Genomic DNA, 114,672 nt, shown 5'->3' with positions numbered 1-114,672 from the left:
ACGATGGACGAGCGGGTCGAGCCAGGCCGGATTGAGCGCGCCCTCGCCCAGGCACGCCGACATCAGGCGCCGCGCATCGTCGCGCGGCAGGCGGCGCAGTATCAGGCCTTCGGTCGCGCCGCGCCAGCGCGCGAGCCTGGCGGGTCGCGAAGTGAGCACGACGCAGAGCGCCGCCGCGCGCGGCGAGCGCTGCAGGTACGCAAGAAACGCCTCGGTCGAGTGGTCGATCCACTGCACATCCTCGACGACGAGCAACACCGGCGCGCCGTTGCCGAGCGACACGATCAATTGCTCGAGGACGTCGAACAGCGCGTGCGGTTCGCGTGCGCTCGACCATCGCGCCTCGTTCGCATCGCAGGGCAGCCCCAGCCAGGTCGCGAGCGTGACACGGGCCGCCACCCGATCGCATTCGAGCGGGGCGAGCATCGCGTCGATCGCCGCGCGCGTGGTGCCGGGCGGGCTGTCGGCGTCGAGTTGCCAATGCGCGCCGATGAACCGCAGGATCGGAAACAGCGCATGATTCTCCCGCTCGGGCAGGCACCCGCAATGCGCAAACGCGTGGCCCTGTGCGCGCACGGCCTCGCACAGCGCGTGCACGAGGCGCGACTTGCCGATTCCTGCATCGCCGACGACGAGCCGCGGCACGCCACGCATCGCACGACGATGGCGTGTGCGCGTCGCCCGCCACGCGCGCAGCAGCGCATCGAGTTCACGCGTGCGGCCGATCATCGGCGCCCTCACGCCGTCGTCGAGCGAATCGAACGGCGTATCGGCCCGACACTCGCCGAGCAGTTCATGCACCGGCTGCGGCGCGAGGCCCGCGCGCGCCAGCCGCAACACGGTCGGCCGGAAGTCGGCATGCGGTTCGAGCGCGAGCCGCGCATCGTCGCTGATCAGGATCTGCCCGGGCGCGGCAAGCCGCAACAACCGCGACGCGGCGGCCGGCGTCGATCCGCCCGCGATCTGCGACGCATGCGCGAGAACCTGCCCGACGTGAATCGCAGCCGCCACGTCGACGTGCCAGCCTGCGCCGCCGACGGCATCGTGGGCGTCGGCCGGCGCCGGCAACCGCGCGCGGCCGGCCACCCGCACCATGTCGAGTGCCGCACGCGCCGCACGGCGCGCGGGCCGGTCGATGTCGCCTTGCAGGCCGAAATGGAACAGCAGCGTGTCGCCGAGCCGCGCGTCGACCAGCGCGCCATAGCCGACGGCGATATCCACGCACTTCGTCAGCCATTGCGCCTCGTAGCGGTCGAGCAGGGCGCCATGATCGGTTCCCGCATGGCGTTGCCGGCCGTCTCCGGCGATCGTCACGCAACAGCACAGCGTGGTGACCTGCCGGTATTCGCCAGCCGTCGCGGCCGCCTCGCTGCGCGGCGTGAACGGGCGCGGCCGCGTGCGCCGGCTGGTACGGCCGGCATCGAACGGGCCCACCAGCGCGGCGAAATTGAGCGCGCGAAACGGCGCCACGAGTTCGTTGGCCGAGGCGGCACGCTGCGCCGGATTCTTGCTCAACGCGAGCCGCAGCACCGAGCCGAGCGGATGCGATGCGATCGACGGCGGAAGCGCGATATCCACCGGGCTGAGCTGCTGATAAAGAATGTCGGCGACGCTTGCGCCCTGCATCACGACTTCGCCCGTCAGGCATTCGATCACGACCAGGCCCCACGCATACAGGTCGCTTCCGGGCGTCGGCGGTTCGTTGCGCAATTGCTCGGGCGCGCAATATGACGGCGAGCCGAGCACCTCGGCCGCAAGCGTCGCAGCCTGGGGCGCGAGATCTGTCGCACCGGGCAACAGCGCACCGATCCCGAAATCGAGAAGCTTCGCGTGCGGCCCGTCGTCGGCCATCGCGATCACGATGTTTTGCGGTTTCAGATCCCGATGCACGATGCCGCGGCGATGCGCCGCCGCGAGCGCATCGAGCACCTCCGTCATCAGCCGTCCCGTGTCGACGGCCGACAACGGTCCCTCCATCGCCAGCCGGTCGCGCAGGGTTCGGCCCTGCACGCGTTCGAACACGGCGAACAGCCGCCCGTCGGGTGCTTCCCCCTTGTCCAGCAGCGCCACGATGTTCGGGTGCCGCAGCGCCTCGCACAGGCCTGTCTCGCGCTGAAAGCGCATGCGCTGGCGCGCGCGCTCGGCTGCGGTCCGCGCGACATCGTCCCGCATCAGCTTGATCGCGACGTCTTGCCCCGTCTCGTCGCAGGTCGCGCGGAACACCATGCCGCTGCCACCTTCGCCGAGCAACGCACCGAGCTGGTAATGCCGCTGGCCGGCCAACGTCGCGAACGGCGCGGCGGACTGCGGCGATTCACGCGCGTGCGGGACGACGGGTGCGCGTGTCGCCGTCGGCAACCCGGACTGTCGTTCCGCGTTCACGAGCAGTGGACGACCGGAACCGGCGCCGGACGATGCATGCCGATGCGCGGCTCGACGCCCGGCACCGACTGGCATTCAAGGCGCTCGCCGCGCATGACGCGGAACGGGAAATCGCCGAAGCGGACGCTGCCGCGCCGCCGCTCGACAAGCTGACTCGCATCCAGCCCCGGTAGCGCCGCGAACTGGCTCCGGGCGCGATGAATCTGCACGTTGAGATGGGACGTATCGATACCGAGCATGCGCGCCAGCCGATCGAGTTCGATCCAGCCTTGCGTGGCGGCGTCGTAGCCGGCCTGCATGTCGGCCGAACGTGCGCGGGCGAGCGTGACGAGGCTGTAGTGATGCGCCCGCTCGCCGAGGTCGACCACGCCGCCGCGAACATGCAGCAGCGCACGCGCGTGCTCTTCGTCCCGGCTGACGAAGAATTCGAGCAATCGGGCCGGCGCGGCCGGATCGGCCGGCGCGCGCAGCGTCATCGTCGAGCCGTGGCGCACGAGCCCCACGCGCCACGTGAAGTCGCCCGTCGACACTTCGTCGCCGTCATGGAGCGCGCGCGGCGGCAACGTGTCGTCGCACAGCCATTCGCCGGCCGGCGTCCGGACGATCGTGACCGGCTGCGCGGCGTGGGCCGCCAGGATCTGGCGCGGCGTGAGCACGATCGGATGCGCGGCGCCCCGCACCGGCCACAGCGTATCGGCCGGATCGTCGAGCGCATCGACGCGCCAGGGAGCGACACCCGCCCTGCCGAACCGGATCACGTCGCCTCGCTGCAGCACCGCGTGCTCGCCGTCGCGCAGCGTCACGCCCGATACCGACGTACCGTTGCTGCTGTGATCGTGGAGCTCCCATAGCCCGCCGACCCAGCGAATATGGGCGTGGACACGGGACACCGACGCGTCGCGGATGACCGTATCGCAGCGCGCGGAATCGCGGCCGAACACGTGATACGCGCGGAGCAGGCACGCTTCCCCGGAAGAATCGTTCTTGAGTATCGCCATGGCTGCCCCGTATCGGATTCGCCCGGATCGCTCGAGTGACGCATCGACGCCCGGGAAAGCGATTGATTCAATGATCGCGAACGATGTCGACCGTTCGCCGCCTCGTTACCAGTTTTTCGTCAGCTTCTTTTCGAATCGTTGCTCATCCGGCGCGCGTTATTTCGGCTGATTGAATGGCCGGCTGTTTTGTTGTTTTAAATTCGAGCAACCTGATGAAAATCCTGCCAAACAAAATCATGCGCCGCAACCGAAATACTCAAATCCCGCCTTGATATTGCAATGCTTTACATTTTCGGCAACGCTTCAATTCGATGTATAAAGGGTCGAAAATCTTCACTGCCTTGCGAGCCTTGACAGGCCTGCATCAAGCAGAAACACCACATTGGATGACGGGGTGAATTTAAATACCTTTGCCGGCACGGAAATTTTGTTTGATCAAAAGAAAATAAATTAAATAGTTCAATCGATTTAAATAATGGTCACCGGTGTTTTAGCAGATTGCATTACATGAATTACTGCGAAGTTCAGGGGTGTCGCGGCCAATGGCTGGCAAAGGCTGCAGACGTCGGCAAGGCGCCGACCGTCCGGTCGTCGCGACCGGCTCGCCAACGAACTCGGTGGGAGGCATCGACGGCCATCTCCGCCGCACGCTGCAGGGCCTCAGCGAACCGCCCCCTATACAAATCAACAAGTCAGGCACGTTCTTGAGAATTTCCTCTGTCGGAAATCTCACGATTCCGTATCGCGACCTGCAAATTTCTCGTGAATGCGAACGTCCCCTTGTTAAGAGAACCGCCTACTCGGTACGGTTACCTTGTCACTACTAATAGGGCGAGATCATCCGGACACATCTTTCAGGGACCGGTGGCAGACGGGTTGCGGTAAAGCAATGTTCAGCGACAAAAAACAGGGGAAGGGCTGACTGGTCTCGGCGTCCTTCCGCAGTACGGTTTCCGCCCCACCTATTCAGAAACCCGCTTCACCTTGCCGGCCCATCTTCGCGTGTCGCCGAAGTGCCTCTTTCTTTTAGTTTGCCGGCACGACAAGGCGAGCGGCCGATACCCGGGTTGAGCCGAGATTCGAATGTCCCAGCCAAAATGCAGGCGAATGACAGGATTTGGCGGCGGAAGTGACCTTGAATCAGAATGCGTCTCGATCGGAAGCGGCGATTTCCGGCTGATCGGCAACCTGTGGAAGGCACCGCACCATCCAGCCCCACCAGTTCTTTCCCCATCGCGCCAGTTTGGTCAACGCTTGCGGACAACCGAATCGAGCACGAAGCTGGTCGTCATGTTTTGCACACCGTCCATCGCACTGATCGTCGCCCAGATATCGCTGATGCGCTCGTGTGTGGCGGCCTCTATCTGCACGAGCAAATCGACCTCGCCGCTGAGGACCGCGCAATCGCGAACCTCGGCGATCCGTTCGAGTGCGGCAAGCACGTCCGCACCGCGCATCCGGTCCTTGCGGTAAACCAGCATCACGGCGCGCACCGGCACGACATCGTCGGGCAATGCGAGCCGAACCGTGTACCCGGCGATGACGTTCAGCGCTTCGAGCCGGTCGATCCGGTTGCGGACCGCCTGCCTGGACAGACCGATCCTGTCGGCCAGCACTGCAAGCGGTATCCGCGCATCGACACACAATGCGTCGATGATCTTCCGGTCGAGGCCGTCGATCTTCATTGGCCGGACCCTGGATGCGCGGCGCCGCGGGCGTCCACCGCGTCGCGCACCGCCGCGATGTGGTCGGGGCCGATTCCGCAACAGCCGCCGACGATCTGAGCGCCCAGCGCGAGCCATTGCCGCGCCCATTTTGCGTAACCGGGCGGATCGATGTCGCCGCGCAAGCTGTCGAGTTCCTCGTTCGCACGCGCATCGGCACGCTGCGGCGCAAACGCGTTCGCATAGGCGCCGATCGCGAGCGTCGTGCCCGAGCGCACGAGCGTGCGATGCACCGCGTCGATCGCCGCCCCCATCGCTTCCGGCTGGCTGCAGTTGAACAGCAGCGCGCTCGCGTGCGCGGACACGGCCGCTTCGATCGCTTCGTCGAGCGACTGCCCCGACCGCAGCACCGGTGCGGCACGTGCGTCGACGTCGTCGCGCAGCGTGAACGAGACCCACAGCGGCTTCGGATTCCCGCCCAGCGCACGCCGGACCGCGCCGATTTCGTCGGTCAGGCTCTGCGTCTCGGCCAGCCACAGGTCGACGTAGGGATCGAGCCCTTCGACGAGCGTCGCCAGGATCGCATCCGCGCGCGCCGCGTCGAACAGGTCGGGGCGGTAGGAACCGCCCGTCGGCGGAAGCGATCCCGCGACGCGCACGGGCCGCCCCGCGCGGTCCGCCGCTTGCCGCGCGAGCTGCCCGGCTAGGGCCGCGAGCGCGACACCGTCGCGACGGAACCGCTCCTCGCCGATATGGAACGGCACGACCGCATAGCTGTTCGCGGTGATCACGTCGGCGCCCGCCGCGACGAACGCGTCGTGCGCGAGACTGACGTAATGCGGCGCTTCCATCAGCGCGAGCGCCGACCATTCCGGCTGTCTGAACGGCGCCCCGATCCGCGCCAGTTCGCGCCCCATGCCGCCGTCGAGTACTGTGATGTCATGCATAGTCCGTGCTCCGTGGTTGCAATCCGCGCATCTCGTGCCCGAATCGATTCAAGGGTTCGCGCGACGCACGCGAGACGTCGATCGAGCGTGCGCGCCGGCCCGTTTCAGATCTGCTCCAATGCTTGCGCGATATCGCTTTTCAGGTCGTCGATGTGCTCGATGCCGACCGAATAGCGGATGAAATTGAGCGGGATGTCGGCCGCGCGCATTTGCTCCGCCGACATCGTGCCGGCCCACATGGATGCCGTATGGATCGCGAGCGAATCGACGCCGCCGAGATTGCCCGCATTCAGCGGCAAGCGCAGCGCCTCGACAAAGCGCTGCGCTTCGACGTAACTTCCCCGCACGCCGAACGCGACCACGCCGCCGAAGCCGCGCATCTGCCGGCATGCGAGCCCATGCTGCGGATGGCTGCGCAGGCCCGGATAGAACACGCGCTCGATCTTCGCATGCGCCTCGAGGAATTCGGCGAGCGCCTGGGCGTTCGCGTTGATCCGCTCGACGCGCATCGGCAGCGTGCGCAGCCCGCGCAGCAGCAACCACGCGTCCATCGGCGACAGCACCGAGCCGAGCGTGATGTGCGTATGCCAGATCTGCTCGGCGAGCATGCGGCTCGTGCAGATCACGCCGCCGGTCAGGTCGTGATGGCCGCCGAGATACTTGGTCGCGCTGTGCACGACGATGTCGACACCGAGCCGGTGCGGCTGCTGGTTGACCGGCGACGCGAACGTATTGTCCGCGAGCGTCAGGATGCCGCGGGCTCTCGCGATTTCAGTCACCGCAGCAATGTCGGTCACGAGCAGCAGCGGATTGACCGGCGACTCGAGCACGATCAGCCGCGTGTTCGGCCGGATCGCGCGATCGAACGCGGCCACGTCGGTCTGGTCGACGAACGTCACCTCGACGCCGAACCGGCGCAGCAGGTCGTCGAGCATCTTCGTGGTGCTCATGTAATGACGCGTCTGGCCGACGACGTGATCGCCGGCCTTCACGACACTGAGGATCGCGGTCGCGATCGCGCCCATTCCGGATGCCGTGACGAGCGCGGTCTCGGTGCCCTCGAGCTCCGCCATGATCGCCTTCACGCGCTCGTGAACCGGATTGCCGTAGCGGGTGTAGTTGCGCGGATGCTGCGGCACGCTCGACATCTCCGCGAATTCCTCGCTGCCGGCTGCCTTGAACACCGCCGAATAGTGGATCGCCGGCGCAACCGACTTCTCGTCGGTCACGTCGCGGTCCGCGGCGAGAGCCAGCGTTTCAAGCTTGTATCCCATGTCGTCCTCGGATCGTTCGTTGTGTCGCGTTCATGCGGCGCCCGTCAGGCACGCGCGCTGCCCAGATGGCGATTCAGCAGGCCCTCGACGCGTTTGAGCACGGTCGAAAGCACAGCCGTGATACCGACGTACACGATGCCGGCCAGCATCAGCGCGTCGGTCGTATAGGTTTCGATGGAGATGCGCCGCGCGACACCGGTCAGGTCGAGCACGGTGATCGTGCTGGCCAGCGCGGTCGACTTCAGCTGCAGCACGATCTCGTTGCCGAGCGTCGGCGCGACGATGCCAATTGCGCGCGGCACGATCACGAACCAGGTGAGCATGGAGCGGCTCATCCCGAACGCGAGCGCGGCCTCCTTCTCGCCGGCGGGGACGCCGGCGATCCCGCCCCGGATGTCTTCCGCCATGTAAGCCGCGAGATTGAGCGTCAGCGCGCACAATGCACACGAGAACGATCCGCCGACCAGCAGCCACAGAGGCGACGCACGCACGATCGGGAACTGCGCAAGCCCGTAATACAGCACGAAAATCTGCACCAGCAGCGGCGTGCCGCGAAACACCGACATGAACAGGCGGCTCGGTGTCGACAGCCACCGGCACGCCGACGTGCGCGCGACAGCCAGCGGCACCGCGAGCACGAACGCAAGCGTGCATGACAGCACCAGCAGCGCGAGCGTGATCCATATACCGCGCGCGACGTCGGGGCCGGACTGCACGATGAGGGAGAGAAAGTCGTTCATCGCCTGGCTTTCCTCAGATGGGTTTTGCGTAACCGCGGCCCGCGATGCGCTCGAGCCAAGCGAACACCGGGTTGGATGCAGCGAGAAAGCCGAAATAGACGATTCCGACCGTCACGTAGAAAACGAATGGCTGCTTGGTGAACTGCGCGGCGATGTTCGCCTTGCGCAACATGTCCTCGAGCCCGACGATGGATACCAGAGACGTGTCCTTCAGCAAGTTCTGCCACATGTTGTTCAGGCTCGGCAGGCAGATGCGCCACGCCTGCGGCAGGCGCACGTACCACAGCGTCTGCAGGCGTGTCATCCCGTACGCGCGCGCGGCCTCGATCTGCCCGGGCGGCACCGCGATGAATGCGCCGCGGAACATCTCCGACGAATAGGCGCCGAACACCACGGCGAGCGCGATCACGCCGGCGGAGAACGGGCTGATCACCACGGCGCCATCGAATTGCGCGTTGAGCAGACGCGACAGCCCGAAGTAGCAGATCAGCAGGATCAGGAACTCGGGAATGCCGCGCAGGAAATTGGTCAGCGCATAGGTCGCATGCCTGAGCCAGCCCAGGCTCGACAGTTTTGCCGATGCGCAGGCGATGCCGAGCAGCATGCCGACGCATAGCGCGCTGACCGCGAGCTCCAGCGTGACCAGCGCGCCAGCCGCGATCTGCGCGCCGTAGTTCACCAAGATGTCCATCGTGATATCGCTCCTTGTGAGCCCGGATCGCGCAGGCCGCCGTCCGGCGGCCGCGCAGTCCCGATGCGCGGTTATTGCGGCGCGATGATGAACGGGAAATAGCGTTTGTTGGCTGCGGCGAACGTGCCATCCGCCTGCACCTGCGCGATGCCCTTGTCGAACAGCGCCTTCAACGGCGCGTCACCCTTGCGTACCGCGATCGCCGTACCGTCGCCGAAGATTTCCGCATCGGCGATCGGCTTGCCGACGAAGTCGAAACCTTCCTTCCTGCCGGCCTTCGTCAGCCAGTCGTACGCGACCGTGTTGTCGGCGAGCACCGCATCGACGCGTCCGGCCTCGAGATCGAGCCATGCCTCGTCGAGCGTCTGATAGACCTTCACGTTGATCCCCGACTTGCTCGCCGGCAGGCGGCGGCGCAGATAGGATTCGTGCGTCGATGCCGTCTGAACGCCGATCGTCTTGCCGCGCAGCGTGGCAGGGCTGTCCGTGATGCCCGAACCCTGCTTCGCGACGAGCTGCACGGGTGCCGTCGTGAAAATGCGCGTGAAGTCCACCGACTGCTCGCGCTCCGGCGTCTTCGACATTTGCGCGAGCACCGCATCGATCTGCTTCGCCTTGAGTGCCGGAATCAGCGCGTCGAAATCCATCGTCACCCACTGGCACTTGACCTTCATCGTGTCGCACATCTTCTTGCCGATGTCGATCTCCATGCCCTGCAGCTTGCCGGACGCATCCTTGTATTCGAACGGCGCGTAATCGGCGAGTGTGCCGATCCGCACGACCTGCTCGGCATGCGCGAGAGATCCGAGCAATGCCGCGCCCACGCACAGCAACTGAAGCAGCTTCTTCATGGTTTCCCCTCCGGTTGACATTGAATCCGCATCAGATGATGCTGGACAGAAACTTCTGGAAACGCGGCGATTTCTGGCTCGCGAACACCTCATCGGGACTGCCGTCTTCCTCGATTCGTCCCTGGTGGACGAACACGACGCGGTTCGCGACTTCGCGTGCAAACCCCATCTCATGCGTGACGACGAGCATCGTGCGTCCCTCGTCGGCCAGCGAGCGCATCACTTTCAACACTTCGCCGACGAGCTCGGGATCGAGCGCGGACGTCGGCTCGTCGAACAGCATCACGTCGGGATCGGTCGCGAGCGCACGTGCAATCGCGACGCGCTGCTGCTGGCCGCCCGACAGCTGGTTCGGATAGTGTTCGCACTTGCCGGCGAGCCCGACCCGCTCAAGCATCGCGATCGCCTTGTCGCGGGCGTCGCGCTTCGGCACGCCAAGCACGCGCACCGGCACGAACATCACGTTCTGCAGCACGGTCATGTGCGCCCAGAGATTGAACTGCTGGAACACCATCGCGAGCTTGCGGCGCACGCGCATCACCTGCTGCGCATCGGCCGCGACGCGCGCGCCGTCGCGGCCTGCCTGCTTCAACGCAAGCGTTTCGCCGTTCACGCAAATCCGGCCCCGATCGGGCATTTCCAGCAAGTTGATGCACCTGAGGAACGTACTCTTGCCCGACCCGCTACTGCCGAGGATCGACACGACCTCATGATTCCTCGCGGTCAGCGAGATGCCCTTCAGCACCTCGACACCGCCGAACGACTTGTGAATATCCTCGACCACCAGCGCGTCCGCCGCCGGCTTGCATGCAGGAATTGCTGCTGGCATCCTCGACTCCTTCTTCGATACGTTGCTCAAACCGCTCCGGTTCGCGCCGCGCCGGCCCGCCAGGCGCCGGCGCTTGCGCATCAGCTCGACAGCCGCCGGTTGCGCCTGAAGCAGACCACCTTCGGCTGCGTCATTTCCGTCATCGCGAACCGAACGCCTTCGCGGCCCAGCGACCCATGCTTGAAACCACCGAACGGCATGCCGTCGAAGCGGTAATCGGACGAATCGTTGATCATCACGCCGCCCGCCTGCAGGCGCTCGGCCGCGTCGAGCGCCACCTCCAGGCGGCTGGTGAACACGCCGGCATGCAGGCAGCTCTCCGACGCATTGGCCGCGTCGAACGCGTGGTGCAGGTCGGCGAATTTCTCGATCGTCACGACTGGCGCGAATACCTCGTCGGCCCAGACACGCGCGTCGTGCGGCACATCCGCGAGCACGGTCGGTTCATACAGCGCGCCGCGCCGCCGATGGCCGGTCAGCACCGTCGCACCGCGCGACACGGCTTCGTCGACCCAACGTTCGATGCGGATCGCCTGTTCCTCCCCGATCATCGGCCCCATGTCGGTCGCGTCGTCCAGCGGATCGCCGACGACCATCCTGCCGGTCAGTTCGACGAAATACCGGACGAACGGCTCATACGCGGCCTCGGCAACGAAGATCCGCTGTGTGCCGATGCAGTTTTGCCCCGCCGCCCAGAACGCGCCCGACACGCAGGATTCGGCGGCATCCTTCAGGTCGCAGTCGGCCATGACGATCACAGGTGCATTTCCGCCCAGGTCCATCGCGACCTTCTTGAGTCCCGCATCGCGGGTGATGGCCTCGCCGGTCTGCGGGCCGCCCGTAAAGGTCACCATTCGGATCCGCCGGTCGCGCACCAGAGCGGACGCGATATCCGCGCCGCCATGCACGATCTGCAGCGCGTCGCGCGGCGCACCGGCTTCCCACAGCACCTCGACGAGCGCCTGTGCGGACAGCGGCGCGAGCAACGAGGGCTTCAGGATTACCGCGTTGCCGGTCCCGATCGCCGGTCCGAGCTTGTGTGCAACGAGGTTCAGCGGGTCGTTGAACGGCGTGATCGCGAGAATCACGCCCAGCGGTTCGAGCGTGTAGTAGCCGCTGCGATCCTCGGAGCCCGGATAGCCGTCGAACGGGATCGTCTCGCCGTTGAGTCGTTTCGCTTCCTCGCCCGACAGGCGCAGCGTGTTCACGCAGCGCGCGACCTCCTTGCGTGCCTGCCGCAGCGGCTTGCCCGCTTCGAGCGCGATCCTGCGTGCAAATGTCTCCGCTTGTGCCTCCACGCTCGCAGCGGCACGAAACAGGATGTCGGCCCGCAGGCTGCGCGGCATGGTTGCGGCCGCACGCGCGCCGTCGAGCGCGCGCTCGACGAGGGCCGGCGCCGCGTCGGCACGCGACACCCGAACCTGGCCGACGATCGAGCCGTCATACGGCGACCGGACATCGGCTATGCCGGCTCCCGTGCAGTCGGTCATCACCGCATCGCGCGCGCTCATGCGGCCACCTCGTGCGCAGTTGCGCCGATCCTGTCCGCGAGTTCGATCAGGTCGGAGAGGATCGCGAACGCCGTTTCCTCGCGCCCCGCACCGGGCCCGCTGATCGTCACCCCGCCGAGCACGTCGGTGTCGAACGTGATCGCGTTCGTCACGCCGTTCGCGGCAAGCAGCGGATGGCCGGCCGGCAGCTTGCGCGGTTCGACGCTCGCGGTCACGGTGCCGTCCGGATGCCGGACGGCAGAACCAATCAGGCGCCAGGACATGCGCTCCGCCGCCGCCGCGCGCACGTCGTGCTCGGTCAGCTCGACGATGCCGCGGCACGTCACGTCGCCACGCTCGAGGCCGGCATTCCACAGCGCGTTCGCCAGAATGACGACTTTCAGCTGTACGTCCGAACCGTTGACGTCGGCCGCCGGGTTCGCCTCCGCATAGCCCCGCTGCTGCGCATCCCGGATCGCCGCATCGAAGCTCGCGCCGGCCTCGACCTCGCCGAGCACGTAATTCGACGTGCCGTTCAGGATGCCGGCGAAGCCGTTGATGTCGCAGCCGCGCAGCGACGTCGCGAGCTGCCGCAGCACCGGCGTGCCGCTCATCACCGTGCCCTCGTACATCACGCAAGCACCCGATTGCGCGGCGATCCGCGCCAGTGCCGGCTGCGCGAGCGCGATCGGCCCCTTGTTGGTCGTAATCACGTGCTTGCCGCATTCGAGCGCGGTACGGCAATGCGACAGCGCAGGCTCACCGGTGTTCGGATCGGTGAAGGTCGCCTCGACGACGACATCCACATGGTCCGATGCGATGGCCTTCAGCACCGCAGCGAGACCGACGTCCGGCGACACCAGCGTGCCGGGATCGCGGCGCAGCGCTTCGGCATCGACGCCCCGCCGAGCGGTTTCGTCGAGCACGTCCAGCGCGATGCCGCGAGGATTCGTCGCGATCCCGAGCCGCAGGTCGGCGACCATCGTCACCGATACGTCGAGTCCCGCCGCACCCAGCATCGCGCGCTTCTTTTTGAGCAGTTCGACCAGTCCCTGATTGACTCCGCCGAAACCGACCAGTGCCAGTTTGAGTTCCATCTTGATCATCTCCTGTTCATTGACCACATGACACAGGTTAGTGATGCGAATCGATTTTCAAATTAGTCGTTTCGCCCGATTCAGGCAGTCACCCGTTGCGGTTTGTCATGCGGGACGGGCGAATCGCCAGTTCCCGAGCGAAACAACTCCGTCAGGCGGCCGTCGGTTCGTCGTCGCCGTCCTTGTCGACCGGCACGAACAGCCCGACCTTGACCGCGCTCAGCACGACGTTCGTGTTGATCCGGCGGATCATCGGGTTGCTCTGCATGATCCGCGCGGACAACCGGTCGTACGCCTCGACGTCGTGTGCAGTGATGATCGCGATCAGGTCGACGGAGCCGGTCACGTAGTAGATCTGCTGGATTTCGTCATGCGCCTTCGACCACTCGCGGAACCTGGCGACCGTCTCGTAGTTTTCGCGTTCGATCTCGATCGCCGCGATGAATGTCATCGGCCTGCCGACCGCCGCGCGATCGACAACGGCGATTTCCGCCGAAATGATCTTCTCGGTGCGCATGCGCTTCAGCCGCTTCTGCACGGCCGACGTGGAGAGGCCGATCCGCTCGGCAATGGCGTCCGCAGTCGCGGTGCAATCGCGCTGGACGATATTCAGGATCTTGCGGTCGAAGGAGTCGAGTGCATCGGTCATGGCGTGGCCTGCCGGAAAGCGGGTGCTTGCGTCAAAGATAGAAAGGTCGGGCCGATCTGAGCCCGACCAGATGCCGGACGCGGTCGAACGCGGTGACGAGCGTTTCGCGCCACTGCGCTACGGGCCCGCAGATGCATACGGGTGCGAAATGGACCGTATCCACACCCGCGGGAATACGGAACGGACGCTCGATGCCATCGTCCGATTCGGTCACGAGTGCGGTGCCGTCGACTTCGGTCAGGCTCATCAGCAAATGAGCGGGTGCAGTCGCATCAAGCAGGTCGCGCAGAGGCGATTCGTTCGCGGCCAACTGTTCGAGCAGCGGCAACTCGTACGCGCCGGGCCACCAGGTGTCGTGCTCGTCGAGCCACGGGCCGACACCCGGCATTCCGACCATCTCGAGGATCCGGTTCGCACCGAGATGCGCATAGGCGCGGCACCGGCCGGCCTCATCGGTCGACGAGCGCGCCAGCCAGCCGCCGGCGCTCGGGACAGGGTCCGTCAACACGACGCTCGCAGGCTTCAGTCGGCCGAGCATTTCAGCCGCGCGTGCAGCGGATCGGTGCCCTTCGCGGGACCTCGGTGCGTGATCCGGGACGATCCTGCACACCCACTTGGGACCATCCTGCAAGGCGGCGGGGACATCGCCGGCCCGGACTTGAGCGGTTCGCCTGCGGGCGTGTTCAACGATGACGATTGGCGTGTCCGGCATACAACTCTCTCGTGCTTGCGGGGCCGCGTCGCCGCGATGCTGGCGCGCTTCATGGATTGGCCGACGATGTTGGGGCTGAAGAAATCATATCGTCTCGGTGCGACTAAAAAAATCTCAAGGACCGGCAATTTCGACGTAAAGCGTCGAAAAATGCCGCTTACTGGATGATTTGCATCCATCCCAACGCCGGTCGGTCCGGTGACAGGCGTGGGCGTGAAGATGACGACATCCGGGATGCAGGCCGACACGTCGAGGGAGCCCGCAATCATGAAGGGGACAGGCCGCACCGGTCGCCGATATCGGCCATTGAGACCCTGCATTTGCCAACCTACACACCCCACCCCACCATCCAACCCCAATAAATCCCCTTGACGACCTATCTTTCGAAATATATCTTTAGATATGTTTTACGACATGTAGGACTCGATCATGCGACACACCCTCTCCCGCGGCCATGCCCGATGCGACGGTCATGGTGCGCATGCTCGCCCGGACTGGTTCGCCGGTCTTTGGCATGCGATCGGCCGCCACCGTCGCGGCCACGATCCATTCGGTGGCGGCCCGTTCGGTGGCCGTGGCGGGCGCGGCGGCTTTGGCGATTTCGGCGACGACGGCATGCCGCGCGGCCGCCAGTTCAGCTCCGACGATCTCCAGCTGCTGTTGCTTGCGCTGGTCGCCGAGCAACCGAGCCACGGCTACGAGCTGATCAAGGCGCTCGACACGCGTTCGAACGGTTTCTACAGCCCGAGCCCCGGCATGGTGTATCCGGCGCTCACGTATCTCGAAGAAGTCGGCTTCGTCGCGTCGCAGGCGGAAGGCAACCGCAAGCGCTATGCGCTGACCGACGCCGGCCGCACCCATCTCGACGCGCAGCGCGAACGCGTCGACACGCTGTTCGCCCGCCTCACGCACCTCGCGCGCAAGATGGAATTCATGCGCCGCGCGTTCGCCGGGGAATCGGCGGGCAACGAAACGCAGGAAGAAGCGCAAGCAGGCTGGCTGCCGGAGTTCGTCGAGGCACGCCTCGCGCTCAAGCGCGCGCTGCTGCACAAGAGCGCCGCCGACGCCGACGAACAGCGCCGCATCGCGGCCATCATGCGCCGCGCAACGGCCGAAATCGAAGGCGGCGCCGGCGCGTAAGCCGCGCCGCCCCGTCAAACCATCAGGAAAACGGATTGATGCAGAACACATCCGAGCGCACCGTGACCCGCGTGCGCCACCCCCTCAAGTTCCGCCTGCTTCAGGTCCTGCGCGTGCACGCCGTGACGCCGCACCTGCTGCGCGTCACGCTCGGCGGCCCCGATCTCGCGGATTTCGAATCCGCGTCGTTCGACGATCACGTGAAGGTATTTTTCCCGCCGCCCGGCGCTGAACGGCCCGTGCTGCCGACGCTCGGCGCGAACGGTCCCGAGTTTCCGGAAGGCGAACCGAAGCCGGTCGCGCGCGACTTCACGCCGCGCCGCTTCGACCGCGCCGCCTGCGAACTCGATCTGGAATTCGTGCTGAACCACCCGGGCCCCGCGTCACAGTGGGCCGCACAGGCACGCGCCGGCCAATGGCTCGGCATCGGCGGTCCGCGCGGTTCGTTCGTCGTCCCGACTGGTTTCGACTGGCACCTGCTGATCGGCGACGATACGGCGCTGCCGGCGGTCGCGCGGCGTCTCGAGGAGTTGCCGGCCGGTGCGCGCGTGGCCGTCGTGCTGGAAGTCGCGGATCGCACCGCGCAGATCGGGTTCGACACGCGCGCCGACGTGCATGAAATCTGGCGCTTCCGCGCCGAAGCCGACGCGGCAGGCGGCGACGTGCTGCTGAATGCCGTGCGCGACCTGCCTCTGCCGCCGTCCGGCGACGGCTACGTGTGGGCGGCGGGCGAAGCGCTGTCGATGCGCGCGGTACGCCAGCACCTGACCGGCGAGCGCGGCGTCGACAAGTCGCGCATCCGCGCGGCGGCCTACTGGAAGCGCGGCGCGGCGGCCGTGCACGAAACGCTGGAAGACTGATGGACGCGGGTACCCGGGAAAGGGGTACCCGATTGAAGTTGACCGGCCGATGACACAATCGTGGCGCCGGCGCACTAGCGGGCTTGGCACCGCTATCGCGACTGGTATATATCTGTGTGAGCGACGCCGCTGTCGGGCGACAGCCGCCGCAGCCCGCCCAGGAGCGCCCGGTCATGACAAAAGAAAGCCACGCGTCGCCGTTCCTTCGCAACCTGAAGATCGCCGGCTATTGCGGCCTTGCCGCGGTGGTACTCGCGCTGTTCGTCGCGATGTGCGCGATCCTGAAGGAAAGCGCACTCGATCGCGACGCCGCGCAACACCCGGCCGATACGCCTGAACTGCACGATGCGGGCGGCGGCCCGTCCGCATCGGCCGAATCTGCCAAGACACCCGGGTGACGGCGTCCTACCCGATCTCCTGCCGCTTACGGCGCGTGCCGGCGGCCCATCACGACTGCATGTACCGAATCGCCGAGCCGTTCGAGCAGCGCGGTCACGCGGTGCCCATACAGGTGCGCGGCCAGCGCGCCGGCCGTGCCGACCAGCACGCCGCCCGCCATGTCGAACGGCCAGTGCACGCCCGCATAGATACGTCCCCATGCAATCGCCACGGCCATCGCGGCCATCACGAACCCGGTGAGCCGGGTCGTGCCGGCGAGCATCAGCCCGACCGCCATGCTCCACGCGAACGTCATGTGATCGCTCGGAAACGAGCTGTCCGGCGCGTGCGGAATCAGTTGCGTGCCGACGCCGGCCATGAACGGGCGCGGCGAGAACCAGAAATGTCCGATGATCTGCGCGAGCGCGAGCGCCACGCACACGCCGACGCAGGCTTCGATCGCCTGGCGCCGCGTCGGACGTGCGCCGAAGAGCCAGGTCAGCAGCAGCATCGCGGGCAACGCGTACACGAGCCAGTCGGCGGCGAAGATGGCGAGGCGGGCAACGCCCGGCTGCGGCGCAACCCCGGCGTTGATGGCGGAAAAGAGGGTGAGATTGAAGGTCTGCATGAATCCGGTTGCGTGGGGCGTAAAAAATCGGCCGGTTGCCCGGCCTGATACGAACGATGCTAAGACGCACGCGCTTAAGCGATGCTTAATGGGGTGGCCGCACGGGGGTGGCCGCACGGGGGTGGCCGCACGCGACGAAGCCCGCCGCGGCGAACGCACTTAGAGCCTGCACCGCAACACAAGTTCACATAATTGTCACATTCCCGCGCGACCGTCTCCCGTAAAGGCTCACCTTTTTCACATCGCGGCGTCATCGACGCGTGGAAACATCGGGACGCCGGGTGCCGTCCAGGCCGTTTGCGTCATTCATCTCAATATTTACGCTGCGAATGCTTCGAAATCGGCAACAATTAATTCCAAATGCGGCATCGCACAACGGCAACGCACAGGCATAGCATTACGAGCTTACGAGCACTCACCCACGAAGCGATCAACAACAAGGAGTCCGCATGAAACCCAGCGATGTCCGATCGAAAGCGTTTGCGATGCCGTTGACCAGCCCTGCCTTCCCGATGGGCCCTTACCGTTTCGTCGATCGTGAGTTTCTGATCATCACGTATCGCACCGATCCGGATCGCCTCCGCGAAATCGTCCCCGAGCCGCTGCAGGTCACCGAGCCGCTCGTCCACTACGAATTCATCCGCATGGCCGATTCGACCGGCTTCGGCGACTACACCGAAAGCGGCCAGGTGATTCCCGTCGAATACAACGGCCAGCCGGGCGGCTATACGCTCGCGATGTATCTCGACGATCACCCGCCGATCGCCGGCGGCCGCGAACTGTGGGGCTTCCCGAAGAAGCTCGCGTCGCCCACGCTGCACGTGAACACCGACCACCTCCTCGGCACGCTCGACTACGGCAAGGTGCGCGTCGCCACCGGCACGATGGGCTACAAGCACAAGGAACTCGACATCGACGAGCAGACCAAGCGTCTCGCCGGCCCCAATTTCCTGCTGAAGATCATCCCGCACGTCGACGGCACCGCGCGCGTCTGCGAACTCGTACGCTACTACATGCAGGACATCAAGATGAAGGGCGCATGGACGGGCCCCGCATCGCTCGAGCTGGCGCCGCACGCGCTCGCGCCCGTGGCCGACCTGCCCGTGCTCGAAATCGTCGAAGCCCGCCACCTGGTCGCAGATTTGACACTGGGCCTCGGCGAAGTCGTCTACGATTACCTGGCTCAGTAACACGTCCGCAGTCCTTTCTCCCTGTCAATCCTTTCACCACGGGAATTCGAACATGAGCAACCTGAATGGCAAGACCGCAGTCGTCACGGGCGCCGCGAGCGGCATCGGCAAGGAAATCGCACTCGAGCTCGCGAAGGCGGGCGCGGCCGTCGCGATCGCCGACCTGAACCAGGACGGCGCGAACGCCGTTGCCGACGAGATCGTCAAGGCGGGTGGCAAGGCGATCGGCGTCGCGATGGACGTGACGAACGAGGACGCCGTGAACAGCGGTATCGACAAGGTGGCCGAAACGTTCGGCTCGGTCGACATCCTCGTGTCGAACGCGGGCATCCAGATCGTCAACCCGATCGAGAACTACTCGTTCTCCGACTGGAAGAAGATGCAGGCGATCCACGTGGACGGCGCGTTCCTGACGACCAAGGCCGCGCTCAAGCACATGTACAAGGACGATCGCGGCGGTGTCGTGATCTACATGGGTTCGGTGCACTCGCACGAAGCGTCGCCGCTGAAGTCGGCGTACGTGACGGCCAAGCACGGCCTGCTGGGTCTGGCGCGCGTGCTGGCGAAGGAAGGCGCGAAGCACAACGTGCGCTCGCACGTCGTGTGTCCGGGCTTCGTGCGCACGCCGCTGGTCGACAAGCAGATTCCGGAGCAGGCGAAGGAGCTCGGGATCAGCGAGGAGGAGGTGGTGAAGAAGGTGATGCTCGGCAATACGGTCGACGGCGTGTTCACGACCGTTCAGGACGTCGCGCAGACGGTGCTGTTCCTGTCGGCCTTCCCGAGCGCCGCGCTCACGGGCCAGTCGTTCATCGTCAGCCACGGCTGGTTCATGCAATGAAGCCGCACGCCCGCACCGAAAAGCAGGCCGTCGATGCGGCGGACCTGCATCACGAGGCCGGCGCACCGGCCGCCGCGCGCACGCTGCCGTACGAGACGATCGCGCTCGTGCTGCAAGGCGGCGGCGCGCTCGGCGCGTACCAGGCCGGCGTGTTCGAAGGGCTGCACGAGGCGGGCATTCCGCTCGACTGGATCGCGGGCATCTCGATCGGCGCGCTCAACACCGCGCTGATCGCGGGCAACGCGCCCGAGCATCGTGTCGAGCGGCTGCGCGAGTTCTGGGAGACGATCTGCAAGCCGGCGTTCTTCCCGACGATTCCGGCCGCATTCGAGTTCGCGCTGTTCAACAGCATCGACCAGATCCGCACGTTCTTCACCGCGTCGCAGGCCGCGAGCGCGATGATGCAGGGCCAGCAGGGCTTCTTCGTGCCGCGCTTCCCGCCGCCGCTGCCGGGCGTGTCGGATCATCCGGAGAAGATCAGCTGGTACGACACGTCGCAACTGCGCGCGACGCTGCTGAAGCTGTGCGATTTCGACCGGATCAATTCGGGCGAAACGCGCGTGTCGGTCGGCGCGGTCAACGTCGGTACCGGCAACTTCGTGTACTTCGACAACTCGCGCATCCGTCTCGCGCCCGAGCATTTCATGGCGTCCGGCGCGCTGCCGCCCGCGTTCCCGCCGGTCGAGATCGACGGCGAGTACTACTGGGACGGCGGTGTCGTGTCGAACACGCCGCTGATGGAAGTGCTCCGCGCCCGGCCGCGTCGCGACACGCTCGCGTTCCAGGTCGATCTGTGGAGTGCACGCGGGCCGCTGCCGCGCACGATGGCCGACGTCGCCGAACGCACGAAGGACGTGCAGTATTCGAGCCGCACGCGTTTCGTCACCGACACGCTGCAGCGGGAGCAACGCTACCGCAACGTGCTGCGCCACGTGCTCGACCAGGTGCCGGAAGAGCAGCGCAAGGCGGATCCGTGGTGCATCGAGGCCGATGCGATGTCGTGCAGCAAGAAGTACAACATCCAGCACCTGATCTACCAGCAGAAGGCGTACGAGCATCACTACAAGGACTATCAGTTCGGTCTGTCGACGATGCGTGACCACTGGTCCGCGGGTCTCGACGACATCCGCAAGACGCTCGCGGTCAAGGACGGCCTCGCGCTGCCCAACAACGACTCGGGCTTCGTGACGCACGACATTCACCGCAAACGGTAATGCCGTGTGCGACGGATCGGCGCGATGCATGCGCCGGTCCGTCCTCCTCTCCGATCAGCCATGCCGATTTTCATTGCACTGTTCGCGCTCATCGCTGCCGGATGGGGCGCGGTTCACCTGTTTCACGTCATCGCCGCGCAGTTCGGCCAGCCGGTCGCAATCGCGGCCGCCGTGCTCGCCGCCGCGATCCTGATCGCGCTGGTCGCGTGGTGGATCAAGCGCCGCCGCGACATCGCACCGAATACGAAGGAAGAAGGCTGGACCCACGTCGTGCATCGCGCGTGGGGCGAGCTCCGTGTGTCCGCGACGCAGGGGCTGCTGTGGCTGTCGCACGACGGCGCGGACGGCCGCTATACGCTGTCGCAACTCGACGGCTGTCAGGCCGCACCGATCGGCGGCCGCTGGCATCTCGTCGTGCGCGTGCGCGATGCCGTGCGCGGCGAATGGAAGCTGCCGATGATGGACAAGCGTGATGCGCAGCGCTGGGCACGCGTGCTGACGCTCGCGAAGGACAACCGGCTCTGAGACGGCGCGCGGTGGATGCGTATCGGCGTGCGGTACGAACCGCCGCGCCGGCTGTCCCGCATTCCACGCGCTATCGCACCTTCAGCGCCCACAACGCATCGAGCACGTGCTGCGTCGCCCGTTCGACCGGCCCCGCCCGATGCGCAATACCCAGTTCCCGCCACAACGCCGGGCGCAACGCCCGCATGACGATGCGTGCGTCGGGTAGCGGGGCGCCCGCCTCGTGCGGAAGCAGCGTCGCGCCGTAACCCGCGGCGACCAGGCTCTTGATCGCATCGTTGTAGTTGAGTTCGATCCGCGGCTCCGGCCGGTGGCCGCCGAGCGCGAACCATTCGGTCGTGAGCCGCGACAGGCGGGTGGTCGCATCGTTGAGTATCAGCGGACGGGCGGCCAGATAGCCGGGCGTGACGCGCGCCGGGAGCGGCCAGTCCGCCGGCAGAAACGCCATCACCGGATCGCGCCGCCACGCGCGAATCGACAACCCGGCGACCGCCGCCTGCGGCAGCGCCACCAGTCCGATATCGAGCGTGCCCTGCGCAATGCGCGCCAGCGTGTCGTGCGAAGTAAGCACCGCGATCTGGACATCGATGTCCGGATGCTGCTCGCGCAACCGGGCCACTGCCTGCGGCAGCAGGTGCGCGATCGCGCCGGTCGATGCGCCGAGGCGTACGCGCCCGGTCAACCCCTGCACCTGCCGCTGCACGTCGTCCAGCGTGGATTCGACCTCGGCCAGCAGGCGACGCGCCCGCTCCACCAGCACTTCGCCGATGGCCGACGGCCGTACGTTTCCACGCGTGCGGGACAGCAACGGCGCGCCGATGCGGCTTTCCAGTTCGGCAATGTGAAGACTGACGGTCGGCGGCGCGAGATGAAGCCATTGCGCCGCGGCGACAAAGGACCCTTGGTCGGCGATGGCGACCAGCGTGCGCAGGCGGTCCAGGCTGATCTCGCGCATTCCCCACCTCTCGTTCAAGAAAACTGAATCTGGCAGTCAGTAAATTCAACTTTTCCTATTCTAGGCGTTCGGCGGACGATACGGCTTTCCCGACGACCGAACCGAAGGAACGCGACCATCATGAGCCAGCCCACTGTCTACATCGACGGCGATCAAGGCACGACCGGATTGCTGATCCACGAACGCCTGCGCGGGCGCGACGACCTGCAGCTCGTTACGCTGCCGGATGCCGAGCGCAAGGATCCCGCGCGGCGCGCCGAAGCGATCAACGCAGCCGACATCGCGATCCTGTGCCTGCCCGACGCGGCCGCGCGCGAAGCGGTCGGCTTCATCCGGAATCCGGCGGTACGCGTGATCGACGCGAGTTCGGCCCATCGCACGCAGCCGGATTGGGTCTACGGCTTTCCCGAGATGGCGAACGGGCACGCGCAGGCGATTGCGCACGCGCGGCGTGTCACCAATCCGGGCTGCTACCCGACCGGCGCGATCGGGTTGCTGCGGCCCCTGCAGCAGGCCGGCCTGCTGCCGCGTGACTACCCGGTGAGCATCCATGCCGTCTCCGGGTACTCGGGCGGCGGGCGGGCTGCCGTCGACGCATTCGAATCAGACGGCGCCACGCGCACGAAACCGCTGCAGGTCTACGGCCTCGCACTCGCACACAAGCATGTGCCCGAGATCCGGCTGCATGCCGGCCTGACGCATCGTCCGATGTTCGTGCCGGCCTACGGTGCCTATCGGCAAGGCATCGTGCTCACCGTGCCGATCGAATTGCGGCTGCTCCCTGCCGGCGTGACCGGTGAGCAGCTGCATGCGTGTCTTGCGCACCATTACGCCGACGCGCGTCATGTCGACGTCACGCCGCTCGCGGACACGCAAGCGATCACACATCTCGATCCGCAAGCGCTGAACGGCACCAATGACCTGCGGCTCGGCGTGTTCGTCAATGCCGAGCACGGCCAGGTGCTGCTGTCCGCCGTGTTCGACAATCTGGGCAAAGGGGCATCCGGGGCTGCCGTGCAGAATCTCGACCTGATGCTCGGTGCGGCAGACGTGGCGAAAGCGGCATAAGGCACGTGCGAGCACCCTCGTCGGCCGGCCCGGCAAAGCGCGGCCGCCGATGCGTCGATGCAAGGGGGTCGCTACCAGCGCGCGACGCGATTGCGAGCCGGAAACGGGTGCCTGCCGACGTTCCGCGCATGCTCCCGTAAAAGCTCACCTTTAGCCGGTTTCAGGCCGTCTCGTCACCCGCGGCGGCATTCAAACCGGCCAGCGTCTCCACCAGAAAATCCACGCAGACGCGCACCTTCGCCGACGCCGCAACGCGCTCCGGATACACGGCCCAGATGTTCGCGGGCTGGATTGCATCCGGCAGCACGCGACACAATGCGCCGCGTTCGATCAGCGGCGCGGCTTCCCAGATCGAGCGCAACACGATTCCGCGGCCGGCCAGCGCCCACTGCACGGCCACCTCGCCATGGTTCGTCGACAGCGCGCCGCCGACCTTCACAGTGGCCGTTTCGCCGCGCACGTTCAGCCGCCACACGCCGAACGGGTGATCGCGCTCCTTGATCGCAAGACAGTCGTGCGACGCGAGATCCGCGAGCGAGCGTGGCGTGCCGCGCCGTGCAAGATAGTCGGGCGATGCACACAGCACGCGGTAATTCGCGGCGAGGCGGCGCGCGATCAGGTGATCGGCGATCTCGTCGCCGATGCGCACATCGAGGTCGTAGCCTTCGCCCGCGACATCGACGAGCCGGTCGAACAGATCGAGCCGCACGTTCAACTGCGGATAGCGCGAGGTGAAGTCGAGCAACGCCGGCGCGACGACGTGCCGGCCGAAGCCGAAGCTGCTCGATATGCGCAGCGTGCCGCGCGGCACCGTGCGCGTGGTCGATACGTCCTCGACGAGATGATCGACGTCGTCGAGGATCTTCTCGGCGCGCGCGTACACGCGTTCGCCGGCTTCCGTGACCGTCACGCGGCGCGTCGAACGATGCAGCAGGCGCGTGCCGAGCTGCGCCTCGAGCAACGCGATGCGCTTGCTGACGTAGGCGGGCGATACCGCGAGCTGCTCGGCGGCCGCGCTGAAGCTGGTCAGGCGGACGACCAGGCTGAACACGCGCAGGTCGTCGAGATTCGGCGATTTGTTCACGATTCGTGGAAAGTCGATTAACCTTTAGTGCGATTTTAATCCGGATGGAAATAAATAGAATGACGTGACGCGCCGCTGCCTCACCCCGCGGCCGGCCCACCAGCCAAGGAGCTTTGCATGACCGACAAGACCTACAGAATTGCCGTGATCCCCGGCGACGGGATCGGCCGTGAAGTGATGCCCGAGGGCCTGCGCGCACTCGATGCCGTGACCGCGCGCTTCGGCATCCGCTTCGACTTCGTCCAGGTCGACTGGGCGAGCTGCGACTACTACGCGCAGCACGGCAAGATGATGCCGGACGACTGGAAGGCGCAGTTGTCGGGCATGGACGCGATCCTGTTCGGCGCGGTCGGCTGGCCGGCGACGGTGCCCGATCACATTTCGCTGTGGGGCTCGCTGCTGAAATTCCGCCGCGAATTCGACCAGTACATCAACCTGCGGCCCGCACGCCTGTTCGACGGCGTACCGTCGCCGCTCGCCGGCCGCCGCGCGGGCGACATCGACTTCATGATCGTGCGCGAGAACACCGAGGGCGAATATTCGTCGGTCGGCGGCACGATGTTCGAAGGCACCGAGCGCGAAATCGTGATGCAGCAGTCGATCTTCACGCGCCACGGCACCGAGCGCGTGCTGAAGTTCGCGTTCGACCTCGCACAGCGGCGCGCGAAGCGCCTCACCGTCGCGACGAAGAGCAACGGCATCGCGATCAGCATGCCGTGGTGGGACGCGCGCACGGCCGAGATGGCCGAACGCTATCCCGACATCGCCGTCGACAAGCAGCACATCGACATTCTATGCGCGCGCTTCGTGCTGCAGCCTGACCGCTTCGACGTCGTCGTCGCGTCGAACCTGTTCGGCGACATCCTGTCGGATCTCGGGCCGGCCTGCACGGGCACGATCGGCATCGCGCCCTCGGCGAACCTGAATCCCGATCGCAAATTTCCGTCGCTGTTCGAACCCGTGCACGGCTCCGCGCCCGACATCGCGGGGCAGTGCATCGCGAACCCGGTCGCGATGATCTGGTCGGCGGCCTTGATGCTCGACTTCCTCGGCAACGGCGTGGGCCGCGAACGCGAAGCGCACGATGCGATCGTCGCCGCAATCGAGGACGTGCTGCGCGCCGGGCCACATACGCGCGACCTCGGCGGCAACGCGGGGACGCAGGAAGTAGGTGAGGCGATCGCCGCGCGGATCGCGGGCTGACGATCACGCCCGGCGTGATTGCGCGCGCCGGGTAGCGCCCGCACGGTGAAGTCGAGCGGTGGGCAACGTCGCCCCGCCACGCACACGACTCGCGCTATCCGTCATTGACGTCGACACGATCGGTGAGTTGCACATCGCGCGCACGCACACCGATCGTCAATCCACTGCCGGCCCTGTGCGATCGGTGAGATGCATCACGCGGTGAAGCACACCGATACGTGCATCGCACGACGTCGACGTGTGCGGCCTGTGCGCCTGGCCCGATACGATGCCGCATCGAGCGGCTCGAAGCACACAGTCCGACGCGACGTTTCACCTCGTCCCGAAAAATCTCACCTTCGGCACACTGGCTCCCGAATTTCCTCACCGTTGAATCGCGGTGATGCGTTCACCAATCCGTCGAGTCGACGCGCGCGTCACAGCCCGAGATCGGACAGCCCCGGATGATCGTCCGGACGACGGCCGAGCGGCCAGTGAAAGAGACGATCCTGTTCGCGAATCGGCAGGTCGTTGATGCACGCGTGACGATGCGCCATCAGCCCGTTTTCATCGAACTCCCAGTTTTCGTTGCCGTACGAACGGAACCAGTTGCCTGCATCGTCATGCCATTCGTACGCAAAGCGCACCGCGATGCGATTGCCGTCGAACGCCCACAGTTCCTTGATCAGCCGGTAGTCGAGCTCGCGCGTCCACTTGCGCTGCAGCAGCCCGACGATCTCGTCGCGGCCGGTCACGAATTCCGCACGGTTGCGCCATCGGCTTTGCGGCGTATAGGCGAGCGACACGCGCTGCGGGTCGCGCGTATTCCACCCGTCCTCGGCGGCGCGCACCTTCTGGCGTGCCGTTTCGAGCGTGAAGGGCGGAACGGGCGGACGGACTTCGGGGGAAGCGGACATGAGTTGCTCCTGTTCAGGTTGTAGCCGCGGACAACCGCGGCCGGTTCGGATTCGCTGCTTCGACTACCGCGAAACGGTGTCGAGCAGCAGTTCGGCTGTCGCGCGTGCATCGCGCGCGGCGTTTGCATCGCCGCTGACGAGCGCCACGCCGATCGCGCCGTCGATCAGCACGAGCCACTGACGCGCAATGCGCGCGAGCCCGCGGCGCTCGATGCCCGTTTCGTCGGCATACGCATCGAACCGCTCGCGCACGAATGCCAGCAGACGCGCCTTGTGCATACGCGCGACGACGCGCACGGGATCGTCGGCGTCGGGAATCTCGCCCGACGCGTTCAGGAAAGCGCAGCCATGAAAGTCGGGCTGCCCGAACCAGTCGCGCAGCACGTCGAACATGCCGAGCAACTGCACGCGCGGCGCCTTGCCGCGCGCCAGCGTTGCGTCGACGAACCAGCGCATCCAGCGCTCGTCGCGGCGTTCGAGCGCGGCGACCACCAGCGCCTCTTTCGATTCGAAATGCGAATAAAAGCTCTTTCGTGCCGCGCCGGATCGCTTGACGATCGCATCGACGCCGGTTGCATGGATGCCGCCCGAATAGATCAGCGCTTCGGCTGCATCGAGCAGCCGGTCGCGAACGCCCGGTTCGCCGGAGGAGTCGTGAGGTGTGTTCATGGGTTTAAGGTAGAACGATCGTTCTCCATCGTCAACACCCGCATGAAATAGCCCTGTCGGCGAAAGGGATGAATCGCGCGCTGGCCGCGCGCCGCGGCCCGCCACGTTTACGACATTTTTTCTTGAAGCGGACGCGCGACGCTCACTACACTTCGGTCACCCTGTCTGGGCGAAAGGACATCATGCAGCGACCGGAATCCGCGCGCCCCGCGCGCGCCTATGCGGCTTATGCGAAGCGGCTCGACGGCCGCGTCGTCGTGCGGCGCTTCGACCCGCGCAACGATTCGTACGACACGTTGACCGCGCTGCTGCATCGCGCGTTTGCGCCGCTCGGCGCATTGGGCTTCAACTGCCCGTGCGTCGATCAGCCGGCCTCGGCGACACGCGAACGCGTGCTCACCGGCGAGTGCTTCGTCGCGCTCGGCAATGCACACCTGGTCGCGACGATGACGATGCGTTCGCACGATCCGGATTCCCGCTGCGATCCGTACCGCAGCCGGCACGTCGCGACACTCGGCCAACTGGCCGTCGATCCCGTCTGGCAGGATCGCGGCATCGGCCGTTCGCTGCTCGCGTTCGCGCAACGGCGGGCCGCTGCGCGCGGCGCGACGCATCTCGCACTCGACGCGCCGTACGCGGCGGTCCGGCTCATCGACTTCTATCGTCGCGAAGGATTTCAGCCACTCGACGTGATGCGCTTTCCGGGACACAACTACGACAGCGCGATCCTGTGCAAATCCGTCAGCGTCGCGAACGAGCGCATCGTTGCCTGCGATACGACACAGTTCGACGTTGCGCGGCATGTGGGTGCGGCATCATGAAACAAGAGGCGCCGAAGCGCGAGCGCGGCGACGATCACACCCGGCTCGACGTGCGGCAGGCGCGCTTGCGCGCGGCGCGGCGGCTGCGCGGGGTCTTGAAGCTGACGATTCTCACGATCGCGGTCGCCCAAGCGCTGGCGTTCGCGTTCGAAAGCCTGCTGGTCATGGCCGGCTTCGCGCCGGATGCCGCGACGGTGTTGCTGTTCCGCTTCGTAACGTGCGCGCTCGTCAGCTTCTGGCTGCAAGCGGATGCGTTGCGCGCGTATCAATACGCGGCGCAGCACGGGTTCGTCACCGCTCCCGGCGCGCAGGGCGATCCGGCCGACATCGCGCCGCGGTGCCCGAAGCGCTGGCTCGTCGTGTTGAGTCTTCAACTCGACCCGCGAGGGTCGAATGGTGAACGGATCAAGTAGCGGTCAGCGCACCGATCGATGTCTGTCGATGTCGATCGCTTCTCGCATGAGTGAGTCGCAACGAGGCGTGAAGGCTCACGCTTGATGGCGCGGTTCGGCACGGCATCGCATGGCGCGCGTCGCGGACGATCACGCGGCAAGCCAGGAGGGAAGTGCCCGGAAGAGGGGGAGCAGGTGCCGAACGGCGTGCTGGCGGAAAGCCCGGCGACTGCCTACAGGTGAAGTGAACGTGCGATTGCAGGTCACCGGTGTGCGATCGTGTCGCGATTCGGCGCACACTCACAGCTCCCGAATAGTCTCACCTTGAGCCCGGATTCACGTGTTTCGACTGCGAAGACGCAGACGTAAAACCAAAACGGGGCAGGCGGCAAACAGGCCGCACCGCCCCTTCAGCACTCAGGCTGTCCAGTCGAGAATCACCTTGCCGCTTTCACCAGACAGCATCGCGGCGAAGCCTTTCTCGTAATCGTCGGCTGCAAAGCGATGCGTGATGATCGGCGACAGATCGAGGCCGCTCTGCAGCATCGCGACCATCTTGTACCAGGTCTCGAACATCTCGCGACCGTAGATGCCCTTGATCTCGAGCCCCTTGAAGATCACCTGGTTCCAGTCGATCGCCGTCTGCGCGGGCGGAATGCCGAGCAGCGCGACCTTGCCGCCGTGGTTCATCGCCTCGAGCATGCTCGTGAACGCGCTCGGCACGCCCGACATTTCGAGGCCGACGTCGAAGCCTTCGGTCATGTGCAGGTCGGACATCACGTCGCGCAGCGACTCGCGCGCGACGTTGACCGCACGCGTCGCGCCCATCTTGCGCGCGAGTTCCAGCCGGTAGTCGTTGATGTCGGTGATGACGACGTTGCGCGCGCCGACGTGCTTCGCGATCGCGACGGCCATGATGCCGATCGGGCCGGCACCGGTGATCAGCACGTCTTCGCCGACGAGGTTGAACGACAGCGCCGTGTGCGTCGCATTGCCGAACGGATCGAAGATCGAGGCGAGATCGTCGGAGATCTCCGGCGGAATCTTGAACGCGTTGAACGCAGGAATCGCCAGATACTCGGCGAACGCGCCTTCGCGGTTCACGCCGACGCCGACCGTGTTGCGGCACAGATGGCGGCGCCCCGCGCGACAGTTGCGGCAGAAACCGCAGGTGATGTGGCCTTCGCCGGACACGCGATCGCCGATCGCGAAACCGCGCACTTCCTGCCCCATCTCGACGATCTCGCCGACATACTCGTGACCGACGTGCATCGGCACGGGAATCGTCTTTTGCGCCCAGTCGTCCCACTTCCAGATATGGATGTCGGTGCCGCAGATCGCCGTGCGGCGGATCTTGATCAGCACGTCGTTGTGACCGACTTCGGGGCGCTTCACGCGCGTGAGCGTGAGGCCGGGGCCGCGTTCGAGCTTTGCCAGTGCTTTCATGGTCGCGCCTCCTTCAGATGATGCCGAGCGACTTGCCGACGCGCACGAACGCGGCGACCGTCCGGTCGATCTGCTCGGGCGTATGCGCGGCGCTCATCTGCGTACGGATGCGCGCGCGACCACGCGGCACGACGGGGAACGAGAAGCCGATCACGTAGACGCCTTCGTCGAGCAGCTTGTCGGCCATGTTCGTCGCGAGTTGCGCGTCGCCGAGCATCACCGGGATGATCGGATGCGCGCCCGGCACGAGCGTGAAGCCGGCTTCGGTCATCTGCTTGCGGAACCGCGCGCCGTTTTCGCGCACGCGCTCGCGCAGCTTCGCACCTTCGTCGCTGCCGAGCAGTTCGAGCACCTTCAGCGATGCCGCGGCGATGCTCGGCGTAAGCGTGTTCGAGAACAGATACGGACGCGAGCGCTGGCGCAGCAGTTCGATGACCTCGCGACGCGCGGCGACGTAGCCGCCCGATGCGCCGCCGAGCGCCTTGCCGAGCGTGCCCGTAATGATGTCCACGCGGCCTTCGACGCCGCAGTGCTCGGGCGTGCCGCGGCCGTGCGTGCCGATGAAGCCGACCGCGTGCGAATCGTCGACCATCACGATCGCGCCGTAACGATCGGCGAGATCGCAGATGCCTTTGAGGTCGGCGATGATGCCGTCCATCGAAAATACGCCGTCGGTCGCGATCAGCTTGTGGCGCGCGCCCGCTGCGTCGGCTTCCTTGAGCTTCGCCTCGAGGTCGGACAGGTCGTTGTTTTTGTAGCGGAAGCGCTTCGCCTTGCAGAGGCGAACGCCGTCGATGATGCTCGCGTGGTTCAGCTCGTCGCTGATCACCGCGTCGTTCTCGTCGAGCAGCGTCTCGAACAGCCCGCCGTTCGCGTCGAAGCAGCTCGAATAGAGGATGGTGTCCTCGGTGCCGAGAAACGCGGCCAGCGCGCTTTCCAGTTGCTTGTGGACGGTTTGCGTGCCGCAGATGAAGCGCACCGATGCCATGCCGAAGCCGTCCTGGTCGAGGCCGGCCTTCGCCGCGTCGATCAGGCGCGAATCGTTCGCCAGACCCAGATAGTTGTTCGCGCAGAAATTGAGCACGCCGGCACCACCGGCGAGCCGCACGTCCGCCGCCTGGGGACTCGCGATCTCGCGCTCGGTCTTGTAAAAACCGTCCGCGCGGATCTGGTCCAGCGTCCCGCGCACCTGGGCGAGAAAGGCATCACGCATCGCAAAGCTCCTGACAGGGTTTCGCATTCCGCAACGCGCCACTCGTGGCGGCGGCGCAACGGCCTGCTACTGTTATAGTCGGTCGTTCGGTTGACCGCATTTATCCGATATTCCGAACTAGAATTCGAAATACCGAACAACTCTAAGCGAACGGAATCCAAATGGCAAGTTCCTCCGGTTCGCGGCGCACGCCTGCCAGCGCCGCACCGCAACCGCCGGCCGCCACGCCGCCGCGTGTCGGCGAGCAGATCCAGCGGCTGCGCAACGAACGCAAGCTGACGCTTGACGACCTGTCGCGCGCGGCCGGCGTATCGAAATCGATGCTCTCCGAGATCGAACGCGACAAGGCCAACCCGACGATCGCCGTTGCGTGGCGGCTGACGAACGCGCTCGGCATCACGCTCGACGAGCTGTTCTCGCAGCCGAAGGCGCCCGAAACCATTCGAGTAGACGGCCCGCACGACATCCCGACGCTCGCCGGCCATGACGGCCGCTACCAGTTGCGCGTGTGGGGCCCGATCGACCTCGCCGGCAAGTTCGAGTGGTACGAGCTGACGCTGCCGGGCGGCGGCGCATTGATATCGAACGCACACGAGCCCGGCACGCGCGAGCACCTCACCGTGCTGCAGGGCGCGATGGAAATCGAAGCCGCCGCAGCCAGCCGGCGCCTGAAGGTGGGCGACACCGCGCGCTATCCAGCCGATGAGCCGCACGCAATCCGCAATCCCGGCAAGGCCGAAGCGCGTGCACTGCTGATCGTGATACATCGCTGACGGCGCGTATAGCTGGCCGAAGGGCCAATTGCAGGCCAGTTGCGGAAAACACTGTATGTTTGTACAGTATACGGACATTCCGCCATGCATGGGCCGGAGCCGGCGCACCGAGGCGCCCGCCCGGTCGACAGGAGCCTGCAATGACAGAAGAACAAAATTTGGCCGCGCTCAGCTTCAAGGCTGCCGCGCACGACCTCGAGCAGATCGTCCGGCATATCGCCGGGCGCTACATCCACCAGCGCGTCCCGCTGACGTGGCGCCTGCTGCACGCCATCGAGGCCGAGGCACTCGCCGATCTCGGCTTTGCCAGCCGGCACGAGGCCGGCATGCGTCAATTGTTCGAACGGCAGTTGGATATGACGTTTCCCGAAACGGACGATCCGATCGACTTCGGGCGCTCGAATGCGCTGCCCGCCGTTTTTTCGTTCGCGGTTCTCGCATATGAAGCCGCGTCAACCGCGTCGAATGACACGGCGCCGCACGAGCGCGTTCACCGCCCGTCCAAGGCATGGGGCGACTGACTCCTCGCCCGGGCCGCCGCGTTAAGGCGGCCTCACCCAGCCTCTTGCTGCCCGAGACGTTGCGGAAAGGGCTACCATATACGCAACTAACGGAGTAAGTCACATGTCTCTTCCCGTCTCGCCCGACACCCTCGCACGCCCGGAAGAAACAGATCTGTTCGACCGTGGCGCATCCGACTGGATCGTCTCGCCGGAAGCCGCATTCGATGCATGGCTCGCCATGCAGGACTATCGCCGCTCGTCGGCCGACGTCTATCGCGCGCAATGGGGCGCGTTCCTCACGTGGATGCGCGCACACCAGAAGAATCTGGCAACGGTCGATACCGCAACCATCGCGAATTTCGTCGCAGAGCTGCCGATCCGGAAAACCCAGCGGATGCGCTACTTGCGGCTGATCGAGCGCGTGCTCGATCACATCCGGCGCACCGAATACGCGTCGACCAACCCGGCCCGGTTCATTGCTCAGGATGGCGAAGCGAACTGGCGCAAGGCGCGCGACAACGAACCGACCGGTTTCCTCACGCCTGCCGAGCGCGCGACGTTGCTCGCGTACCTGTTTTCACCGATCGGCGTATCCGGTTCTGCTTACTGGAAAGAGCGGCGCGACCGTGCGCTCGTCGCCGCGTTTCTCGGTGCCGGCATTAAAACCGGCGAAGCTCGAGCGCTCACGATTAGTTGCATCAATACGAGTGGAACATCGCTGCAGATCGCGTCGACGCATCCGGATTTCGCTCGCGAAGCCCACCTCGCATCGTTCGCGATCGCCCTGCTGGAAGCCTGGCTCACCGAGCGCAAGCGCCAGGACATTCCGGGGGAACTCGTGTTTCCGGCCTCCCATGCCGGGCGGCCGATGCACAAGGCGACGATGCTGCGCGCGATCGACGCGATCGTCGAATCCGCCGGGCTCACGTCGTCGCGCACCGCGCGCGCGAGCCCGCAAACGCTGCGCAATACCTATGCGGCTGAACTGTTCGAGCACGACGTGCCGCCCGAACGGGTCGGCAAATGGCTGGGCTTCATGCGGCCGATCTCGTCGAACCGCCTGCATCGCGCATGGAAAACCTGGCGCGACGGTTTGGCCAACAGCAATGGTGACGCGTCCGACAGCGACGAAACTCACTGATCGCCAAACGGCTGCTCACACGAAGCGACCCGTGAGCAGCCTTGTGTGGCACAGCCTCACCGTTTCACTGCTCCCGAAAAATCTCACCTCAGGCTCCCAGGATCATCTCACCCGTGCGGCGCAGCCGATCCTGGCGTCACGTGCGCGCAAAGCGCGCGACGGCTTCGAATCGGGACGGCCATGCCCCTGAGGCGTGCTCGCACTCGGGACAGGCCACTTCGAAACCTTCTTCGCTGTGTGAAAGCTCCGGCTCGCCGTCGCAATGCGGACATCGGGCCGGCACCGAAATCTCCTGATCCAGCGAGGTGCCGATCGCGGCAAACGCCTCCGCATCCAGTTGCCCGGCATCGGCCAGGCGGCGGATCAGCGCGGCGATTTCCGGATTCATGCCGCGGCTCGCGCGCAACGAACTCACATCGCGTGTCGCACGTTCCAGTTCATCGGCCTGGCTGCGCAACTGTTCTTCGAGCCGATCGGCACGCGCCTTGGCCGAACTCAGTTGCTGCAGGAAGTCGAACTCCTTGCGCTGAACGTCGCGCAAACCGCTCTGATAAGACGACGCCATGCTGCGTAACGAATCCAGCTCGACGAGCATCGGCTTGACGCGGCGCTCGGCTTCGGCCACGGCGTCCTTGATTTGTTGCGCATAGTGTTCGGTGCGCTGCTGCAGTTCGGCCTGCAGCGCATCGATGCGATCACGCAGCGTCGCGTTCTGCGCCTGCTCGGCTTCGATGCGGCCGGCGGCTGCAGCCAGTTCCTTTTCCAGTCGAGCGACTGTGGTGAGCAACGTCGCTTCGCTGGCCGAACCGTGTGTCGTTTGCGACGCGAGCTGGACCTCGAGTTCGGTTACGCGAGCCTGCAACTGCTCGTTTTTCGCTTCGCCACGCGCGAGCGCGCCTTCGAGCGTCTCCTGGCGGACGATTGCGTCGCGCAATCGCTGTTCGGCATGGGCAATGCCGGCGCGAACCTGCTCGCGATCGCCATCCAGGCTGTCCCGCGCGGCTTTCAACGCTTCTTCATAGAGCGCGCCAAGCAACGCTCCCGCCTTTTCCTCGACGGCTTTCGGGATCGCGGCACCGTCGAGCCTGATCTTCGAGGCGGAACGGATGCGTTCCCAGAAATGATCGATGTCTTTCGGAATATCGCTGGCGCTGCCGGTCTGGGTGAGATCGCGGACGTTGGCAGCCGATGGCCTGATGCCGAGATCGAAAAACAATCGCTTGCACGCGTGCAGGGACAATTCCTGCCGCCGTGCACCGTTCGCGCGCAGCGATTCCAGTTCATCCCGAATGGCTTGGCGTATTTCGTCCAGGGTCATCGCTGTGCTCACGGAGATTGAAATGTGTCAATAATAACGAAATACGTATCTATTGATACTTGTTTCGGCACAACGTTGCGAATTTACATCTCTGTCCACAGAAATCGGGTCTGTGAGCCAATCTGGACGACTGTGGCCCAGTTTTCCGTGAAACAAAGCGAAGAAAATCAGCCAAGTCCTTGTGTTGCAAGCATTTTCCTGTGGGCCCGGAATTTGGGCATTTGTTTCACATGAACACGGATCCGATGGCCGGTCGGTGTTCAGGGGTTGGGGTGTCTGTGGAAAACTCGTCGGCCGATGTCTTGAGAGTATTAGAAGTAAACACCCTTGAACCCTTAGTTAAAAACGTTAACGCCACGGCACAGCCTTATGCTGCAAGGCTTTCCGGCCGGCAAGGTGAAGTTTTACGGGAGCCAAGGTGATCTTCTGCGGGAGCTGACGTGATTGGGTTCAGGGAGCTGCGTGAGCCGTTGCGGGAAAGGTCGTGAGCGGATTCGGGATCACAGTGAAACACGAGATTTCCCAAAGGTGAGGCTTTTCGGGGCCTCACAGCCACGGAACCCTCGCTGTGCCTGACTGCACAGTTTTCTGCCTGTGCAGACATAGGTGAGAGTTTGCAGGACCTTCTTCGTGCCCCGATTCTGCCCATCTTTTGGGCAGTTTTTGTGAAAGGTGAGGTTTCACGGGACTCCACGGGAGTTTGGTGTGAGGATTTCCGGGAAACGAACGCCATTTTGCACAGCAATAGCGCTCCTGGGGGCCTGTGAAGCCCTAAAGGTGAGGTTTTTCGGGAGGGAAATCCGGGTTTTCCTGGCCGGATCCCGTTAAGGTGAGATTTTTCGGGGCGCGAACCACAGGCTGTAATTCAGGCAACAGGTGAGACTTTTCGGGAATGGCATTTGCCCGAAAAATGGTCACAGGTGAGGCTTTTCGGGACCTGTGCACGGCTGAATTCGCCGAAAAGCCCGCCAGGGCTGGAAGAAATCTGGTTTTCGCTGTGCCCCTTTTTGGCACAGGTGAGATTTTTCGGGGGGCGACATGCGGTTGTCGTATGAAGGATTTCCAGCGAAAGGTGAGGCTTTTCGGGGGATGTTGGGGGCGCACTGCCAAATGCCTTTTGTGCATAAGTATCGGAAGGCATTGGGATTTTTGATACCGAGCCAGTTACGGTGAGGTTTTTCGGGAGCCTCTCGCATGCCTGTGGGGGCACAGCGATTTTTCCGTAAGGTGAGCGTTTTCGGGAGGCTTGGGTAGCGAATCCCCCGCGTGTCGGGCATTCGTCGATATCGGGACGAACGAACACACTGTGCTCAAGGTGAGTATTTTCGGGACCCGATACGGTTTGTGCACTGTACAATGCGCGCCCGGGCCGCGAAAGCAGGCCCGATCGGGTTGCGCGGGCCGGTTTCGCGGGCGTCTTTCGGGACGCCGGACCCGATCCCGATCTCCCGGTGAGTCAGGCCTGTACATGCATACAGGCCGATGAGGGCCGTCGGGGAAGCGCGGTGACCTGGGATCGCAACCCTGTGCCGAACGCACAGCCGCGCAGTCGTAAAATTGCGACAAATCGAAAGGTGAGCCGATACGGGAGCGCATTTCGCACGTGTCGCGCACAGGTGAAATTCTGTGAATCGGCGCATCCCGCAGCACGTCTGGACGAGTCCGGAACGCTGCAAATCCGCAGCGGTGAGGGTTTTCGGGAGCGCCTGGGGTGAGTGCCGTTTTGCACGCGCGCTTCACCCGCTATGGTGAGCATGTCGTTCTGGACGCACTTCACCGCAGGCGCTATCCTTCCGGAAAACTTCTCCTCCGACCCGACGTATGGCCACGACGAAGCGCGCCAAGAAAACCGATGTGGATGTGGTGAGTGCCAGTTCAGCCGAATTGCGGAAGGCCGTCGAGGCGATCGCGATTCAGCCGAAGAGCGGCAAGATCACGCTCCTCACTCGCAAGCTGTTCAATGTCCTGCTGGCCGTGGCGCAGCAGGCCGACGACTCGGGCGATACGTATCGCGCACTGCTGTCGGACATCGTCGCCAACTCCGCCTTCGATTCGAACGACACCGCACTGGTGAAGGAACACCTGCGCCGCATGGTGTCGGTGCAGGTCGAATGGAGCACGGGGACGTCGAGCCAGAAGCCGGGCCGCAAGTGGGGGATCTCGACCCTGATCGCGGACGCGGAAATTCTCGAGGATCCGGCCACCCGCCGCGTGTGGGTCGAATTCTCGTTCGCGCCGAAGATCAAGAAGAAGCTGCTCGACCCGGTTCAGTATGCGCGCCTGAGCCTGCAGTTCCAGAGCCAGCTGCGCAGCAGCGCCGGACTCGCGCTGTACGAGATCTGTGTGCGCTACCTGACGAACCCGAGTCACCTGACGATGCGCGAGCCGTGGGAGTGGTGGCGGCCGATCCTGTCGGGCACGCCCGATACGGAAGCCGGCGACGAGGCAAAGCGCGAGTACAAGTACTTCAAGCGCGACTATCTGCGCCCCGCGATCGCGGAAGTCAACGCGGTTACCAACATCTTCGTCGAGCTGATCGAGCACCGTGAGGGGCGCCGGGTCGCGGAGATCCAGTTCCGCGTGACCGAACGCAAGCAGCCGATGCTCGCGCTCGATGAGCACCCGAACGTGTTCGACAGCACGCTGGTCGACCGGATGGTGAAGCTCGGGATCCCGCTGAAGGAAGCGCAGACGCTCTATGCGGATAGCGAGGAGAACCGCATTCGCGCCGCGCTCCAGATGACCGAGCAGCGGATGCGCAGCACGACGCTGCCGCCGGTGCGCAGCGCGCCGGCGTTGTTCAAGGATGCGCTGAAGAAGGGTTATGCGCCGCCGGTCGAGTCGGTCGACGCGCTGCCTGCCGGCGCGCCGTCCCCGAAGATCGCCGCGGCCCAGCCGGACGATCTGAAGGCTCGCCTGCTGAGCGAGTTTGCGGCGTTCCGCCGCAAGGAAGCAAAGGTGCTGTACGAAGAGCAGGGCGACGCCGAGCGCGAAGTGGCGCGCGAGTCGTTCGAATCGGAGGCGCTGCCGACGATGGGCACGCATCTGCGCGATGACTGGCGCAAGCGCGGCCTCGATTCCAAACTGGCCGAGACGGCCTTTTTCGACTGGCTGGCCCAGAGGACCTGGGGCGAGCCGACGGACGGCGACCTGCTGTCGTTCACGCTAAACCAGTCGCGGGCCGCCTGAGGCCCGCTCAGGCCCGCTGACGGGCCGCCGCCGGCCCCGCCTTCAGTTGGCGGGCCCGGCGTCCTCACCGGCCCTGCCGGCCGATTCCATCACTCCGACAACAGCATCCGCTCGAGCTGCTCGAGGATCGCGTCGCGCTTGTCCTTTGGGAGACCGCGCAGGCGCAATTCGATCCGATCTTCGCCATACGACTTGAGGTCGCCGACCGACTTGCCGCCGAGCTTGATTTCGAGACGCTGCGCATAGCGCTGACGGCCTGCAGCCTTCGGCGTTTCTTGCGCCGCGACACGGCCCTTGACGATGTCCGACACCTGGCGCGTGCTGAGATCGTCCGACACGATCTTGTTGATCAACCGCAGCGTGGCCTCGGTGCCGCGCGCATTGTGATAGCGGCCGACCTGATACGCCATGTTCGAACCGAAGCGATCGGGGCGCGCGACCATTTCCTGCATGATCGCTTCCGGCAGCTTGCCGATCGACAGCGCGACGGCCACCGTCGATTCATCGAGGCCGAGATGCTCGGAGAGCTCCTTCTGGCTCTGGAAATGCTTGTCGTCGAGGAAGCGGCGCCACACGACGGCGTTGTCGAACACCGTTTGCGAATCGCGCTGGACGTTGAGATCGTAGCCGAGCTTGTAGCTCTGGATGCCGATCGGCACGTCGATCACGGTCGCCTTGACCGATTCCTTGTTCGCTTCCTTCAGTGCCCGCACGCGGCGGCCACCGTCGCTGACGAAATACGTGCCCGGGTTCTCGTAGTCCGGAATCACGTGGATCGCCTGCTGCTGCCCTTGCTTCGCGAGGTTGACCGCGAGTTCGGCAATCGATGATTTCAGATAGAAGTGCCGCGGATTGAACGGGCTATGCTTGATTGCCTTCAGCGGCAGCTCGATCACCTGCCCCGGCGCATAGCGGTTCTCGAGACGCCACGCGCGATATTGTGCCGATTCATCGATCGACGGATCGAGCGTGAATTCGGGAGCGGGCGGCGGCACGATGTCTTTTTTCGCGGATCGGGCCGGTGCCGGAGCGGGCGTCTCGGACTTGACGATGCCGTCGATCGCATTGAGTCGATCGAGCGCCGTGCGCTTCTCGCTCGTCGTGATATCCGGGCGCGCTTGGAATCCTTTGGCAAATTGGGAGGGTTTCATGTGACTCCTTTGTGCGCATAAAGTCAGGGCAGCATGGCGACGATTTCGTCGGCGCATGCGCGAATTTCTGAGGCGGCCAGCTTGCCGCCACGATCGTTCATCTGCAGCACGGTCTGACCGAGCGCCATCGCCTGTTTGTACGCCTCTCGGGTCGGGATTTGCGTCTTCAGCAACGGGAAGCCGAGTTCCTCGAGCGCGCGCTTGAGCTCGCGGGTCAGCATGCGTTTCTCTTCGGTCTTGTTCAGCAGGAAGACGGCGCGGAGGTCTTCGTTCATGACCTGCGCCTGCTGGATCAGTTTGACCAGCCCGACACTCGACCAGTAATCGGCCGGCGACGACGACGTCGGAATCACGGCAATCGATGCGGCCAGCAGGACCACGCCCGATACCTTTTCGGTGATCGACGGCGGGCAGTCTACGACGATGATGTCGTAGTCGTTGATGAACTTCTTGATCTCGCGATGGATCTGGCCATCGGCTTCGGCCAGGTTGACGACCGGAAACGGAATGCCGGTGTCGCTGTCGCCGGACGCGCTTGACCAGTGAACCAGTGTGTTTTGACGGTCTGCGTCGATGACGAGGACGCGCTTCCCTTTTTCATGGAACGCGGCACCGAGGTGCATGGCAATCGTGCTTTTGCCGACGCCACCTTTTTGTTGAGTGACTGCAATGATTTCCGCGGCCAATTTTCACTCCTATTTTGGTCGTTGGAATTCTACAGGACGATATTTTAATTTCAATGAAATTGTCGTTCTTCAACTACGCGTTGGCCATTCGGGCTATCGGTTTATGCGCATAAACGAAGCGACGATGACCGGTGGCTCGATTGGATGGTGTGGCGGATGCCGGAGACGTCGATGAGTAACCTCGGTGGTTGAGTCTTCACGCGTGGCGTAGCGAGTTGCCGCAGGATCCCGGGGCACTACCCTTTCTCTCCGATGGGGTGGTCTTGCCTGAGAGCCGCAGAGTTTGTGCGCATAAACGCCGCGGAAACCGTGGCGCTGGATTGTGCACCGGGAGGGGCGGTGCTTCTGGGCGTGGGATGTGAGTGGTGCGCCTGGCTGGGCATGCAGGTCGAGGTATGCCACTGAGCCAGCGTACGTCGACACGACACGGTATCCGGACGCTACGTTTATGCGCATAAACCGCGAGCGTAGACGGCGAGTGACGAAGGATCACCGCCCGACCGCGCCGCGCCGGAATCCAGTGCGCGTCGATCTACTTGCGAGGCAGCACACCGAGCAGGCAGCACACCGACGCGCCGAAATTTCAGTACTCACCACGCCGTGGATCACGAGATACCCTACCCGGCAATCGCCCGCTCTTTATGCGCATAAACACCGGCCTGCGACGCTACCGGCGACGCCCTTTTCAGATCGCCCCTCTTCGTATTGATCAGGCGTGCGGGACCTTTATTCATCCCCCCGCGATAGAGTCCCGCTCACCTTTATGCGCATAAACCTACCAATTCATTGAAGCGCATCCCGAACAGCACTCTCCTCTCGCAGGCCGTCGTACGGCTTCATCCGCCTCTGCCTCTACGAAGCAGCGAATCCGCACCCGAGATCCCGCGCCCACCGCCCCACCAAGCCGCCGATGCAGACTAGCTACAATACAGGGCTCTACCTTCCAGGCCTGAATGATGATCACGATCTACCACAACCCCCGATGCTCGAAGTCGCGCGAGACGCTTGCGTTGGTCGAGTCGCTGAATACCACCGGTGCGCCATTGAATGTCGTCGAGTATCTGAAGACGCCGCCGACGGTCGAGGAACTGGAAGCGCTGCATCGGCAGCTTGGCCGTCCGGTTCGCGACATGCTGCGCGACGGTGAGGAGCCGTACAAGGAGCTGAATCTTGCTCGCGCCGATCTGACCGATGCGGAAGCTTATGCGGCAATTGCCGCTCATCCGATCCTGCTGCAGCGGCCCATCGTCGTTTATCGCGGCAAGGCCGCCATCGGCCGGCCGCCCGAATCGGTGCAGGTGCTGTTCGAATAATTCTTGGCCGCCGTATTTTTCTGATTGCGTCAGCCCGGCGCGAGCACTAGCGCAAGCGCCGGCAATCGAAGCCGGCACGATCGCCGGGCAGCACGCCACTGCCCACCACCACCCGCCACCGCCCTAACGATCGCCATCACGCAATCCGGCCTAGCTTTTCCCGGACGACCCACCGTCATCATCCGGGGCAGGCTCCCGCCCCGCCGCCGCTTTCGCGGCCGTCCGCAGCAGCGTGATCTGGCCGCGATAGGCCCTGCAGCCACTGCAGGTCGGCAGGTGTATGCGCACCTGCAGGCGTTCATGCAGGGTCAGATGCCGATCGAGAGCATCCGACAGCAGTCGCGTCACGTCAGTACATTTCCCCGGCAGCATCTTCTGTCGTCAGTCCTTGTTCGCTCAGGCAGGTTCGCAGGCGCGTGCGCGCCCGATACAGCAGCACGCTGCAATGATTCGTCGTCAGCGTCAATTCGCTGCAAATGTCCGTTATTTCCACGTCGAGGAATTCGCGCATCATGAACACGCGCCCGATCTGCTCCGGAAGGTGATCGAGGCAGGCCTGGAACAGCATCCAGAACTGCTGCTGCTGCAACAGCGTCTCGGGGCGCGGCCACGGTCGCGGCTTCGCATGTGCGGCCCAGTGCCCGTTTTCCTTGAACAGTTCGCGATCGAGCACCGATTCGCCGTCGAGTTCGGCATCGAGCGCGGACAGGTTGACCGTCCGCTGCCGCGCGCGTAGCACGTCGATCAGCTTGTTGCGCAGGATGCCGAACACCCAGGTCTTGTGTGCCGACAGTCCGGCGAAATCGCCCGCATGCGACCACGCGGCGGCGAGCGCTTCCTGCACGGCGTCTTCGGCCGCGTCGGTATCGCGGAGCTGGAGTCGCGCGAAGCGCAGCAGGTCGCGTCGCAGTTGCGTGAGATAGGCGGGGTCGTCGTAAGCAGCCGGCATGTCTGGGTTGCGGTGTCTCGAGGCAAGCGCACTTGCCCAAGCGGGCGCGTCGCGGTGCGAGCAGCTTACTGGGCGCGGTCCCGGCCTGCAATGCATGTTCCGTCACGAATTCACGAAACCGGCCGGCGCGCTGCGCTATGCTTGCCGAACCCTGTGTCGCGTGTCGGTGACGGCACGCGGCGGGCAATCTGTAACGTCGGAACACAACGGCCGAGTTATCCACAATTTCTGTGGAAAACCTTGTGGAAAGTCGACCGGGCGGCCCCGTGGGGCGGTTCGCGGGCTGGCTTGCCTATAAACAGACCTTTGTCGCTCGTTCGGAAGCAATCGATCCGATTCCTCACTCACCGGAAGGAGAATGCCATGTCCTATCGCATCGCTGTGATCGTCGGCAGCCTGCGTCGCGCGTCGTGGAACCGCGCGCTCGCACACGCCGTGATCTCGCTCGCCCCCGCCGATTTCTCGTTCGAGTTCGTCGAGATCGGCGAGCTGCCGTTGTACAGCCAGGACTACGACGCGGATTTCCCGGAAGTCGCGAAGCGCTTCAAGCAGTCGATCGAGGCCGCCGACGCGCTGTTGTTCGTCACGCCCGAGTACAACCGCTCGATTCCGGGCGTGCTGAAGAATGCGCTGGACTGGGGCTCGCGCCCGTGGGGTTCCAACTCGTGGTCGGGCAAGCCGGGCGCGGTGCTCGGCACGTCGCCGGGCGCGACCGGCACCGCGCTCGCGCAACAGCACCTGCGCAACGTGCTCGCGTATCTCGACGTGAAGACGCTCGGGCAGCCCGAGATGTTCATCAAGCACGATCCGGCGCGCATCGACGACCAGGGCCAGATCGTCAGCGAAGACACCCGCAAGTTCCTGCAAGGCTTCGTCGATCGTTACACGGGCTGGGTGCGCTTGCTGAAGTCGGCCTGAGCGGCACACCCTTCTTTCACGCCGGCGGCGCCGGCCCGCACGCAGCGGGTCACGTGCCGGCGTGCCGCGCGTGTCGTGCATCGCGCGCTTCCCGGATGCCCAGCAGGATCTCGTCGAGCAGCGCGATGTCGAACGGCTTCGACAGCACGCGGACGTTGACGGTGCGCGTGCGGTCGAGCTCCTCCGCGTAACCCGTGACGAGTATCACGGGCAGTTTCTCCGGCCGCTGCTCGACTGCTTCGGCGAGGTCGATGCCGTTCAGGCGGCCCGGCATGTGGATATCCGAAATCACGAGGTCGAACGCGTCGTTCGCGGCTGCGCCTTCGATCAGGCGCAACGCGTCGTCGGCGGTGGGCGCGTAGGTCACGCGGTGCCCGAGCAGCGACAGCAGCGCTTCGGTGCCGGCCGCGACTTCGCTGTTGTCCTCGACGAGCAGCACGTGCAGGCCGGCGAGCGCGCCTGCCCCGGCGTCGTGCGCGACCGCCGGTGGCCGCGCGACGACATCCTCGGCGCGCGCGCGTGGCAGGTAGAGGCGCACCGACGTGCCGGCGCCGACCGCGCTGTCGATCGTCGCGAGGCCGCCCGAGCGTTCGCAGAACGCGAACACCTGCGGCAGGCCGAGCCCCGTCCCCATCCCCTGCGCCTTCGTCGTGAACAGCGGTTCGAACGCGCGCGCGAGCACATCGGGCGCCATGCCTGAACCCGTATCGTCGAGCGAGATCTGCACGAAATCCCCGATCAGCGGAAAGCCGTCCTCGCGACGCAGCGTCACGTTGCGCGCGCCGACCGTGAAGCGGCCGCCGGTCGCCATCGCGTCGCGCGCGTTGACCGCGAGGTTGATCACCGCGAGCTCGAGCTCCGCGACGTCGACGCGGATCGGCCAGACACCGGGCTCGATCGCGACGACCAGCGACGATTTCGAACCGAGCGATGTCTTCAGTAATTCGTGGCACGTGCCGACCCAATGCCCCACGTCGATCGTCTCGTTGTGCAGCGGCTGCTTGCGCGCGACACCGAGGAGCTGGCGCGTGAGCGACTGCCCGTTCTTCAGCGCGCGTTCGATCGCGCCGAGCTCCTTGTCGAGATGCTGGATCCCGCGCCGCCGCACGATCTGCACGTTGCTCGAGATGATCATCAGCAGGTTGTTGAAGTCGTGCGCGACGCTGCCGACGAGGTTGCCGAGCGCCTGCATCTTGCGCGACTGCCGGTACGCCGATTCGATCGAGCGCCGCATCGACGCTTCGGCCTGCCAGCGATCCCACGCTTCCTCTTCCGCCTTCAGCCGCTTGAGCGACAGCCAGATCACGGACCACAGCGCGACCGACGGTGCGAACATCGAGATGAACAGCACGCTCAGGTGTTCGTACCATTCATGCCAGATCGCCGACGTGCGATATGCGCACGTCACGTAGACGGGATAGCTGCCGACCTGGCGATACGCGACGATCTCGCTGCTCGCGCCGTCGTGACGCACGCGCACGACACCGGCGCGCGGATCGTTGCGCGCGTCGCCGAACGTGACGGCGCGATCGGTGTGCGCGAGTGCCGGCGGCGGCGGATACGACGCGATCACCGCGCCGTCCGAGCGCGAGAGCGCCATCGTCATCGGCGTGCTCGCACCGCCGAGCAGGTCGCGGTAGAACGCGTTGAAATACGACGACTTCAGCGCGATCGACACCATCCCGGCGAACGAACCGTCGCTATGGCGACGCGCGACGCCCGTGTTGAACACGGGAATGTTCTCGAGCTTGAGCGGCCCCATCATCAGCCGCGAGATGTGTTCGATGACCTTGCCGTCGCGGATGCCGGCGAAGTCGTCGCGGTTCGCGATCGACGCATAGGGCGCCGGATAGTAGAGGCTGTTCGCGAGCAGCATCCCGCTCGCGCCGAAGATCGACACGGCGGCCACCTGCGGATAGCCGCCGCCGATCGTGTTCAGCGCTTCGTGGATGTCGGACTCCCGGTTGCGCACGGTCGCGTCGTCCATGTCCTGCACGAGATCGACGATGCGCGCATCGAGCGTCTCGCTCAGGTCGAACACCTTGAGCGCGTGCTCCTCGGCCACCCGCACCGTGCGCATCGTCACGTCGCTCGCGGCGGCCTCGCGCGTCTTCAGGTCGTTGTACGCCATCACCACGACGTAGATGCACGGCAGCACGATCGCCGCGACGAGCAGCACGATCAGCGTCACGCGACGCACCGCGAAATCGTGCTCGGGCGCACCGGACGCATAGTTGCCGTCGTCCTGCCAGTCGTCGGCGGGTGGGGAGGCGGGAGCGTGGGAATCGGCGGGCCGGTCGGACGTCATCGAAAAGGCGGGTGAGGCAGAGGTGCCTGCCATCATAAACGAGTTGCGACAGGCCGCCGCGCGGCCCCGGACGCCCGCAATCCTGTCGATTCCGACAGGGGAGATTGTCAGATTGAAAACGCGACGAATCCGGCAGCGCAAACGTACACAAGGAAAAATTTTGCGTGCTTATCTCGAAAATGGTCGCGCTTGTTTTCGGAATGGCGCTGGTTCGGACCGATTCTGTTCGAAATGGTGATAATGGCGAGTTGCATCGCCTCCGTTTTACTCAGAGAATCGCGCCTTGCTTTCCCTATGACAGATATATGCGCCCGCCGGCGTTCGCCGCGCGGCGCGTCGCGCGCATCCGCGTCGCGGCGCCCGCGCGTGGCCGCAAGGCGGTTGCCCGCACCCGAACGCATGGCGCCTAAAGAAGTGCGCCGCGCGGTCGTTAACGCGAGAGAGACCATTCCGTATACCGCATCGCTCCATGCCTTTGCCGATTGTAATTGCCGACGATTCGCTGCTCGCTCGCAAACTTCTGACAAAGGCGCTGCCGGGAGGCTGGGACGTCGAAGTCGCGTATGCCGCGAATGGTCGAGAGGCCTTGGCGCTCTATCGTGACGGCAAAGCTTCCGTGATGTTTCTGGACCTGACGATGCCCGACATGAGTGGATATCAGGTTCTTGAGACACTGCGCCACGAAGATCTGAACACGTTCGTGATCGTGGTATCCGCCGATATCCAGCCGCAGGCGCAAGCACGCGTGCGTGAATTGGGCGCGATCGCATTCGTAGCCAAACCCGTGACGTCGGAGGCATTGCTGCCCATTCTCAAGGAGTATGGGTTGTATGCCTGACTCGGTGTTCACGGCGGAGCAACGCGACGCGTTGCAGGAGATCGCCAACCTCGCAATGGGCCGCGCCGCCGCGCGGCTCGCGTTGTTGCTCGGGCACTTCATCGAGCTGTCGGTGCCGCGCGTGCGGGTCGTGAAAGCGACCGACGCGGGGGATGCGCTGCGCGAGATGACGGGCATTCACGACAACGTGACCGCCGTGCGCCAGGGCTTCCGTTCCGACATCAAGGGCGAAGCGATCGTGCTGTGCCGCACCGCGAGCATTGCGCGGCTCATGTCGGTCGTCGACCGCACGTTCGGCGACGGCGTGTACGGCGGGATGGCGACGCCCGACGAAGTCGTGTTCGACGTCGCGAACGTGCTGATGGGTGCGTGCGTCGCGTCGATCCTCGACGAGCTCGGCCGCAAGCCCGTGTTTTTTCCGCCGGGGCTGCTCGGCGCGAACGTGTCGTTCGACGACGTATTCCAGCCGACCGAGCTGGCATGGAGCGTGGCATTGCTGCTGGAAGTGAACTTCGGGCTCGAGGACCACGCGTTCCGTGCCCACTTCGTGATGCTGATGGCCGAGGATTCGATCCGGCTGATGGGCGACGCGCTCGACGCGTTGCTGTCCGCGCTATGACGGCCGCCTCTCCGTCGCTGAGCGACCTCGTGATCGAGCGGGTGGGCTTCGGCCTGTTCGTGCTCGACCGCGCGATGACCGTGCTGATGTGGAATCGCTTCATGCAGGACCACAGTGGTATCCCGGCCGCCGACGTGATCGGCCGCAACCTGTTCGACTGCTTTCCCGACCTGCCGCGCGCATGGCTGTCGCGCAAGCTCGAGAGCGTGTTCCAGCTCGGCAGCTTTGCGTTCAGCTCGTGGGAGCAGCGGCCCTATCTGTTCCGCTTCGAGCACGATCGGCCGATCACGGGCGGCGTCGACTACATGCAGCAGGACTGCACGTTCATGCCGCTCACGCGCGGCCGCGAGGTCGAGGCCGTGTGCGTGACGATCTCGGACGTCACGCATGTGAGCGTGATGCAGCGCGAGCGCGAGGAAGCGGTCGCGAAGCTGCGCGAGCACGCGAATCGCGACGGCCTGACCGGCATCGCGAACCGGCGCTTCTTCGAGGCGCGGCTCGGTGACGAATTCGCGCGCTGGCAGCGCTACGGCGGCGACATGTCGGTGCTGCTGTTCGACCTCGACCACTTCAAGACGATCAACGACCGTTTCGGGCATGCGGTCGGCGATGCCGTGCTGCGCGAGACCGCGCGTCGCGTTGCGTCGATCGTGCGCGCGCAGGATACGTTCGGCCGCTTCGGCGGCGAGGAATTCGCGCTGCTGCTGCCGTGCACGAATCTCGACGAGGCGATGCGGGTGGCCGACAAGGTGCGCGATGCGATCGGCAGCACGCCGGTCGATGCCGAGGGGGTCAGCGTGCCGGTGACGGCGAGCGTCGGCGGCGCGTGTGCGAGGACGGGGGCGCCGACCTGCGACGTGCTCGTCAACGAGGCCGATGCCGCGCTCTATCGCGCGAAGCGGCTCGGGCGCGACCGGTCGGTCGCATACGCGTAGGCGGCGCTTCCGCCCCGCCGCGGGCGGAGCGGATGCCCTGGGTGCGTGCCGCGCTCAGCTTTTCGCGATGTCGGCCAGCACGCCGGCCAGCACGGCCGGCTGCGACATGAACGGCGAATGGCTGCTGTCGAGCTGGTGCACGTGGGTCGGGTTGCCGGGCGCAAACGCGTCGGCTTCGTCGATGAAGCGCTGCTGCAGCGCGGGCAGGATCACGCGATCCTGCAGGCACTTGATGTAGTGGCGGTCGATCGCGCCCCAGCGCGCGGCGGTCGTCGGGATCGCGGTCGCGAACGGCGCGGCCGGCACGTCGCAGGTCATCAGGTTCGCGACGGCCTCGAAGTCGGCCTGCGGCACGTCGTCATACAGCGCGCGCTTCGCGAGTTCGCGATATGCGGCGTCGCCGCTGCGCGGATCGATGCGCAGCGCACCGGTGACGCGTGGGCTCGCCAGCATCAGCGGGCCGAGCATTTCACCGTTGTTTTCAGGTGCGCGCACGTAGTCGAGGCCCGGCACGCCCGACGCGGGCATGAACGCCGCGAGATAGACGATCTTCGCGATCTTTTCCGGCGCGCGTTCGGCGGCCGCCGTGATCGCGAGGCCGCCCATGCTGTGCCCGACGAGCACGACCTTGCCGTGGCCGAGCGCGTACGCGTCGTCGACCGCCTGCATCACCTGCGTGGCGTAGTCGTCGAGCGTCGTGTTCGCGACCGGCGACGGCTCGGCGCCGAACGCGTCCTTGTCGAGCGGGCGTGCGAAGTAGGAAGCGGGGAAGCGGGCATTGATGCCGTGCGCGGGCAGGTCACGCGTGATCGACAGGTGGCCGCGTGCGGCCAGCGCGGCCGCGACGTGCGCGTAGCACCACGCGCCGTGCCAGGCGCCGTGCACGAGCACGAAAACGGGATGATCGGACTGCGGGGTGGCGCTTGCGTTCGTCTCCATGATGTCCGGGTCTTCAGATTTTGCGAAAGGTGTCATCTTAGACGAACCCGCGTGCGCCCAGATGGGCCGGATTCGATCTGTCCCCCTTGTCTCGTACAGGCCACATTTCGTTCGTATCCGATTTGAATTTATCCCGAAGCACGCTAATTTGTTACTTTGCCTGCGATTGCGCCCCATGAACGTCGACTACCTCTTTTACCGGAAGCCGGACAAACCCGGCCCCTACTCGCTCGACGACCTGGGCGACATCGCGCCGCCGATCGGCCCGGGCGACCTGGTGCGCGCGGGCATCGCGCGCGTGTTCGCGCAGATCGACTGGCAGGAATCGCCCGATGTGCCGGGCGCGTGGTTCGGCACGGGCGGCGCGGTCTTCCAGTTCACCGCGGAGCCTGACGGCCGCGTGACGAGCTTCATGGGCTCGCGTCTCGAACGCCGCGCGATGCTGCAGCTCACCTCCGAAATGGGGCTCATTGCGCTCGACCTGCAGCGCGACATCGTTTACGGCTGACGCGCCGCCGGCGCCGGGTTCCGCCCGGGCCGGCCGCGCTTGCCGGCCAACCGCTTCCGGCACGCCGCCGCACACGGCGCGTGTCCGCCATCGAACTTCAAAGATTGCTATACTTTCGCCCAATTCCGGCTTCCGGCCGGTAATTTGTGCCTGTCTGCGTCGATCGTTCGCATATCTCGCACGCATGACACCCTGACCATCCCAGCCGGGCATGGCTTCTTCAATCGCCCCGCGTGGGTGTCTCCGTGGAGCTCGCCTTGGCCGTTTCCCATTCCGTCGTGGACGAACAAGAAACCGACGCCGCTGCCGTCACATCGGGCAGTTCTTTCTATCTTGCGATGCGCATCCTGCCGGCCGTGCAGCGCGATGCGATGTTCCAGGTCTACGCGTTTTGCCGTGCGGTCGACGACATCGCCGACAGCGACCTGCCGCGCGCCGAGCGCAACGCGGGCCTCGACCGCTGGCGCGCGGACATCGACGCGTGCTTCGCCGGCTGCCCGCCGCGCCACCTGGCCGCGCTCGACCGCGAGATCCGCGCATTCAACCTGCAGCGCGACGATTTCCACGCGATGATCGACGGGATGGCGATGGATGCGGTTGAAGACATCTGCGCGCCCGACGAGCCGACGCTCGACCTCTTCTGCGATCGCGTGGCGAGCGCGGCCGGCCGGCTGTCGGTGAGGATTTTCGGGATGCCGGAAGCCGAGGGGATCAAGCTGTCGCATCACCTCGGCCGCGCGCTGCAACTGACCAACATCCTGCGCGACATCGACGACGATGCCGCGATCAACCGTTGCTATCTGCCGCGCGAGCTGCTTGCGCGCGAAGGCATCGCGATCACCGACCCGGCGAAGATCGTGCGCGATCCGGCGCTGCCGCGCGTGTGCGCGACGCTCGTCGAGCGCGCGCTCGAGCATTTCCGCCAGGCCGACGCGGTGATGGATACCTGCTCGCGTGCGCAGGTGAAGGCGCCGCGCATCATGTCGGGTGCGTATCGCTGCATTCTCGAAGCCGCAATCGCACGCGGCTTTGCCTTCCCGCGCGCACCGCTGCGCAAGCCGAAAGCGCGCATGCTGATGATCGCCGCGCGCTACGCGCTGTTCTGAGCCGACCGAGTCGATGCCCAGGACCGTCCACGTGATCGGTGCCGGCCTTGCCGGCCTGTCGGCCGCGGTCGAGCTGCAACGTCGCGGGCGACGCATCGTGCTGCACGACGCGCACGCGCATGCGGGCGGCCGCTGCCGCTCGTGGTTCGACGGGACGCTGAACACGACGCTCGACAGCGGGCTGCACACGGTGTTCGCGGGGCAGCCCGCGACGCAGCGCTACCTGCGCGCGATCGGCGCGGCCGACCAGCTCGCGGGGCCCGCGCTGCCTGAATTTCCGGTCGTCGACGTTGCGTCGCAGCAGCGCTGGACGCTGCGCTTCGGCAACGGGCGCTGGCCGTCGTGGCTGTTCGATGCCGCGTCGCGCGCGCCGGGCACGACGCCGCTCGACTACCTCGCGCTCGCCCCGCTCGCGTTCGCGCTCATGGGCCGCTCACTCGCACAGACGATGCGATGCGACGGCATGCTGTGGGAACGTTGGCTGCGGCCGTATTTCCTCGGTGTGCTGAACGTCGAGCCGCGCCACGCGAGTGCCGAACTCGCGCGCGCGGCGCTGTACGGCACGTTTGCCGCGGGTGGCCCCGGCTGTCGTCCGCTCGTCGCGCGCCACGGCCTCGGCAGCGCCTTCGTCGAACCGGCGCTGCGGATGCTGCAGCACGGTGGCGCGCAGATCCGGCTGAACGCGCGGCTCGATGCGTTCGAATTCGGCGCGCACGGGAATGCGGTCGATGCGATCTCGGTCGGCGGCGAGCGGATCGATCTCGCGCCGGGCGACGCCGTCGTGCTGGCCGTGCCGCCCGAGGTCGCGCAGCCGCTCGTGCCCGAACTCACCGCACCCGACACGTTCAGCGCGGTCGTGACCGCGTATTTCGCGGTCGAAGCGCAGGCCGGCAATCCGCTGCAGACGTCCGTCGTGAACGGTGTCGTCGATGCGGTGCGCACCGGCGGCGGCCAGCTCGCGGCGACGATCCGCGACGCGGGCCGCTGGCTCGACACGCCACGCGACACGCTCGCGCGGCGCATCTGGGAAGACGTCGCGCGCGTGACCGGCGCGAACCCGGAAACCATCCCCGCGTGGCAGCTCGTCGTCGAGCCGCGCGCGGGTTTTGCGGCGGTGCCGTCGCAGGAAATGAAACGTCCGGCCGTGCGTACGCGCTGGACCAATCTTGTGCTGGCGGGCGACTGGACTGCCACCGGCTTGCCCGCCACGATCGAGGGCGCGATCCGCTCCGGCCAGATGGCCGCGGACGTGCTCCAGACACAATAAGAGAGGGACCGATGAACGATCTCACCGAAATGGCTACCCTGTCCGCCGGCGCCGTGCCGGCCGGCGTCGACACAGCCGTCTCGCGCGCGACCGATGCGCTGCTGGCCGCGCAGAACGCGGACGGACACTGGGTCTACGAACTCGAAGCCGATTCGACGATTCCCGCCGAATACGTGCTGCTCGTCCACTATCTCGGCGAGACGCCGAACCTCGAGCTCGAGCAGAAGATCGGCAAGTACCTGCGCCGCATCCAGCAGGCCGACGGCGGCTGGCCGCTGTTTACCGACGGCGCGCCGAACATCAGCGCGAGCGTGAAGGCGTATTTCGCGCTGAAGGTGATCGGCGACGACGAGAACGCCGAGCACATGCAGCGTGCGCGCCGTGCCATTCACGCGATGGGCGGCGCGGAGATGTCGAACGTATTCACGCGCATCCAGCTCGCGCTGTACGGTGCGATTCCGTGGCGCGCGGTGCCGATGATGCCGGTCGAGATCATGCTGCTGCCGCAGTGGTTCCCGTTCCATCTGTCGAAGGTGTCGTACTGGGCGCGTACCGTGATCGTGCCGCTGCTCGTGTTGAACGCGAAGCGCCCGCTCGCGAAGAATCCGCGCGGCGTGCGTATCGACGAACTGTTCATCGATCCGCCCGTCAACGCCGGGCTGCTGCCGCGCCAGGGTCACCAGAGCCCCGGCTGGTTCGCGTTCTTCCGCGTGGTCGACCATGCGCTGCGCGCGGTCGACGGCCTGTTCCCGAACTACACGCGCGAACGCGCGATCCGCCAGGCCGTGTCGTTCGTCGACGAGCGCCTGAACGGCGAGGACGGCCTCGGCGCGATCTATCCGGCAATGGCCAACGCGGTGATGATGTACGACGTGCTCGGCTACGCGGAAGATCACCCGAACCGCGCGATCGCGCGCAAGTCGATCGAGAAGCTGCTTGTCGTGCACGACGACGAAGCGTATTGCCAGCCGTGCCTGTCGCCGGTGTGGGATACGTCGCTCGCCGCGCATGCGCTGCTCGAAACGGGCGACGCGCGTGCCGAGGACGCCGCGATCCGCGGCCTCGAATGGCTGCGCCCGCTGCAGATCCTCGACGTGCGCGGCGACTGGATCTCGCGCCGCCCGCACGTGCGCCCCGGCGGCTGGGCATTCCAGTACGCGAACGCACACTACCCCGACGTCGACGATACGGCGGTGGTCGCGGTGGCGATGGATCGCGCGCAGAAACTCAAGCAGAACGACGCCTATCGCGATTCGATCGCGCGTGCGCGCGAGTGGGTCGTCGGGATGCAGAGCAGCGACGGCGGCTGGGGCGCGTTCGAACCGGAAAACACGCAGTACTACCTGAACAACATCCCGTTCTCGGATCACGGCGCACTGCTCGATCCGCCGACGGCCGACGTGTCGGGTCGCTGCCTGTCGATGCTGTCGCAGCTCGGCGAGACGCCGCTGAACAGCGAGCCGGCACGCCGTGCGCTCGACTACATGTTGAAGGAGCAGGAGCCGGACGGCAGCTGGTACGGCCGCTGGGGGATGAACTACGTGTACGGCACGTGGACGGCACTGTGCTCGCTGAACGCGGCCGGCCTGACGCCGGACGATCCGCGCATGAAGCGCGGCGCGCAGTGGCTGCTGTCGATCCAGAACAAGGACGGCGGCTGGGGCGAGGACGGCGACAGCTACAAGCTGAACTATCGCGGCTTCGAGCAGGCGCCGAGCACGGCGTCGCAAACCGCGTGGGCGCTGCTCGGCCTGATGGCGGCCGGCGAGGTGAACCACCCGGCGGTGGCGCGCGGCGTCGACTACCTGATCGCCAACCAGAACGAAGCGGGCCTGTGGGACGAGGCGCGCTTCACGGCGACGGGCTTCCCGCGCGTGTTCTACCTGCGCTACCACGGCTATCGCAAGTTCTTCCCGCTGTGGGCGCTCGCCCGCTATCGCAACCTGAAGCGCGACAACACGACGCGCGTGACGTTCGGGCTGTAAGCGTGGCGCCGCAACCCACCGGCACGTTGCCCGTCATCGCCGTGACGGGGATGGCATTCGAGGCGCGCATCGCGCGCGGCAAAGGCGTCGAAGCCGTCTTTGCCGCCCGGGCCGACCGGCTCGAACGCGCGCTGACCGAGGCGACCGCACGCGGTTGCACGGGCATCGTGAGCTTCGGCACGGCGGGTGGGCTCGCGCCCGACCTCGCGCCCGGCGCACTCGTGATCGCGAACGCGATCGACGGGCCGTTCGGTCGTGTCGAGACCGATACGGGCTGGAGCGCACGGCTCGTCGCCGCGCTGCACGACACGCCCGTCTGGGCGCGCGTCACGCGCGGTACGATCGCGGCGGTGGGCGCCCCGGTCGTCAGCGAAGAGGAGAAGGCGTCGCTGCACCACGCGAAGGGCGCGCTCGCCGTCGATATGGAGTCGCATATCGCGGCGGCCTTCGCGGCCGCGCGCGGCGTGCCGTTCGCGGTGTGCCGCGCGATCGTCGATCCGGCGTGGCGCACGCTGCCGCGCGCGGCGACGGCCGGCTTGCGCGACGACGGCAGTACGGCGATCCTGCCGATCCTGCGCGAGTTGCTGAAGCAGCCGTCGCAGCTCGGCCCGCTGCTGCAGGTGGCGAGCGATGCGCGCGCGGCGCGTACGACGCTGATCCAGGCGCGGCACGCGTTCGAGCGTGCAGGCGCGATGCGGATCGGTTGAGCGGCACGGGCCGCGTTTCTCGCCCCTTCCCTTCCCGGTTTTCCGTTTCTCGCGGACAAAAAAAGAGCGCTGCATCTGCAGCGCTCTTTGTCTTTGCGACGATCGCCGTTACAGCATTACTGCTGCACGGCCGGACTGCTCGCAGGCGTCGCCGGTGCGGATGCCGATGCCGCAACCGGTGCGGCAGGTACTGCGGCCGAAGCGGCAGCAGGCGCGCTCGCCGGCATCGCATTATCGGCACCCGGATCGTCGTACTGCGGCAGCCCCGGCGCGGCCGGCGCGTTGTTCGGCGTGGTGCCCGACGCACCGCCCGACTCGCCCGGATCCTCGTAGTTCGGCAGCCCCGGCGCGGCCGGTGCCGATGCGGGCGCGCTACCCGATTCACCCGGTTCGTTGTACGTCGGCAGCGTGCCCGACGACGACTGGCTGCGGTACGTCAGCGACTTGCGCTGCTGCAGGTAGGCGTCGCGCACGAACGAATACGGATCGAGCGCGGCCTGCTTCAGCAGGTCGGTTGCACCGAGCAGGTCCGAACGCGCGCTGATGAACTGCGCGATGTACATCGGGTTGCGCGCGGCCGGTTCGATGTAGTTCAGCAGGTTGAAGCGCACGTCCACCGCGCGGCCGACGCCGTCGCGGATCGTGCTCGGCCCGAACACGGGCAGCACGAGATACGGGCCCGACGGCACGCCCCAGCGCGCCATCGTCAGGCCGAAGTCCTGGTGATGCTTCGGCAGCCCGGCCGGCGTCGCAATGTCGATCAGGCCGGCGACGCCGAACACCGAGTTCATCGCCACGCGCATCAGGTCCTCGGTTGCATCCGTGATGCGCAGCTGCAGCAGGTTGTTCGCGATGTTGCCGAGATCGCCGAGGTTCGAGAAGAAGTTGCTGATCGCGGTGCGCACGGGCGTCGGCGTGACCTTCTGGTACCCCTTTGCGATCGGCTGGGCGATGTTCGTGTCGACGGTGTCGTTGAACTTGTACATCGCCCGGTTCATCGGCTCGAGCGGGTCATTGGGGTTGCGGTTCGGTCCCGTCGCGCAGCCGGACAGCACCGCGCTGGCGGCAACGGTCGCCGCAATGATTCGCACCTTATTCATTGATTCCTTGCGATTGGTTCTTGGCGCGTTTGACGCGCGGTTTGCCCATCAGGACGGGCTGGAACACCACGGCGCCGATCAGCGTGCAGGTCAGGGCCAGTGCGAGCAGCTTGCCCATGCTCGACGTGCCCGGGTGGTGCGACAGCCACAGGCTGCCGAATGCGGTCGCCGTCGTCGCGGCGCTGAACAGGACGGCATGCGTGAGGCTCGAATGCAGCAAGCCGGTTTGCCCCGCGCGCCACGCCATCACGAAATACACCTTGAACGCGACGCCGACGCCGAGCATCAGCGGCAGCGCGATGATGTTCGCGAAGTTGAGCGGCATGCCGAGCACGACGCACATCTCGAGCGTCACGACGCCCGACACGAGCAGCGGCACCAGCGTGCGCAGTACGTCGCCGAAGCGGCGCAGCGTGGCCCACAGCAGGATCGTGATCGAGATGATCGACCACAGCGCCGCATGCAGGAACGCGTTGATGATCGTGTCGGCCGAATGCAGGATCGAGATCGGCCCGCCGGTCGTGCCCGGCTCCGCGGCCTTCACGGCTTTCGCGAAGCGGCGCAGCATCGTGTCGTCGTTCGGGTCGACGCCCTTCGGCACCTTCGGCGAGATCTGCACGAGCGCATGGCCGTCCGGCGCGACCCAGTCGCGCACGAGCTGCGGCGGCAGCGATTCGCGCGTGATGTCCTGCGGCTGCAGCAGCGACGCGAGCTGGTTGAGCGCGATGCGCAGCGTATCGGAGAATGCGCGCTCGGCGCGGTCGCGCGTCGCGGCGTCCGCGGCGGCGAGCTTCGCGAGCGACGCCGACAGGTGCTGCGCGGCAGCCGCGCCCGGGCCCGGGTGATCTTCGGCCGCGTAGCTCAGCAGGTCCGACACGCGCTTGAGCGCGGCGACGCGCTGTGCATCGGTTGCGGGCGGCGCGGGCGGCTGCGTCAGCGCGGGCAGCAGGTCGCTCGCGGCGGCGGCGATCGCCGCGCGCTTGGCCGGCTGGTCGGCGGGGATGAAGGTCGACAGCGTGGTCGTGCGGCCGACTTCGGGCAGTGCGTCGAGGCGCTTCGCGGCCGCGTCGGCATCCGCGAGCGACGGCGCGAGCAGCGTGACGTCGTTGACGGCGGCTTCCGGCGAATCCTTCAGTGCGAGCAGCGTCGCCATCGATTCGCTGTTCGGATCCTTCAGGTGCAGCGGGTTGAAGTCGAAGCGCAGGAACGCGAGCAGCGGCAGCGCGCCGATCACGACGACGAGCGTGCCGATCAGGATCGGCTTGCGATGGCGATCGAGGTAATCGTCGACCGGCGCGAGCCACGGGAAGCCCGGCGTCTTCGATTCGCCAGGCGGCGCGAACAGGCGCAGCAGCGCGGGCAGCAGCGTGAGCGTGGTGAGCAGTGCGACGAACATCCCGACGCCCGCGATCAGGCCGAGCTCGGACACGCCGCGATAGGCGGTGGGAATGAACGAGAAGAAGCTCGCCGCGACGGCCGCGGTGGCCAGCGCGAGCGGCATGCCCATCGAGTGCGCGGCGCCGATCAGCGCGTGGTCGATGCGCGGGTCGCGGAAGCGTTCCTCGCGGTACTTCACGCCGTACTGGATCGAGAAGTCGACGCCGAGGCCGACGAACAGCACCATGAACGCGACCGAGATCATGTTCAGCGACCCGACCATCGCGAGGCCGAGCGCGGCGGTCACGACGAGGCCGACGAACAGCGTGACGAGCACCGAGCCGATCATCCGCTTCGAGCGCAGCGCGAGCCACAGGATGACGAGCACGGCGAGCAGCGTGAAGACGCCGTTGAGCGCCGCACCGTCTTCGACCGACGCGAATTCGTCGTCGGCGAGCGGCTGTTCGCCGGTCAGGCGCACGGCCGCGCCGAAGCGCTTCTCGAGGTCGAGCGAACGGGCCGCGTCGCGGATCACCTGGCTGGTTTCCGCGCCGGCCTTCAGCGCGCCGTAGTTGACCACGGGCTGCACGGTGACGAACGCGCGCGCGGGCTGCCGCGCGGCGTCGTTGTCGACCAGCGCGCGCCACGAGAACGCGGCCGGCTTGCCGGCCAGCACGTCGTCGACCGTCGCGGCGCTGCGTGCGAGCAGCTTCGCCATCGCGGGCAGTTTCACCTGGCCGGTGAGCAGCGGCTGGCCGAGCGTGGTGGAGAGCGTCGTGGCGAGCCCGGTCAGGCTCGGGTTCTTCGCGAGTTCGTTGACGAGCGGGCGCGCACTCGCGAGCTGCGAGGTCGTATCGGTGACTTCCTGCGGCGACAGGAACAGCAGCCCGTTGTGCTCGAAGAACGGCCCGCCGCCGGGCTCGGCAACCTGGCCGATGCGGCCGGCTTCGGCATCCTTCTGCAGCGCTTCGGTCAGCGCATGCGCGGCGGCATTCGCGAATTCGGGCGCAGGCGCCTCGACGACCGCGAGGATCGTGCCGTTGCGTTGCGGGAACGCTTGATCGACGGCCTGGCCGAGCGCGGCAAATTGCGGCTCCGCATCGACGAGCTTGCTGATGTCGGTGTTGATCTTGAAATGCTGCGCGACATAGACGCCGCTGAGCGCGGCGATGACGAGCGACAGGACGACGACCCAGACGGGGCGTCGCACCGACCACGCAACGAGTCGGACGATGAGAGATGTCACCATGTGGCGGTGGGGAGCGGCTGGCAAGGGCAAAGTAGCCAAGTATACCGGCGCGGCGTGGCGAAGGACGTGACGTTGCGGGTTTCGGGGCGGGAAGGAGATTTGTTCGCGGCGGCGGAATCGATACCGGTGGCCGGCTGTTTTGTAAGGGGATATTTACATAATCGGCGCCTCGCTGCCCTGCCGTGCCGTCGCCCGCACCTGTGACAAACGAAGCTGAAAGGTAACAGTCGGTCACGGCGGCGCACCGGGGCGTCAGGCCCGGTATACTTTGCTCCGTCGGCCGGTGCAATCAACCGGTCGTTTTTTCTCATCGAGCGATATTCGTATGAAACGTCATCTGTTTGCTTTCGTCGCGGCGGCCGCCGTGTCGGTTTCCGCTTTCGCGCAGAGCGCGCCGGTCGATATCGTCCGCAATGCGGTCGAGGGCACCGTCAACGCGATGAAGGCCGATCCGGCCGCACGCGGCGGTGACATGGCGAAGGTCTCGGCGGTCGTCGAGCAGCGCTTCCTGCCCGCAACCAACTTCGAGCGCACGACCCGCATCGCGGTCGGTGACGCATGGAAGCAGGCCACGCCGCAACAGCAACAGGAGCTGTACAAGCAGTTCAAGCTGCTGATGACGCGCACCTACGCCGCGTCGCTCGCGCAGCTCGGCAGCCAGGATGCGAAGTTCTCGTTCAAGGCCGGCGGCGCGTCGGGCGCCGACGCGCTCGTGCAGTCGACGGTCACGACGCCGGGCGACAGCCAGTCGGTCGGCTATCGTCTCGGCAAGGTCGGCAACGACTGGAAGATCTACGACATCGACATGTCGGGCGCGTGGCTGATCCAGGTCTACCAGGGCCAGTTCAAGAGCCAGCTCGCGTCGGGCGGGATCGACGGCCTGATCGCGTATCTGCAGAAGCACAATTCGCGGACGAACTGACGGCGCGCCGCGCGGTCCCGAATCCGGAAGTACGAAGGGCGCCCTCGGGCGCCCTTGTCCTTTACCCGGGGTGCCCGGAGAGCAGTCGAACGACCGACGTGACCGCGTGCACACATCAAGGCCCGCTGTCCGCGGCCTACTGATACGTCATGGTGAAGGTCAGCACCGCGTTCGCGCTGCCGGGCGTCACGCTGGCGGCCGTCTGGTAGTACCGGGCCGTGAGCGGGATCGCGTAGGAGCCGCCCGTCGATTTGCTGTAGCTCGTCAGCGTGTACGGCGTGTTGTATTTCAGCGCATTGCCGTTGCCGTCCTTCAGTTGCAGGCCGATGCCGGTGGCCGTCGACCCGCTCGACAGCGCCAGCACGCCGTTGGTGGCGTCGAGTACGGCATTGACCGGGATGAACTGGTACTGGATCGCGTTCAGGCCGGTCGGGCAGGCGTTGACCGCCACGTTGAACGAGACGGCCTGCTTGTTGGTCGAGCCGATGCCCGTGAATTCCGACTGCAGGGGTGAACCCATGTTGACCGTCACGTTCGGCGTGGTGCAAGCCGCCACGTTGACGATGGTCGAGGTCAGCGAAAACGACACGAGGGGCGAGGTGGCGACCGTATACACGTTGCCGCCAGTGCTCGTCGCTGACGCTCCCACGACCATCACGCCGCCCGTCACCGTGCCTGCCGTGATCGGGCCGGTCTTGACCAGCGCCGCCTGCACCATACCGCCGTTACTGATCGAGGTAACAATTCCGTTTGCGTTGCAGGCGTTCCCCGTCCACGGGCTGGGGAACGGCGCGGACGGCACGCCGAGATCCTTCCAGGGCAGGCTTCCGCAACCGTTCGCGTAAGTACTCACGCCGATCGCGACACCGACGCCAGGCACGTTGGTATTCCAGACCGTATAGGTCCCACCATTCGGCGAAGCTGCGGTCATGCCGCCCTTGGTCATCGACTGCGGTTCGAAGACCATCCCTGCGGCCGCCGTACCCGACACCGTGCAAGTGTAGTAATTGGGGACGTTCGGCGTACTGACCCAGCCGGTCAGCATGGTGCCGACTACAGCGTCGCGCGGGACCGTCACCGAGGACGGCATCGACAGCGTCACCGTCTGCGCCGTTCCCGAGCAACTGATGGCTCCCGCGGCGAACACCGGACGTGTGCCCAAACCGAGCATCAGCATTGCCAGCGTGAGCAGCCAGAACGCGAGGCGGCTCGTGCCTCGCACCGATTTCGTCTGCCCGCGCGTCTCGGCCGGCTTCTCGTTCCGTTTCATGATATTTACCTGGTCCATCGCATCCGCTCGCCCATTGCGTCCGTATCGCCCCGCTTACGTCAAATCCTGATACGCAGTGCTTATTGATATGTCATGGTGAAAGTCAGCACCGCGTTCGCGCTGCCGGGCGTCACGCTGGCGGCCGTCTGGTAGTACCGGGCCGTGAGCGGGATCGCGTAGGAGCCGCCCGTCGATTTGTTGTAGCTCGTCAGCGTGTACGGCGTGTTGTACTTCAGCGCGTTGCCGCTGCTGTCCTTCAGTTGCAGGCCGATACCGGTGGCCGTCGACCCGCTCGACAGCGCCAGCACGCCGTTGGTGGCGTCGAGCACGGCATTGACCGGGATGAACTGGTACTGGATCGCGTTCAGGCCGGTCGGGCAGGCGTTGACCGCCACGTTGAGCGAGACGGCCTGCTTGTTGGTCGAGCCGATGCCCGTGAATTCCGACTGCAGGGGTGAGCCCATGTTGACCGTCACATTCGGCGTGGTGCACGCCGAGACGTTCACGATGGTCGGGGTGAGCGAAAACGACACGAGGGGCGAGGCGGCGACCGTATATGGGGCGCTGCCACCGGTGCCCGTTGCCGACGCTCCCACGACCATCACGCCGCCCGTCACCGTGCCTGCCGTGATGGGGCCGGTCTTGACCAGCGCCGCCTGGATCTGGCCACCGTTGGTGATCGAAGTAACCGTGCCGCTCGTGTTGCAGACCCAGCCTGCCCATGGGATCGGGATCTGCGAAGTAGTCGACTTGGAAAGATCGATCCAGGCCTGAGTTCCGCATTGGTTCGCGTACGTCGTCACGCCGATCGCGACACCGACGCCAGGCACATTGGTATTCCAGACCGTATAGGTTGCACCACTTGGCCCGGCCACGGTCATGCCGGCCTTGGTCAGCGACTGCGGTTCAAAGACCATGCCGGCGACAACCACACCCGATACCGTGCACGTGTAGTAGTTGGGAACGTTCGAGGTACTGAACCAGCCGGTTAGCAGGGTGCCGACCGCTGCATCGCGCGGAATCGTCACCGAGGCCGGCATCGACAGCGTCACCGTCTGCGCCGTTCCCGAGCAACTGATGGTTCCCGCGGCGAACACGGGACGGGTACCCAAGCCGAGCATCAGTGCCACCAGCGTCAGCAGCCAGAATGCCAGACGGCTCACGCGATGCGCCGCTTTGGTCTGCCTGCGCATCGCAGCCGGCTTTTCGTTCTCGTTCGTCTTCTTTCCCAGGTTCATCGCATCCGCTTCGCTCATTTCGTGCATACCGCCTCCGCATCGATCCAGCGTTGCCTGCTCGTCTTGCTTGCCGCCGGTAACATGTAGGAAAGCGAACAGCTGTCGTCATCCGTATCGCCCCACCTCACCTTCAGCGTGCCGGCATCGCTCTTCACGCCGCGCAGCACGATGCGGCCATCCTGCGCCACGGTGCCGACGTTATGCCCCGCCGCATTGCTCACCTCCGCGCCGAACGGAACCGGCTCGCCGTCGCTCATGCGCGCGCGCATGATCACCGCGCGCCCGCCGCCCTCGGTTTCGTACTTCAGCCGCACCACCGCGCCCGCGGTCGGCGCGACGTGCTGCGCGCTGGATTTCAGCTCGACGCTCATCGGCACGCCTTTCGGATCGATCTCCACCTCGTTGGTCGAGAACGGTGTCAGGCTCGGCACCAGCGCATGACCGAACGAATCGATGCGCAGGCCGCTGCCGGCCGTCACGCGTGCGCCGTTCGCGTCCTTGGCCTCGACGATCGCCATCGTCTCGCCCATGGTCGGCGCAAAGGCCAGGCCGCCGGCATAGGCCACCATGCCGCCCGAGATGCCGCCGCCGTACTGCGTAAAGCCGGTGCCCTTCGAAGCATTGCCCGAGAAGGTCGCATACGGCGACATGTAGGACACGTTGCCGCCCATGTTGACGGTCGCCCCGGCGCCGCCGCCGCTGGTACGGCCGACGTTCACGCCGTAGCTGAGCGCGTTGTCGACGCCGAGCGAACCCGTCAGCGACTGCTGGACCAGGGTCGTGCCACGGCTGTCGTGCTGCAGGCTGGTCGACGAGTACAACGTGCGCGAGCCGAGGTTCAGCGGGATCGACACGTTCAACATGAATCGGTTGTCCCAGCGGTTTTGCGTCGCGTCGAATTGGCGCGCGGCCGACACGCCGTAGTTGATGCGCCGGAAATTATTGTTGTAGCCGGCCTGGAACTGCGTGTCGTTGCCGCCGCGATTCCAGTAGTTGACGGTCGAGCCCGACAGGTAGAACGAGCCCCAGCCTTCCGGCAGGCCCTGGTTCAGCATGACCTGGAACTGACCGCGACGTACGCCGCCCGACAGCTGGCCGTTCACGCCGCCCGTCTGCTGGCCGCGCAACTGCATGGCGTCCTGCAGGCCCAGGTAGCCGCTGCTCGAATAGCGGTAGGCGGCCACCGCGATGTTGGTGTTGGTCGGACTGATCAGCTTGCTGTACGAGAGCTTCACGCTCTGGCCGTGGCGCGTGCCCATGCCGGGCAGATCGGTGTTGGCCTGCGTGATGTCGAACGCGAACGAGCCCAGCCCGGTGTTGAGTGCGGCGCCGAGCAGGCCTGCCAGGTAGCCGGGCGCGGAGGTCATGCCGCCGTAGCCGGTGATCAGGTTGGTGAAACCGTGCTGTACGGTCGCCTGGAACAGCGCCGGCTTGCTCGACAGCAGCGGGCTGCGGTACTGGCCGGCTGTCACGCTGAAACGCGTGATGCCGGGCCGCAGCGAACTGACGGCCGATGCATACGGCACCTTGAAGGTATGGATGCTGCCATCGGCTTCGGTCACGATGACGTCGAGGTCGCCGCCATAACCGGTCGCATAGAGATCGTCGATCTCGAACGGGCCGGTCGCGACGTTGGCGCTGTAGATGATGTTGCCGTTCTGGCGCACCTGCACCAGCGCATTGCTGTTGGCGATGCCGTGGATGGTCGGCGCATAGCCGCGTTGCGATTCCGGATACATGCGCTCGTCGCTGGCGATCCGCACGCCGCGAAAGCCCACGCTGTCGAACATCGTGCCGTCGGTGAACGCGTCGCCGATCACGAGCTGCGCCTTCAGGCGCGCGATCGAGCGCTGCAGGCTGGTCTGCACGCTCTGGTAGTGCGTGCCGCCGTGCGTGTCGTAGGTGGTGTTGCCGTTGTGGCGGAAGCGCCAGGGCCCGACGTTCAGGCCGGCGGTCAGGCCCAGGTAGGCCTGGGTCGACGAGGCGCCCCGGTTGTTGGCGCGGTAGAGGTTGCCGTTGTACGACAGCAGCGCGGCCGGCACGCCCTCGTCCCAGTAGCGCGGATCCACGTAGCCGCGCGCCGCGCGGCTCAGCGAGGCCTGCGGGATGCTGACGTCGAGCCGCTGCTCGCCATTGTCGAAGGTGGCGACGGCGTCCGGCACCAGCATGCCGATCGTCGCGCAGGCATGGTTCGAGTCCGTCAACCTGTGCGTCGCTTCGGGCGACAGCTTCGCGAGATCCACCCCGACCTGCTGCAACAGCTCGCGATCGAAGCAGGGCTGGACGTTGTTCCGGCTGTCGCCCACCTGGCGCAGCGTGATTTCGGCGCGGCCGATCCAGTTCGTATTGACGTACAGGTCGGCGCGATACGAACCCGGCGCCGCCACATTGCCCTTTGCGAAGCGACTGACGTCCACGCGCGCGCCGCCCGGGCGCTGCAGGAACAGGTCGTCGAACTGGACTTCCGCCACTTGCGTGGCGCCGGTGGTCTCCGCCATCGAGCCGGTCGATGCGAACATCGACAGCGCGAGCAGGAAGCACGGGCGCGGGCGCCAGCGCATGAATGACGGCAAACTGGAAAGACGTTGGATCACGATAGGCACCCGAGCGTGGGCAAGCCTGCGCCCTGCCCGGGCGGGCATGCTGGGTCTTGCCGTGGAAAGGACGTGGCGCGCTACCCGCGCCTCGCGCAATGGAAGGGGTCAGCCGCGCATCATCGAGGCGGCGCCGCGGGGCCGGACCGCAATGGCGTCTCGCCGCTGACCGAGCCGCCGTAGTCGTTCAGCGCCGTGTAACGCACGCTGGCGCCGGCCGCGCCGGGCACGTCGCCCTTCAGCGGGAAGGCGCGCGTCTCGCCCGGCCCGACCATGCCGCCATCTTCGAAGATCGCGCTGCGTCCGCCCGACTGCACGCTGATCATGGTCAACGACACATGGAACGGCGTCGGGTTGTGCGCCTCGATGGCCGGTTTTCCGTCGGCCTGCGTGAGCCGCCAGGTGAGCTGCGCCGGCGCATCGGCCGATGAACCCTTGAGTTTTTCCGGACGATAGAACAGCTTGATGCGCGAACGGAACGCGAGCTGGATATGGTTCATGTCCGCGTCGGCCGCGCCCGGTTTGGGGGGGACCTCGAGCACGTTGAGCCAGAACACCGACTCGCGATCCTGCGGCATGGGCTCGCCGGTGTAGACGATGCGCAGCGTCTGCGACTTGGACGGATCGATCCGCGCGATCGGCGGCGTGACGGTGAAGGGCACCTTGATCGCGGACGGCGCGCTGCGCGCGTCACCTGCATCGACCCACGATTGCACGAGCGCGGGCGCTTGGCCGGCGTTCGACAGCTTGAGCGTGACCTCGGACTCGCTCGCGCCATAGATCACGCGCGTGCCGCCGATCACCACCGATGCAACGGCAGGTGTCGCCAGGTAGCCGAGCGATGCGACGCACGCGGTGGCGATCGCGCGCCGGAGTGTTTTTCGAAGCTTCATGATAGGGATCGATGCCGGTAGCTAGCACGACGGGTGGAGCGACGTCGTGCCGCCCCACTCCATCTGCTACGTATAACTAAATGATTGATTACTGATAAACGAGCGAGTACATCACGCTCGACGTTGCCGCGCCCGCTGTTGCAGCGCCGGTCGCGAGATACTGCGCGTAGTAGTTCAGCGTGGCGGCGCCGGCCGCGCTGATTGCGACGGCCTTCGAGTTTTGCGAGGCGTCAGCCGCACCGATCTTGATGGGCGAATAGCTGCCGTCGCCGTTCAGCAGCTGGATCTCGACGTTGGTCGCGCCGCCTGCGGCCAGGATCAGGTTGCCGGTGGCGGTGTCGACCGTCGGACCCGGCTCGAAGTAGGCGTGGACGGTGCCCGACGCCGGCGTGCATGCCGTCAGCGAGATGTTGAAGGGCGTGCGGTTGGCATACTGGCCTGCGGCGGCCAGCGCGCTGGTCGACACCGATTGCAGCGGGACATTGAAGTTGTTCGAGCCGCTGCCGTTACCGTTGATCGTGCAGGTTTGCGCGAGCACGGTGCCGTTGAACGTGATCGTGCCGTCGGCTGCGGATGCGATTTGCGACGCAGTGGCTGCAGCCACGAACAACACGGCGGTAATGAGTTTGGTTTGCATGGTTTCTGGTTTCTGAAAGAAGCGATCTGAAGGAGATACGACGCCGACGCGATATCCGTTCGATAGCGCGACGCGACATCCAACGGGCAACCCGAAAAGGCATCACGCGACCGAATATTGTGTTTTCGGCCTGGTTACACTTGGACGAAGCGAATCGTACCGGTGTCAACGATTCGTAAGATGAACAATTGTCACTTCGCGATACCACCAACAAATAATGCTGTTCAGTTTGACTGAACGGCGTTAGCGCTCGGGCGCCGGGTGTGTGGCTGTGCGCCAGGTGCCCGAGTCGAGCATCCGCAGGCAATCGTCGTTATCGCACTGGTTTCGATGTTCGTGCGGATCCACGCGTGCAGGCGCGCGAGCCGGTCGTCGGTGGCGCATGCGTCCACCGCGAGCGGCAGGCGATCGAGGAACGACGACGTATAGCGCTGCGCGAGCGCGGCGAGCATGTCGGACTTCGATTCGAAGGAGTGATGGAACGTGCCCTTCGCCGACCTGCGCGTGCTCGACGATCTCGCCGATGGTCGTTGCCTCCACGCGCTGCGCGAGGAGCAGCGTCCTGGGCGCGGCCGTCAGTTCGCCGACGCGCACTTCCGCCGGTTTCGGTGCGGGCACGCCGTATGTGCCGGTCATGCAGACGTCATGCGAAACACGAGCACGATGCGCGTTCGGCAAGCGAAAGGATTCCATCGCCCTCGGGGTGAAGTCGATTGGACAACTATGAAATTGGAAGCCGACTTGCGCGTGGCGTGCGCAACCGGAATGGCGTCCTACCTGCGCCGATGCTCCACCGCGAACTTGATCAGCTCGGCCTGCCCTTCGATCTCCAGCTTGCGCTTCAAATTGAGCCGGTGCGTCTCGACCGTGCGCACGGACAACCCCGTCTGTTGCGCGATCTGCTTGCTCGACAGCCCTTGCGCCAGCGCGTCGAGGATGTCGCGTTCGCGCGGCGTGAGGCGGTCGAGCGGCGATGCGGTCGCGCTCGCGTGAATCATCCGCGCGGCGAGCCCTTCGCTGAAAAACGTCTGGCCGGCCAGCACCGCGCCGATTGCGCGCACGATCTCGCTCCCGGGCGAATCCTTCAGCAGGTAGCCGCTCGCGCCGGCACGCACGGCCTGCGTCACGTATTCGATGTTGTCGTGCATCGACAGCATCAGCACGCGGATGCCCGGAAAGCGCTCGTGGAATACGCCCGCGAGCGTGATGCCGCTCATCCCGTTCATGCCGACGTCCATCAGCGCGAGATCGGGTTCGAGCGACGCGGCGAGCGCGAGCGCCTCGTCGGCGTTGCCGGCTTCGCCGACCACGGACAGGTCGGCCGCTTCGAGCCGCATCCGCAAGCCGTCGCGCACGAGCGGGTGATCGTCGACGAGCAGCAGTCGGGCAACGGGCCGGGCGGTGTCGGGGGCGCTCATGCGTGAAAGGTCTCCTGTCATGGGGTGCGTCATGACGCGGCGCCGGGCAGCGGCACGCGCGCGGCGACGATCGTGTGGCCGACCTGCGACGAGATCGTCAGCATGCCGCCGAGCGCATCGAGGCGCTCGCGCATGTTGCGCAGGCCGATGCCGTGGCGCGCGTCGGCCTGCGAGCGTTCGGCGTCGAAGCCGCAGCCGTTGTCGGCGATGGTCAGCACGACGGATTGCGCGCCGACGTCGAGCGTGACGGCCGCGCGCGACGCCTGCGCATGATGCACGATGTTGCTGAGCGCTTCCTGGGCGATCCGGAACAGCGCGGTATTGACGGCTTCGGGCAGCGGCCGGGCGCCGCTGTGCGCAACCTGCGTATAGCCGATGTCGATGCCGCTTTCGGCGCCGAGCTCGCGGACAAGCTGTTCGAGCGCGGCTGCGAGGCCGAGGTCGTCGAGCATGGACGGACGCAGCGCATGTGAGATGCGGCGCACTTCGCGCAGCGTGTCGCCGAGCCGCCCGACGCCTGAAGCCAGCGCCTGCTCGGCCTCGGGCATGCGCGCCGAGCCGCGTTCGAAACGTGCGAGCGCGGATTCGAGCATCAGCTTCGCGGACACCATCATCTGGCTGATCCCGTCATGCAGCTCGCGCGACAGCCGTGCCCGCTCCTGCTCCTGCGATTCGACCACACGCTGCGCGAGCAGCTTGAGCTTCGCGTCGGCGCTGCGCGATTCGCTGACGTTCAGCACCAGCGCGCACACGGCGATCGCCGCCGCGCCGGTGAGCGCGATCGCGGTGAGCCAGCTCATCGTGCGCTCGATGTTCGCGGAAGCGCGCGCGTCGATGCGCTGCAGCGCGGTGTCGACGTCGTCGAGATAGATGCCGGTGCCGACCATCCAGCCCCAGCGCTCGAGCGCGACGACGTAGCCGAGCTTCGGCGCGACGCGGCCTGTCGACGGCCGCTGCCATGCGTAGCGCACGTAGCCGCCGCCGCTCGATGCCGCGCCGATCAGCTGCTGGATCGTCAGCGCGCCCTGCGGGTCGCGCATCGACCAGTAGTTGTGGCCGACCCGCTCGGGCTCGCGCGGATGCATCAGCGAATTGCCGTGCAGGTCGTACACGAAGAAATAGCCGTCAGGGCCGAAATCCATCTTCTGCAGCATCGCGAGCGCCTGCAAGCGCAGCAGCGCGTCGTCGCGCGCGTTGCGGCCGCTCGCGTCGTAGAGCGGCATGATCGCGCTCGTCGCCAGCTCGACGTAGTGCTTCAGCTCGACTTCCTTGCTCGACAGGTACGCGGCCTGGATCGTCGCGTGCTGCGTGCGCGCGAGGGACGTCGCCTGCTGGCGCACGCCGAAGCCGATGCCGGCGATCGCGAGCAGGAACGGCACGATGGCCAGGAGGAAGATTTTTGCCTTGAGTCTCATGATGGTGCGAAGCGGCCGCGCACCGGCGCGGACCGGCCGGGCGCGTCAGCCGTGCGGCGGCGTGCGGCGGTATGTCGAGGCGACATTGTCGGCGATTTTGTGCACGGGCGGCGACGGCGGCCCGGCGGCCGCCCTGCCTTGGCTCGGCGGCGTGGCGTGGATCCCCGGCCGTTCAGGCCTGCCGCGCCGCGAGGCCGCCGGAAGTGGCCGCGTGCACGACGATGCGGTTGCGCCCGCCTTCCTTCGCGCGATACAGCGCATCGTCGGCGAATTTCAGCGCGCGCTGCATGTCGTCGTCGTGTTCGGGATAGCTGGTCGTCACGCCGATGCTCACCGTCAGGCGGCCGGAGGCGCCGGCGTCGTGCCGGATGCCCAGATCGAGGACGCTGGTGCGGATCGTCTCGGCGATCGTCACCGCGCCGTCCGTGTCGATGTCGGGCAGCACCACGACGAACTCCTCGCCGCCGTAGCGCGCCGCGTAATCGGCCGGGCGGCGCAGGCAGCCGGCGATGCAGTGGCCGACCGCGGCGAGCGCGTCGTCGCCGGCCTGGTGCCCCTGGGTGTCGTTGTAGCGCTTGAAGTAATCGACGTCGATGAACAGCAGCGACAGCGCGTGCTGCGAGCGCGCGGCACGGCGCCATTCGCGCGCGAGCGTGACGTCGAGCATCCGGCGGTTGTCGAGGCCCGTGAGGCCGTCGGTGCGCGCCAGCGCCTGCAGCTCGGTTTCCGCGCGGTGGCGCTTGCGCAGTTGCACGTCGAGCAGCAGCGACAGGCCGACGAAGCCGATCGCGAGCGCGACCATCGCGGAGCCGATCGGAATCGCACGGTCGTACCACGCGGCGTAGGTATCCGCTTCCGAGCGCGCGACCATGATGATGAGCGGCAGGTTCTCGAGGTGCCGGAACACGTACAGGCGCCGCACGCCGTCGATCGACGCGGTGTCGGCGAAGCTGCCTTCGCTGGCGGTCATGAACCGCCGGAACGTGCTGGCGCGGCTGATGTCGCGGCCGACGATCTTCGGGTCGTACGGCTCGCGCGCGAGCATCTTGCCGTCCGTGTTGATCAGCGCGATCGAGCCGCGATCGCCAAGCGACAGGCGCGAGAACAGATTCTGGAAATATTCGAGCCGGATCGACATGACGGCGACGCCGCCGAACGAGCCGTCGGGCTTCGTGATCCGACGGCTGAGTGCGATGCTCGGCGAGCCGCCGCGCAGCCGCGAATGATACGGGGGGCTGACGTACAGGCCGGCGTCGGGGTGGTCGCGGTGCACGGTGAAGTACGGTTCGTTGCCGAAGTTGGCCTTGCGCGGCACGTCGCCCCCGCCATCGACCGCGATGTCGCCCTTCGCGTCGAGCACGTAGATGCCGCCGAGGTACTTGGCGGTCGTCGCACGGTCGAACAGCACCTGGCGGCGCAGCGGCATCGGCAGCTTGACGACTGCGGGGTCGTTCTCGCCTTCCACGACGGCCTGCAGCGACAGCGAATAGATCTCGATGTTGCGCTCGATGTCCCACGACGCCATCAGCGCGAGATTCTGCTGCATCGCGGTCGAGCGGTCGCGTGCGTCGATGCGGCCTTCGTACAGCACGATCCCGCACAGGAGCAGCAGGACCAGCACGATCAGCAGCCCGGTATAGAAGATCAGGTGCGGCAGCAGGAACCGGCGCAGATGAGCGGCGACACGGCTCGTCAGGCCGGATTCGCTGGGCATTGCGTAGTCGGTTTCTGCCATGGTCCCGTGGATCGGTGGGCATTGCCGCCGGGAGGCGGGCCGATGCGATTGTTCGTATGACGTGCAGGCGGCGATCCGTGACGCGGCCATTTCGACGCCTTCTGCCGCCCGGCGCAGAAAATGGACGCCGATTATCGGTAATCGCGGCCAGATATACCGGTAAATCAAGCGTTCACTGGTGACATCTGCGCCGATTCAACGATCCGATGAATCGGGCAACGCGAATTCAACGGAGTATAACGCGCGCGTTCGCACGCGCGCGAAATGTTGCGGACGGTTGATCCGGATCAAATTACCGTGTAATCCCGCGCTTGCGAATTCCGGGCAGAGCGTTGTGGCGCAAGGCTTCGCGGCATAACGGGCCATTGCGCGCGGCAAGCAGCCGTCGAGTCCATCCGGTGAGCGGCACGCGCCCGCGAAAAATGAAGGCAGACGATATGCGCCGATTATCCGTTTCAACGGCCGGGCGAACCCGAAAATGAAACGGGCGGCCGTCGCGGCCGCCCGTTTCGTGAAGCACGCCTTGCGCTTAACCGCCGTGCTGTTGCGCCTTGAACGCGAGGCGGAACCGGTGCAGCAGCGGCTCGGTATAGCCGCTCGGCTGCGACGTGCCCTGCAGCGCGAGCGCGCACGCGGCCTTGAACGCGGTCGACTGGTCGTAGTCGGGCGCCATCGGGCGATAGTTCGGGTCGCCGGCGTTCTGCTGGTCGACGACGCGCGCCATCCGCTTGAACACGTCGAGCACGAACGCCTCGGTGATCACGCCGTGGCGCAGCCAGTTCGCGATGTGCTGGCTCGAAATGCGCAGCGTCGCGCGGTCTTCCATCAGGCCGACGTCATGGATGTCGGGCACCTTCGAGCAGCCGACGCCCTGTTCGACCCAGCGCACGACGTAGCCGAGGATGCCCTGCGCGTTGTTCTCGACTTCGCTCAGGATCTCGGCCTCGCTCCACTCGGCGCGCTCGACGACCGGCACGGTCAGCAGGCCTTCGAGCAGCGCGTCGCGTTCGCTCGCGTACGGCGTCTTCTCGAGTTCCTGCTGGACGGCCTGCACGTCGACGAGGTGGTAGTGCAGCGCGTGCAGCGTCGCGGCGGTCGGCGACGGCACCCATGCGGTGTTCGCGCCGGCGCGCGGATGCGCGATCTTCTGCTCGAGCATCGCGTGCATCAGGTCCGGCATCGCCCACATGCCCTTGCCGATCTGCGCGCGGCCGCGCAGGCCGGCCGACAGGCCCGCGAGCACGTTGTTGCGCTCGTACGACTGGATCCACGCGGACGATTTCATGTCGCCCTTGCGGATCATCGGGCCCGCTTCCATCGCGGTGTGCATCTCGTCGCCGGTGCGATCGAGGAAGCCGGTGTTGATGAACGCCACGCGTGCGGCGGCCGCGGCGATACACGCGGCGAGGTTCACGCTGGTGCGGCGCTCCTCGTCCATGATGCCCATCTTCAGCGTGTTGCGCGGCAGGTTGTACAGATCCTCGATGCGCGCGAACAGCGTATCGGCGAATGCGACTTCGACCGGGCCGTGCATCTTCGGCTTCACGATGTAGATCGAGCCCGTGCGCGAGTTGCGCTTCGCCTTCAGGTCGTGCAGCGCGCACAGCACCGTGACGACGCCGTCGAGAATCCCTTCCGGAATCTCGTTGCCGTCGCGGTCGAGCACCGCGCCGTTGGTCATCAGGTGGCCGACGTTGCGCACGAACAGCAGCGAGCGGCCGTGCAGCGACAGCGTGCCGCCGGCGGGCGTGGTGTACTCGCGATCGGCGTTCAGGCGGCGCGTGAAGGTCTTGCCGCCCTTCGCGACTTCCTCGACCAGCATGCCCTGCATCAGGCCGAGCCAGTTGCGGTAGAGCTGGACCTTGTCGTCGGCGTCCACTGCCGCGACGGAATCCTCGCAGTCGATGATCGTGCTGACCGCGGCTTCGAGCACGACGTCCTTCACGTTCGCGAGATCGGCGCGGCCGATCGGCGTCGACGCGTCGATCTGGATCTCGAGGTGCAGGCCGTTGTGCTTCAGCAGGATCGCGGACGGCGCGCCGGCCGCGCCCTGGTAGCCGACGAACTGCGCCGGCTGCGCGAGGCCCACGATGCCCTTGGCGGTTTCGACGGCGAGCTGGCCGTCCTGCACGCGGTAGCGCAGCGCGTCGCGGTGGGAGCCGCTCGCGAGCGGCGCCGCGTTGTCGAGCACGTTGCGCGCGTAGTCGATCACGCGCTGGCCGCGCGTCGGGTTGTAGGTCGCGGTGCGCTCGGCGCCGCCGTCTTCAGGCAGCGCATCGGTGCCGTACAGCGCGTCGTACAGGCTGCCCCAGCGGGCATTCGCGGCGTTCAGCGCATAGCGCGCGTTCGACAGCGGCACGACGAGCTGCGGGCCGGCCTGCGTGGCGATCTCGCTGTCGACGTTCGCGGTGGCTGCCGCGACGTTCGACGGGACCGGCACGAGGTAGCCGATGTGTTCGAGGAAGGCGCGATACGCGGCGTGGTCGCGCACGGGGCCGGGGTGCGCACGGTGCCAGGTGTCGAGTTCCTGCTGCAGGCGGTCGCGTTCCGCGAGCAGCTCGCGGTTGCGCGGCGCCAGGTCGTGCACCAGGGCCGAGAAACCGCTCCAGAACGCGGCCTTGTCGATGCCGGTGCCCGGCAGCGCTTCGTTTTCAATGAACTGGCTCAGCGCTGGCGCGACTTGCAGTCCTGCTTGGTCGATCATCGTTAATCCTCCCGGGGAAAAAATCGCGCGCGGCTAGAGGGCCTGTTCACGCTAATAACGGGCTTGCGAACGAGCCTTGCCGGCCGTAGTGCAAGGAGCAAGGAGCGCCGTTTGGCCGAGCCAAACAAGCGACGCGCGACGCCGCAATGCGGCCGGCAAGGCTCGTGCCCCTGATCGGAAAAAATCATTTGTGGGGCTGCCCACCAGAAGGGCCGATCGCTGCGTCATGCTCCTTGCGAATACGTCGAGTATTCGCTTCGTCAAAATCCTTGCGCTCGGCCCTTCTGGCGGCCAGCGCAAGCCCGTTATTAGCGTGAACAGGCCCTCTCCTATGCCACGACGCTTTGTGTGCCGGCGCGGGCGATCTGCGCGTCCTGTTCGGACTTTACGCCAGACACGCCGATCGCGCCCGCGATCCGGCCGCCGACCGTGACCGGCACGCCGCCTTCGAGCAACCCCGTCAGCGGCGCGCTGAGAAACGCGGTGCGGCCGCCGTTGATCATATCCTCATACGCCTTCGTCTCGCGACGGCCGAGCGCCGCCGCGCGTGCCTTGTCCTGCGCGATGGTGGCGCTGGCCGGCGATGCGCCGTTCAGCCGCGCGAACGCGAGCAGGTGGCCGCCGTCGTCGACGACGGCGATCGACACGGCCCAGCCGTGGCGTTCCGCTTCCGCGCGGGCGGCGGCGAGCATGCGGTCGGCATCGGCGAGTTCGAGTTCGGGTTTCGTCTGCATGGCATTTCTCCGGAATCAGGTCAGTTGACGAGGGGGTTGTCGACGAGCTCGATCCAGTGGCGCACAGGCGTGCGGCCCGCGCCGTTCAGGTGAGTCTGGCAGCCGACGTTCGCCGTGACAATCAGGTCCGGCCGCGCGGCTTCGAGCGCGTCGAGCCGGTTGTCGCGCAGTGTCGTCGCGAGTTCGGGCTGCGTCAGCGAATACGTGCCGGCCGAGCCGCAGCACAGATGGCCGTCGGCGACATTCGTCAGATCGAAGCCGAGCCGCGCCAGGATGCGTTCGACCGCGCCGCCGAGGCGCTGTGCGTGCTGCAGCGTGCACGGGCAGTGCACCGCGATGCGGCGTGGCGCCGACCCGGCCAGCGTGTCGAGTGGCTCGGCCGCGATGACCTCGGCGAGATCGCGTGCGAGCGCGCTGACCCGTCGCGCTTTGTCCGCGTAGACGGGGTCGGAGCGCAGCAGGTCGCCGTATTCCTTGACGAACGCGCCGCAGCCGCTCGCCGTCAGCACGATCGCTTCCGCGCCCGCTTCGATCGCGGGCCACCATGCGTCGATATTGCGGCGCGCGCGGGCCAGACCGCCATCTTGCGCGTTCAGGTGGTATTCGGTCGCGCCGCAGCAGCCGGCTTCGCGCGCCGGGCTCACGCTGATGCCGAGCCGGTCGAGCACGCGCGCGGCGGCCGCGTTGGTGTTCGGCGACAGCGACGGCTGCACGCAGCCTTCGAGCATCAGCACGCGCCGTGCATGGCGCACGGGCGGGCGCGGTGCGGCCACGGGCGCGGCGGCCGGGATCTTGTTCCGTAGCGTGCCGGGCAGCAGCGGGCGCAGCGCGCGGCCGGCCTTCAGCAACGCGGCGAACGTCGCCGGGCGCGGCACGACATGACGCAGCCCCGCGCGCAGCAGGCGCTCGCGCGCGGGCCGCGGCACGCGCTTCTCGGCTTCCGCGCGGCCGATGTCGAGCAGCGTGTGATAGCGCACGCCGGACGGGCAGGTCGTCTCGCAGTTGCGGCACGTCAGGCAGCGGTCGAGATGCTGCTGCGTGCGCTCGCCGCACGGCTCGCCTTCGAGCAGCTGCTTGATCAGGTAGATGCGCCCGCGCGGCCCGTCGAGCTCGTTGCCGAGCACCTGGTAGGTCGGGCAGGTCGCATTGCAGAAGCCGCAGTGCACGCACGCGCGCAGGATCGCTTCCGCTTCGTCGGCCCGGGCGAGGGCCTTGCTTGCTTCGCTGAGATTGGTTTGCATCGGCGGGTCGGGGTCGGGTTCGCGTCAGAAATCGGCATACAGCCGGCCTGGATTGAAAATCGCGAGCGGGTCGAGCTGCGCCTTGAGCTGCCGGTGCACGCGCAACAACGCGGGCGGCAGCGGCTGGAATGGCTCGCGCGTCGTGCCCGGCGTGAAGCAGCTCGCGTGACCGCCCCATTGCGCGGCGAGCCGCTGCACGTCGGCCGGTGCGGCGTCGCTCTTCAGCCAGCGCTGTGCGCCGCCCCAGTCGGCAAGCAGCGCGCCGGGCAATGCGTCGAGCGGCGCGGCGGCCGGCACCGACACGCGCCACAGCGGGCGCGGATCGTCGAAGAACGGCAGCGCGAGGTCGCGCAGCCGTGCCCAGAACGCATCGTCGCGATCGTCCATGCGCTCGCCGCCGATCGTGTCGCGCGCGGCCTTCACCGAGCCCTCGCCGCCCTCGATCCGCACGCGCAGCACGCCGTCCGCGTGGCATGCGCCCGCGAGCGGCAGCCCCGCCCGCCGCCACGCGGCGATGCGCTGCACGGCTTCGTCCACGGCAAGCGGCAACGCAAGATCGCACGTCGCGCGCGGCTTCGGCAGCACCTTCAGCGACACCTCGGTTACGACGCCGAGACAGCCGAAGCTGCCCGCGAGCAACCGCGACACGTCGTAGCCCGCGACGTTCTTCATCACCTCCCCGCCGAAGCGCAGGTGCTTCGCGTGGCCGGTGATCACGCGGCAGCCGAGCACGAAGTCGCGCACCGCGCCGGCCCACGGGCGGCGCGGGCCCGACAGCGCCGCCGCGAACATGCCGCCGACCGTTGCCGCGCCGCCGAACGACGGCGGCTCGCACGGCAGCCCCTGGCCGGCCGCGTCGAGCATCGCTTCGAGTGCGGCGAGCGGCGTGCCCGCGCGTGCGGTGACGACGAGTTCGGTCGGGTCGTACGACACGACGCCGCGATGCGTGCGCACGTCGAGCGTGCGGCCTTCGACGGGGCGGCCGAGGAACGCCTTCGTGCCGGCGCCGCGGATGTGCAGCGGCTGGCGGTCGTGGATCGCCGCGTCGACCTGGGCCACCAGCGCCGCGCTGTCGTCGATCGATTCGATGTCACGTGGCATCAGAAGCGCTCCAGTTCGGGAAACGGCAGCTTGCCGTGATGGACGTGCATCGCGCCGAATTCGGCGCAGCGGTGCAGCGTCGGGATGTTCTTGCCGGGATTGAGCAGGCCCTGCGGATCGAATGCGGCCTTCACGGCGTGGAAGAACGTGATCTCGTCGGCGTTGAACTGCACGCACATCTGGTTGATCTTCTCGCGCCCGACGCCGTGCTCGCCGGTGATGCTGCCGCCCGCCGCGACACAGAGCTCGAGGATCTTTCCGCCGAGCGCTTCCGCGCGGTCGAGTTCGCCGGGCCGGTTCGCATCGAACAGGATCAGCGGGTGCATGTTGCCGTCGCCCGCGTGGAACACGTTCGCGACCGGCAGCCCGTATTCGGCGGACAGCGCGGCGATGCCTTCGAGCACGCGCGGCAACTCGCGGCGCGGGATCGTGCCGTCCATGCAGTAGTAGTCGGGCGACATGCGGCCGACCGCGGGGAATGCGTTCTTGCGGCCGGCCCAGAAGCGCTGGCGCTCGGCTTCGTCGCGCGCGACGCGGATCTCGGTTGCACCCGCGTCGCGCAGCAGCGCGGCGACGCGTTCGGCGTCTTCGTCGACGTCGGTCGGCGAGCCGTCGAGTTCGCACAGCAGGATCGCCTGCGCGTCGACCGGGTAGCCCGCGTGGATGAAATCCTCCGCCGCGCGGATCGCGAGGTTGTCCATCATTTCGAGGCCGCCGGGGATCACCCCCGCGCCGATGATTGTCGCGACCGCCGCGCCGGCTTTAGCGATGTCGTCGAAGCTCGCCATCAGTACCTTCACGCTCGGCGGCTTCGGCTGCAGTTTCACGGTGACTTCCGTGACGATGCCGAGCATCCCTTCCGAGCCGGTGAACAACGCGAGCAGGTCGAAGCCGGGTGCGTCGAGCGCGTCGGCGCCGAGCGTGAGCGTGTCGCCGTCGATCGTCAGGATCTCGACCTTCAGGATGTTGTGCACGGTGAGGCCGTATTTCAGGCAGTGCACGCCACCCGCGTTTTCGGCGACGTTGCCGCCGATCGAGCAGGCGATCTGCGACGACGGATCAGGGGCGTAATAGAGGCCGTACGGCGCCGCCGCTTGCGAGATGGCCAGGTTGCGCACGCCGGGCTGCACGCGCGCGATGCCGGCATCGGGGTCGATGTCGAGAATCCGGTTGAACTTCGCCATCACGAGCAGGAGGCCTTTTTCGAGCGGCATCGCGCCGCCCGACAGGCCCGTGCCCGCGCCGCGCGCGACCACCGGCACGCCGAGCGCGGCCGCGACGCGCAGCACCGCGCGCACCTCGTCGACCGTGTCGGGCAGCACGACCGCGAGCGGCACCGTGCGATAGGCGGCGAGCCCGTCGCATTCGAACGGCTTGAGCGCCTCGCGTTCGTGCAGCACGTCGAGGCCGGGCGCTGCCGCGTGCAGCGCGGCAACGAGTGCGTCGCGGCCGACGGTCGCCAGCGGGCCGTCGATCCGTTCGTCGTAGGTGAAGCTCATCGGGTGTCTCCGTCTCCTTCATGCGGCGCCGCGCGATGGGCGGTGCGCCGAATGGACGGATTCTTGGCGGATGGCGGATGCGTGTCCAGACGTAACACGCATGGTCATACCAGTTTTTGGAAGGTGATCGGAAATCCGCTTCGATGTCAGCCGGTCAGCCCAACGCTGTAAAGGCTTTGTGAGAAAATCGCCGATACCCTTTCGAAGTGGTCATACCAGTATGGAAATGCAGGATCGAGCAGGCCCGGCGCGGAACGTGGCCGACGTCGTCGCCGAGCGTATCGAGAAGCTGATCGTCGACGGCGTGCTGAAAGCCGGGCAGGCATTGCCGTCCGAACGGCGGCTGACCGAGAAGCTCGGCGTGTCGCGCACGGCCGTGCGTGAAGGGATGAAGCTGCTGCGCGCGCGCGGGATCATCGACACCACGCACGGCAAGGGCTCGTTCGTCGCGAGCCTGACCCCGCAGCGCGAGATCACGCCGATGATGCATCTGCTCGGCTCGCAGCCGCGCACGCTGTACGACCTGTTCGAGGTGCGCGGAATGCTCGAGACGGAGGCCGCGCGGCTCGCGGCGCTGCGCGGCACACCGGCCGATTTCATCCTGATCAGGCGTCGCTATGAGGAGATGACCGCGGCCGATGCGCAGGATCTCGATCCCGCCGCGCGTGCGAAGCTCGATCATGCATTTCATCTCGCGATCTGCGAGGCGTCGCATAACCCGGTGCTCGTGAATACGTTGCAGTCGCTGACGGATCTGCTGCTCAGTTCGGTGTTTGCGTCGGTGAATAATCTTTACCACCGCGAGCCGTTGAAGAAGCAGATCGATCGGCAGCATGCGCGGCTCTATAACGCGGTGACGGGGCGGCTGCCCGAGCAGGCGCGCAAGACCGCGAGCGAACATATCCGCCAGTGCGTCGAGTATTTGCGCGAGATCGAGCAGGAGGAGCAGCGGCTCGTACGGTCGACGTTGCGGCTCGAAGGGTGGACTTAGGCGCGTTGGTTTTTGTCAGGTGGCCGTGCAGTCGGCATCGTCCTGCGCTTCGAGCCTGGATGCCCAGCCGGACTTGGCTTCTTTCAGCACGATTCGCTGTTTTTCTGCACGCTCGATCGCGTTGATGCGCTCGATTGCCGACGCGATAGGAATATTGCCGTCCGCGTGTGCGAGGTACAGCAGGCGAACCAGTTTGTCGGCCCAGCGCGGCACTTTGCCCGACTTCTCCCAGCGGGCGACCGCCTGCTCGTTGTTGCCGAGCAGCTTGGCCAGTCCGCTCTGCGATTGCATCAGGCCGGCGCTGCGCACATACCGAAACTCGACCCCCGTGAGCGGAGCGGTTTTTTTCGCGAGCGCGAGACAGATTGCGGTGCAGAGTCCGTCCAGATCGTTGATGGACACACCGTCGCCATAGGGTGTCTTGTGCAGCGTATATCCGTTCGTCAGCCATACATTCTTCAGGCCACCGTCGGTGTAGTGATACATATCAGCCCCTTGGTGCGTCAATTCAGCGTTTGGTGACTTCCATCACGGTGATCACCGTGAGGTGAGGAGCAGGGTGATCCACGAGTACGGCCACGCCGACATTGACGCCCGACACATACCGCTCCATCACACAGCGCAGGCCCGATGCCCGCATGTCCGGTTCAGGCTCGCTCACGATGACGCCCTTGCGCAGCGTTTCCAGCACCATCGGATCGTTGATCTTCCGCTGCCGCATCCGGTCGCGTGCATGGCCGACGAACACGATGTTCGCTGAAATGGCCGCACATACCCGGATGTGCTTCTCAAGCTGTCGTTTGGATGGTTGCCCCAATCGCACACCTATCATTTTGATAGGTTGGAGTTTACGCTGTTTGCTGAGTGTCGGGGATAAATTATGGCTATTGGGCACGGTTCGCCAGGCGTTGCGTAGTCGAAAAAAAGCCCGCCGAAGCGGGCAACCTCACGATGCGGAGGGGGAGATACGAATACGCGGGGCCGCGTGCGTTCAGCCTTTGGTCGCACCAAACGTCAGCCCCGCGACAAAATGCTTCTGCATCGCGAAGAACATCGCGACCGACGGCAACGCGGCCAGAATCGACCCGGCCGAAACAAGATTCCACGACGTCGTCCACTGCCCCTTCAACGCGGCCACACCCGCCGTGATCGGCGCGGCTTCATCGCCCTGCGTGAGACACAGCGCCCAGAAGTAGTCATTCCACACGAACGTAAAAACGAGAATCGCCAGCGCAGCCAACGCAGGCCGGATCAACGGCAGCACGATCTTCCAGAACACCGTCCATTCCCCCGCCCCCTCGATCCGCGCGGCCTCGATCAACTCGAAAGGCAACTGCTTGATGAAGTTGCGCAGAAACAGCGTGCAGAACCCCGTCTGGAACGCGACGTGAAACAGGATCAGCGCCTCGACCGTATTGAACACACCCAGCCTGAGCGACAAATCCCGCACCGGAATCATCAACACCTGCACCGGCACGAAGTTGCCGGCGACGAACGTTCCGAACAGCGCCGTACTCCCGCGAAACTTGTAGGTCGCCAGCGCAAAACCCGCCATCGCCGCCAGCGCGATCGACCCGACAACAGACGGCACCGTGATCTGCACGCTGTTCCAGAAGTAATGCAGCATCGGCGACGTCGTCAGCGCGTCGCGATAGTTCTCGATCATCGAGAAGTGCCGTGGCCAGCCCCAGTAGTGGCCTTCGACCAGTTCCTCGGTCGAGCGCACCGACGTGACGAACACCGCGATCATCGGCAGCAGCCAGATCAGCAGCGCAACGGGCAGCGACAACTTGTACAGCCTGCGCGAGACAGGCTTCCATTGAGCAACGGGAGTCGGAAACATGATGGCCACCGGTCAGGTTATTGCTCGTTGCGCAGCAGGCGGCGCAACTGGAACACGATGTAGACGAGCATGATCGCGAACAGCACGACCGCAATCGACGCGGAATAGCCGAGCCGGTAGTACTTGATCGCCTGGTCGTACATGTAATACGCGAGCACGGTCGAGCTCTCGAACGGGCCGCCGCTCGTCATCACCGAGATCAGGTCGAAGCTGCGCAGCGCGCCGATCACCGTGACGACGATCGCCATGAAGGTGGTCGGCCGCAACTGCGGCAGCACCACGTGCCACAGCAGCGCGAAGCCGCGCGCGCCTTCCATCCGCGCGGCTTCGATCTGTTCCGGGTTGAGCGACGTGAGGCCGGTGAGGTACAGGATCATGCAGTACGCGGTCTGCGGCCACAGCGCGGCGAACACGATGCCGAACGTCGCATAGCGCGCGTCGCCGAGCACCGGGATGCCGTGCCCGGCGATCAGCGCGAGCAGCCCGAAGGTCGGATCGTAGAACCACGAGAAGATCAGGCCGACCACCACGCCGGACAGCACGAACGGCGCGAAGAACAGCGACTTCACGAGCCGGATGCCGCTGACTGCCTGGTTCAGGTACAACGCGAGCGCGAGGCCGAGCGGCGGCGCGAGCATGAACAGCGCGAGCCAGATCACGTTGTTGCGCAGCGCGGTGTAGAACGTCGGCGCCTGCAGCAGTTCGACGTAGTTCGCGAGACCGACGAAGGTGCGCTCGGTCATCCCGTCCCAGTTGTACAGGCTCAGCCACAGCGTCGACAGGATCGGCCAGATCACATAGACGGCAACCATCGCGCAGGCCGGCGCGAGAAAGAGCCACGCGGCGCGCCGTTGCCGCCGCACGGCGGGCGACGGGCGGCGCGCGGTCAGCACCGTGGCGGATGGCCCGCGCGGCGGCGGTGCGGTGCCGGCGGGCGGGGTGGACGTGATCGGACTGGACACGGCAAGCCTCCTGAACGGGCGCGGCGGCGCGGGGCCGCCGGTTGGGTCACGCGGTCACTTCTTGTAGATGCGCTTGCGGGTCTGTTCGAGCTGCGCGAGCACCGTATCGAGCTGCGCGGGATTGGCCAGGAACTGCTGCATCCCCTTCATCCCCTCGTCGGCCATTTCCTTCGTCATGTCGCGGTCGTAGAACTGCGCGACGCCGCCCTTCGTGTCGGCAAGGATCCGGAAGCCGGTGCGCGAGATCGGATCGGCCGGCTCGGGCGACTTGCTGTTGGCCGACAGCGAGCCGAGCCCTTCCGCGAGTTTTGCGCCCATCTCGGGCGTTTCGACGAACGCGAGGAACGTGTGCGCGTCGGCCTTGTTCTTCGCCTTCGTCGGGATATGCAGCGATTCGACCGGGCCATCCTCGGCGGTCGGCACCTTCGGGTCGATGATCGGGAAGCGGTAGTAGCCCATTTCCTGCTTCACGTTCGGCGGGAAGCCCGCTGCGATGAAGGTGCCCATCAGCATCATCGCGGCCTTGCCCTGGAACAGGAACGGCTGCGCGCCGTCGAGATCGTAGGACAGCGCGTTGTCGATGAAGTAGCCCGCGTCGATCAGCGATTTCCACGTCGTGTAGACCTTCTTCACGCGCGGGTCGGTGTACGGCACGTCGCCGGCCATCAGCTGCTGGTGGAACACGTTGCCGTTCAGGCGCAGGTCGAGATAGTCGAACCAGCCGGCGAGGGTCCAGGCGTCGCGGCCGCCGATCGCGATCGGCGTGATGCCGGCCGCCTTCAGCTTCCTGCACGCGTCGAGAAACTGGTCCCAGGTCTTCGGCTCGTCGGCGATGCCGACCTTGTGGAACAGGTCCTTGCGGTAGAACAGCCCCCACGAGTAGTAGACGGTCGGCGCCGCGTACTGCTTGCCGTTGTACGACGATGCGTCGCGCGTCGACGCGTACATCGCGCCCCAGCCGTTCTTCGCCCAGTCGCCGCTCAGGTCCTCGAACAGCCCGCGCTTCGCGTAGTACGCCATCCGCTCGCCCGCGTGCCAGTTCACGACGTCCGGCGCGATGGTGGTGAGCCACGCGGGGAGCTGCACCTTGTACGCTTCCTCGTCGACGAAGGTGGCCTTCACGTCGATGTCGGGATGCGCCTTGCGGAACGCGTCGAGCGTCGACTGCCAGACCGCGCGCTGGCTCGCGCCCTTGAACGCGATGTTGATCGTCAGCGTGCCGGCATCGGCGGGCGCCGTCATGCCGAGCGATGCCAGTGCGACAGCGGCGGCCGTGGCGAGCCGGGCAGCGACGCGAAGGGGGCGATGTGTCATACGTGTCTCCAGTTCTGGGTGTCGTTGTACGTTACCGGCGCATCGTGGCGCCGGCGGCGGTTGCTACGAACGGCTTCGATACGCGGCCACGTCTTGCGGCCCGACTTGCGCCGTGCCGAGCACGAACGCGGACGGCGGCACCGCGTCGATCGTGTGCGGCGTGTCGCCATAGTTGAAAACGTAGGTCAGGCCGCCGCGCCGGCTCACGCGCACGCCGTCGCCGAGCGGCGTCGGCGCGAGACCGGCTTCGGCCGCGACATCGGCGAACAGCCGGACGGTGGTCGCATCGTCGAACAGCGCGGCCCAGTAGTGCAGCGTGCCGTGCGACACGCAGGCCGGGTGACCGTCGGCGAAGCGTGCGCGTACGAGGCTGCGCGTGTTGTCGTGAAGCTCGACGAAGTCGCGCCAGTGGCGCGCCTCGCCCGCGAGCGGCGCGCCGTCGCGCAGCGTGCCGTCGATCCGCTCGGTCACGTTCGGCCGCAGCGATTCGACGCGCCACACGCGCACCGGCAGGATCGACGCGAGCGGGCCGGGCGGCAGCGTCGGCGGGATCTGCAGGTCGACGGTCTTCGAGCCGGTGCGCGGCCCGAACACCGCATGCGCGCCCGAGGCCGCGAGCCGCGCGGCGAAATCGTCCGGCACGACCGGCAGCGGCGGCACGACGACGAGCCGGTAGCCGTCGAGCGGCGCGTGCGCGGACACGATGTCGACGTCGAGGCCGAGCGAGCGCAGCGCCGAGTAGTACTCGAACGCGAAGCGCGGGTAATGGAAATCGGCGCCCTGCGGCTGCACTTCGAACAGCCACTTCGCGTCGTAGTCGAAGACCAGCGCGACGGGGGCGCGCACCGCGCCGTCCGCGTCCGCGCCGGCGTCGTGCACGGCCGCGATCTCGCGCGCGACGCGTTGCGCCTCGCGGCCGCCTTCGTCGAGCTTGTCATCGGGGGTGTGCAGGCCCGCATGCATCTGCTCCTGCGCGAACGGCGCCTGCCGCCAGCGGAAGTACGACACGCAGCCGGCGCCGTGCGCGAACGCTTCCCAGCTCCACAGGCGCACCATGCCCGGCAGCGGCGCGGGGTTCCACTGCGCCCAGTTCACGGGGCCCGGCTGCTGCTCCATCACCCAGAACGGCAGCTTCGACATGCCGCGATAGAGGTCGTGATTGAACGACGCGAAGTCGGGGTGGCCGGTACGCAGCCAGCGCGCCTTCACGTGAGGCGCGAACCATTGCTCCTCGAGCGCGCCGAGCGGATAGCTGTCCCAGGTCGCGATGTCGAGGTCGCGCGCCACCTCGTAATGGTCGAACTCGGTGAAAAGCTGCATGAAATTGTGCGCAACCGGGCGGCCCGGCGAATGAGCGCGAATCACGTCGACCTGCATCCGGTGATAGCGCGCGACTTCGTCCGACGCGAAGCGCCGGTAGTCGAGGCGATGCGACGGGTGGGCCTCGGTCACGGTGCCGACGGGCGCGTCGACCTCGTCGAAATGGCGATACTCCATGCTCCAGAACACGGTGCCCCACGCGCGGTTCAGCGCGTCGATCGTGCCGTAGCGCGCCTTCAGCCACGCACGAAAGCGCACGAGCGCGGCCGGCGAGTAGCTGACGACGGTCTGGTGGCAACCCAGCTCGTTGTCGGTCTGCCAGTAGCGCACGGCCGGGTGGCGGCCGTAGCGCTCGGCGACCGCCGTGCAGATCTGGCGCGACGCGTCGAGATAGGTCGGCGACGAGAAGTCGTAGTGGCGGCGCGAGCCGAACGCGCGCGGCCGGCCGTCCGCGCCGATCGCGAGGATGTCGGGATGGCGATCGACCAGCCATTTCGGCGGCGTGGCCGTCGGCGTGCACATCACGATCTCGAGGCCGGCTGCGCCGAGCACGTCGACCGCGCGATCGAGCCAGCCCCAGTCGTACTCGCCCGGCGACGGCTCGATACGGCTCCACGCGAATTCGGCGATCCGCACCTGCTCGATGCCGAGCGCTTTCATCCGGCGGGCATCGTCGGCCCACATCGTTTCCGGCCAGTGTTCCGGGTAGTAACAGACTCCGAGGCGCATGCCCGATCCTTATGCGTAGTGGTGAACGTGGACGTCGGCGCACGCGGGCACCGCGCGGCCGTCTTCGGTGAAGAGATGGCACGCCGCGGCCGGCGCATGCACGAGCACGCGTTCGCCGCTGTGCACCCGCGCGTCGCCGGGCACTTTCGCGATGAGCGAGTGGCCGCCGGGCTGGTCGAGGTGCACGTACGTCTGCTCGCCCAGGCGTTCGACGAGCGCGACGTCGCGGGCGAGTGCCGTCGCGTCGTGCGCGGCGCCGAGTGTCAGGTGTTCGGGACGAATGCCGAGCGTCACGGCGGCGCCCGCACCGAGCGCCGCGCCGTTGCGCGGCAGCACGAAGGTTTCGCCGGACGGCGCGAGCGTCACGGCCGTGCGATGCGCATCGCAGGCGGTCACGACGGCCGGCAGGAAGTTCATGCGCGGCGAACCGATGAAGCCCGCGACGAAGCGGCTGGCCGGGTGGTGGTAGAGGTCGAGCGGCGCGCCGACCTGCGCGATGCTGCCGTGCTGCGCGGTATCGGCGCCGGCGTGCAGCAGCACGATCTTGTCGGCGAGCGTCATCGCTTCGGTCTGGTCGTGCGTCACGTAGACGACGCTCGCGCGTTCGAACTGCCGGTGCAGCTTCGCGATCTCGATGCGGGTCTGGCCGCGCAGCGCCGCGTCGAGATTGGACAGCGGTTCGTCGAACAGGAACACGCCGGGCTCGCGCACGATTGCGCGGCCGATCGCGACGCGCTGGCGCTGGCCGCCCGACAGCGCCTTCGGCTTGCGATCGAGCAGCATGTCGAGCTGCAGGATGCGCGCGGCATCACGCACTTTCCGGTCGATCTCGGCCTTCGGCACGCGCGCGAGCTTCAGCCCGAACGCCATGTTCTCGTAGACCGTCATGTGCGGAAACAGCGCGTAGCTCTGGAACACCATCGCGACACCGCGCTCGGCGGCCGGCACGTCGTCGACGCGGCGGCCGTCGATCGACAGCTCGCCCGCGCTCAGATCCTCGAGCCCGGCGATCATGCGCAGCAACGTCGACTTGCCGCATCCGGACGGCCCGAGGAACACGCAGAACTCGTGCGCGCCGATCTCCAGATCGACGTCGCGAATGACCGGCGCGTGATCGCCGTAGGCTTTCTGCACGCGCCGCATCGAGATGCTCGCCATTGTCTCCGCTCCATGTTCTAATGCGCTTTCATCAGTGATTAAGCGCTTAATCATCGCGATCAAAAAAAGAGGCGATGCGATCGCGGCCGAGTCGCGCCCGTCGGTCAGGCGGCAGGGTGTGCGGGGATAGTGCGCCGCTTCGGTGAGCGAAGCAAATACTGGATCAACGTCTCATATAGTGAGCAAGTCATGGCGACACTCGATGAAGTGGCCCGCCGCGCCGGCGTGACGGCGGCGACGGTCTCGAACGTGCTGCGCAACCGCGGCCGGGTGGGCGAGGCGACGCGTGCGCGGGTGCTGGAAGCCGTGGAGGCGCTCGGGTATCGGCCGCATCTCGCCGCGCGGGCGCTGGCGGAAGGGCGCGCGCCAACGGTCGCGCTGATGGTGTCGAGCATCGCGAACCCGTTCTATCCGGAGTTCGCGCTGGCGGTCGAGCGCGCGGTGCGCCGCAACGGGCAGTTCCTGATCGTCTGCAATACGAACGAAGATCCGTTACAGGGCCGAGCGTATCTCGACCAGATCGCCGGCACGATCTCCGAAGGCATTCTCGTGACCAATGCGAACCTGCATCTGCCGGATCTGCTCGATGTGGCGGCGCGCGGCGTGCCGGTCGTGCTGTGTCTGTGGGAGCGGCCCGATGCGCCGCCCGAAGGTTTGCCGTGCGTGGCGGTGGATTTCCGCGAAGCCGGGCGGATCGCGACGCGGCATCTGCTCGAACTCGGGCACCGGACGATCGGCGTGATCGTCGGCGGGTCGGCGAGCGGCGTGCAGGCGGCGCGCTACGACGGCTTCGTCGATGTGATGCGCGAAGCGGGGCTCGACGCGACGATTGTCGCGGCAGAGCCCGATTCGATCGAAGGCGGCGTGCGCGCGGCGGGGCGGTTGCTGGATACGCATCCGCGGTTGACCGCGCTGGTCGCCACCAACGACCTGCCCGCGATCGGCGCGCTGCACGCGGCGGCCGATCGCGGCCGGCGCGTGCCCGACGACCTGTCGATCGTCGGCATTACCGATATTCATCTGGCGAGCGACACGCGTCCCACGTTGACGACGGTGGCGATCCCGACCGCCGAGGCCGCCGGGCTCGCGGTCGAACTGCTCAACGCGCTGCGCGAGGCGGGCGGCCGGATCGACGATGCGTCTCGCGTGCGGATTGCGTCGTTGCCGCGGTTGGTGGTGCGCGGTACGACGGCGGCGGTGTCCGGGCGACGCGCCGCCATGTAGCGAGGGGCGGCGTGCGCGGCGTTTTCACGTTGCGGGCAATGGGTGGAGAGGCCCGTGACGTCTGCGATGTGATTGCGTTTTGCACGCCGCACGCACGGTTTGCGTCCGGCGTGTGATGCACGTCGGCCGGCCGTTCTAGAACGAGTACGCGACGGAGGCGAACAGGCTGCGCGGCGCGCCCGGCGTGACCCACAGGCTGTTGTACGAGCTGGCGTAGTACGTGCGATTGAACAGGTTGTTCAGCACGACCGACGCGCGCAGATGCTTGTTGACCTGCACGTAGCCGTTGAGCTGCACGGTCGCGTAGGCGGGCAGCTCGAAGCCGTCCTGCGTGTTCGCCGTGTTGCCCGCGCGGCGTCCGACGTAGATCACGCCCGCGCCCGCGCCGGCCTTGTCGACGAGCGGCAGCGCGGTTTCGTACATCAGCAGCGCGCTCCCGCTCAGCCGCGGAATGTCGACGAGCCGTGCGCCGGGCGTCAGCACGCTGTCGCGCGTGACCTGCGCATCGACGTAGGCGAGATTGACGATGCCGCGCAACCCGTGGCCCAGTTCGCCGTTCCATTCGAATTCGACACCGCGGCTGCGTACTTCGCCGGCCGCACGCGAGAACCCGGCATTCCCCGGATCGGCGGTCAGCACGTTGCGCTTGTTCACGTAGAACGCGGCGACGGTCGCGAGCCAGCGCGTGCCGGCCCATTTCACGCCGGCCTCATAGCCGTGCCCCTTCTCCGGATCGAACGCGCGGCCGTTCACGTCGGCGCCGTTGTTCGGCCGGAACGAATACGCGGTGTTCGCATAGAACGACAGCGCGGGGCTGGCTTCGTACACGATGCCGAGCCGCGGGCTCAGCGCCGTTTGCAGCTGGGTCGTCGTCACGCCCGTCAGGCGATTCTCGACCGACTGGTGAAAGCGGTCCCAGCGCAGCCCGGCGAGCACTTTCCAGTGCGGCCCGAACGCGAGCGTGTCCTGCGCGTACAGGCCCTGCCCGTCGTCGCGCTCGAGCAGGTTCGTCGCGGTGCGCGGCACGGGCGCCGGCTGGCCGTAAACCGGATCGAAGATGTCGATCGCATACGGCGCCGCGGCCGTCGGCGTCGAGCGCGCGACGAACTGGTCGTAGTTGAAGCGATAGGCGTCGACGCCCATCACGAACGTGTGGCCGATGCCGGCGGTGCGGGCCTTGCCGGCCACCTCGACGCGCCCTTGCACGTCGTTCGAATGAAACGCGACCTGCCGGTAGCGGCGCCATAGCGTACGCCCGTCCGGCTGCAGCGCGAACGCCTCGGACGAGCGGCCGGACAGGTCGGTGTCGCGCTGCGCGAAGCCGGCGTTGACCGACCAGTCGGCATTGAAGCGATGTTCGAGCGTGAACTGGTGGCCCGAGTTGCGCACGTCGTAGTCGCCGTCGCGCGGCTCGCCCAGGAACCTCGACGCCGGCACCGCACCGAGCTGCCCGTTGACCGCGACCACGCCGCGATCGAGCGGCGCGCGCTGCCGGACGGTCTCGAATTCATAGTGCAGCGTCGTGTCCGCGCCGATGTCCCACGTGAACGACGGCGCGAACAGGTAGCGCTTGCTCGACACGGTATCGCGGAAGCTGCCGTTGTTCTCGTTCATCGCGACGAAGCGGTACGCGAGCGACTGCGTGACGGGGCCGGTCGAATCGAGCGTCTCGCGCAGCGCGCCGTAACTGCCGGCCGACACGCCGATCGTGTTCGCGCGCGCGAACTGCGGCTGCTTCGTCGTGTAGCTGATGAGGCCGCCGGGGTCGCCGCGGCCGTACAGCGCGGACGCGGGCCCCTTGAGGACTTCCATGCGCTCGAGCGTGGCGGTGTCGCGCGGCACGCCGATGCCGCGATTCCACGAGAAGCCGTTGACGAGGTAGTCGGTGCCGGACGTGTTGCCGTCGCCGGCGAAGCCGCGCACCGCGTAGTTGTCCCACAGCCCGCCGAAGTTGTTTTGCCGCGCGACGCCGGCGACCCAGTCGTAGAGGTCTTCGCCGCGTGTGGCGGCCACGGTCTGGATCAGTTTCTTGTCGACGCTGCTGACCGCGAACGGAATCTCCATCACGTCCGTCTCGGTGCGCGTCGCGCTCGTCGATTCCGGCGCGCGAAACGGCGCCGTCGTGCGCTGCCCGGAGACTTCGATCGCGGGCAGCGACAGTTCCTGAGCGTCGGCGGCGCTCAGGCCGGCCGTGCCGACGACGATGGCCAGCGGTGCGGCCGCCCAGTTCTTTCTGCTCATACCCCGTCCTTCAGAGATTGGTCCGCGTTCGGGCACCGCGGGCCGTCTTGCGCCGGCATCCGTGTTCCAAACAGTTCATTTGCGCGCCGAAATCTAATGCAAATGAGAGTTATTTGCAATCGTAAGCTGATCTTGTTGCGCGGGTGCCGAAGGGCGTCGGAGGGAGCGGCGGGGCGGTCGGATTTGCCGGGGAGCCTCGGGACAGCGTTGGGGTTCGGGGAAGCCGCCGGTGGCGATGGTTGGCGCCGTGCGAATTCGGTAACGGTGGGCGGAAAGCCGAATGACGGCTCACCGACTGGCGCGATTCACGGTAGCGGTGGATACGCGCGCTGCGCCGTTCATGCGGGCGCAGCACGCCCCGGACGTGCGAAAAACCGGGCCGCCCGCACCGGTCGGCGCGATTGCGCGCATGACCGTGCCCGACCACGTGCCGGCGTCACCCGCCTTCGACGAGCCGCAACACGATGCGCCGGGCCGACTCGAGATGCGCGACGGTCATCGCCCGGGCGCCGCGCGCATTGCGCTCGCGGCACGCTTGCAGGATCTCTTCGTGCTCGACCTGGAACGACGGCGTGTCCGCGAGCAGCGTGGCTTGCAGGCGCTCGTATCGTTCGACCTGGCTGCGCAGCTCCGCGATTGCCTTCAACTGCCGCTCGTTGCCGCAGCACGAATACAGCAACGCATGGAATTCACGGTTCAGCTCGCCTTGCCGGCGCGGGACGTTCGATTCGCCGAGCAGCCGATGCACGAGCTCGGCGCGAGCGAGCGTCTCGTCGTCGAGCCGCTTCACGCTGCGATGGATTGCGTCGCCTTCGAGCAGCGCACGCATGTCGTAGATCTCCCGCACGTCGGACGCGCTCAGCATCCGCACGACCGCACCGCGATTGCGGAAGATCTCCAGCAGCCCTTCGCGCTCCAGCCGCTGGATGGCTTCGCGCATCGGAATCCGGCTGATCCCGAAGCGCTCGGCGAGGTCGCGTTCGACGAGCCGCTCGCCGGCCTGCAGCTCGCCGTTGACGATCATTTCCCGCAGCGATGCGGCCACCGCGTCCGCCGTCGAATCGAGTCTGGCTTCCATTCCGTGATTCCCCATTTTGGAATAATGGTATACCAAATGGGTTTCCGATGCCACAATGACGGCCTCACGTTCCAATATCGAAGGAGAGCGAGATGGCGCATGGCGAACACACGTACCGCGTGGCAGTCGAGTGGACCGGCAACCGCGGAACCGGCACGTCGGGGTATCGCGAATATGGCCGCGATCATGTGATCCGCGCCGGTTCGAAGCCGGACATTCCGGGCTCGTCGGACGCGGCGTTTCGCGGCGACGCGGCACGCTGGAATCCGGAGGACCTGCTACTCGCGTCGGCCTCGGCGTGCCACAAGCTGTGGTATCTGCATCTTTGCTCGGAAGCCGGTATCCGCGTGCTCGCGTACGTCGACGACGCCGAAGGGACGATGCTCGACACCGCGGAGCAGGGGCGCTTCACCGAAATCGTGCTGCACCCGCGCGTGACGATCCGCGCGGGCGACGATCGCGAGCTGGCCGAGCGGCTGCATCACGATGCGCATGCGAAGTGCTATATCGCCAACTCCGTGAACTTTCCGATCCGGTGCGAACCGCGCGTCGAGTGCGCGGCCGCGTGACGTTACAACGCGATCCCGTACACCTCCCGCGCGGTCGCTCGGATCGCGTCGGCCATCACCGCGACGGCCGGTGAATGCAGCCGGTCGGTGCGCGTGATGATCCCGAAATCGTCCATCCGGCAATCCATCTCCAGCGGCAGCACCGACACGATGCCATGTCGCGCGTAGTACAGCGCGACGTCCTCCGCGAGCACCGCGATCATGTCGCTTTGCTCGATCAGCTGCGTGATGAACAGCAGCGCGGCCGTCTCGACGACGTTCGCGGGCGGCGCGAGGCTCGCGCGCTGGAACACCAGCTCGAAGCGGTGGCGCAGCACGCTGCCGGCCGGCGGCATGATCCACGCGGCGCGCTGCACGTCGGCGAGCGACAGCGGTGCTTGCGCGAGCAGCGGATGGCCGGGCCGCACGACGGCCGCGACCGGCTCGCCGGTCAGCGGCTCGTAGCGCAGGTGCAGCTTGTCGTGTTCGGCTGACAGCCGGCCGAGCACGATGTCGAGCTTGTCCTGCGCGAGGTGTTCGAGCAGCGCATTGCTCGTGTCGATCGCGACGGACACGCGCACGTTCGCGTGCGTGTCCTTCACCGCGGCGACGGCCGGCGGCACGAGCCGCAGGCCCGGCGACGTGATCGCGCCCACCGCCACATGGCCGAGATGGCCGGCCTTCAGCGCGGCCAGTTCCTCGTGCGCCTGGTCGAGGCTGCCGAGCGCCGCGCGCGCGTGGCGGATCAGCGCGTCGCCGTACAGCGTCGGCCGCATCCCGCGCGGCAGGCGTTCGAACAGCACCGCGCCGATCGATTCCTCGAGTTCGCGCAGCAGCTTCGACGCGGCCGGCTGCGTCATGTTCAGCGCGGCCGCCGCGCGGTGAATGCTGCCTTCGTCGGCAAGCGCGACGACCAGCAGAAGCTGGCGCGTCTTCAGGCGGCCACGGTTTCCCCACGGACTGGCTTCGGGCATCGTACGGGTTTATATCGATATCGAATTGGATATCGTAATCGACCAAAACGTCATTAGCGAGTTATCAAAATTCTGCCTAGACTGCGCCGGTATCCCGTCACCACAGGACTGACGATGTCGGCAACAAAACCCAGGCTGCGCTCCGCCCAATGGTTCGGCACGAATGACAAGAACGGCTTCATGTACCGGAGCTGGATGAAGAACCAGGGCATCCCCGATCACGAGTTCGATGGCCGGCCGATCATCGGCATCTGCAATACGTGGTCCGAACTGACGCCGTGCAACGCGCACTTCCGCAAGCTCGCCGAGCACGTGAAGCGCGGGATCTTCGAGGCGGGCGGTTTCCCGGTCGAATTCCCGGTGTTCTCGAACGGCGAATCGAACCTGCGGCCGTCGGCGATGCTCACGCGCAACCTCGCGTCGATGGACGTCGAGGAAGCGATCCGCGGCAACCCGATCGACGCCGTCGTACTGCTCGCCGGCTGTGACAAGACCACGCCCGCGCTGTTGATGGGCGCGGCGAGTTGCGACGTGCCGGCGATCGTCGTGTCGGGCGGCCCGATGCTGAACGGCAAGCTGGAAGGCAAGAACATCGGGTCGGGCACGGCCGTATGGCAGCTGCACGAAGCGCTGAAGGCCGGCGAGATCGACCTGCATCACTTCCTGTCGGCCGAAGCCGGGATGTCGCGCTCGGCCGGCACCTGCAACACGATGGGCACCGCGTCGACGATGGCGTGCATGGCCGAGGCGCTCGGCGTCGCGCTGCCGCACAACGCGGCGATTCCGGCCGTCGATTCGCGCCGCTACGTGCTTGCGCACATGTCCGGCATCCGCATCGTCGAGATGGCGCTCGAAGGGCTCGTGCTGTCGAAGATCCTGACGCGCGCGGCATTCGAGAACGCGATCCGCGCGAACGCGGCGATCGGCGGTTCGACGAATGCGGTGATCCACCTGAAGGCGATCGCGGGCCGCATCGGCGTGCCGCTCGAACTGGAAGACTGGATGCGCATCGGCCGCGACACGCCGACGATCGTCGACCTGATGCCGTCGGGTCGCTTCCTGATGGAGGAGTTCTATTACGCGGGCGGGCTGCCGGCGGTGCTGCGCCGGCTCGGCGAAGGCGGGCTGCTGCCGAACCCGGATGCGCTGACGGTGAACGGCAAATCGCTGTGGGACAACGTGCGCGAAGCGCCGAACTACGACGACGAGGTGATCCGCCCGCTCGACCGGCCGCTGATCGCGGACGGCGGCATCCGCATCCTGCGCGGCAATCTCGCGCCGCGCGGTGCGGTGCTGAAGCCGTCGGCGGCGAGCCCCGAGCTGCTCAAGCATCGCGGCCGCGCGGTGGTGTTCGAGAACTTCGACCACTACAAGGCCACGATCAACGACGAAGCGCTCGACGTCGACGCGAGCTCGGTGCTCGTGCTGAAGAACTGCGGGCCGCGCGGTTATCCGGGGATGGCCGAGGTCGGCAACATGGGGCTGCCGCCGAAGCTGCTGCGCCAGGGCGTGAAGGACATGGTGCGGATTTCCGACGCGCGGATGAGCGGCACCGCGTACGGCACGGTCGTGCTGCACGTCGCGCCGGAGGCCGCCGCCGGCGGGCCGCTCGCGGCCGTGCGCAACGGCGACTGGATCGAGCTCGACTGCGAGGCCGGCACGTTGCATCTCGACATTACGGATGACGAATTGCAGCGCCGCCTGTCGGACGTCGATCCGGCCGCGGCGCCGGGCGTGGCCGGCCAGCTCGGCAAGGGCGGCTACGCGCGGCTGTATATCGATCACGTGCTGCAGGCCGACGAGGGGTGCGACCTCGACTTCCTGGTCGGCACGCGCGGCGCGGACGTGCCGAGCCACTCGCATTGAGCGGCGTGCGCGACACACGGCACAGGTGAAGCAGGACAGACCGGCGACGACGCCGGCGCAGCCCACCCATGGAGACACGATGACGACGACGCAGCACCCGTCCGCGACACCGGCCGCGGCTCAATCCGGCCCGTCGGCCGCCGTCGACGAACGGCGGTTGATGCGCACGCTCACGCGCAGGCTCGTGCCGTTTCTCGCGTTGATCTACGTGGTGGCCTACGTCGACCGCACGGTCGTCGGTTTCGCGAAGCTGTACATGAATGCGGCCGTCGGCCTGGGCGACGCCGCGTACGGGCTCGGCGCGGGGCTGTTCTTCATCGGCTATTTCCTGTGCGAGGTGCCGAGCAATCTCGCACTCGGCCGCTTCGGCGCACGCGTGTGGTTCGCGCGCATTCTCGCGACGTGGGGCGTGATCACGATGGCGATGGCGCTCGTGCAGGGGCCAACCAGCTTCTACGTGCTGCGCTTCCTGCTCGGCGCGGCCGAAGCCGGCCTGTATCCGGGCATCCTGTATTTCCTCACGCAGTGGTTCCCGATGCGCGGCCGCGCGCGTGTGATCGGGCTGCTCGTGCTCGCACAGCCGATCGCCGGCATCGTGACGGGGCCGCTCGCGGGTTGGCTGCTGTCCACGCACGGGCTGTTCGGGCTGTCGAACTGGCAGGCGCTGTTCGTCGCCAGCGGCCTGCCGGCCGTGCTGCTCGTGTGGCCGACGCTGCGGCTGCTGCCCGAATCGCCGGATCGCGCGCGCTGGCTGAACGATGACGAGCGGCGCTGGATCGCGCGCCAGCTCGCCGCCGATCGCGACACGTACCGCCCCGACGCGCACCGCAACCCGCTCGCCACGCTGGCCGATCGGCGCGTGCTGCTGCTCGCGGCGCTGTTCCTGCCGTTCCCGCTGTGCATCTACGGGCTGTCGCTGTGGCTGCCGACGATCATTCACGCGTTCGGCGCGGGCGACACGGCCACCGGCCTGCTGTCCGCCGTGCCTTACCTGTTCGCGGTGGTGGGGCTGCTGGTCGTGCCGCGTCATTCGGATCGCACGCGCGAACGCTACTGGCACATCGTCGTCGTGTCGGCCGCCGCGGCGCTGACGATGGCCGCCAGCGCATGGGCGCGGCAGCCCGCGCTGCAGTTCCTGTTCATCTGCCTCACGGCGTTCTCGCTGTACTCGATCCAGGCCGTCGTCTGGGCGCTGCCCGGCGAGTTCCTGACCGGGACGAGCGCGGCGGTGGGCATCGCCGCGATCAATTCGCTCGCGAATCTCGGCGGCTATGTCGGGCCGTACGGCATCGGCCTGATCAAGCAGGCGACCGGCAGCCTCGCGGCCGGCCTGTATTTCCTCGCGGCGACGCTTTTGTTCGCGATGCTGATCACGTTCGTGGTCCGCGTGACGCTGCGCGCGCCGCAGCCGGCCGCGGGCGTGCTCGCCCGCGAATCCTGAACGCATTGTTTTCCGGCTGAATGCCGCTTCGACCGACGCAGGACCGAACCATGACCTCGAGCAGCACGCCGCGCTATCGCGGCATCTTCCCCGTCGTCCCGACGACGTTTACCGACACCGGCGAGCTCGACCTCGCGAGCCAGAAACGCGCGGTCGATTTCATGATCGACGCGGGCTCGGACGGGCTGTGCATCCTCGCGAACTTCTCCGAGCAGTTCGCGATCACCGACGACGAACGCGACGTGCTCACGCGCACGATCCTCGAACACGTCGCCGGCCGCGTGCCGGTGATCGTCACGACGTCGCACTACAGCACGCAGGTGTGCGCGGCGCGCAGCCTGCGCGCGCAGCAGCTCGGCGCGGCGATGGTGATGGCGATGCCGCCGTATCACGGCGCGACGTTCCGCGTGCCGGAGGCGCAAATCTTCGATTTCTATGCGCGTGTGTCCGACGCGATCGAGATTCCGATCATGATCCAGGACGCACCCGCGAGCGGCACCGCGCTCGCGGCGCCGTTCCTCGCGCGGATGGCGCGCGAGATCGAGCAGGTCGCGTACTTCAAGATCGAGACGCCCGGCGCCGCGAACAAGCTGCGCGAGCTGATCCGGCTCGGCGGCGATGCGATCGAGGGGCCGTGGGACGGCGAGGAGGCGATCACGCTGCTCGCCGACCTTCATGCGGGCGCGGCCGGCGCGATGACGGGCGGTGCGTATCCGGACGGCATCCGGCCGATCCTCGAAGCGTGGCGCGAAGGGCGCCACGACGACGCGTACGCGCGCTACCAGGCATGGCTGCCGCTGATCAATCACGAGAACCGCCAGTCCGGGATCCTCACCGCGAAGGCGCTGATGCGCGAAGGCGGCGTGATCGCGTGCGAGCGGCCGCGGCATCCGATGCCGGAACTGCATCCGGACACGCGCGCGGAGCTGCTCGCGATCGCGCGCCGGCTCGATCCGCTCGTGCTGCGCTGGGCGCACTGAGCGATACGCGAAGGAGACATGCACGATGAATGATCAGGTTTCGCTGGGCGTCGTCGGGATCGGCAAGATCGCGCGCGACCAGCATCTTCCGGCGATCGCCGCCGAACCGGGCTTCGCGTTGGCGGCCTGCGCGAGCCGCCACGCGGAAGTCACCGGCGTGCGCAACTATCGCGACCTCCGCGCGCTGCTGGCCGCCGAGCGCGAGCTCGACGCCGTGTCGCTGTGCGCGCCGCCGCAGGTGCGCTACGCGCAGGCGCGTGCTGCACTCGAAGCCGGCAAGCACGTGATGCTCGAGAAGCCGCCGGGCGCGACGCTCGGCGAAGTGGCCGCGCTGGAGGCGCTCGCGCGCGAACGCGGCCTTACGCTGTTCGCGACCTGGCATTCGCGCTGCGCGAGCGCGGTGGAGCCCGCCCGCGCATGGCTCGCCGCGCGCACGATCCGCGCGGTGCAGGTGCGCTGGAAAGAGGACGTGCGGCGCTGGCATCCGGGGCAGCAGTGGATCTGGGAGCCGGGCGGCCTCGGCGTGTTCGATCCGGGCATCAACGCGTTGTCGATCGTCACGCGGATCCTGCCGCGCGAGCTCGTGCTGCGCGAGGCGACGCTCATCGTGCCGAGCGACGTGCAGACGCCGATCGCGGCCGAACTCGATTGCGCGGATACCGACGGCGTGCCGGTGCGCGCGGAATTCGACTGGCGGCACGGCCCGGTCGAGCAGTGGGAGATCGCGGTCGATACGGCCGACGGCGTGCTCGCGATCAGCCGCGGCGGCGCGCAATTGTCGATCGCGGGCGAGCCGGTCGAGCTTGGGCCGGAACGCGAGTATCCGGCGCTGTACGCGCACTTCCGCGCGCTGATCGCGCGCGGCGCAAGCGATGTCGACGTGCGGCCGCTGCGGCTCGTTGCCGATGCGTTTCTGTTCGGGCGGCGCGTCCAGACCGACGCGTTCGGCCGATGACCGTGCCGACGCGCTGCGCCGCGACCGCGCACGACGAATGATGAAGACCCCAGTCGATACAAGGAGACACGACATGAATCGCACGATTCGCCGCCATACCCTGCGCGCGCTGCTGGCCGCGCTTTGCATCGCGCCGCTCGGCATGCAGGGCGCCGCGCACGCCGACGCGCCGCTGAAGATCGGCTTCCTGGTGAAGATGCCCGAGCAGGCCTGGTTCATCAACGAGCAGAACGCGGCGGCCGCGCTCGGCCAGAAGGAGAATTTCTCGGTCGTGAAGATCGGCACGCCCGACGGCGAGAAGGTGCTGGCCGCGATCGACAACCTCGGCTCGCAAGGCGCGCAGGGCTTCGTGATCTGCGCGCCGGACGTGCGCCTCGGCCCGGCGATCGCCGCACGCGCGAAGCGCTACAACATGAAGTTCGTGACCGTCGACGACCAGCTCGTCGATTCGACCGGCAAGCCGCTGCCGAACGTGCCGCACCTCGGGATGTCGGCGACCAAGATCGGCAACCAGGTCGGCCAGGCCATTGCCGACGAGATGAAGCGGCGCGGCTGGAAGCCCGAGGAAGTCGGCGCGCTGCGGATCACGAACTACGAGCTGCCGACCGCGAAGCTGCGCACCGACGGCGCGACGCAGGCGCTGCTCGCGAACGGCTTCCGCAAGGAGAACATCTTCGATGCGCCGCAGAAGACAACCGACGACGAAGGCGGCTTCAGTGCGGCAGCTCCGGTGCTCGCGCGCCATCCGAACGTGAAGAAGTGGGTGGTCTACGCGCTGAACGAGGAAACCGTGCTCGGCGCGGTGCGCGCGACGGAGCAGCTGCACATCCCGGCGACGGACGTGATCGGCGTCGGCATCAACGGCGCGGGCGAGGCGTTCGCCGAATTCCAGAAGAAGGAGCCGACCGGCTTCTACGGGACGATCGCCGTCAGCTCGACGAACCACGGCAAGGACAGCACGCAGAACCTCGTCGAGTGGATCCGCAACGGCAAGACGCCGCCGCCCGACACGCAGACGAGCGGCAAGCTGATGACGCGCGCGAACTGGCAGGCCGTGCGCGCCGAGCTCGGCATCTGAGCGGTGCGAGGCGAAAACGCGATGACGATGCAGACGATGACGGCCGTGTCCCGCCACGACGACGGTGAAGCCGGCGCACTGCCACAGGACGCCCCGCTGCTCGCGCTCGACGGCATCACGGTGACGTTCCCGGGCGTGCGCGCGCTCGACGCCGTGTCGCTGTCGGTGCGTGCCGGCGAAGTGCACGGGCTGATGGGCGAGAACGGCGCGGGGAAATCGACGCTGCTGAAGGTGCTGTCCGGCGTGAACCAGCCGCAGGCCGGCACGTTGACGCTGAACGGCGCGGTGCAGCGTTTCGCGTCGACGCGCGCGGCGCTGGAGGCCGGCATCGCGATCATCTACCAGGAGCTGCATCTGGTGCCGGAGCTGACGGTCGCGGAGAACCTGATGCTCGGGCAACTGCCGAGCCGGCTCGGCGTGGTCGACGAACGCACGCTCGCCGCGCGTGCACTCGATGCGCTGGAGCGGCTCGGCGAGCACATCGATCCGGGCACCCCGGTGAAGTACCTGTCGATCGGCCAGCGCCAGATGATCGAGATCGGCAAGGCGCTGATGCGCGACGCGCGCGTGATCGCGTTCGACGAGCCGACGAGTTCGCTGTCCGCGCGCGAGACCACGCAGTTGTTCCGGATCATCCGTGCGTTGCGCGCGGAAGGCCGCGCGATCATCTACGTCACGCACCGGATGGAGGAAGTCTACGAACTGTGCGACCGCGTGACCGTGTTTCGCGACGGCCGCCGCATCGACACGTTCGATTCCGTCGCCGATCTCGATCGCGACCGCTTGATCGGCTGCATGGTCGGCCGCTCGATCGAGGACGTGTACGGCTACCGGCCGCGCGCGGCCGGCGACGTGCTGATCGAGGCGAAAGGGCTGGCGGGGCCCGGGTTGTCCGAGCCCGTGTCGTTCACCGCGCGGCGCGGCGAGATCGTCGGCTTCTTCGGGCTCGTCGGCGCGGGCCGCTCGGAGCTGATGAAGCTGCTGTACGGCGCCGCGCGCCCGAGCGCGGGACATGTCGAACTGAACGGGAAGCGGGTGGCGTTCGGGAGCCCGCGCGACGCGGTACGCGCCGGCCTCGCGCTGTGCCCGGAAGACCGCAAGCAGGAGGGCATCGTTGCGATCGCGTCGGTGGCCGACAACCTGAACATCAGCGCGCGCCGGCATTTCAGCCCGGCGCGCATGTTGCTCGACACGCGGCGCGAGCGCGAGCTCGTGCAACGCTACATCGAGCGGCTCGCGATCAAGACCCGCGACGGCGATACGCCGATCGGCGCGCTGTCGGGCGGCAACCAGCAGAAGGTCGTGCTCGCGCGCTGGCTGGCCGAACGCATCGACGTGTTCCTGATGGACGAGCCGACGCGCGGCATCGACGTCGGCGCGCGCGCGGAAATCTACAACCTGTTCTACGAACTCGCGGAAGCGGGGCGCACGGTGATCCTCGTGTCGAGCGATCTGGCCGAGGTGATCGGCGTGTCGGACCGGATCATCGTGATGAAGGAAGGACGGATCGCGGGCGAGGTCGCGAAGGCGCAGGCGACGCCCGACGCGCTGATCAAGCTCGCGCTGCCGCGCTAGCGCCCCGCAACGATCAACCGGAATGCAAATGACATGAGCCAGGCAATGCAACCCCAACGTACCTCTCCGTCCCCCGATGCCGCCGCCGCGCCCATGCGGGCGCGCGGCGGCGTGTGGCAACTGATCAACCGCTCCGGCATCGTGATGGTGTTTCTCGTGCTGTTCGCGACGCTGTCGCTGACCGTGCCGGACTTCCTCACGCCGCGCAACATCCAGGGCCTGCTGCTGTCGGTCACGCTGATCGGCTCGATCGCGGTGACGATGATGTTCGTGCTCGCGCTCGGCGAGGTCGACCTGTCGGTCGCGTCGATCGTCGCGTTCTCGGGCGTCGTCGCGTCGACACTGATCACCGCGACGCACAGCGTGCTGTTCGGCACCGTGGCCGGCGTGCTCGCGGGCGGCGCGGTCGGGCTCGTGAACGGCGTGCTGATCGCGCGCTACCGGATCAATTCGCTGATCGTCACGCTCGCGATGATGGAAGTCGTGCGCGGGCTCGCGTTCATCACGTCGAACGGCGATGCGGTGATGATCTCCGAGGAACGTTTCTTCGAACTCGGGGCCGGCTCGTTCCTCGGCATCTCGTATCCGATCTGGAGCAACATCGTCGGCTTCGTCGTGTTCGGCTTCCTGCTGCGCAAGACGGTGTTCGGCAAGAACGTGCTCGCCGTCGGCGGCAACGGCGAGGCAGCGCTGCTCGCGGGGCTGCCGGTGATGCGCATCAAGATCACAGTGTTCGTGCTGCAGGGGCTCGTGACGGGCTTCGCCGGCGTGATGCTCGCGTCGCGGATGAGCCTCGGCGATCCGAAGACGTCGGTCGGCCTCGAACTCGGCGTGATCTCCGCATGCGTGCTCGGCGGCGTGTCGCTGACGGGCGGCGTCGCGACGATCTCCGGCGTGCTGGTCGGCGTGCTGATCATGGGCGCGGTGCAGGACGCGATGAGCCTGCTGAACGTGCCGACGTTTTACCAATATCTGATACGCGGCGGAATTCTGTTGCTCGCGGTGCTGTTCGACCAGTATCGTCGCAACCAGCGGCGCGCGATGAAGATCTGACCGGCAGCGCGCCGCCTGCGAACGCGACGTATATTCGCGACAGATACTGGGAGACGGCATGCAACAGAATCATCCGGCCGCGTCGGCGACGCTGCTGGCCGACAGCCGCAACACGCTCGGCGAAGGCGCGACGTGGTGCGATGCGACGCACGCGCTGTACTGGACGGACATCGAAGGCGCGCAGTTGTGGCGATGCCGCGCGGACGGCTCCGGCCTCACGCCGTGGCCGATGCCCGAGCGGCTCGCGTGTTTCGCGCTGACCGGCGATCCGGACGTGCTGCTCGTCGGGCTCGCGACGCATCTCGCGTTCTTCGACCTGCGCAGCGGCGCGTTCACGCGGATCGTCGACGTCGAACCCGACCTGCCGACGCGGCTGAACGACGGGCGCTGCGACCCGTTCGGCGCGTTCGTGTTCGGGATGAAGGACGAAGGCGGCGAGCCGCCGCGCGCGGTCGGCGGGTTCTACCGGCTGAAGCCGGATCTCACGCTCGAACGGCTCGCGCTGCCGCCGGCGGCGATCGCGAACAGCATCGCGTTCTCGCCGGACGGTTCGAAGATGTATTTCTGCGATTCGCTCGTGCGCGAGATTTTCGTCTGCGATTACCGCGCGGGCGGCGACGTCGCGAACGTGCGGCCGTTCGCGCGCCTGACAGACGCGGAAGGCGACCCCGACGGCTCGACGATCGATCGCGACGGCGGCCTGTGGAACGCGCAGTGGGGCGGGCGACGGGTGGTGCGCTACGGGCCGGACGGCATCGAGACGGCGCGCGTCGACGTGCCGACCGCGCAGCCGAGCTGCACGGCGCTCGATGGCGAAGGCCGCCTGTACGTGACGAGCGCGCGCGTCGGGTTGAGCGACGACGCGCTGGCAAGCGATGCGCATGCGGGCGGCGTGTTCGTCGCGCAGACGCGGCACGCGGGGCTGCCGACCGCGCGGTTCACGCCGAAGCGCGCCATCTGAGCGTTTCGGCGCGGCCAGCGGCCGGCGGGCGCGGCATCGTCGCACGACCGCGCCGGCCGCGCCTGCCGCCGCGCCACGATCGGCGCATTCACCACTTGGCGCGTCACGCGCGCGGCGCGTCGAGCCCCAACCCCAGTAACGCCACCGCGTTGTCCTTCAGGATCAGCGGGTGCACGTCGGGCCGGAACCCGGCGCCGTGGAAATCCTCCAGCCAGCGATCCGGCCGGATCAGCGGAAAATCCGACGCGAACAGCACCTTGTGCCTGAGCAGCGTGTTTGCGTACTTCACCAGCTCCGGCGAGAAATACTTCGGCGACCATCCCGACAGATCGATGTAGACGTTCGGCTTGTGCAGCGCGATCGACAGCGCTTGCTCCTGCCACGGCCACGACGGGTGCGCGATCACGATCTTCATGTCCGGGAAGTCGGCGGCGACGTCGTCGAGATGGATCGGTTCGGAGTACTTCAGACGCAACCCGCCGCCGCCGCGCATGCCCGACCCCATCCCCGAATGCCCGCTGTGGAACACGGCCGGCAGCCCGTATTCGGCGATCACCTCGTAGATCGGATACGCGAGCCGGTCGTTCGGAAAGCACCCCTGCATCGTCGGGTGGAACTTGAAGCCCTTCACGCCGTGTTCTTCGATCAGGCGGCGCGCCTCGCGCGCGCCGAAGCGGCCCTTGTGCGGGTCGATGCTCGCGAACGCGATCATCACGTCGGCGTTCTCCTGCGCGAACTGCGCGATCTCCTCGTTCGGAATGCGGCGCCGGCCGATGTTCGTCTCGCAGTCGACGGTGAACATCACGAAGCCGATGCGACGCTCGCGGTAGTACGCGATCGTCTCCGGAATCGTCGGCCGGCGGCCCTGCTTCAGCACCGTGCCGAAGTACTTGTCGGCCGCATCGTCGAATGCCTTCGCGAACAGGTCGGGCGGCTGGCAGCACGACACTTCGGCATGCACGTGCGTGTCGATGGCGATCAGGTTGCGGATGTCCAAGCGTGTCTCCTCATGTCGTGAAACGCAGGCGCCGCGCGGCGCGAAACCGCGCGTTCGTGCCCGTTTAGGGGTTTGTCCCGAGCCGCTTCCATTCTACTTTACATATCAGGTTACCTGATAGTAAATTGGCATCGAGTCGCGTAGGGCGGCACGGTCATTGGAGAACGAAGATGAGTTACGAAGGTCGCTGGAAAACGGTGAAGGTCACGGTCGAAGGCGGAATCGCGTGGGTTACGCTGAACCGCCCGGACAAGCGCAACGCGATGAGCCCGACGCTGAACACGGAGATGATCGACGTGCTGGAAGCGGTCGAGCTCGACGCCGAGGCGCAGGTGCTCGTGCTGACCGGCGAGGGCGATGCCTGGACGGCCGGGATGGACCTGAAGGAGTATTTCCGCGAAGTGGACGCGGGCCCGGAGATCCTGCAGGAGAAGATCCGCCGCGACGCGAGCCGCTGGCAGTGGCAACTGCTGCGCATGTATTCGAAGCCGACGATCGCGATGGTCAACGGCTGGTGTTTCGGCGGCGGCTTCTCGCCGCTCGTCGCGTGCGATCTCGCGATCGCGGCCGACGAAGCCGTGTTCGGGCTGTCGGAGATCAACTGGGGCATCCCGCCGGGCAACCTCGTCAGCAAGGCGATGGCGGATACCGTCGGGCATCGCGAGGCGCTGTACTACATCATGACCGGCGATACCTTCACCGGGCAGCAGGCCGCGAAGATGGGGCTCGTCAACAAGAGCGTGCCGCGTGCGCAACTGCGCGACGAAGTGCTGGCGCTCGCCGCGAAGCTGCTCGACAAGAATCCGGTCGTGATCCGCAATGCGAAGCACGGCTTCAAGCGCTGCCGCGAACTGACGTGGGAGCAGAACGAGGACTACCTGTACGCGAAGCTCGACCAGGCGAACTACCGCGATCCGGAAGGCGGCCGCGAGCAGGGCCTCAAGCAGTTCCTCGACGACAAGAGCATCAAGCCGGGCCTGCAGGCGTACAAGCGCTGACGCGCGACGCGGCACGCAACCGGACTGAGCGGAGACAGCGAAATGCACGAAGTGAGTTTGTTGATCGACGGCGTGTCGCGCGGCGCGTCGGATGGCGGCACGTTCGACCGGATCGATCCGGCGACGGGACAGGTGGCGTCGTGCGCCGCCGCGGCGACGCTCGCCGATGCGGATGCCGCGGTCGCGGCGGCCGCGCGCGCGTTTCCCGCATGGGCGGCGCTCGCGCCGACCGAGCGCCGCCGGCGGCTGCTCGCGGCGGCCGACCGGATGGACGCGCGCGCCGGCGAATTCATCGAGACCGGCCGTGCCGAAACCGGCGCGATGGCGAACTGGTACGGCTTCAACGTGATGCTCGCGGCGAACATGCTGCGCGAGGCCGCCGCGATGACGACGCAGATCGACGGCGCGGTGATCCCGTCCGACGTGCCGGGCAGCCTCGCGATGGCGGTGCGCCAGCCGTGCGGCGTCGTGCTCGGCATCGCGCCGTGGAACGCGCCGGTGATTCTCGCGACCCGCGCGCTCGCGATGCCGCTCGCGTGCGGCAACACGGTCGTGCTGAAGGCGTCCGAAGGCTGCCCGGGCGTGCACCGGCTGATCGGCAGCGTGCTGCAGGACGCGGGGCTCGGCGACGGCGTCGTCAACGTGATCACGCACGCGCCGCAGGATGCCCCCGCGATCGTCGAACGATTGATCGCGAACCCGGCGGTGCGGCGTGTCAACTTCACCGGCTCGACGCGCGTCGGCCGGATCGTCGCGATGCTCGCCGCGCAGCACCTGAAGCCGGCGCTGCTTGAACTCGGCGGCAAGGCGCCGGTGCTCGTGCTCGACGACGCGGATCTCGATGCGGCGGTCGACGCGGTCGCGTTCGGCGCGTTCTTCAACCAGGGCCAGATCTGCATGTCGACCGAGCGTGTGATCGTCGACCGGACAGTCGCCGATGCATTCGTCGAACGGCTCGTCGCGAAGGCGCGTACGCTGAAGGCGGGCAACCCGGCCGCGCCGGGCGTCGTGCTCGGCACGCTGGAAAGCGCGGCGGCCGCGCAGCGGATCGCGGCGCTGGTCGCCGACGCGCGCGCGCACGGCGCGGCGTTGCCGCTCGGCTGCGAAGTGGACGGCGCGGTGATGCAGCCGACGATCGTCGATGGCGTCACGCGCGACATGAAGCTCTACGCGGACGAATCGTTCGGGCCGGTCGTGACCGTGCAGCGCGTCGACGGCGACGAGGCGGCGCTTGCCGCCGCGAACGACAGCGAATACGGGCTGTCGGCCGCGGTGTTCAGCCGCGACATCGCACGCGCGATGCAGGTCGCGAAGCGGATCGAGTCGGGCATTTGCCACATCAACGGCCCGACCGTGCACGACGAGGCGCAGATGCCGTTCGGCGGCGTGAAGGCGAGCGGCTACGGCCGGTTCGGCAGCAAGGCGTCGATCGCCGAATTCACCGACCTGCGCTGGATCACCGTGCAGACCGCGCCGCGCCACTACCCGATCTGAGCGGGCCGCCGCATCGCGGCACCGACAACGACACAATGAAGTTTCCGCCGCGCGCTGCCAGCGCGCAGGCGGAACCGACTGGAGACAGACCTTGGATGCGGATCCGACCCAACTGCACGGCACTGCCGCCGTGCAGCCCGCCCCTGCCGGCTACCGCCCCGTCGCGATCGGTGCGGCACCGCCCGACATCGCGCAGCGCGACGGCTGCTGGACCCTGTGTGCATCGACCGCGCTCGGCGCGTATCCGCGTCGGCTGACCGATCGGCTCGTCAGCGGTGCGCAAGCGCACCCGGATCGCTGGCTCGTCGCGCGGCGCGGCCCCGACGGCGCGTGGATCGGCATCAGCTATGCGCAGATGCTCGAACGCGCGCGCGTGATCGGCCAGGCGCTGCTCGATCGCGGGCTGTCGGCCGAGCGGCCGGTCGCGATCCTGTCCGGCAACGATCTCGAACACCTGCAGGTGGCGTTCGGCGCAATGTGGGCCGGCGTTCCGTATGCGCCGCTGTCGCCCGCGTATTCGCTCGTGTCGAGCGACTACGGCAAGCTCCGTCACGCGCTGGCGCTGCTGACGCCGGGGCTCGTGTTTGCCGCCGATGGCGATGCGTTCCGCGCCGCGCTCGATGCGACGGTGCGGCCCGACGTCGAGCGCGTGGTCGTGTCGGCGCCGGACGGGATGCGCGGCGTCACGCGCTTCGCGTCGCTGCTCGACACCGCGCCGGGCAGCGTCGACGCCGCGCACGAGGCGATCTCGGGCGACACGATCGCCAAGTTCCTGTTCACGTCCGGTTCGACGCGGCTGCCGAAGGCGGTGCCGACCACGCACCGGATGCTGTGCAGCAACCAGCAGATGCTGCTCGAAACGTTTCCGCAATTCGGCATCGAGCCGCCGGTGCTGGTCGACTGGCTGCCGTGGAACCACACTTTCGGCGGCAGCCACAACGTCGGGATTGCGCTGTACAACGGCGGCACGCTGTACATCGACGATGGCAAGCCGGTCGCCGGCAAGTTCGACGAGACGCTGCGCAACCTGCGCGAGATTGCGCCGACGGTGTACTTCAACGTGCCGAAAGGCTGGGAGGAGCTGACCATCGCGCTCGAAACGGACGCGGCGCTGCGCGCGACCTTCTTCTCGCGGGTGAAGATGTATTTCTTCGCGGGCGCGGGGCTGTCGCAGGCCGCGTGGGACCGGCTCGAGCGCGTGACGCTCGCGCACTGCGGCGAGCGCATCCGGATCATGGCGGGCCTCGGGATGACCGAGGCCGCGCCGTCGTGCATGTTCACCACCGGGCCGATGTCGGGCGCCGGCTACATCGGCCTGCCCGCGCCCGGCTGCGACGCGAAGCTGGTGCCGGTCGACGGCAAGCTCGAGGCGCGCTTTCGCGGCCCGAACGTGATGGCCGGCTACTGGCGCGCGAGCGGCGGCGACGCGCGCGAGGTGTTCGACGACGAAGGCTACTACCGCAGCGGCGACGCGGTGCGCTTCGTCGACCCGCAGCGTCCGGAGATCGGGCTGATGTTCGACGGCCGGATCGCCGAGGATTTCAAGCTGTCGACGGGAACCTTCGTGAGCGTCGGGCCGATGCGCGCGCGGATCGTGTCGAACGGCGCGCCGTACGTGCAGGACGCGGTCGTGACCGGGATGAATCGCGACGACGTCGGCGCGATGATCTTCCCGCGCGTCGACGATTGCCGCCGCCTCGCGGGCGCGGGGCCGGACGCCGACGTGCGCGCCGTGCTGCAGGCGCCGGCCGTGCGCGCGTTCTTTGCGGACCTGTTGCAGCGGCTGAACCGCGACGCGACCGGCAGCGCGACGTTCATCACGCGGCTGTGCCTGCTCGACACGCCGCCGTCGCTCGATCTCGGCGAAATCACCGACAAGGGGTCGATCAACCAGCGCGCGGTGCTGACGCAGCGCGCGGCGGTGGTCGAAGCGATGTATGCGCGCGACGCGGCCGATGCCGGCGTGATCGTCGCCGGCGCGGCGCGCGGCGCGTAAGGCGCGCACGATGAGTACCGGATATCGCGCGCCGCTGCGCGACATGCTGTTCGTGATCGACGAATGGCTCGATGCACCGGCGCTGTGGCGCCGCGTGCCCGAATGGACGGATCTCGATGCGTCGATCGCGCAGCAGGTGCTCGACGAGGCCGCGCGCTTCGTGACCGGGCGCATCGCGCCGCTCGACGCGAGCGGCGATCTCGACGGCTGCCGGTTCGACCGTGGCGACGTGACGGTGCCGGACGGCTTTCGCGACGCGTATCGCGACTACGTCGACGCCGGCTGGCCGACACTCGCGCTCGATCCGGACTGCGGCGGGCAGGGCCTGCCGCATCTGCTCGACGTCGCGCTGCAGGAAATGCTTGCCGCGGCGAACCATGCGTGGCTGATGTCGCCGGGGCTCACGCACGGCGCGGTCGCGTGCCTGCGCGCGCACGGCTCGGAGCGGTTGAAGCGCGACGTGCTGCCCAAGATAGCGAGTGGCGAATGGCTGACGACGATGTGCCTGACCGAGCCGCAGGCCGGCAGCGATCTCGGCCTGTTGCGCACGCGGGCGGTGCCCGATCCGGCCGTCGGCGGCTACCGGATCAGCGGCAGCAAGCTGTTCGTTACCGGCGGCGAGCACGACCTGACCGACAACATCGTGCACCTCGTGCTCGCGCGGCTGCCCGATGCGCCGGCGGGCACGAAAGGCCTGTCGCTGTTCGTCGTGCCGAAGTGGCGCGACGGCCCGGCCGGGCGCGAGCGCAATGGCGTCTGGTGCGACGGCATCGAGAAAAAGATGGGACTGAAGGCGAGCCCGACCTGCGCGATGCGCTTCGACGAGGCTGTCGGCTGGCTCGTTGGCGAGCCGCATCGCGGCCTCGCGTCGATGTTCGTGATGATGAACGCCGCGCGGCTGCAGGTCGCGATGCAGGGTGTCGGGCATGCGCAAAGCGCGTGGCAGGCCGCGTCGGCCTATGCGCACGAACGCGTGCAAGGGCGCGCGGCCGGCACGGCGGCGCCGATCGCGGCGCACCCGGCAATCCGCCGCATCCTGCTCGACGCGCAAGCAATCGTCGAAGGCGAGCGGGCGATCGGCTACTGGATCGCGCACGGGCTCGACATCGCCGCGCACGATCCGGAGCTGCCGCGGCGGCAGGCCGCGTCGCGGCTCGCGTCGCTGCTCACGCCGGTCGCGAAGGCGTTTTTCACCGCGAACGGATTCGCGGCCGCGTCGAACGCGCTGCAGGTGTTCGGCGGGTACGGCTACATCCACGAATACGGGATCGAGCAGACGGTGCGCGATTGCCGCGTGTCGATGCTCTACGAAGGGACGAACGAGATCCAGGCGATCGACCTGCTGGTGCGCAAGGTGCTGGCCGATCGAGGCGAAGCGCTCGGCATGCTGCTCGATCTCGTGCGGGCGGAGGCGGCGCGCTGTGTCGATAGTACGGGCGAGCGCGTGCGGGATGCGGGCGCACGGGTCGCCGCGTGCTGCGCGGACGTCGAACGCGTGACAGCCGACGTAATGCGCACGAGCGCGGTCGAACCCGATCTGCCGTATCGCGTCGCGGACGACTATCTCGCGCTGCTCGGGTGGCTGCTGCTCGCGTTCGCGTGGGCGCGCACGCTGCGCATCGTCGGCGACGCGCCGTGCGACGATCCGTTCCGCACGGACAAGCGCGCGCTCGGCGCTTACTTCTTCGACTATCCGCTGGCGGCGTTCGCGCATCGGCTCGCGCTCGTCGAGGCCGGGTGCCGGGCGTCGTTGCCGGTTGCCGGGGCTCAAAGCCGGCCGTCGGCGTGAACGGGCGGCGGGCGGCGCGTCCGCCGCGCCGCACGCACTTTCACAGATCCAGCACCAGCAGCGGCGAGACCGCGCGTGAACAGCACGGCAGCATCTGATCGTTGGCCGCGCGTTCGTCGTCGGTCAGGTAGACGTCGCGATGATCGGGCGTGCCGGACAGCACGCGCGTGAGACAGGTGCCGCACACGCCCTGCTCGCACGACACCGGCACCTCGATTCCGCAGCCGCGCAGCGCTTCGACGATCGTCGTGCCGGCCGGCACGTCGACGACGCGGCCCGATTGCGCGAGCGATACCTGGAACGCCTGGTCGCCTCCCTCTTCGCCCGGGGCGGCTGCGGCGTCCACGCCTGAGTTGGCCGCACCTACGCCGGCCACACCGAAATACTCCCGATGCACGTTCGCCGGATCCCAGCCGGCCTGCGCGGCCGCCGCGAGCACGGCGCCGATGAACCCGCCGGGGCCGCACACGTACAGATGCGTCCCCGCATCGGGCTTCGCGAGCACCTGCGCGAAATCGATGCGCCGGCCGTCCGGCGCATCGTCGAACCAGAGCCGCGTGCGGGCCTTGAGCCCGGGCGCGTCGAGCCGGTCGAGGAACGCGGCGCGTGCCGGCTCGCGCGCGCAGTAATGCAGCTCGAACGACTGGCCGGTGTCGATCAGGTGCGCGGCCATGCTGAGCAGCGGCGTGATCCCGATGCCGCCCGCGAGCAGCACGGTGTGCGCGGCACGCGGGTCGAGCGGGAAGTGGTTGCGCGGCGCGCTGATGTCGAGCGTCGTGCCGGGCTCGCATGCGTGCATCGCGAGCGAGCCGCCGCGCGACGCGGGCTCGCGCAGCACGCCGAGCCGGTAGACGCCCGTCTCCGACGGGCTGTTGCACAGCGAATACTGGCGGACGAAGCCGCCGACGTGGACGTCGATATGCGCGCCGGCCGTGAATGGCGGCAGCGCCGCGCCGTCTGCCGGCGCGAGTTCGAACGCGCAGATGTCGGTCGCGACGGGAAGTTTGCGGATGAGCGTGACTTTCATGGGGAAGGGTGAAGTAGGCGTGCCGCGCCGCCATGCGGCGGCGGCGCGGCATGCGGTCAGCACGGCAGCGCGGCGGCGCGCTCCTGGTCGATCAATCGGTCGAGCACGCGTCGCGACTGCACGCCGCCCGCGTCGATGTTCAGCTTCAGCAGCGGCCGGTCCGGCCAGCGCAGCAGGTTGCGCTGCTGCGCTTCGAGCATGTCGAGATCCTCGGCGAAGATCGCGCCCTGCCCGTTGCGGATCGTCTCGGTCAACGCGCGGTCGTCCACCGCGAAGCTGCGCGCCATCCCCCAGAAGTACCAGATCGACGTCTCGGTTTCCGGCGTGATGAAATCGACGACGATGCTCGACACCTTGTCGCGCGGGTCTGCGTGATAGCCGCCCTTGCCCGCATGCGCGACGCCCACTTCGATCATCACGTGGCTCGGCGGCGTGAAATGGCAGATCTGCCAGCGATCGCAGCGCACGTCGTCGGCGAGCCCGTTGCCGCGCAGCGCGGCAGCCCAGAACGGCGGCGGCACGATGCCTTCCATGAAGCGGCTGGTCGTGACCGTGTCGCCGTTCACCTTGGTTGCGGGCGGCGCTTCCTCGATCTCCGGCTGCCCGATGCTCGATGCATGCACGTAGGTCTCGTGCGTGAGGTCCATCAGGTTGTCGATCATCAGCCGGTAATCGCAGTCGATGTGATAGAGGCCGCCGCCATACGCCCAGCCCGGATCGTCGGCCCAGTGGAGCGGGTGGATCGCCGCCGGATCGGCCTGGGCCGGGTCGCCCGGCCACACCCACACGAAGCCGTGCCGCTCGACGGCCGGATAGCGGCGGATCGCCGGAATGCCGCCGACACGCTGGCACGGCATGCTCGTGCACTTGCCGTCCGCGCCCATCGTCAGCCCGTGATAGCCGCACACGAGCCGGCCGTCGCGCACGGTGCCGAGCGACAGCGGCGCGCCGCGGTGCGGGCAGAAATCCTCGAGCGCGGCGACCGCGCCGTCCGCGTCGCGAAAGAACACCATGCGTTCGCCGCAAATCTGCCGCCCCAGCGGCTTGCCGGCGAATTCGTCCGGCGTGCAGGCCACATACCACGCGTTTTTCAGGAACATGCGTCTCCTCCATGGCGTGTCCCCACGCCGTGTCTATCGTCGGATGAGCGGCGCGTCGTGCGCCGCGCGAAGGTGCCGCGCGCCGGTCAGCCGGCGTCGCGGCGAATCAGGTTGCCGCCCTTGAGCTTCGTCATCGCGCGCTGGCTGTCGAGCACGCGCCGCAGGTTGTCGTGCGCGATCTGCGCGTGTTCGCGCATCAGCGCTTCGGCGCGCGCGCCCTGGCGGCGTTCGATCGCGTCGAGCACCGCGCGATGCTGGGCTTGCGCGACGATCAGCGTTTCGCGCGCGCGCGGATCGAGCGACTGCACGACGACGAACGCGCTCGCGGACGCGAACGGCAACGTCGCGACCTTGTCGATCTGCCGCGCGACGACGTCGCTGCCGGCCGCTGCCGCGAGCAGCCGGTGGAAACGGGCATTCGCGTCGACGTAGCGCGAGAACGTGTCGTCGGTCAGCGGGCCGGCGAGCAGCACGTCGATCTCGTCGGCGCACGCGTGCAGGCCGTGCAGCATCGACGGCGGCACGCCGCGTTCGGCCGCGAACCGCGCGGCGAGCCCTTCGAGCGTGCCGCGCAGTTCGATCGCATCGCCGATCTCGCGCGCCGAAAACGCGCGCACCGCAAACCCGCCGGTCGAAATCGGCTCGACCAGCCCTTCCTCCTGAAGCCGGATCAGCGCCGCCCGAACCGGCGTGCGCGATACGCCGAGCCGCTCGACGACCCACAGTTCGGAAATGCGTGCACCGGGCGCGAGCTCTCCGCCGACGATGAGCTCGCGCAGGCCGAGCAGCGTGCGGACCGTTTGCGACGGGGAAGCGGCGCGGGTGTCGGAAGTCGGAGCGTCGAGGTCGGTCATGGCGGATATCGGGGGCAGTGCCGCATTGCCGGGGCAGGCGTGCGGAGTTATCAGGTTACTTGATAAAATTGTATACATCGCTGCCGTGTGTTCAAGTTGAATCGTGCAAATCAGCGGGTAAACCACGAGCGAAACCTGCTAGGCGGGCTGATGTTGTATACAGTGCGCCGGTCGCCACGAATCAGGCGATGCGAGCCTGTCCGCCATGCGGGCCGCGTGAGGTAAGATGGCCCGCGATATTCCTCCCGACACCTTCATGAGTTCGACTCCCGTCAAACCGGCCGGCGCGAAACGCGCTGCCCGTGCCACCGAGGCCAGGCCGCCCATGCGTGCCCAGCAGCGGCTGACCTACCTGATCGGCAATCTCGATCGGCTGCTGCGCCGCCAGATGAGCGATGCGCTCGCCCCGCTCGGCGTGACGCTCGCGCAATACACGGCGCTGTCGGTGCTCGAGGCGCGCGGCGCGCTGTCCAATGCGCAGCTCGCGGTGCGCTCGTTCATCACGCCGCAATCCGCCAACGAGGTGATGGTCGCGATGGCGGCGCGAGGTTTCGTCACGCGCGAGGCCGATCCGAATCATGGCCGCGTGATCCTGCTGCGCCTGACCGACGAAGGTTCGGCGATCCTGCGCGAATGCGAACGGGTGCTGCGGCCGCTCGAACGGCGGATGCTCGGCGACGACCTCACCGCCGCCGACGCCGCGCAGGTCCAGCGCACGCTCGAGCTGTTCGTGCGCAACCTGCGCGACTGAACCACACGTTCGCTTCACTCGTCGTTCCGCACGGCCTTGCCCGGCCGGCTTCCGCGTGCGTTGCGGGTTAACACCGGCGCACCGCACACTTGAAATATCAGGTTACCTGTTATTAAATCGTCCCGTCCTTCGATGGGATGACGGTCCGCATGACCGGCTGGTCGAGCGGATTTTATTTCGGACAATGAATCAGGCTACCTGATAATTTATGATGCATGGTCCGATCACGACAAAGACGCCGCGCATGCGTCCCGGCATGACGCGCAGTACAAGGTTTGGAGACGACATGGACACTTCCGTTGCCGAGAGGCCGGCCGTCGCGACGACGCTCGGTTTGTGTTTCGCGATCGCGCTGCTCGAGGGGCTCGACCTGCAGTCGGTCGGCGTTGCCGCGCCGCGCATGGCTCACGAGTTCGGGCTCACGGTTTCGCAGATGGGACTCGCGTTCAGCGCCGGCACGTTCGGCCTGCTGCCGGGCGCGATGCTCGGCGGCTGGCTCGCCGACCGGATCGGCCGCAAGCACGTGCTGATCGCGTCGGTCTGCCTGTTCGGGCTGCTGTCGATCGCGACCGCGCAGGTGTCGAGCTTCGCGATGCTGGTCGTCGTGCGCGCGCTCACTGGCCTCGGCCTCGGCGGTGCGATGCCGAACCTCATTGCGCTGTCGTCCGAAGCGGTCGACTCGCGCTCGCGCAGCAGCGCGGTGGCCGTGATGTACTGCGGGATTCCGTTCGGCGGCGTGATCGCGTCGCTGATCGGCGTGCTGCTGGCCGGCGACACCGAGTGGCGGCACATCTTCTACGTCGGCGGCATCGGGCCGCTGCTGCTTGCCCCGCTGCTGCTCGCGCTGCTGCCGGAATCGCGCGCGTTCCTCGACGTCAACGCATCGGGCGGCGCGCGTCCGGGCGTCGCGCACACGCTGTTCGGCGGTTCGCGCACCGGCACGACGCTGGCGCTCTGGCTCAGCTATTTCTGCACGCTGATCGTGCTGTATTTCCTGCTGAATTGGCTGCCGTCGCTGATGGCGGCGAAGGGGCTCGCGCGCAGCCAGGCCGGGATCGTGCAGATCTTCTTCAACATCGGCAGCGGCCTCGGCGTGCTCGGCATCGGCATGTCGATGGACCGGATGCGGCCGTCGCGGGTCGTCGGCGGCATGTACGCGGGGATCGTGCTGTCGCTCGCCGCGCTCGCCATCGCGCCGGGCCTCGTGTGGCTGTCCGCCGCCGCGTTCGCGGCCGGGATGTTCGTCGTCGGCGGCCAGTCGGTGCTGTATGCGCTCGCCGCGATCTACTACCCGACCGCGATGCGCGGCACCGGCGTCGGCTCGGCGGTTGCGGTGGGCCGGCTCGGCTCCGTGGTCGGCCCGCTCGCGGCCGCCGAGCTGCTCGCGATGGGGCGCAGCGCGTCGGTCGTGATCGGCGCGAGCATCCCCGTCACGCTGGTCGCCGCCGTCGCGGCGCTGGTGCTGATCCGCAGGCCGCAGGCACACGACTGAGTTTCTTTACTTTCACCCACGAGCGCCGGCAGAGCGCGATATCGACGCAGGTCTGGAGACACTAACCATGAAGCACACCAAAGCCTTGCTGGCGGCCGGCGCATGCGCGCTGGCCTCGACCGGCGCGCACGCGCAATCGAGCGTGACGCTGTACGGGATCATCGACACGGGCGTCGAGTTCGTGTCGCACGCGAACGCGGCCGGCGACCACGTGGTGCGGATGCCGGCCGTGACCGGCGAACTGCCGTCGCGCTGGGGGCTGCGCGGCGCGGAGGATCTCGGCGGCGGCTACCAGGCGGTCTTCACGCTGGAGAGCGGCTTCAACGTGCGCGGCGGCGATCTCGGGCAGGGCGGCCGGCTGTTCGGGCGGCAGGCGTTCGTCGGGCTGAAGGGCGGCTTCGGCACGCTCGCGTTCGGCCGCCAGTACACGATGACGTACCTCGCGCTGCAGGGCGCGGACATCATCGGCCCCGACATCTACGGGCTCGGCTCGTTCGACGCATATGTGCCGAACGGGCGCGCCGACAACGCGGCGACCTACATCGGCACGTACCGTGGCGTGACGCTTGGCGCCGCGTATTCGTTCGGCCGCGACGGCGCGGGCACCGGCAACTCGCCGGGGCAGGGCACGTGCGCGGGGCAGGTGCCGGGCGATACGCTCCAGTGCCGCAACTGGTCGGTGATGCTCAAGTACGACAGCGCGTATTTCGGCGCGGCGGCGTCGTACGAGGAGCAGCGCGGCGGCACCGGCGCGGCCGC

The 114,672-nt window shown here is 67.0% G+C and carries 100 protein-coding genes and 2 pseudogenes (2 of these 102 only partly in view); 44 read left to right on the top strand and 58 right to left on the bottom strand.

Annotation, left to right across the window (positions count from 1 at the left end):
- The 13 genes and pseudogenes from HWX39_RS01820 to HWX39_RS01760 form a co-directional block, all read right to left on the bottom strand.
- A pseudogene (locus tag HWX39_RS01820) lies at positions 1-2,382 on the bottom strand (TOMM system kinase/cyclase fusion protein) (its annotated part extends 480 nt beyond the left edge of the window); the annotation flags it as partial.
- Positions 2,379-3,380 carry an FHA domain-containing protein gene (locus HWX39_RS01815; RefSeq protein WP_175965298.1) on the bottom strand — a complete coding sequence of 334 codons (1,002 nt, stop codon included), beginning with the start codon at positions 3,378-3,380 and terminating at the stop codon, positions 2,379-2,381. The gene HWX39_RS01815 and the pseudogene HWX39_RS01820, both read right to left, overlap by 4 nt.
- 1,247 nt (positions 3,381-4,627) lie before the next feature.
- On the bottom strand, positions 4,628-5,065 hold the full coding sequence (locus HWX39_RS01810) for an Lrp/AsnC family transcriptional regulator (RefSeq protein WP_175965297.1): 438 nt from the start codon (positions 5,063-5,065) through the stop codon (positions 4,628-4,630).
- Complete coding sequence (locus HWX39_RS01805) at positions 5,062-5,991, bottom strand: homocysteine S-methyltransferase family protein (protein WP_175965296.1); 930 nt, start codon at positions 5,989-5,991, stop codon at positions 5,062-5,064. Before HWX39_RS01805 ends, HWX39_RS01810 begins: the two co-directional genes overlap by 4 nt.
- A 104-nt stretch (positions 5,992-6,095) precedes the next feature.
- Positions 6,096-7,265, bottom strand: coding sequence for an aminotransferase class I/II-fold pyridoxal phosphate-dependent enzyme (locus tag HWX39_RS01800; RefSeq protein WP_175965295.1), 1,170 nt, complete (start codon positions 7,263-7,265; stop codon positions 6,096-6,098).
- A 44-nt stretch (positions 7,266-7,309) separates the two neighbouring features.
- Entirely contained in the window at positions 7,310-8,005 is a 696-nt protein-coding gene (locus HWX39_RS01795; RefSeq protein ID WP_175965294.1) for an ABC transporter permease subunit, read from the bottom strand.
- A gap of 13 nt (positions 8,006-8,018) precedes the next feature.
- Positions 8,019-8,696 carry an ABC transporter permease subunit gene (locus HWX39_RS01790; protein ID WP_175965293.1) on the bottom strand — a complete coding sequence of 226 codons (678 nt, stop codon included), beginning with the start codon at positions 8,694-8,696 and terminating at the stop codon, positions 8,019-8,021.
- Positions 8,697-8,767: 71 nt separating this feature from the next.
- Positions 8,768-9,547, bottom strand: coding sequence for a transporter substrate-binding domain-containing protein (locus HWX39_RS01785; RefSeq protein WP_175965292.1), 780 nt, complete (start codon positions 9,545-9,547; stop codon positions 8,768-8,770).
- Between the two features lie 31 nt (positions 9,548-9,578).
- Positions 9,579-10,376 carry an ATP-binding cassette domain-containing protein gene (locus HWX39_RS01780; RefSeq protein ID WP_175965291.1) on the bottom strand — a complete coding sequence of 266 codons (798 nt, stop codon included), beginning with the start codon at positions 10,374-10,376 and terminating at the stop codon, positions 9,579-9,581.
- Between the two features lie 80 nt (positions 10,377-10,456).
- A complete protein-coding gene (locus tag HWX39_RS01775; RefSeq protein WP_175965290.1) occupies positions 10,457-11,887 on the bottom strand; it encodes an aldehyde dehydrogenase family protein in 1,431 nt (476 codons plus the stop codon).
- Positions 11,884-12,963 (bottom strand): homoserine dehydrogenase, encoded by a 1,080-nt coding sequence (locus HWX39_RS01770; protein ID WP_175965289.1) that lies wholly within the window; start codon positions 12,961-12,963, stop codon positions 11,884-11,886. Before HWX39_RS01770 ends, HWX39_RS01775 begins: the two co-directional genes overlap by 4 nt.
- Before the next feature lie 151 nt (positions 12,964-13,114).
- Positions 13,115-13,612 carry an Lrp/AsnC family transcriptional regulator gene (locus tag HWX39_RS01765; protein ID WP_175965288.1) on the bottom strand — a complete coding sequence of 166 codons (498 nt, stop codon included), beginning with the start codon at positions 13,610-13,612 and terminating at the stop codon, positions 13,115-13,117.
- Positions 13,613-13,643: 31 nt separating this feature from the next.
- A complete protein-coding gene (locus HWX39_RS01760; RefSeq protein ID WP_175965287.1) occupies positions 13,644-14,324 on the bottom strand; it encodes a hypothetical protein in 681 nt (226 codons plus the stop codon).
- Between the two features lie 429 nt (positions 14,325-14,753).
- Between HWX39_RS01760 and HWX39_RS01755 the strand changes: the two genes are divergently transcribed.
- The 3 genes from HWX39_RS01755 (at position 14,754) to HWX39_RS01745 (ending at position 16,722) form a co-directional block, all read left to right on the top strand.
- Positions 14,754-15,464 (top strand): PadR family transcriptional regulator, encoded by a 711-nt coding sequence (locus tag HWX39_RS01755; RefSeq protein ID WP_175965286.1) that lies wholly within the window; start codon positions 14,754-14,756, stop codon positions 15,462-15,464.
- A gap of 38 nt (positions 15,465-15,502) precedes the next feature.
- Entirely contained in the window at positions 15,503-16,324 is an 822-nt protein-coding gene (locus tag HWX39_RS01750) for a siderophore-interacting protein (RefSeq protein WP_175965285.1), read from the top strand.
- Positions 16,325-16,497: 173 nt separating this feature from the next.
- Complete coding sequence (locus tag HWX39_RS01745; protein ID WP_089446765.1) at positions 16,498-16,722, top strand: hypothetical protein; 225 nt, start codon at positions 16,498-16,500, stop codon at positions 16,720-16,722.
- Positions 16,723-16,748: 26 nt separating this feature from the next.
- Here the strand turns inward: HWX39_RS01745 and HWX39_RS01740 are convergent, their stop codons facing one another.
- On the bottom strand, positions 16,749-17,330 hold the full coding sequence (locus tag HWX39_RS01740) for an undecaprenyl-diphosphatase (RefSeq protein WP_175965284.1): 582 nt from the start codon (positions 17,328-17,330) through the stop codon (positions 16,749-16,751).
- A gap of 449 nt (positions 17,331-17,779) precedes the next feature.
- Here HWX39_RS01740 and HWX39_RS01735 point away from each other — a divergent pair, with 449 nt between their 5' ends.
- Genes HWX39_RS01735 through HWX39_RS01720 form a run of 4 tightly spaced genes read left to right on the top strand, consistent with a single transcriptional unit; the run spans position 17,780 to position 21,097 of the window.
- Positions 17,780-18,520, top strand: a complete 741-nt coding sequence (locus HWX39_RS01735) for an acetoacetate decarboxylase (protein ID WP_059238261.1) — start codon at positions 17,780-17,782, stop codon at positions 18,518-18,520.
- A gap of 52 nt (positions 18,521-18,572) precedes the next feature.
- Positions 18,573-19,358 carry a 3-hydroxybutyrate dehydrogenase gene (locus HWX39_RS01730; RefSeq protein WP_175952801.1) on the top strand — a complete coding sequence of 262 codons (786 nt, stop codon included), beginning with the start codon at positions 18,573-18,575 and terminating at the stop codon, positions 19,356-19,358.
- Positions 19,355-20,572, top strand: a complete 1,218-nt coding sequence (locus HWX39_RS01725; RefSeq protein WP_175952800.1) for a patatin-like phospholipase family protein — start codon at positions 19,355-19,357, stop codon at positions 20,570-20,572. The genes HWX39_RS01730 and HWX39_RS01725 overlap by 4 nt, the downstream gene beginning before the upstream one ends.
- Before the next feature lie 60 nt (positions 20,573-20,632).
- Positions 20,633-21,097 carry a hypothetical protein gene (locus HWX39_RS01720; RefSeq protein ID WP_175965283.1) on the top strand — a complete coding sequence of 155 codons (465 nt, stop codon included), beginning with the start codon at positions 20,633-20,635 and terminating at the stop codon, positions 21,095-21,097.
- Between the two features lie 70 nt (positions 21,098-21,167).
- Here the strand turns inward: HWX39_RS01720 and HWX39_RS01715 are convergent, their stop codons facing one another.
- Positions 21,168-22,052, bottom strand: a complete 885-nt coding sequence (locus HWX39_RS01715; protein ID WP_175965282.1) for a LysR family transcriptional regulator — start codon at positions 22,050-22,052, stop codon at positions 21,168-21,170.
- A gap of 120 nt (positions 22,053-22,172) precedes the next feature.
- Here HWX39_RS01715 and argC point away from each other — a divergent pair, with 120 nt between their 5' ends.
- The gene (gene argC, locus HWX39_RS01710) at positions 22,173-23,120 is read left to right on the top strand and encodes an N-acetyl-gamma-glutamyl-phosphate reductase (protein ID WP_175965281.1); all 948 of its coding nucleotides are present in this window, start codon (positions 22,173-22,175) and stop codon (positions 23,118-23,120) included.
- A gap of 160 nt (positions 23,121-23,280) precedes the next feature.
- Here argC and HWX39_RS01705 read toward each other — a convergent pair whose 3' ends face one another.
- Positions 23,281-24,204 (bottom strand): LysR substrate-binding domain-containing protein, encoded by a 924-nt coding sequence (locus HWX39_RS01705; RefSeq protein WP_175965280.1) that lies wholly within the window; start codon positions 24,202-24,204, stop codon positions 23,281-23,283.
- A 117-nt stretch (positions 24,205-24,321) separates the two neighbouring features.
- Here HWX39_RS01705 and HWX39_RS01700 point away from each other — a divergent pair, with 117 nt between their 5' ends.
- Positions 24,322-25,407, top strand: a complete 1,086-nt coding sequence (locus HWX39_RS01700; protein ID WP_175965279.1) for a tartrate dehydrogenase — start codon at positions 24,322-24,324, stop codon at positions 25,405-25,407.
- A 416-nt stretch (positions 25,408-25,823) separates the two neighbouring features.
- Here HWX39_RS01700 and HWX39_RS01695 read toward each other — a convergent pair whose 3' ends face one another.
- Together HWX39_RS01695 and HWX39_RS01690 are read right to left on the bottom strand one after the other, a co-directional pair.
- Positions 25,824-26,303: a nuclear transport factor 2 family protein gene (locus tag HWX39_RS01695; RefSeq protein WP_175965278.1), complete on the bottom strand. Its 480-nt coding sequence runs from the start codon at positions 26,301-26,303 to the stop codon at positions 25,824-25,826.
- A 63-nt stretch (positions 26,304-26,366) separates the two neighbouring features.
- Complete coding sequence (locus tag HWX39_RS01690) at positions 26,367-26,972, bottom strand: TetR/AcrR family transcriptional regulator (protein WP_175965277.1); 606 nt, start codon at positions 26,970-26,972, stop codon at positions 26,367-26,369.
- Positions 26,973-27,154: 182 nt separating this feature from the next.
- On the opposite strand from HWX39_RS01690, the gene HWX39_RS01685 reads away from it, so the two are divergent.
- Positions 27,155-27,793, top strand: a complete 639-nt coding sequence (locus tag HWX39_RS01685) for a GNAT family N-acetyltransferase (RefSeq protein ID WP_175965276.1) — start codon at positions 27,155-27,157, stop codon at positions 27,791-27,793.
- Positions 27,790-28,206: a hypothetical protein gene (locus HWX39_RS01680; protein ID WP_175965275.1), complete on the top strand. Its 417-nt coding sequence runs from the start codon at positions 27,790-27,792 to the stop codon at positions 28,204-28,206. The genes HWX39_RS01685 and HWX39_RS01680 overlap by 4 nt, the downstream gene beginning before the upstream one ends.
- Before the next feature lie 396 nt (positions 28,207-28,602).
- On the opposite strand, the gene tdh is transcribed toward HWX39_RS01680, so the two are convergent.
- Positions 28,603-29,631 carry an L-threonine 3-dehydrogenase gene (gene tdh / locus HWX39_RS01675; protein ID WP_011356765.1) on the bottom strand — a complete coding sequence of 343 codons (1,029 nt, stop codon included), beginning with the start codon at positions 29,629-29,631 and terminating at the stop codon, positions 28,603-28,605.
- Between the two features lie 13 nt (positions 29,632-29,644).
- Complete coding sequence (locus HWX39_RS01670) at positions 29,645-30,844, bottom strand: glycine C-acetyltransferase (protein ID WP_175965274.1); 1,200 nt, start codon at positions 30,842-30,844, stop codon at positions 29,645-29,647.
- Positions 30,845-31,005: 161 nt separating this feature from the next.
- On the opposite strand from HWX39_RS01670, the gene HWX39_RS01665 reads away from it, so the two are divergent.
- The 3 genes from HWX39_RS01665 to HWX39_RS01655 all read left to right on the top strand — a co-directional run bounded on the left by HWX39_RS01665 (position 31,006) and on the right by HWX39_RS01655 (position 33,261).
- Positions 31,006-31,617, top strand: coding sequence for an XRE family transcriptional regulator (locus tag HWX39_RS01665; protein ID WP_021163719.1), 612 nt, complete (start codon positions 31,006-31,008; stop codon positions 31,615-31,617).
- A 140-nt stretch (positions 31,618-31,757) separates the two neighbouring features.
- Positions 31,758-32,138: a DUF2471 family protein gene (locus tag HWX39_RS01660; RefSeq protein ID WP_175965273.1), complete on the top strand. Its 381-nt coding sequence runs from the start codon at positions 31,758-31,760 to the stop codon at positions 32,136-32,138.
- Positions 32,139-32,241: 103 nt separating this feature from the next.
- Positions 32,242-33,261: a tyrosine-type recombinase/integrase gene (locus HWX39_RS01655; RefSeq protein WP_175965272.1), complete on the top strand. Its 1,020-nt coding sequence runs from the start codon at positions 32,242-32,244 to the stop codon at positions 33,259-33,261.
- Between the two features lie 136 nt (positions 33,262-33,397).
- Here the strand turns inward: HWX39_RS01655 and HWX39_RS01650 are convergent, their stop codons facing one another.
- On the bottom strand, positions 33,398-34,579 hold the full coding sequence (locus tag HWX39_RS01650) for a DNA-binding protein (RefSeq protein ID WP_175965271.1): 1,182 nt from the start codon (positions 34,577-34,579) through the stop codon (positions 33,398-33,400).
- A 1,821-nt stretch (positions 34,580-36,400) separates the two neighbouring features.
- Between HWX39_RS01650 and HWX39_RS01645 the strand changes: the two genes are divergently transcribed.
- Positions 36,401-37,768 carry a replication initiation protein gene (locus HWX39_RS01645; RefSeq protein WP_175965270.1) on the top strand — a complete coding sequence of 456 codons (1,368 nt, stop codon included), beginning with the start codon at positions 36,401-36,403 and terminating at the stop codon, positions 37,766-37,768.
- Between the two features lie 89 nt (positions 37,769-37,857).
- Here HWX39_RS01645 and HWX39_RS01640 read toward each other — a convergent pair whose 3' ends face one another.
- Positions 37,858-38,919 carry a ParB/RepB/Spo0J family partition protein gene (locus HWX39_RS01640; RefSeq protein ID WP_175965269.1) on the bottom strand — a complete coding sequence of 354 codons (1,062 nt, stop codon included), beginning with the start codon at positions 38,917-38,919 and terminating at the stop codon, positions 37,858-37,860.
- Between the two features lie 23 nt (positions 38,920-38,942).
- Positions 38,943-39,605: a ParA family partition ATPase gene (gene parA, locus HWX39_RS01635; protein ID WP_175952785.1), complete on the bottom strand. Its 663-nt coding sequence runs from the start codon at positions 39,603-39,605 to the stop codon at positions 38,943-38,945.
- A gap of 953 nt (positions 39,606-40,558) precedes the next feature.
- On the opposite strand from parA, the gene arsC reads away from it, so the two are divergent.
- On the top strand, positions 40,559-40,918 hold the full coding sequence (arsC, locus tag HWX39_RS01630; RefSeq protein WP_175965268.1) for an arsenate reductase (glutaredoxin): 360 nt from the start codon (positions 40,559-40,561) through the stop codon (positions 40,916-40,918).
- 150 nt (positions 40,919-41,068) lie between these two features.
- On the opposite strand, the gene HWX39_RS01625 is transcribed toward arsC, so the two are convergent.
- A complete protein-coding gene (locus tag HWX39_RS01625; RefSeq protein WP_175965267.1) occupies positions 41,069-41,290 on the bottom strand; it encodes a zf-HC2 domain-containing protein in 222 nt (73 codons plus the stop codon).
- Positions 41,268-41,867 carry an RNA polymerase factor sigma-70 gene (locus HWX39_RS01620; RefSeq protein ID WP_175965266.1) on the bottom strand — a complete coding sequence of 200 codons (600 nt, stop codon included), beginning with the start codon at positions 41,865-41,867 and terminating at the stop codon, positions 41,268-41,270. The genes HWX39_RS01625 and HWX39_RS01620 overlap by 23 nt, the downstream gene beginning before the upstream one ends.
- Positions 41,868-42,230: 363 nt before the next feature.
- On the opposite strand from HWX39_RS01620, the gene HWX39_RS01615 reads away from it, so the two are divergent.
- The gene (locus HWX39_RS01615) at positions 42,231-42,785 is read left to right on the top strand and encodes an NAD(P)H-dependent oxidoreductase (RefSeq protein ID WP_175965265.1); all 555 of its coding nucleotides are present in this window, start codon (positions 42,231-42,233) and stop codon (positions 42,783-42,785) included.
- Between the two features lie 49 nt (positions 42,786-42,834).
- Here HWX39_RS01615 and HWX39_RS01610 read toward each other — a convergent pair whose 3' ends face one another.
- Complete coding sequence (locus HWX39_RS01610) at positions 42,835-45,093, bottom strand: hybrid sensor histidine kinase/response regulator (RefSeq protein WP_175965264.1); 2,259 nt, start codon at positions 45,091-45,093, stop codon at positions 42,835-42,837.
- Positions 45,094-45,200: 107 nt separating this feature from the next.
- Entirely contained in the window at positions 45,201-45,542 is a 342-nt protein-coding gene (locus HWX39_RS01605) for a hypothetical protein (protein WP_175965263.1), read from the bottom strand.
- 20 nt (positions 45,543-45,562) lie between these two features.
- Here HWX39_RS01605 and HWX39_RS01600 point away from each other — a divergent pair, with 20 nt between their 5' ends.
- From HWX39_RS01600 to HWX39_RS01590, 3 genes are read left to right on the top strand one after another with little or no spacing between them, the layout of a single operon-like run.
- Positions 45,563-45,931 (top strand): response regulator, encoded by a 369-nt coding sequence (locus HWX39_RS01600; protein ID WP_039344648.1) that lies wholly within the window; start codon positions 45,563-45,565, stop codon positions 45,929-45,931.
- Positions 45,924-46,550, top strand: coding sequence for a chemotaxis protein CheC (locus HWX39_RS01595; protein WP_039344650.1), 627 nt, complete (start codon positions 45,924-45,926; stop codon positions 46,548-46,550). The genes HWX39_RS01600 and HWX39_RS01595 overlap by 8 nt, the downstream gene beginning before the upstream one ends.
- Positions 46,547-47,485 (top strand): diguanylate cyclase, encoded by a 939-nt coding sequence (locus HWX39_RS01590; RefSeq protein WP_175965262.1) that lies wholly within the window; start codon positions 46,547-46,549, stop codon positions 47,483-47,485. The genes HWX39_RS01595 and HWX39_RS01590 overlap by 4 nt, the downstream gene beginning before the upstream one ends.
- Before the next feature lie 54 nt (positions 47,486-47,539).
- On the opposite strand, the gene HWX39_RS01585 is transcribed toward HWX39_RS01590, so the two are convergent.
- Entirely contained in the window at positions 47,540-48,424 is an 885-nt protein-coding gene (locus tag HWX39_RS01585; protein WP_175965261.1) for an alpha/beta fold hydrolase, read from the bottom strand.
- 175 nt (positions 48,425-48,599) lie between these two features.
- Here HWX39_RS01585 and HWX39_RS01580 point away from each other — a divergent pair, with 175 nt between their 5' ends.
- From HWX39_RS01580 to HWX39_RS01560, 5 genes are all read left to right on the top strand, one after another.
- Positions 48,600-48,932, top strand: a complete 333-nt coding sequence (locus tag HWX39_RS01580) for a hypothetical protein (RefSeq protein ID WP_175965260.1) — start codon at positions 48,600-48,602, stop codon at positions 48,930-48,932.
- A gap of 257 nt (positions 48,933-49,189) precedes the next feature.
- Positions 49,190-50,038, top strand: a complete 849-nt coding sequence (hpnD, locus tag HWX39_RS01575) for a presqualene diphosphate synthase HpnD (RefSeq protein ID WP_175965259.1) — start codon at positions 49,190-49,192, stop codon at positions 50,036-50,038.
- Positions 50,039-50,051: 13 nt separating this feature from the next.
- On the top strand, positions 50,052-51,305 hold the full coding sequence (hpnE, locus tag HWX39_RS01570; protein WP_175965258.1) for a hydroxysqualene dehydroxylase HpnE: 1,254 nt from the start codon (positions 50,052-50,054) through the stop codon (positions 51,303-51,305).
- A gap of 11 nt (positions 51,306-51,316) precedes the next feature.
- The gene (shc, locus tag HWX39_RS01565) at positions 51,317-53,290 is read left to right on the top strand and encodes a squalene--hopene cyclase (protein ID WP_175965257.1); all 1,974 of its coding nucleotides are present in this window, start codon (positions 51,317-51,319) and stop codon (positions 53,288-53,290) included.
- A gap of 50 nt (positions 53,291-53,340) precedes the next feature.
- Positions 53,341-53,997 (top strand): phosphorylase, encoded by a 657-nt coding sequence (locus tag HWX39_RS01560; RefSeq protein ID WP_244134922.1) that lies wholly within the window; start codon positions 53,341-53,343, stop codon positions 53,995-53,997.
- A 116-nt stretch (positions 53,998-54,113) separates the two neighbouring features.
- Here HWX39_RS01560 and HWX39_RS01555 read toward each other — a convergent pair whose 3' ends face one another.
- Positions 54,114-55,097, bottom strand: coding sequence for a VacJ family lipoprotein (locus tag HWX39_RS01555; RefSeq protein WP_175965255.1), 984 nt, complete (start codon positions 55,095-55,097; stop codon positions 54,114-54,116).
- On the bottom strand, positions 55,090-57,723 hold the full coding sequence (locus HWX39_RS01550) for an MMPL family transporter (RefSeq protein WP_175965254.1): 2,634 nt from the start codon (positions 57,721-57,723) through the stop codon (positions 55,090-55,092). The genes HWX39_RS01555 and HWX39_RS01550 overlap by 8 nt, the downstream gene beginning before the upstream one ends.
- A gap of 325 nt (positions 57,724-58,048) precedes the next feature.
- Here HWX39_RS01550 and HWX39_RS01545 point away from each other — a divergent pair, with 325 nt between their 5' ends.
- Positions 58,049-58,645, top strand: a complete 597-nt coding sequence (locus HWX39_RS01545) for an ABC transporter substrate-binding protein (protein WP_027790211.1) — start codon at positions 58,049-58,051, stop codon at positions 58,643-58,645.
- A 136-nt stretch (positions 58,646-58,781) separates the two neighbouring features.
- On the opposite strand, the gene HWX39_RS35895 is transcribed toward HWX39_RS01545, so the two are convergent.
- The 14 genes and pseudogenes from HWX39_RS35895 to glcD form a co-directional block, all read right to left on the bottom strand.
- On the bottom strand, positions 58,782-59,915 hold the full coding sequence (locus HWX39_RS35895) for a fimbrial protein (protein WP_208458824.1): 1,134 nt from the start codon (positions 59,913-59,915) through the stop codon (positions 58,782-58,784).
- 80 nt (positions 59,916-59,995) lie between these two features.
- Positions 59,996-61,180: a fimbrial protein gene (locus tag HWX39_RS01535; protein WP_175965253.1), complete on the bottom strand. Its 1,185-nt coding sequence runs from the start codon at positions 61,178-61,180 to the stop codon at positions 59,996-59,998.
- Positions 61,168-63,714 carry a fimbria/pilus outer membrane usher protein gene (locus HWX39_RS01530; protein ID WP_244134869.1) on the bottom strand — a complete coding sequence of 849 codons (2,547 nt, stop codon included), beginning with the start codon at positions 63,712-63,714 and terminating at the stop codon, positions 61,168-61,170. The genes HWX39_RS01535 and HWX39_RS01530 overlap by 13 nt, the downstream gene beginning before the upstream one ends.
- A gap of 152 nt (positions 63,715-63,866) precedes the next feature.
- Positions 63,867-64,640 (bottom strand): fimbria/pilus periplasmic chaperone, encoded by a 774-nt coding sequence (locus HWX39_RS01525; RefSeq protein ID WP_175965251.1) that lies wholly within the window; start codon positions 64,638-64,640, stop codon positions 63,867-63,869.
- 88 nt (positions 64,641-64,728) lie between these two features.
- Positions 64,729-65,277 carry a fimbrial protein gene (locus tag HWX39_RS01520; protein WP_175965250.1) on the bottom strand — a complete coding sequence of 183 codons (549 nt, stop codon included), beginning with the start codon at positions 65,275-65,277 and terminating at the stop codon, positions 64,729-64,731.
- Between the two features lie 326 nt (positions 65,278-65,603).
- Positions 65,604-65,913: pseudogene (locus HWX39_RS01515) on the bottom strand (TetR/AcrR family transcriptional regulator); the annotation flags it as partial.
- 137 nt (positions 65,914-66,050) lie between these two features.
- Positions 66,051-66,695 (bottom strand): response regulator transcription factor, encoded by a 645-nt coding sequence (locus HWX39_RS01510; RefSeq protein ID WP_175965249.1) that lies wholly within the window; start codon positions 66,693-66,695, stop codon positions 66,051-66,053.
- A 29-nt stretch (positions 66,696-66,724) separates the two neighbouring features.
- Positions 66,725-68,110 (bottom strand): cache domain-containing protein, encoded by a 1,386-nt coding sequence (locus HWX39_RS01505; protein WP_175965248.1) that lies wholly within the window; start codon positions 68,108-68,110, stop codon positions 66,725-66,727.
- A 172-nt stretch (positions 68,111-68,282) separates the two neighbouring features.
- Complete coding sequence (locus tag HWX39_RS01500; protein ID WP_175965247.1) at positions 68,283-69,845, bottom strand: sensor domain-containing diguanylate cyclase; 1,563 nt, start codon at positions 69,843-69,845, stop codon at positions 68,283-68,285.
- Between the two features lie 529 nt (positions 69,846-70,374).
- On the bottom strand, positions 70,375-72,549 hold the full coding sequence (locus HWX39_RS01495; RefSeq protein WP_175965246.1) for a malate synthase G: 2,175 nt from the start codon (positions 72,547-72,549) through the stop codon (positions 70,375-70,377).
- A 329-nt stretch (positions 72,550-72,878) separates the two neighbouring features.
- Positions 72,879-73,283, bottom strand: coding sequence for a heme-binding protein (locus tag HWX39_RS01490; protein WP_175965245.1), 405 nt, complete (start codon positions 73,281-73,283; stop codon positions 72,879-72,881).
- Between the two features lie 20 nt (positions 73,284-73,303).
- Positions 73,304-74,524: a glycolate oxidase subunit GlcF gene (gene glcF / locus HWX39_RS01485; protein WP_175965244.1), complete on the bottom strand. Its 1,221-nt coding sequence runs from the start codon at positions 74,522-74,524 to the stop codon at positions 73,304-73,306.
- Positions 74,525-74,548: 24 nt separating this feature from the next.
- Positions 74,549-75,625, bottom strand: a complete 1,077-nt coding sequence (glcE, locus tag HWX39_RS01480; RefSeq protein ID WP_175965243.1) for a glycolate oxidase subunit GlcE — start codon at positions 75,623-75,625, stop codon at positions 74,549-74,551.
- The gene (gene glcD / locus HWX39_RS01475; protein ID WP_175965242.1) at positions 75,625-77,124 is read right to left on the bottom strand and encodes a glycolate oxidase subunit GlcD; all 1,500 of its coding nucleotides are present in this window, start codon (positions 77,122-77,124) and stop codon (positions 75,625-75,627) included. Before glcD ends, glcE begins: the two co-directional genes overlap by 1 nt.
- Positions 77,125-77,344: 220 nt before the next feature.
- Between glcD and glcC the strand changes: the two genes are divergently transcribed.
- On the top strand, positions 77,345-78,115 hold the full coding sequence (gene glcC, locus HWX39_RS01470) for a transcriptional regulator GlcC (protein WP_175965241.1): 771 nt from the start codon (positions 77,345-77,347) through the stop codon (positions 78,113-78,115).
- Positions 78,116-78,130: 15 nt separating this feature from the next.
- Here the strand turns inward: glcC and HWX39_RS01465 are convergent, their stop codons facing one another.
- From HWX39_RS01465 to ugpC, 7 genes are all read right to left on the bottom strand, one after another.
- On the bottom strand, positions 78,131-78,601 hold the full coding sequence (locus HWX39_RS01465; protein ID WP_175965240.1) for a hypothetical protein: 471 nt from the start codon (positions 78,599-78,601) through the stop codon (positions 78,131-78,133).
- Positions 78,602-78,623: 22 nt separating this feature from the next.
- Positions 78,624-78,932 (bottom strand): DUF4258 domain-containing protein, encoded by a 309-nt coding sequence (locus HWX39_RS01460; protein WP_175965239.1) that lies wholly within the window; start codon positions 78,930-78,932, stop codon positions 78,624-78,626.
- A 174-nt stretch (positions 78,933-79,106) separates the two neighbouring features.
- The gene (locus HWX39_RS01455) at positions 79,107-79,958 is read right to left on the bottom strand and encodes a carbohydrate ABC transporter permease (RefSeq protein WP_175965238.1); all 852 of its coding nucleotides are present in this window, start codon (positions 79,956-79,958) and stop codon (positions 79,107-79,109) included.
- Between the two features lie 17 nt (positions 79,959-79,975).
- On the bottom strand, positions 79,976-80,920 hold the full coding sequence (locus HWX39_RS01450) for a sugar ABC transporter permease (RefSeq protein WP_175952755.1): 945 nt from the start codon (positions 80,918-80,920) through the stop codon (positions 79,976-79,978).
- A 54-nt stretch (positions 80,921-80,974) separates the two neighbouring features.
- Complete coding sequence (locus tag HWX39_RS01445; protein ID WP_175965237.1) at positions 80,975-82,234, bottom strand: extracellular solute-binding protein; 1,260 nt, start codon at positions 82,232-82,234, stop codon at positions 80,975-80,977.
- Positions 82,235-82,297: 63 nt separating this feature from the next.
- Positions 82,298-84,283, bottom strand: coding sequence for a beta-galactosidase (locus tag HWX39_RS01440; protein ID WP_175965236.1), 1,986 nt, complete (start codon positions 84,281-84,283; stop codon positions 82,298-82,300).
- Between the two features lie 9 nt (positions 84,284-84,292).
- Positions 84,293-85,441 carry a sn-glycerol-3-phosphate ABC transporter ATP-binding protein UgpC gene (gene ugpC / locus HWX39_RS01435; protein ID WP_175965235.1) on the bottom strand — a complete coding sequence of 383 codons (1,149 nt, stop codon included), beginning with the start codon at positions 85,439-85,441 and terminating at the stop codon, positions 84,293-84,295.
- Between the two features lie 189 nt (positions 85,442-85,630).
- On the opposite strand from ugpC, the gene HWX39_RS01430 reads away from it, so the two are divergent.
- Complete coding sequence (locus HWX39_RS01430) at positions 85,631-86,665, top strand: LacI family DNA-binding transcriptional regulator (RefSeq protein WP_175965234.1); 1,035 nt, start codon at positions 85,631-85,633, stop codon at positions 86,663-86,665.
- Positions 86,666-86,800: 135 nt separating this feature from the next.
- Here the strand turns inward: HWX39_RS01430 and HWX39_RS01425 are convergent, their stop codons facing one another.
- Both HWX39_RS01425 and HWX39_RS01420 read right to left on the bottom strand, forming a co-directional pair.
- Positions 86,801-88,906, bottom strand: a complete 2,106-nt coding sequence (locus HWX39_RS01425; protein WP_175965233.1) for a TonB-dependent receptor — start codon at positions 88,904-88,906, stop codon at positions 86,801-86,803.
- Positions 88,907-89,342: 436 nt separating this feature from the next.
- Positions 89,343-89,984 (bottom strand): GntR family transcriptional regulator, encoded by a 642-nt coding sequence (locus tag HWX39_RS01420; RefSeq protein WP_175965232.1) that lies wholly within the window; start codon positions 89,982-89,984, stop codon positions 89,343-89,345.
- Between the two features lie 92 nt (positions 89,985-90,076).
- Between HWX39_RS01420 and HWX39_RS01415 the strand changes: the two genes are divergently transcribed.
- Positions 90,077-90,553 carry an OsmC family protein gene (locus tag HWX39_RS01415; RefSeq protein WP_175965231.1) on the top strand — a complete coding sequence of 159 codons (477 nt, stop codon included), beginning with the start codon at positions 90,077-90,079 and terminating at the stop codon, positions 90,551-90,553.
- A 2-nt stretch (positions 90,554-90,555) separates the two neighbouring features.
- Here the strand turns inward: HWX39_RS01415 and HWX39_RS01410 are convergent, their stop codons facing one another.
- Entirely contained in the window at positions 90,556-91,506 is a 951-nt protein-coding gene (locus HWX39_RS01410; protein WP_175965230.1) for a LysR family transcriptional regulator, read from the bottom strand.
- A 114-nt stretch (positions 91,507-91,620) separates the two neighbouring features.
- On the opposite strand from HWX39_RS01410, the gene HWX39_RS01405 reads away from it, so the two are divergent.
- The 8 genes from HWX39_RS01405 to HWX39_RS01370 all read left to right on the top strand — a co-directional run bounded on the left by HWX39_RS01405 (position 91,621) and on the right by HWX39_RS01370 (position 101,415).
- Positions 91,621-93,372 carry an IlvD/Edd family dehydratase gene (locus HWX39_RS01405; RefSeq protein ID WP_175965229.1) on the top strand — a complete coding sequence of 584 codons (1,752 nt, stop codon included), beginning with the start codon at positions 91,621-91,623 and terminating at the stop codon, positions 93,370-93,372.
- A gap of 79 nt (positions 93,373-93,451) precedes the next feature.
- The gene (locus HWX39_RS01400; RefSeq protein WP_175965228.1) at positions 93,452-94,813 is read left to right on the top strand and encodes an MFS transporter; all 1,362 of its coding nucleotides are present in this window, start codon (positions 93,452-93,454) and stop codon (positions 94,811-94,813) included.
- A 50-nt stretch (positions 94,814-94,863) separates the two neighbouring features.
- A complete protein-coding gene (locus HWX39_RS01395) occupies positions 94,864-95,793 on the top strand; it encodes a dihydrodipicolinate synthase family protein (RefSeq protein ID WP_175965227.1) in 930 nt (309 codons plus the stop codon).
- Positions 95,794-95,818: 25 nt separating this feature from the next.
- Entirely contained in the window at positions 95,819-96,748 is a 930-nt protein-coding gene (locus HWX39_RS01390; RefSeq protein ID WP_175965226.1) for a Gfo/Idh/MocA family oxidoreductase, read from the top strand.
- Positions 96,749-96,821: 73 nt separating this feature from the next.
- Entirely contained in the window at positions 96,822-97,826 is a 1,005-nt protein-coding gene (locus tag HWX39_RS01385; RefSeq protein ID WP_175965225.1) for an arabinose ABC transporter substrate-binding protein, read from the top strand.
- A gap of 21 nt (positions 97,827-97,847) precedes the next feature.
- A complete protein-coding gene (gene araG, locus HWX39_RS01380; RefSeq protein ID WP_175965224.1) occupies positions 97,848-99,401 on the top strand; it encodes an L-arabinose ABC transporter ATP-binding protein AraG in 1,554 nt (517 codons plus the stop codon).
- A gap of 33 nt (positions 99,402-99,434) precedes the next feature.
- Entirely contained in the window at positions 99,435-100,454 is a 1,020-nt protein-coding gene (gene araH, locus HWX39_RS01375) for an L-arabinose ABC transporter permease AraH (RefSeq protein ID WP_175965223.1), read from the top strand.
- Between the two features lie 58 nt (positions 100,455-100,512).
- Positions 100,513-101,415: an SMP-30/gluconolactonase/LRE family protein gene (locus HWX39_RS01370; RefSeq protein ID WP_175965222.1), complete on the top strand. Its 903-nt coding sequence runs from the start codon at positions 100,513-100,515 to the stop codon at positions 101,413-101,415.
- 103 nt (positions 101,416-101,518) lie between these two features.
- On the opposite strand, the gene HWX39_RS01365 is transcribed toward HWX39_RS01370, so the two are convergent.
- On the bottom strand, positions 101,519-102,412 hold the full coding sequence (locus HWX39_RS01365) for an amidohydrolase family protein (protein ID WP_175965221.1): 894 nt from the start codon (positions 102,410-102,412) through the stop codon (positions 101,519-101,521).
- A gap of 170 nt (positions 102,413-102,582) precedes the next feature.
- Here HWX39_RS01365 and HWX39_RS01360 point away from each other — a divergent pair, with 170 nt between their 5' ends.
- From HWX39_RS01360 to HWX39_RS01345, 4 genes are all read left to right on the top strand, one after another.
- On the top strand, positions 102,583-103,410 hold the full coding sequence (locus HWX39_RS01360) for a p-hydroxycinnamoyl CoA hydratase/lyase (protein WP_175965220.1): 828 nt from the start codon (positions 102,583-102,585) through the stop codon (positions 103,408-103,410).
- 42 nt (positions 103,411-103,452) lie between these two features.
- Positions 103,453-104,904 carry an aldehyde dehydrogenase gene (locus HWX39_RS01355; RefSeq protein WP_175965219.1) on the top strand — a complete coding sequence of 484 codons (1,452 nt, stop codon included), beginning with the start codon at positions 103,453-103,455 and terminating at the stop codon, positions 104,902-104,904.
- Positions 104,905-104,995: 91 nt separating this feature from the next.
- The gene (locus tag HWX39_RS01350) at positions 104,996-106,900 is read left to right on the top strand and encodes a feruloyl-CoA synthase (RefSeq protein ID WP_175965218.1); all 1,905 of its coding nucleotides are present in this window, start codon (positions 104,996-104,998) and stop codon (positions 106,898-106,900) included.
- A gap of 10 nt (positions 106,901-106,910) precedes the next feature.
- The gene (locus tag HWX39_RS01345; protein WP_175965217.1) at positions 106,911-108,689 is read left to right on the top strand and encodes an acyl-CoA dehydrogenase family protein; all 1,779 of its coding nucleotides are present in this window, start codon (positions 106,911-106,913) and stop codon (positions 108,687-108,689) included.
- 40 nt (positions 108,690-108,729) lie between these two features.
- On the opposite strand, the gene HWX39_RS01340 is transcribed toward HWX39_RS01345, so the two are convergent.
- The 3 genes from HWX39_RS01340 to HWX39_RS01330 form a co-directional block, all read right to left on the bottom strand.
- Positions 108,730-109,716 carry a PDR/VanB family oxidoreductase gene (locus HWX39_RS01340; RefSeq protein WP_175965216.1) on the bottom strand — a complete coding sequence of 329 codons (987 nt, stop codon included), beginning with the start codon at positions 109,714-109,716 and terminating at the stop codon, positions 108,730-108,732.
- A gap of 56 nt (positions 109,717-109,772) precedes the next feature.
- On the bottom strand, positions 109,773-110,816 hold the full coding sequence (locus HWX39_RS01335; RefSeq protein ID WP_175965215.1) for an aromatic ring-hydroxylating dioxygenase subunit alpha: 1,044 nt from the start codon (positions 110,814-110,816) through the stop codon (positions 109,773-109,775).
- A gap of 86 nt (positions 110,817-110,902) precedes the next feature.
- On the bottom strand, positions 110,903-111,670 hold the full coding sequence (locus HWX39_RS01330; protein WP_175965214.1) for a GntR family transcriptional regulator: 768 nt from the start codon (positions 111,668-111,670) through the stop codon (positions 110,903-110,905).
- A 256-nt stretch (positions 111,671-111,926) separates the two neighbouring features.
- Here HWX39_RS01330 and HWX39_RS01325 point away from each other — a divergent pair, with 256 nt between their 5' ends.
- The 3 genes from HWX39_RS01325 to HWX39_RS01315 all read left to right on the top strand — a co-directional run.
- Complete coding sequence (locus tag HWX39_RS01325; protein WP_175965213.1) at positions 111,927-112,421, top strand: MarR family transcriptional regulator; 495 nt, start codon at positions 111,927-111,929, stop codon at positions 112,419-112,421.
- A gap of 286 nt (positions 112,422-112,707) precedes the next feature.
- A complete protein-coding gene (gene mhpT, locus HWX39_RS01320) occupies positions 112,708-113,913 on the top strand; it encodes a 3-(3-hydroxy-phenyl)propionate transporter MhpT (RefSeq protein ID WP_175965212.1) in 1,206 nt (401 codons plus the stop codon).
- A gap of 67 nt (positions 113,914-113,980) precedes the next feature.
- On the top strand, positions 113,981-114,672 hold the 5' portion of the coding sequence (locus HWX39_RS01315; protein ID WP_175965211.1) for a porin. It continues 448 nt past the right edge of the window; only the first 692 of its 1,140 coding nucleotides appear in the window; its start codon is at positions 113,981-113,983; its stop codon lies beyond the right edge, outside the window.

The sequence above is a fragment of the Burkholderia sp. BCC0322 genome, from assembly GCF_902833045.1.
Classification (GTDB): domain Bacteria; phylum Pseudomonadota; class Gammaproteobacteria; order Burkholderiales; family Burkholderiaceae; genus Burkholderia.
This window is presented reverse-complemented; position numbering and strand designations above follow the sequence as displayed.

Bases quoted from the DNA above. Each gene is read 5' to 3' on its own strand.
- HWX39_RS01815 (WP_175965298.1), bottom strand. From the start codon at position 3,380: ATGGCGATACTCAAGAACGATTCTTCCGGGGAAGCGTGCCTGCTCCGC.
- HWX39_RS01810 (WP_175965297.1), bottom strand. From the start codon at position 5,065: ATGAAGATCGACGGCCTCGACCGGAAGATCATCGACGCATTGTGTGTC.
- HWX39_RS01805 (WP_175965296.1), bottom strand. From the start codon at position 5,991: ATGCATGACATCACAGTACTCGACGGCGGCATGGGGCGCGAACTGGCG.
- HWX39_RS01800 (WP_175965295.1), bottom strand. From the start codon at position 7,265: ATGGGATACAAGCTTGAAACGCTGGCTCTCGCCGCGGACCGCGACGTG.
- HWX39_RS01795 (WP_175965294.1), bottom strand. From the start codon at position 8,005: ATGAACGACTTTCTCTCCCTCATCGTGCAGTCCGGCCCCGACGTCGCG.
- HWX39_RS01790 (WP_175965293.1), bottom strand. From the start codon at position 8,696: ATGGACATCTTGGTGAACTACGGCGCGCAGATCGCGGCTGGCGCGCTG.
- HWX39_RS01785 (WP_175965292.1), bottom strand. From the start codon at position 9,547: ATGAAGAAGCTGCTTCAGTTGCTGTGCGTGGGCGCGGCATTGCTCGGA.
- HWX39_RS01780 (WP_175965291.1), bottom strand. From the start codon at position 10,376: ATGCCAGCAGCAATTCCTGCATGCAAGCCGGCGGCGGACGCGCTGGTG.
- HWX39_RS01775 (WP_175965290.1), bottom strand. From the start codon at position 11,887: ATGAGCGCGCGCGATGCGGTGATGACCGACTGCACGGGAGCCGGCATA.
- HWX39_RS01770 (WP_175965289.1), bottom strand. From the start codon at position 12,963: ATGGAACTCAAACTGGCACTGGTCGGTTTCGGCGGAGTCAATCAGGGA.
- HWX39_RS01765 (WP_175965288.1), bottom strand. From the start codon at position 13,612: ATGACCGATGCACTCGACTCCTTCGACCGCAAGATCCTGAATATCGTC.
- HWX39_RS01760 (WP_175965287.1), bottom strand. From the start codon at position 14,324: ATGCCGGACACGCCAATCGTCATCGTTGAACACGCCCGCAGGCGAACC.
- HWX39_RS01755 (WP_175965286.1), top strand. From the start codon at position 14,754: ATGCGACACACCCTCTCCCGCGGCCATGCCCGATGCGACGGTCATGGT.
- HWX39_RS01750 (WP_175965285.1), top strand. From the start codon at position 15,503: ATGCAGAACACATCCGAGCGCACCGTGACCCGCGTGCGCCACCCCCTC.
- HWX39_RS01745 (WP_089446765.1), top strand. From the start codon at position 16,498: ATGACAAAAGAAAGCCACGCGTCGCCGTTCCTTCGCAACCTGAAGATC.
- HWX39_RS01740 (WP_175965284.1), bottom strand. From the start codon at position 17,330: ATGCAGACCTTCAATCTCACCCTCTTTTCCGCCATCAACGCCGGGGTT.
- HWX39_RS01735 (WP_059238261.1), top strand. From the start codon at position 17,780: ATGAAACCCAGCGATGTCCGATCGAAAGCGTTTGCGATGCCGTTGACC.
- HWX39_RS01730 (WP_175952801.1), top strand. From the start codon at position 18,573: ATGAGCAACCTGAATGGCAAGACCGCAGTCGTCACGGGCGCCGCGAGC.
- HWX39_RS01725 (WP_175952800.1), top strand. From the start codon at position 19,355: ATGAAGCCGCACGCCCGCACCGAAAAGCAGGCCGTCGATGCGGCGGAC.
- HWX39_RS01720 (WP_175965283.1), top strand. From the start codon at position 20,633: ATGCCGATTTTCATTGCACTGTTCGCGCTCATCGCTGCCGGATGGGGC.
- HWX39_RS01715 (WP_175965282.1), bottom strand. From the start codon at position 22,052: ATGCGCGAGATCAGCCTGGACCGCCTGCGCACGCTGGTCGCCATCGCC.
- argC (WP_175965281.1), top strand. From the start codon at position 22,173: ATGAGCCAGCCCACTGTCTACATCGACGGCGATCAAGGCACGACCGGA.
- HWX39_RS01700 (WP_175965279.1), top strand. From the start codon at position 24,322: ATGACCGACAAGACCTACAGAATTGCCGTGATCCCCGGCGACGGGATC.
- HWX39_RS01695 (WP_175965278.1), bottom strand. From the start codon at position 26,303: ATGTCCGCTTCCCCCGAAGTCCGTCCGCCCGTTCCGCCCTTCACGCTC.
- HWX39_RS01690 (WP_175965277.1), bottom strand. From the start codon at position 26,972: ATGAACACACCTCACGACTCCTCCGGCGAACCGGGCGTTCGCGACCGG.
- HWX39_RS01685 (WP_175965276.1), top strand. From the start codon at position 27,155: ATGCAGCGACCGGAATCCGCGCGCCCCGCGCGCGCCTATGCGGCTTAT.
- HWX39_RS01680 (WP_175965275.1), top strand. From the start codon at position 27,790: ATGAAACAAGAGGCGCCGAAGCGCGAGCGCGGCGACGATCACACCCGG.
- tdh (WP_011356765.1), bottom strand. From the start codon at position 29,631: ATGAAAGCACTGGCAAAGCTCGAACGCGGCCCCGGCCTCACGCTCACG.
- HWX39_RS01670 (WP_175965274.1), bottom strand. From the start codon at position 30,844: ATGCGTGATGCCTTTCTCGCCCAGGTGCGCGGGACGCTGGACCAGATC.
- HWX39_RS01665 (WP_021163719.1), top strand. From the start codon at position 31,006: ATGGCAAGTTCCTCCGGTTCGCGGCGCACGCCTGCCAGCGCCGCACCG.
- HWX39_RS01660 (WP_175965273.1), top strand. From the start codon at position 31,758: ATGACAGAAGAACAAAATTTGGCCGCGCTCAGCTTCAAGGCTGCCGCG.
- HWX39_RS01655 (WP_175965272.1), top strand. From the start codon at position 32,242: ATGTCTCTTCCCGTCTCGCCCGACACCCTCGCACGCCCGGAAGAAACA.
- HWX39_RS01650 (WP_175965271.1), bottom strand. From the start codon at position 34,579: ATGACCCTGGACGAAATACGCCAAGCCATTCGGGATGAACTGGAATCG.
- HWX39_RS01645 (WP_175965270.1), top strand. From the start codon at position 36,401: ATGGCCACGACGAAGCGCGCCAAGAAAACCGATGTGGATGTGGTGAGT.
- HWX39_RS01640 (WP_175965269.1), bottom strand. From the start codon at position 38,919: ATGAAACCCTCCCAATTTGCCAAAGGATTCCAAGCGCGCCCGGATATC.
- arsC (WP_175965268.1), top strand. From the start codon at position 40,559: ATGATGATCACGATCTACCACAACCCCCGATGCTCGAAGTCGCGCGAG.
- HWX39_RS01625 (WP_175965267.1), bottom strand. From the start codon at position 41,290: ATGCTGCCGGGGAAATGTACTGACGTGACGCGACTGCTGTCGGATGCT.
- HWX39_RS01620 (WP_175965266.1), bottom strand. From the start codon at position 41,867: ATGCCGGCTGCTTACGACGACCCCGCCTATCTCACGCAACTGCGACGC.
- HWX39_RS01615 (WP_175965265.1), top strand. From the start codon at position 42,231: ATGTCCTATCGCATCGCTGTGATCGTCGGCAGCCTGCGTCGCGCGTCG.
- HWX39_RS01610 (WP_175965264.1), bottom strand. From the start codon at position 45,093: ATGACGTCCGACCGGCCCGCCGATTCCCACGCTCCCGCCTCCCCACCC.
- HWX39_RS01605 (WP_175965263.1), bottom strand. From the start codon at position 45,542: ATGGTCTCTCTCGCGTTAACGACCGCGCGGCGCACTTCTTTAGGCGCC.
- HWX39_RS01600 (WP_039344648.1), top strand. From the start codon at position 45,563: ATGCCTTTGCCGATTGTAATTGCCGACGATTCGCTGCTCGCTCGCAAA.
- HWX39_RS01595 (WP_039344650.1), top strand. From the start codon at position 45,924: ATGCCTGACTCGGTGTTCACGGCGGAGCAACGCGACGCGTTGCAGGAG.
- HWX39_RS01590 (WP_175965262.1), top strand. From the start codon at position 46,547: ATGACGGCCGCCTCTCCGTCGCTGAGCGACCTCGTGATCGAGCGGGTG.
- HWX39_RS01585 (WP_175965261.1), bottom strand. From the start codon at position 48,424: ATGGAGACGAACGCAAGCGCCACCCCGCAGTCCGATCATCCCGTTTTC.
- HWX39_RS01580 (WP_175965260.1), top strand. From the start codon at position 48,600: ATGAACGTCGACTACCTCTTTTACCGGAAGCCGGACAAACCCGGCCCC.
- hpnE (WP_175965258.1), top strand. From the start codon at position 50,052: ATGCCCAGGACCGTCCACGTGATCGGTGCCGGCCTTGCCGGCCTGTCG.
- shc (WP_175965257.1), top strand. From the start codon at position 51,317: ATGAACGATCTCACCGAAATGGCTACCCTGTCCGCCGGCGCCGTGCCG.
- HWX39_RS01560 (WP_244134922.1), top strand. From the start codon at position 53,341: ATGGCATTCGAGGCGCGCATCGCGCGCGGCAAAGGCGTCGAAGCCGTC.
- HWX39_RS01555 (WP_175965255.1), bottom strand. From the start codon at position 55,097: ATGAATAAGGTGCGAATCATTGCGGCGACCGTTGCCGCCAGCGCGGTG.
- HWX39_RS01550 (WP_175965254.1), bottom strand. From the start codon at position 57,723: ATGGTGACATCTCTCATCGTCCGACTCGTTGCGTGGTCGGTGCGACGC.
- HWX39_RS01545 (WP_027790211.1), top strand. From the start codon at position 58,049: ATGAAACGTCATCTGTTTGCTTTCGTCGCGGCGGCCGCCGTGTCGGTT.
- HWX39_RS35895 (WP_208458824.1), bottom strand. From the start codon at position 59,915: ATGAAACGGAACGAGAAGCCGGCCGAGACGCGCGGGCAGACGAAATCG.
- HWX39_RS01535 (WP_175965253.1), bottom strand. From the start codon at position 61,180: ATGCACGAAATGAGCGAAGCGGATGCGATGAACCTGGGAAAGAAGACG.
- HWX39_RS01530 (WP_244134869.1), bottom strand. From the start codon at position 63,714: ATGCGCTGGCGCCCGCGCCCGTGCTTCCTGCTCGCGCTGTCGATGTTC.
- HWX39_RS01525 (WP_175965251.1), bottom strand. From the start codon at position 64,640: ATGAAGCTTCGAAAAACACTCCGGCGCGCGATCGCCACCGCGTGCGTC.
- HWX39_RS01520 (WP_175965250.1), bottom strand. From the start codon at position 65,277: ATGCAAACCAAACTCATTACCGCCGTGTTGTTCGTGGCTGCAGCCACT.
- HWX39_RS01510 (WP_175965249.1), bottom strand. From the start codon at position 66,695: ATGAGCGCCCCCGACACCGCCCGGCCCGTTGCCCGACTGCTGCTCGTC.
- HWX39_RS01505 (WP_175965248.1), bottom strand. From the start codon at position 68,110: ATGAGACTCAAGGCAAAAATCTTCCTCCTGGCCATCGTGCCGTTCCTG.
- HWX39_RS01500 (WP_175965247.1), bottom strand. From the start codon at position 69,845: ATGGCAGAAACCGACTACGCAATGCCCAGCGAATCCGGCCTGACGAGC.
- HWX39_RS01495 (WP_175965246.1), bottom strand. From the start codon at position 72,549: ATGATCGACCAAGCAGGACTGCAAGTCGCGCCAGCGCTGAGCCAGTTC.
- HWX39_RS01490 (WP_175965245.1), bottom strand. From the start codon at position 73,283: ATGCAGACGAAACCCGAACTCGAACTCGCCGATGCCGACCGCATGCTC.
- glcF (WP_175965244.1), bottom strand. From the start codon at position 74,524: ATGCAAACCAATCTCAGCGAAGCAAGCAAGGCCCTCGCCCGGGCCGAC.
- glcE (WP_175965243.1), bottom strand. From the start codon at position 75,625: ATGCCACGTGACATCGAATCGATCGACGACAGCGCGGCGCTGGTGGCC.
- glcD (WP_175965242.1), bottom strand. From the start codon at position 77,124: ATGAGCTTCACCTACGACGAACGGATCGACGGCCCGCTGGCGACCGTC.
- glcC (WP_175965241.1), top strand. From the start codon at position 77,345: ATGGAAATGCAGGATCGAGCAGGCCCGGCGCGGAACGTGGCCGACGTC.
- HWX39_RS01465 (WP_175965240.1), bottom strand. From the start codon at position 78,601: ATGTATCACTACACCGACGGTGGCCTGAAGAATGTATGGCTGACGAAC.
- HWX39_RS01455 (WP_175965238.1), bottom strand. From the start codon at position 79,958: ATGTTTCCGACTCCCGTTGCTCAATGGAAGCCTGTCTCGCGCAGGCTG.
- HWX39_RS01445 (WP_175965237.1), bottom strand. From the start codon at position 82,234: ATGACACATCGCCCCCTTCGCGTCGCTGCCCGGCTCGCCACGGCCGCC.
- HWX39_RS01440 (WP_175965236.1), bottom strand. From the start codon at position 84,283: ATGCGCCTCGGAGTCTGTTACTACCCGGAACACTGGCCGGAAACGATG.
- ugpC (WP_175965235.1), bottom strand. From the start codon at position 85,441: ATGGCGAGCATCTCGATGCGGCGCGTGCAGAAAGCCTACGGCGATCAC.
- HWX39_RS01430 (WP_175965234.1), top strand. From the start codon at position 85,631: ATGGCGACACTCGATGAAGTGGCCCGCCGCGCCGGCGTGACGGCGGCG.
- HWX39_RS01425 (WP_175965233.1), bottom strand. From the start codon at position 88,906: ATGAGCAGAAAGAACTGGGCGGCCGCACCGCTGGCCATCGTCGTCGGC.
- HWX39_RS01420 (WP_175965232.1), bottom strand. From the start codon at position 89,984: ATGGAAGCCAGACTCGATTCGACGGCGGACGCGGTGGCCGCATCGCTG.
- HWX39_RS01415 (WP_175965231.1), top strand. From the start codon at position 90,077: ATGGCGCATGGCGAACACACGTACCGCGTGGCAGTCGAGTGGACCGGC.
- HWX39_RS01410 (WP_175965230.1), bottom strand. From the start codon at position 91,506: ATGCCCGAAGCCAGTCCGTGGGGAAACCGTGGCCGCCTGAAGACGCGC.
- HWX39_RS01405 (WP_175965229.1), top strand. From the start codon at position 91,621: ATGTCGGCAACAAAACCCAGGCTGCGCTCCGCCCAATGGTTCGGCACG.
- HWX39_RS01400 (WP_175965228.1), top strand. From the start codon at position 93,452: ATGACGACGACGCAGCACCCGTCCGCGACACCGGCCGCGGCTCAATCC.
- HWX39_RS01395 (WP_175965227.1), top strand. From the start codon at position 94,864: ATGACCTCGAGCAGCACGCCGCGCTATCGCGGCATCTTCCCCGTCGTC.
- HWX39_RS01390 (WP_175965226.1), top strand. From the start codon at position 95,819: ATGAATGATCAGGTTTCGCTGGGCGTCGTCGGGATCGGCAAGATCGCG.
- HWX39_RS01385 (WP_175965225.1), top strand. From the start codon at position 96,822: ATGAATCGCACGATTCGCCGCCATACCCTGCGCGCGCTGCTGGCCGCG.
- araG (WP_175965224.1), top strand. From the start codon at position 97,848: ATGACGATGCAGACGATGACGGCCGTGTCCCGCCACGACGACGGTGAA.
- araH (WP_175965223.1), top strand. From the start codon at position 99,435: ATGAGCCAGGCAATGCAACCCCAACGTACCTCTCCGTCCCCCGATGCC.
- HWX39_RS01370 (WP_175965222.1), top strand. From the start codon at position 100,513: ATGCAACAGAATCATCCGGCCGCGTCGGCGACGCTGCTGGCCGACAGC.
- HWX39_RS01360 (WP_175965220.1), top strand. From the start codon at position 102,583: ATGAGTTACGAAGGTCGCTGGAAAACGGTGAAGGTCACGGTCGAAGGC.
- HWX39_RS01355 (WP_175965219.1), top strand. From the start codon at position 103,453: ATGCACGAAGTGAGTTTGTTGATCGACGGCGTGTCGCGCGGCGCGTCG.
- HWX39_RS01345 (WP_175965217.1), top strand. From the start codon at position 106,911: ATGAGTACCGGATATCGCGCGCCGCTGCGCGACATGCTGTTCGTGATC.
- HWX39_RS01340 (WP_175965216.1), bottom strand. From the start codon at position 109,716: ATGAAAGTCACGCTCATCCGCAAACTTCCCGTCGCGACCGACATCTGC.
- HWX39_RS01335 (WP_175965215.1), bottom strand. From the start codon at position 110,816: ATGTTCCTGAAAAACGCGTGGTATGTGGCCTGCACGCCGGACGAATTC.
- HWX39_RS01330 (WP_175965214.1), bottom strand. From the start codon at position 111,670: ATGACCGACCTCGACGCTCCGACTTCCGACACCCGCGCCGCTTCCCCG.
- HWX39_RS01325 (WP_175965213.1), top strand. From the start codon at position 111,927: ATGAGTTCGACTCCCGTCAAACCGGCCGGCGCGAAACGCGCTGCCCGT.
- mhpT (WP_175965212.1), top strand. From the start codon at position 112,708: ATGGACACTTCCGTTGCCGAGAGGCCGGCCGTCGCGACGACGCTCGGT.